Below are 101146 nucleotides of genomic sequence, written 5' to 3'. Positions count from 1 at the left end.
CACTGCTAGTTCTTTGTTTTACTGCAAGGCTACGAACGCTGTTCGGCCTTTCCATAGCCCATAGGATTACCTGCGGTGATCCTTCTTGATCAATGCTGCAAATTCAAAACCAGGCAGCTAGCGCTGCTAGTTCTTTGTTTTACTGCAAAGCTACGAACGCAGTTCGGCCTTTCCATAAAACAAAAAACCACGCCATTAGGCGTGGTTTTGAGAGTGTCGTGATGGCAGAAGGATTCGAACCTTCGACCGCCTGCTTAGAAGACTCATATTCCATCCTACAAATGAATGCAAAATACATCATATTATATTGATTTACAGTTGCTTAATTACATTTCGATAAAATTTGATATCATTTGATATCAAATGATATCAAAAAATAGTGAGCCTAAAGTGAGCCTTGTTTTTTACTAACTTTAAGTAAAAGAACAAGATTATGGCCAAGGTAAGATTGATATTGGACACCAGAAAATCGGCAAAAAGTGCAGCCAACGGATTGTATCCCGTTGCCCTAAGATTGTTTCACCGTAAAACAAGGATCATACGCCTACCCTATTTCAGCTCCCCCGCTGGATGGGACGATAAGTATATGCGGATGAAAAAGTCTGCCTTTAAAAACAACCATATTGATTGTGACAGGGCCAATGAAAAAATTTATGACAAACTACATACCGCCCATATGCTGATAGTAGAACTTGGGGACAGCATCAACTCGGTAGATGCGGATACGCTGGTAGGATATATACGCAAAGCATGGGACAAAAAAGTGGACACCAAAATACGGGACGAAGTGGACAACGGACTTACCCTATCGCAATGGGGCAAAGTTATCATCGATAGAAAATTAAGATCCAACAAACCCGGAACTGCGTCCTGGTATGCAGGGGCCATCAGGTCCATTACCAGACTGAACGGGGGAAGGGATCTGCAGTTGAATGAGATTACCGTTACCCTACTGACCAATTTCCAAATCGAACACAAAGCCAAGAGCAGTTCCAAAAATGGCATTAGCTCCTATTTGAGGGCAGTTAGGGCCATCTATTACAGTGCCATCAAGGAAGATCAATTTTATCCCAAAAAAAACCCCTTCCAACACTTTAAAATTCCAACTTCGAGACGTACGAAAAAGAAGGCCATATCAAAAATGGACTTCATAAAGATCAGGGACGTTCACTACAAAGAAGGATCTCCAGTCTGGCATGCAAAGAATTATGCACTGGTGATGTTCAACTGCAGGGGAATGAATTTCATAGACCTGGTAAAGCTTCAGGTCAAGGACATAACCAAAGACCGCATATTCTACGGCCGCAGCAAGACCGGCGACCAGCTCTCCGTCCGAATTACGGACGAGCTAAGGGAAATTCTAAATTTTTATACCGAAGGAAAATCAAGTGACGACTATCTTTTCCCTGCGAATTATGATGGCAGTACAAAGCATTATGAGAAATATAAAACCCAAAGAAGAAGGATGAACAGCCGTCTCAAGATCATTGCCGAGGATGCAGGTATTGAAGAACATTTTACCACTTATACCATCCGTCATTCCTGGGCTACGATCGCCAAGTTCATGGGGGTGCCCACCGAGGTCATCAGCGAAGGATTGGGCCATAACTCCTTAAAAACAACACAGATCTATCTAAAGAGTTTTACCAACCATGTATTGGACGAGGCAAATGAGATGGTGGTTTCCTAAATAGTTATTCAAATAACCTCTTTTAATTCCCTTATCTATTATGCCTTACTACATTAATTAAATAATAGATTATGGATAATACTCCAATAAAAGTACCAATGGCAATCAATTCATTAAATGACAGATTGGATAGAAAGAATAAAATAACCAAAACAGCCATAATTGGGACAAGATATCCTCCAGGGATTCTAAATGAGTCTTTGGACAATTCGGACTCTTCCTTATTTTCCTTTTTTCTCAATTTTATCACAGCGATTGCCACTCCCAAATAAATAAGTAGAATAGAGGCACTAGATAGAATTGCCAATTGCTTGAATCCACCTAATGAAGCAAATAAAAAGCACAGTCCAACATAAATTATAATTGACACATATGGCGTAGAAAACTTCTTGTGAACTCGAGATGCAATTTCAATTGGAATTACTTTATCCTTTGCGGCCCGATATAGCATCCTTGGCATGCTCAATATTTCACTACTCAAATTTCCGAACATGGACACTACAGCTCCAATGGTTATTAAAGTAAACCCTATTGGTCCAAAAATCTTGCTTGCCACCTCGCCCAATGGATTTTCTTTGAAACTGGCCAATGTTTCCCCCAATACTCCCTGGGCAGCAGTTTGGATCATTATATAAATTAGCAATACCACCGTAATACTTATCAGTATGGCCCTTGGTATAGTTTTATTGGGATTCCTTACCTCGCCACTTACCGAAAGTCCAGATTCCGCACCTTGGAAAGCAAAGAATAGTATCAAGGATACTTCTCCAACATCCATAACCGTTGGGGTAAAATCCCACACCAGATTTACAATGTCTACTTTCGACCATGCCAAAAAAATCAACACCATTAAAGGGGCAATTTTAGAAATGGTAATTAGTTTCACCAATCTTATTCCTTCCTTGACCCCAATTACATTAATGTATCCAAGGCCTGAAAAAAGACAAAGAAAGAAAACTGTTTTAATAATTCCTCCCTTAAAAAAGGGGTTGATAGAACCCATAATATCAACAATAGTATTGGCAACTGCTGCATCTGCGGATATAGTTGCCACTAGAAAAAGAACAGCCGCAATAAAACCAAAATATTTACCAAAAACTCCTTCAATATAGGCATATGCCCCACCTGTATCGGTTATCTTACTGCCAATTTCGGCAAAACACAGCATGACTAAAGAAATCAATAATCCACAAAAAAGATAAGCCAACACACTTGCTGAACCAAGGCCCGCAGCCACAACGGCAGGCAAAACGAATATTCCGGCACCAATCATTATATTGATCAAATTGGCACTTAGGCCCCAAGTTCCTATATTTCTTTTTAATTCGTCAGCTTGCTCTTTCATAGATTAACATTCAATTATACAATGATAAACATTAGGTACTGTTGTGGTTAATATTAAGCTATTTCAAAAATGGCTCTATCGAATAAGAATAGCTATATGACTTTGGTTGAATAGTATATTCCACATGCACGTTCCTTCCCCATGAATTATCACCTCCGACTCCCATTTGCAATAAATCCACATTCCACTGTACCGTCTCTCCGATTCTAATATCGGCACCATGCCTCTTTGTAACTGGAACTAGGCCAGAAGCCGAAATCCCGGCCTGATCCTTATTGAAGTCAATTTCCTTCATCGTAAAGGGCCAAATACTGGAATTCAACAGCATATTACTTTTTACATTTAGCGTCAAATCATTTGAAGAAACGTTCATCCAACGAACATCAGTTTTATTTCCAGTTTCTTGCGGTCTCATATATCTATGAAACTGATCTATCACCTTTCCGTTATAAATCCCTATTTTAACTCCGGTCTTCCTATCCCAGTAACTCTCAGTAGGACCCTTGCCGTACCAAGAAACATCACTAAAATCCTTAGGTAGCGTCAGATACATTCCTAACCTTGGAATATTGGGAAGATTTTTTTGATTGGGTTCAAAATGATAATCAATTGTCAAAATTCCTCCATTGGAAATTTCATAATCAACTACTACCTCGGCTACCTTATTTGGAAGAGAATAGGCAACCCTATATACAACCCCTATATGTGATTGTGACGGTCGCCCTACCAACTCGGCAGAATAGTTATAGCTGGCATCCTGCCATATTTCTGCCCATTTATCCATTCTGTTCCCTAAATCATTATCGGTTGGAGGTCTCCAGAAATTAGGACGAATAGGTTGGTCCGTAATTTTCTTTCCCATAAATGTCCATGAAATAATTTCTCCACTGTTCCCGTTAATCCTAAGATTAATAATATCATTTGCTATTTCGATGGTTTGCCCAGTAGATTTAATGTTTAAAATAGGGCCCTTTGTAATTGGCTTTGAAACATATGCTCCTTTATGAAGCACAAATTGATCCCAGGCCAACTCATATCCTTGTGATATTAAGGCCGAATTATTTTTTTGAACAAGGCTTACTTCGAGTATGTATTCCCTATTTAAATCATTGAAATCAGGAAAATTTCTAATTTGAATTTTACTAGATTCCTGGGAGCCTACTTCCAACATTTTTTCTGAACTTTGGAATACCTCTACCCCATCTTTTAATACCTTAATATTTAGTTCCTTATCTGAAAAATCTGCAAAGAAGTTTTTATTCTCAATCCCAATAGTTCCATTTCCTAAATATCTAAACTGAACCGGTTCATATACCTTTTTCACTTCAGAAAGATGTGGATGTGGATTGCGGAAAGGATCCACCAGTCCATTGTTTAAAAAATTTCCATCCGTTGGTAAATCAGGGTGATAATCATGACCATATGCAAAATAGGGTTTGCCATCCTTATCTTTAAGTTCCAGACTCTGATCTACCCAATCCCAAATGAACCCTCCTTGTAGGTTGGGGTATTTTTCAATAATATCCCAATAATCCTGTAAATTTCCCACAGAATTGCCCATGGCGTGTGCATATTCTATCATTATTGATGGCTTGTCCGAATCCGAATTTCCATGTTCGATAAGATATTCGGGTTTAGGATACATTGGGCAGTACAGGTCTGTATAATCCTCCTTTCCAGCAGGCTCATATTGTACGATCCGGTTGTCGTCGTGACTTTTCAACCATTTGTAAGTAGATCTAAAAATTTCACCTTCCCCAGCTTCGTTACCCAAGGACCAAGAATATATGGAGGGGTGGTTCCTATCGCGATAATACATCCTTTGGGTACGCATCATATGTGCAGGTAACCAACTCATTTCATTTCCTATCTGGGTTTTCTCGCTTATGGCTAGTGGATGGCTTTCAATGTTGGCTTCGTCAACCACATATAATCCGTAAGTGTCACATAGATCCAACCAATAGGAATCGTTTGGGTAATGCGAACTGCGCACAGCATTAATATTATTTTGTTTCATGAGTATAATATCCTTTTCCATAGACGCCCTGGATACAACATGCCCTGTCAAGGGGTCGGTTTCATGCCTGTCCACACCTTTAATATAAATGGCCTTTCCGTTTAATAGAACTTGACTGTTCTTGATTTCCACCCTTTTAAAACCAATATTTCGTCTTATGTACTGATTGTTTTTTGGATTCTTAGGGTCTTCCAATGAAATTGTTAGTTGGTACAAATTAGGAAGTTCCGCCGACCATGTTTTTACATTCTCAATAACTGTTTCTGAATGAAAATTGATTTTCGAAGAGGCTGGAATTTGGATTGATTCTTCAGTTTTGTAGACAATCGACTTACCATCCAAAACCTCCAAGTGTAATGTCCTATTTAACAATTCTCCAGAATTGTTTTGAAGAAACACGGTATCCTTAAATATCCCATGCTTATAAGTGTCATCTAAATTGGTATAGGCATAATAATCCATTATATGAACTTTTGGCCTGCTATACAGATAAACATCCCTTTCAATACCGCTAAGACGTAACATATCCTGACTTTCCAAATAACTGGCATCGCTCCACCTAAATAGCTGAAGGGCAATCAGGTTTTTCCCTACAGTTAGGTTTTTTGTAATGTTGAACTCCGCTGGTGTCTTGCTACCTTGGGAATAGCCCACATATTGGCCATTGACATATACGTACATGGCAGATTTTGCAGCTGCAAAATGTAGAATAATATCTTCGTCCAGAAATTCATCTGTAAGCCAAATTTCTTTGCGATATGTACCAACAGGGTTGTAATCTGTGGGTACATTGGGCCATTTGGTGTCAAACGGATAACGTTCGTCCAAATATATGGGATGGTCATAGCCTTCTACTTCCCAATTGGCAGGAACTTGGATGGTGTCCCAATCACTATCATCAAAATTTATATTTTGAAAAGTTGTGGGTCTCTGTTTGGGGTCTTTTACAAAATTGAATTTCCAGTCTCCATTTAAATTCAAAAAGCGCCTCGAGTTTTCCTTATCCGGTTTCACCTTAGTTTCAAGACCAAAAAAAGTAGCTCTTGGTGGTAATTTGTTTTCCTCAAAAATCTGATGATTGTAATGGTTTACTTGTTCTGGAACGGAGGTCAATCTTTTTTGTTTGCAGCTCAAAAAAGTAAGAACAAAAGGAAATATTAAAAGTTGTAATCTCATCAATATTATTGTATCAAAAAATTAATAGTTTATCATAAAATCTTCGGTAAAGATTCCCTTGAGATAAAAAATAAGTTCCTCGGCATTCTCTTGGGTAAAGACCAAAGGAGGCTTAATTTTTAATACGTTATGGTCCGGGCCGTCCGTGCTCATAAGGATACCATGATCTTTCATACGGTTGGCCAAATAATCGGTCTGGGCCGCCAAAGGCTCCATTTTTTCATCCACCAACTCGATTCCCAAGAAAAGTCCCTGGCCCCTAACATCACCAATAATGGGAAACTTCTTCGCCAGATCTATTAGTTCCTTTTTTAGATAATTTCCAACCGCCAAGGCATGTGACTGGAGCTTCTCCCGTTTCACCACCCTCAGAACCTCGGCACCTATGGCACAGGAAACCGGATTGCCCCCAAAAGTGTTGAAATACTCCATTCCATTGGCAAATCTTTCCGCTACTTCCTGTGTACAGGCCACCGCGGCCAAAGGGTGTCCGTTGCCAAGGGGTTTCCCTATGGTCACGATATCGGGTACCACCCCGTGCAATTGGAAGCCCCAGAATGTAGTGCCCATACGGCCACAACCCACCTGCACCTCATCGGAAATACAGAGTCCGCCCGCTTCCCTAACGTATTGATAGGCCTTGGCCAAGAATCCCTCCGGCAATTCTATCTGTCCCCCACAGCTAATAATGGGTTCTATGATAAAGGCCCCTACTCCCCTTCCCTTGTCCAGTATCGTGTCTATCTGCTTTTTGACCTCCAAGGCATATTGTTCTCCCGTATCTTTCCCCCGGTACTTGCCCCTAAAGGCATCGGGAAGCGGAAAAATATGGGTGTGTTCCGGAGCGCCCTGGCCTCCCTTTCCATCAAACTTATACGAACTGATATCTATGCACATATTGGTATTGCCATGGTAGCCCACCTCGGAGGCAATTATGTCGCGCTCCCCCGTGGTGGCCTTTACCATCCGGATCGCCAACTCATTGGCCTCACTGCCGGAATTAACAAAATGGAGCACACTTAATTCTGGAGGCAGGGTCTCCAACAGCTCCTTGGCCAGCTCATTTATATTTTCGTGCAAATACCGACTATTGGTATTGATCAAGGCCATTTGTTCCTGTCCCGCCCTTACCACTTCTGGATGTTCATGCCCCACATGGGCCACATTGTTTACGGTATCCAGGTACTTCCTGCCATATTGGTCCATTAGGTACTGCCCTGCACCCCGAACCATTTTAATGGGCACCTTGTACTGCAGGCTTAGGCTTTTTCCCAAATGCTGATTTCTATAGTTGATGATGTCGGCATTGGAGGTAGCTTGCCGTCCCTCCAGTCCCTTGGCCTGAAACAACAAATTGGGGTCCGGACAAAGGCTTTTCCATACGGATATCTGGTTATGATATGCTACTCCGGGGAAATCAATTTTAAATTCAAGCATGGAAAGCATGATCTGAAAATGCAGATGCGGGGCCCAATTGCCGTTCTCCTCACAATTGCCCAAGATACCAATTTCATCGCCTACCCTTAAATGATCGCCAACCTTATGGCGGATGGCACTGTCCACCGATAAATGTCCGTAAAGGATATAAAACTCCAAGCCTTCCTCCCGGTGCCTTAAAATTACCAGTCCGCCGTATTCCTTGTCCCCTGCATCATTTACAGCTGTAACCACTTCCCCGTTAAAAAGGGCGTGTACCGGTGTTGCTGCCGGCAACCAAAAATCGACCCCCAAGTGAATGCTCCTACTCTCCCTACCTTTGTTCCCTATCTTATCATAGGACGTAGTGGTGTAGAGAGGGCGGGGCTCAAGATAACCTCCAGCCAATATTTTGGAAGGATGTTCTCCCTGCAGTTTATTAATTCTATACTGAAAATAGTCCAGATCGTTAAAGTCCTTTTCATGCCCTATCCATTTACTGGATACACTAAGATCCAAGGGGTATACTGTGTTGGAACCGACAGTGGGAAATAGTTTATCAATGGAAAGGGATTGCTTTTTGGCCCAGGTCGAGAATTTTTCTTCATTGGGATGGGCGGTATATCCACATGCCCCCCTAAAACTAAAATGGGCAAAATCCGCATTGATGTCCCTCCATTTACGGAGCAGTTCCCAGGCCGGTTCTTCGCTGATCAACAGATAGCTATTGTCCGGTTCCTCCTTTTTATTGATGGCCGATTTGGTTACGGAAATCACCAAGCGCATGGCGATGGCCATGTACAAATGTTCCAGTTCCGTTTCTTCCAAAGGAAAGGCATGGTGATAGCCCCGTACAATAGGCAATGCGGCCTCCAACGGATCATTGTGCCCCATGATGGCATATGCACAGGCAACGGCCAGATCGTTGATGATCTGCGTATGGACCGAATCCCCGAAATCTATGGCGGAGATCACATGGGGATCGATCAGGCCCCCGGAAACTATAACATTGTTGTCGTTGGCGTCATTGTGTACCACTGCCTTGCGTAACTTGGAATAACAGGGCTGCGCCTCTTTAAATTGATTCTGAAAATAGGAGATGACTTCTTTGTCCACATTCTTAAAAAGGTCAAGATATTCTGTAGTCCAACCGCCCTGTGCCACATCCCAGACAAATTCCCTGTGGGCCTCGGGATGGTCAAAACCTTGCAGGGCCCGTGTCAGTCTCCCACATTGTTCCCCCAGACTATGGCGCAGCCCATCCAATTGCGGGTTCACCCCGCTCCAGACCCTGCCTGATATCCAGGACAGAAGGCGTACCTTCCTGATCTGCCCATAATCGTCCCTGATCTCAGAAATCAGATTCCCCTGCCTATCCGGAACGACCTGGGGAGACGTTAGATCCTTGGCGTGTTCGCTGGCGTAGAGCAGCAATTTCTGTTGAAAGTCCAAATAATCCTCGTTCTCGTCAGGTCGGGAGACTTTCAAAATATACTGCTGCCCATCAACTGCATCGATCTTAAAATTAAAATCGATTTCCCCGGGCAGTGGTTTGGCCGTACCTTGAACGTCAAAATTTTCAAGGACAATTTTTATGGCCTGATCTGCAGTTATTATAATCTTGCTATATTCCATTGATTCCTTTTTTTAGTCCTCGGTCAACATCAAAATAATATGGGCCGCACTCCAACTAAAGTTATGGGCCTCCCTACCTTCCCCTGTGATCGGATGATAATTTTCCCTAATGGATTTTCCTTTTTCCAAAAGTCCATCAGCACCTTCCATTATTTGGATTGTAGCCTTGTTGGCTTCCAAATCATATCCATAATTCCGAAGTCCCTTTATTCCGAAATAGGCCTGATCTAGCCAGTTTGGTCCACGCCAATACCCATTTAGAGGGTCAAATTTAGGGTGGTCTTTGGACATGGTCTGGAAAGGGACTTTGGTGAAAAACTTTTGTTCATCCATCATCTTGGTTTTTACAGCTTCCGCTTGTTCAGGGGAAGCAGCCTTCGCCCATAAAGCAGTCCAACCTTCACTTCCAGCACCCTTTATAAATTGGGTACCCTCTAAATTGGTATCGTAAAACCATCCATCCACCTTGTCATAAAATTGGTACTGAATCAACCGTTTCAACTTCTTAGCATTGGATTTAAGTTCATCTGACTCCAATTTTTTACCTAAGGCCTCAGCCAATTGGGCCAAATACAATTTTTCAGCATATAAATAAGCATTTAAGTCTACACTTTCTTGATTCAGGGAATACGCCCCATCGGAGTTTTTTAATATTTCAGAGGAATCAAAACGTATGGCATTGTCCATTCCACTTTCCCATTTGGCAGCCAACACGGTACCGTCTGTAGATCCATATTCACATAAACCATCCTTATCGTGGTCCCGCTTGGCATACCACCAATTATGGTACTTTATCAGCTGGGGGTACATTTCTTTAGCGAAATTAATATCTCTGTCCTTCTGCAGAATTTGGACTACAGCCCATGCGGCCAAAGGTGGCTTGGTATCCCTATAATTGTGATTTTCAATGGTTGTATCCCTATAGATGCAATCCAAAATAAATCCGTCGTCCGCCTGATAATCGAACATTGCTCTTATTTGATCCTTGGCAAGTTCAGGGGCGAATCGGGAAAGGCCCGCAGCGTGCTTCCAGGAATCCCATGACCAAAATCCATGGAACCATTCATAATGATAGCTCGGAAACAATCCCTGATGGTTTAGTTCCCCAGCGGCTATCCGCCAATTGTTTTGAAGCGTAAGTTGGGCCTTGGCCAATACTCTTGCATATTTATTATCCTTAAACTGTGGCTTACTGTTTTCAATTAGTGTTTTTAGTTCATCGTTTTTTTCTTCCTTCCGAGTATTTAAAATTGAATCAAAATTAGAATTATCTATTATCTTCTTTTCTTCTTCCCAAGAGTATTCTGAAAAAATAAATGTTTGTGCGATTACAACTTCTTTGGTTTGGCTGGGTTTGAGTTCCAATTCTTGAAGTTCTGTAGAAAAACCTTTTGCCAAATTATTGATAATTGTAGATTTTGGAAAAGTAATGACCCCCAAAGCAGTACTTATGTTTGAACTTATTTTGAGAACATTTCTTTGGGAAGACAACTTTAAACTATTAGTCAATAAAGGTTCATTTTTCCAATGATATGTTAATTGAATGATGCGTTGGTTCGTATTTGTAAACTCATATTTAATTAAAGCTGTATGACCGTTTAAAAACAGAAGTGTTTCTTTTAATTCAACCCCATCCGCACAAAAAGTTTGTTCCAAATGGCTTGAATAGCTTTTCTGCTCTATTATGTTTTCCTTTTTAAAATTAATGAGATGACTGCCTATAGCAATTTTAATTGATGCTAAGGATTTACTTGACCAAACGCCATTTTGCTGTGTCATTAGAAAAGGCCCGGAAAAATCTGTCATAGTTCCTATCGAATCAGAATAACTATATGCGAACCACGATCCCTGGTCTGAAAACATTAAACCAGACCTGTCAACAGAATCCTTTGGAGTAAAATGGAAATCCAAAATATCTTCACTAAAGTTTAGATAATTGCTTTTGCCATCAGTGCTGACTTGCCCTATTGAACTATAGCAGCTAACACCCAATACCAGTACCATAATATTCTTAACCATTTTATATAAATGCATATTTTCTTTGTTGGAAGTTGTCCTTTTTTAACCCGTCATTAATTTTCTCAAATGGGATTAGAGCAAATTTTCAATTAATTTCCCTTAATAACCCAAAAACGACCTTTACTTGACCTTTACTGGTCCCATTATTTGGACTTTATTAAAAAGGAGATTACGTTATAATTTAGATATTTGTAAATAGCATAATTCTTGCAACCACCTTTAGTAATAAACCCAGTTCTTTTTATTTTTAAATCCTAGCACATGGAAAAATTGATAAAACCTATTTTAATTATACTTCTATTTATAGGTACTACTGTGCATTCCCAAACTAATATTTGGGATGAAAATCCAAGCGACTCTCAAAAAGAGCTAGATAGTCTGCTGACTTTATTACCCTACTCAAGCGGTAAGGATAAATTACCATTACTAAACAGAGTTTCCGAAATTTATTGGTCTATAAACCCTAATAAAACTATAGAATATGCAAATGAAGCTTTACTGTTATCTCGAGAGACGAATGATGTGGGTCAGGAAGGATTAGCACTTATTAATCTTTGTCAAGGCTATTTGTTCAATGATTTTTACGATAAGGCTTTACAGTATGGTCTGCAATCATTGGAAATCAGAAAAGACCTTAAGAACAATTATGATTTAGCCTTTACGCTTCGTACTCTTGGGTGGTTGTATTTCGACATTGGCTATTTTGACAAGGCTCTTGAATATCATACGGAAACATTAAAAATACATGAAAAAATAGGTGACAGACAGCGAATCGCATATAGTTATAACAGTTTGGGATTAATTCATGAACATAAAGGGGATTGCAATTTGGCATTATCATATTTCAAAAAATCTTTGGAATTAAAAAAACCATTTAACAATAAGGATAGAATTGCAGAGACCATGAAAAATATGGGAGTTTGTTATCGCAAAATAAATGAACCCGATTCCGCCAAAACATATTTAGAATCTTCCTTAGAAATTACAAAACAAATTAAGGACGAACAAAATATGGTTCATATTCTAAACGAACTTTCCATAGTAAATCTAAAGCTGGGCAATTATGATAAATCCTACCGGCAATTGAAAGAGTCAAGATCAATTATGGAGGGTTTGATGGACAATAAAGAATGGGTAGTTGAAAATGATAGAATTATGTCCGATTATTTTTTAGCAAAACAAGATTATAAAGAGGCATTAAATTACTACAAGAATTATTCAGACGGGAATTCAGAAATTTTTTCGAGCAATAAAAGCGAGAAACTAACCGATATGAGGATTCGTTACGAGGACGAACGAAGGGCATCCCAAATTAAATTATTGGAGCAACAAAGAAATTTGGAAACACAAAGAAGAAATTCTGTCCTTATCGGATCCTTTTTATTGTCCGTTATAGCTATTCTGATCATAGCTTCATTGTGGAATAATATAAAAAAGAAAAAAGCAATTTATCAACAAAGCCATAAACTGTCAATAGAAAAATTAAAAACACAATCCCTTTTGCAAGAAAATCTTGAGCACAAATTGGAATTCCGGATGAAAGAGCTGACAAATCTAGCTTTGTTTATCTCTCAAAGAACATCTATTTATAAAGACCTTACTAATTCTTTTAAAAGTTTAAAATCTACTGATATAAATCAATTAAAAAAGGACATTAATACACTCATAAAAGAATATAGCTTTAAGTTTGATATTAATGAAGATATACAAAGGTTTCATACAAACGTAGAAACGCTACAAAGTGACTTTTTATTTAGAATTAAAGAAAAATATCCTCACCTAACTGATAAGGACGTACAACTTGCCGTTCAAGTTAAGCTCAAACTCAGCTCAAAAGAAATAGCAAATATCAACAACATTTCTTTAAATTCTGTAGAAATAGGCAGGCATCGATTAAGGAAGAAACTAAATATCGATAAAAAAGAAAGTCTTGTTAGTTTTCTCGAAAATATTTAAATCTTCACCTTTCATTTTATACAATCCCATTCTCAGTTGCCCTCCCGAAAAGGTTAGGTATATAATTGATTCTATATAAAACCTAGTTCCCCTTTTCAATTTTCATATACAGCCATTTCCCATTAAACACAGGTAATTCACAGCTTTTTAGCAGGATGTAAAGGTCATGTAAAGGTGATTTATGAGGTTTTATGTAATTATAAAATAATATTTGATAACTCTTAAGCTCATGCCAAAATTTGGAATGTGAGCAATGACTAACATAAACTTAATAATATGAAAAAAAAACAATCAAAAAATCAAAACCATCGTTTTAACGGTCTGTTTTTATTGCTTTTTATGCTTGCTTCGTTTGGGTTTACCACCAGATCCTTTTCACAAAGCAAGGTAGTAAGCGGAACTGTTACAGACAATACGGGAGTCGCACTGCCAGGCGCCTCTGTTACAGTTAAAGCAAATCAAACACAAGGGGTACAGTCGGACTTTGACGGCAATTATACCATTGAGGTAGCCGGACCTGAAACCACCTTAATTTTCAGGTATCTTGGTTTTATTACCAAGGAAGTTGTAGTGGGCAGTCAAACAGTAATAAATGTAATTCTTGAGGAGGATGCACAAAGTCTAGATGAAGTTGTTCTAGTTGGTTATGGCACGCAAAAGAGAAAAAATGTAACAGGTGCAGTATCTACAGCTGATATTGGTGATATGCAGAAAATAACAACAAGTAATGCTTCTGTAGCGCTCCAAGGCAAAGTTTCAGGTGTTAATATTGTGCAGTCCAATGCTGATCCGGGGGCTGGAGCCGATATTCGAATAAGGGGTATTGGTACACTTGGAAACAGTTATCCTCTAATTATTATTGATGGAGTACCAACAGATCAAAACGGTATGAATAGTATCGACCCTAATGATATTAAGTCTCTAAGTGTTTTAAAAGATGCTGCATCTGCTGCTATTTATGGTTCTCGAGCTGCTAATGGCGTAATAATAATTGAGACAAAAAGAGGTACAGGTGTCAAAGATAAAACACAGATAAATTTCCGAAGCTATGTAAGCACAGCTAGTAGAGAAAAAGATTTTGGATTGATTGATAATTCTACTGACTATATAAATGTGGTAAAACAAGCATCAGATAATTCGGGAGAGATATATCCGCCATTTGTTTCGGCATGGGAATCCAATCCTTCTCAATTTGGGAACACCAATTGGGAAGATGCACTTTTTAGAAATGCCTTAACACAGAAACATGAGTTGTCTGTGGCTAGACAGGGAGATGATTACAATTTTATTGTTTCCGCTGCCAGAAAAGATCAAAAAGGAATTAGAATCAGTTCTGACGATGTACAAAATTCCCTTCGGATAAATTCTGACTTTAAGATAGGGAAGCGCGTAAAAATAGGAGAATCTTTTGGATACACAACAAACGAAGGTCAGCAACATTTTGAAAGTCATTTCTTTTTTAATCTTGTTGCTATGTCACCATTACATAAGATATATGACGGTACAACTCAATCAGGGTATGGAAGTGGTTTAAATGAGTATGGTTTCAAAGAAGCTACAAATCTTATTAGAGCTTATGAAATGAACGATGATAATTACAAACGTCAAAATATATTATTATCTGCTTACGCCGAAATCGAGATTATCGATAATTTGAAATATACCTTCAGAATAAGTCAAAATGAGTATAGAAATACCGTTAACCAGTTTAATCCTTCCTATTATACTGATGAAATCAATTTTGCACCAGTAAACAGTGGTTCAGAAAGCACACATCTTAATAAGCATAAAGTTTTGTCGAACATACTTTCATATAATTTGCAAACAGGAAATCATGATATTGATGTAATGATAGGGGCTTCGAGAGAGGAACGCGATATACAATGGTCTTACGCATCAGGTCAAAATAGCCCTTCTAACGATATCAGGAATTTAGGAGGGTTTACAGAGAATATTGATATTGATGGATTTGAAACCGGTAATCAATTAGAATCTTTGTTTGGCAGACTTTCATATTCTTACGCAGATAAATATTTAATGCAATTTAATGTGCGTAGAGATGGGTCTTCAAGATTTCCGAAGGAAAATCGTTTTGGGACATTTCCATCGGTTTCAGCTGGATATAGATTAAGTGAAGAGCCATTTTTTAACTCATCTATAATAAATGAATTAAAAATAAGAGGTAGTTATGGTGTTTTGGGAAATCAAGAAGTAGGTGACTATTCTTTTATTCCTGTAATTGTGTCAAACAAAACAGGATATACAAATTATCCTTTTGGGCTGGGTACAGCTAGTGGTGCAAGACAAATATCTTTTCCGTCAGTTGGATTAAAGTGGGAAGAAACTAAATCGACTGATATTGGATTAGATATGAGGCTTTTAAACAATAAGTTAATAGTTGAAGCTGATTACTATGTTAAGGACGTTGAAGATATATTGTTTGCGGTCCCTATTCCGCTATCTTCTGGGAGTGCGGGAAGCCCCGCCGTTAACGCCGCATCAATTACCAATAAAGGGTTTGAATTTAAGGCTGGATGGCGAGAATATGACAATGAATTTAAGTATGATGTTAATCTCACTTATTCTACTAATGATAACAAAGTAAATAAATTAGGTTTTGGTGATGAAGCTATTGTTGGTGGAGAAGTACACTGGTCTATGAATGATGTTACCAGAACAGCAGTTGGGAGATCTTTAGGAGAATTCTATTTATATAGTACTGATGGATTGTTTCAAACCGCAGCCGAAATCGATCAATATAGAAATTCGCAAGGCAATTTAATTATGCCAGATGCCCAACCGGGTGATGTGAAAATTGTTGATGTAAATGGTGACGGTCAGCTTACCAATGGGGATAAAAGTTTTATGGGAAATAGTCTTCCTAAAGCTGAGATAGGATTTAGTTTTAATTCAACATATAAGCAATTTGATATAAATCTTTCTGCATATTCAGCATTAGGAGCAAAAAAAGTTAATGGAGGAAGATGGTTATCATATAGAACTGACGATAGTCATGCATTTCATAAAGATTTACTTAATGCATGGACGCCGCAAAACACAAATACCAGTGTGCCTAGATTGGTTACCAGTCCTAGTCATTGGAACGTATTGGAACATGATCTATGGCTCGAGGACGCCTCCTATTTCAGATTGAACCATATTGAAGTTGGATACTCATTACCCTCTAATATTTTAGAAAAGGCAGGACTAGTATCGGCTAGAATCTACGCCGGAGGGGATAATTTATTTACAATTACCAAATATAGCGGATGGGATCCAGGAATTATTGGGGGAACAGGGTCGTCTAATGGATTTGATAGTGGTGTAGACAGAAATCCATATCCATCGGCAAGACAGTTGGTAATGGGTGTGCAATTAAGTTTTTAAAACAAAAAAAGAAACAGATATCATGAAAAATTTAAATATTTATTCTTTAATGATTTTATCATTTATGTTCTTGATTTTTCAAGGCTGTAATGACGATTTTTTAGAGACTGTAAATCCAAACAGTCTGACTCCAGAACAATTCTGGCAAAATGAAGAGGATGTAGAAAAGGCACTTATAGCTTTATATGCTACGTTACAAACCCAACAATGGGAAGAACAATGGGATTTTAATGAAATGTACCATATGTCACATGAAGCAAAAAGTGATATGGTATACTGGGATATATGGCAACCCATGCAATCCATAGCCAGATATGATCCGAATCCCAATCAATACATGACCGAATATCTTTGGAGGTGGCTTTATCAAACCATTTTTACTGCTAATCAGTTATTGGAAAACATTGACCGAATGGTCGAAGATGGTAAACTTGATAGTTCCAAACGAGATATTTTTGCAGGTGAAGCCAAATTCGCCAGGGCCCATGCTCTCTTTGTATTATTGAAAGATTTTGGTGCCGTTCCAATGCCTCTTGAGGTTCCTCAAACTTCCGAAGGCTTTTATAAAGGAAGGTCCACAAAAGATGAAATTTGGACTCAGATCGAGTCAGACTTAAATGATGCCAAAAAGAGTTTACCAAGTTCATGGAGTGAAGAGTGGTTGGGCAGAGCGACTAAAGGCGCAGCTACTGCTTATTTAGGTAAAACTTATTTGTTTCAAGAAAAATGGACTGAAGCCATAGCTCAGTTAAATGAAGTTACAACGATGGGTTATGCGCTTGTAGAGGATTACGAGTCTTTGTTTTCCGGGCTTAATAAGCATAGTTCCGAATCACTGTTTGAGATTAATTTTACAAGTGTAGAAGATGGTGGAGGTATTGAGTCTACCAATATATCTGGAGTACATAGCTGGGAGTCAAATTGGGTTACAGATTGGGGAAAGCAATTGTTCTTATCTGACACAACCTCAACGGGAAACTATACTCAAAGAGTTTACGCTAGTGTACTTTTCGATGATCCCAATGCCAGTGTTTGGTATTACAATGGCAAAACATATAGACAATATTTTGACGAACAAGGAAGACAAGATGAAGACAGAATGTTTTGGAGAAAATGGGTTGTAAATCGAGATTATTTTCAAAACAGATCCAAGAGTGATATAAATTATTTCATTATCAGATATGCAGACGTGATTTTGATGCTCGCTGAGGCCGAGAATGAGCTTGGCAATACAAGTGAAGCAATAAACAGAATAAATGAGGTTAGAGCACGTGCAGGATCAGCATTAATTTCAGGGATGAACCAAAATGAAGTCCGAGGCCATATCAGAAATGTTGAGAGACCACTAGAATTTGTGCTTGAAGCTACACGATTTGATGACTTGGTACGATGGTACGGCAAAGATGGAGGAGTTAAGACCATTTTGGAAAATCACAATCGATATGGTGCTGAAAATTTTATAAATGGCACCAATGAAATATGGCCAATTCCTCAAATTGAACTAGATGCAAATCCAGATTTAGATCAAAATCCAAATTATTAAATAGTGACAGAAATAGTTTTTTAAGTTAGTTTATATTTAAGAATTCTTGATTCTATTTGAGTCAAGAATTCTTTTCTAAACTCAGTACATATTTTAATAATAGTTATAAGCATGAAATTGATAATTAATTTATTAATAGTTGCGTCTTCAATTTGTATGTTTTCATGTAAAGAATTCTCGTCCGAGAATTCAAAAGCTAGTAAAACAGAGGTTGTGCCTCTCCAAAAACCTAATATCCTTATTTTTATGATGGATGACATGGGATATGGTGATATTAACGCTTTAAATCCAGAGGGTTCTGGGTTTTTAACGCCTAATTTAGATAACTTGATTCAGGAAGGTGTATACTTTACTCAAGCTCATTCTGCGGATGCCCTTTGTGCTCCATCGAGGTATTCTATCCTTACTGGAAATCAAATATTTAGAGGGAGAAGGACTGAAGGAACTTGGGATAACCTTACGAAAAGTCAAATTATGCCTAATCAAAAAACTTTGGCCAATGTTTTGAGTACTGCAGGGTATGCGACGGCCTTTTTTGGTAAGTCTCATTTAGGAGGTGAATTTCTTAGACAAGACGGTGAAGTAGCTAAAAATTATGGGGAAGCAAATTTAACCAAAAAGTTTTTGGATGGCCCGAAGGATCATGGATTCGATTACACCTTAACTCTTCCAGGGGGAATTCAGGAGTCTCCTTATGCCTTTTTTAAAAATGATAGGCTTTCAAGATGGAACCGAGAGAGAAAGGAATTTGTATATTTTGACTCAGGCAAGGAAGTCCAAAAATATTTTAAGCCTTTTTTTAAAAAGAAAAATAATTTAGAAGAATACAAAATGGACAACTGGACAACAGAATCAGTAGGTCCTCTTCTAATGCACGATGCATTAAATTATATAGACAAACATGTAAAAATATACGGGGATTCTAAACCATTTTTTATTCATTATTGTTCCCAGGCAGGACATACTCCATTTGCTCCACCTACTGCATTCAATATTAACGAACCATCCAATACAGAAGATTTATCTAAAAAAGGATCAGTACCTATAAAAGGACAGACCGTGAATATTCGTACAGATATGATTTATGAAGGCGATGTAGCTATGGGACTATTTATTGAGAAATTGAGAGAAAAAGGCATATTAGAAAATACGCTGATTATTTTTGCTAGTGATAATGGGGTGGTGAGAGAAGGAGTTAATGTGAATTGGACCAATCCTATATATCATAATCAACAAGGTAGTAGTTATACAGGAGAGGAGAGACTTTATGGAGGGTCTAGTATTGAAACTGATGCTGAAGGTAAAGGACTAAACCACATTAATGCACAAGGAGTTTCGGATAATGGTAAGCCATTACGGGGATTTAAAGGATTACCATATGAAGGTGGTCATAGAATTCCACTTATTTTCCGTTGGGGAAGTAATTTTGACAAGGGCCATAAAATTCAAAACCAACTAATAAGTTTACACGATATTTTTAGAACCGTGACCTCCTTGGTAAATGTAGAAGTGGACAATGAGTCGGCATTAGATAGTTATGATTTTTCTTCTGTTCTTAAACAATCAGATGTTCAATTGAATCCTATACGGGAGTATTTGTTTATTCAATCAAATCAAAAAAGGAATAATCAAAAGTCAATAAATTGGGCTGCATATAAACATACAGTAGAAAAGGGAAATTCAGAAGTGTGGAAGGGGATTATTGAAATCCCAAGGGTGTTGTATGGAGTAGAATTTCAATCTAAGTTAAACGAATCAAAAGCAATAGAGCTATATAATTTATCAACAGATCCTTCTGAAAAGGAGAATATTGTAAATGAACGAAAGTTAATGGAAATAGAAAAAGCTTTCAAAGTTGAGCTTAATAAAGAAAGTACATTTAAAATTAATAAAGAATCTAATTTGTTAAATACATCAAAAACCATCTTGTGAATATGCTGCCTCCTTAATTTACAATAGGTGTTATTTATATTATTATGCCAATAGCATTCAATCTTCCAAAAGGCTACAATACTATTGAAAAATTCAATATCATTTTGAAATTTATTATTATAAAATTGAATACCTCAGGGAGTAAGATCAAAATCCAAATTAATAAATAGTACCAGAAATAGTTTTTTGAGTTAGTTTAGTTTGTTTTTAAGAATTCCTGATTCTAAATAATCAGGAATTCTTTATTGAATCAATAGTTTTTAAATCGTAAAAAAAATGGCGGTCATATAAAAGGAGAGAAAATTATATCGGGATTGATTATTGCCTTTTTGGTCGAATTATTACATATACAATAAAGGTTTACCACTAAATTATATCAAAAGTGGCCTTTTTACTGACGGGGATGTATAGAGAATTAGGGCCTTTCGTTCAGGAAGTTCCAAAATTACTTCGCTCCTGGTGGCCAAAAATAATGATTCACTTAGATTGCTTAAGGTCAACTAAATCAATTCCAAAAAATAATGCAAGGCAGGGTTGGTATTATTTTTTTTCCAAGCCGCAAAAAGCTCGGTCCTATGTGGCACCTTGTCAAGTTCCAAGAATTTAATTTTATAATTATGTTCATCACGAAGCGAATTGGGTACAATTGAAATTCCCATACCGTTTTCCACCAACTTAAAAATAGTAGGACCGTGTATGGACTTGTGGGATATACGGGGGCTAAACCCTTGATCCGCACATAAATTCTGTATCTGTTGAAAATACATCGGGCTGTTTTCATTGGGAAAGAGAATAAAGGACTCCTCAGAAAGTTGTCCCATATGCTTAAAATTGTCTTTCGTTATAAAATGATCTTCAGGCAAAACCAGTGAAAAATTTTCCTTATAAACAGATTTGATTCGAAGATCTGGTGACACTATATTGGAGCGCATGAAACCTATATCTAGCTCCTCATGTTCCAAGGCCCTAATCTGCTCTGTATTGGTAAGTTCCTCCAAATAGAAATTTATTTTGGTGTATTTCTTTCCAAATTGCTTTAAAATAGACGGTAAATACATTTGCATGGCCGAACCTACGAATCCAATTTTTAATTGGCCCATTACCCCATCATTGGTCAATTGCCAGCGCTCCATGGAATCTTCCAATTGATTAAGAATAAGCTGTGCCTCTTTTACCAATAGTTGGCCAGGTCTGCTAAGGGCAACCTTTCTATTTGTCCTGTCGAATAGGGTCACTCCCAAAATAGCTTCCAATTGTTTTATTTGCTGGCTCAGTGCCGACTGCGAAATGAACAGGATATCGGCGGCTTTTCTATAATGCAATGTCTCTGCTAAAACCAAAAAATAACGCAACGGACGAAGTTCTAATTGATTAGTTTTACTTATCATTTATGAAGTAATAAGAATTGTTTAAAATCAAAAGTACAACTAAATTTGTTTCTTCAATAATTATAACTGATATGGAAACCAAGAGAAAAAGAGCTTTCGACACTATTCTGCAGGCATTGTTTACTCCTTATAGAGAACTTGTACCTGATGTGCAGAAAATAAGTAAGGCCATGATTTCACATGGAATTATCCAAGATGAAAATGAAATTGTAAATGATCATATCGCCTTTAGGACCTTGGGCATTCCTAACTTAGGGATAAACTCCTTCGAAAAAATATTTTTGCATTATGGATACCAAAAAAGGGACTATTATTATTTCGAAGGAAAAAAACTGGATGCCTATTGGTACGCACCTCCAGAGGACCATTACCCGCGAATTTTTATGAGCGAATTAAGGGTCTCCGAACTTTCAGAAGAGGCCCAGCATATAATTAAAAAATACACCCAAGATATTACTTCAGATCCGGTAGACCATATTGATCTGGATGACACCAAGGAGGTTGGACAATTTTTTTATAAACCATTATGGAAAATCCCATCTTTGGCTGATTATAATACCTTGGCAGATGAAAGCGAATATGCTGCGTGGGTAATTTATAACCGGTATTATTTAAACCATTATACCATAAGCGTTCATGATCTTCCGAATGCCTACAATACAATTGAAAAATTCAATGTGTTTTTGGAATCCATAGATATAAAATTGAACACTTCCGGGGGAAAGATCAAAACAAGTGAGGATGGACTTCTTAAGCAGAGCAGCACCATCGCCAAAATGGTAGCCGCAGAATTTATGGACAGCGAGAAAGCTGAAATAGCAGGAAGTTACGTTGAATTCGCGGAACGTCTACCACTACCCTCCTATCTGGACAGGAAAATAAAAACCTTTAGCAGACAACAGAGACGTGATGGCTTTGAATCTGCGAACGCGGACAAGATTTTTGAAAGTACGTATAGGGAACAGACTAAAAATGTGTAAATATGAATAAAGTAATAGAAGATCTTGGGTTAAAAACACCTTTTTACGGTGCCAGTAGTGGGCAGAGAAATTGGGTAAGTAAGGGTGACAAACTAAATATTAAGTCCCCTGTTGATGGTAAATTGATAGGAGAGGTAAATCTTGCCGAAAATAAGGATTATGAGACCCTGATGGCTGAAGCCCAAATTGCATTTCCAATTTGGAAAGCCATGCCAGCACCCCATCGTGGGGAAATTGTACGTCAGTTTGGGGATGCTCTTAGAAAGGAAAAGGAAAACTTAGGAAAATTAGTAAGCTATGAAATGGGCAAGAGCCTACAAGAAGGCTATGGAGAAGTTCAGGAAATGATCGACATCTGTGATTTTGCCGTGGGTCTATCTCGACAATTGTATGGGCTCCAAATGCATTCAGAAAGACCAGGCCATAGAATGTTTGAACAGTGGCACCCATTAGGTGTAGTAGGTATTATTTCCGCATTTAATTTTCCTGTAGCGGTATGGGCGTGGAACGCGGCACTAGCATGGGTATGTGGAAATGTTTGTATATGGAAGCCTTCAGAAAAAACCCCTTTTTCCTCAATGGCATGTCAGGAAATTTTCAAAAAAGTTTTAGTAGCGAACAATCTTCCTGAGGGAATTTCCAATGTAATCATAGGAGATCGCGCCATTGGAAAATTAATGTCGTCTGACCCAAACATAGCCTTAATATCTGCAACGGGTTCTACACAAATGGGAAAGAGCGTAGCCGAAACCGTAGGCAAACGTTTGGGGAAATCTATATTGGAACTAGGAGGTAACAATGCCATAATTGTAGCTGAAGATGCTGATCTAAATCACGCTGTTCCAGCGATTGTTTTTGGAGCTGTGGGTACCGCTGGACAACGTTGTACTTCTACTAGACGGTTAATCGTTCACGAGAGTCAATACGAATCCCTATTAGAGAAATTACAACAAGCCTATGGTCAAATTCGTATAGGTAACCCCTTGGATGAGAATAACCATGTAGGTCCGTTAATCGACACCATGGCAGTAGAGGCTTATTCAAATACGGTAAAAACAGCTCAGGAACAGGGCGGCGAACTTGTTTATGGCGGCCAAGTTTTGGATGGAGAAAAATATACTTCCGGCTGTTACGTAATGCCCACAATTATTAAGGCAGAACCCGATATGCCTATTATGAAACAGGAAACCTTTGCTCCAATTCTTTATGTAACCTCATATAAAGACCTGAACGAAGCCATTAACATACAGAACAATGTACCCCAAGGATTATCCTCTTCCATATTTACCCTGAATATGAGAAAAGCAGAAACCTTCTTATCCAACTCGGGTTCAGATTGTGGAATTGCTAATGTGAACATAGGAACCTCAGGCGCTGAAATCGGAGGGGCTTTTGGGGGAGAAAAAGAAACGGGCGGTGGCCGTGAAAGTGGCTCCGATTCCTGGAAGGCCTATATGCGAAGACAAACCTGTACCGTAAATTACAGTACAGATTTACCATTGGCTCAAGGGATAAAATTTGACTTATAGTATCCAATATTTAAAGCTAGCCCTCCATAATGGTTAATGCAAGGGAATAAAACCTTGCTAACAATATGGTGGGTTAAACCGTGCTAATTTAAATTTGATACACTACGAACTGGGCTTTCAATTTATTGGAAGCCTAGTTTATTTTAGCGGGTCTGTACATACCTAATTTATAATCATATAAATCCATTCAGATCGACATGGAAATCAGGTTTGAACAGCAGTATCTACTTAACCAATATCTCTTAGTTAAAAATCCATTGGTTAATTGAATTTTAAGGGGTGTGAACTCAATTTTATACGAATAAAATGGGCGGTGAGAATTTAAAGGGAGATACCTCTTCTCCATGGTATAAAATCATCTTGTCCCAAACTCATTGCTTTTGTTTGTATTCTTCCACTAGCGACCTCAATTATTAAGTCCAACAATGCTTCTCCACATTGTTGAATAGAGTTTGTCCCTTCAATTACCGTACCGGCATTGAAATCTAAAATATCTCCCATTCTATTATAGAGATGGCTGTTGGATGACACCTTAATAACCGGTACCACAGGGTTACCGGTAGGAGTTCCCAATCCAGTAGTGAACAATATCAAATTAGCTCCCGAAGCCGCAATCCCAGTAGTTGACTCCACATCATTTCCAGGGGTACACAATAAAGACAAACCTTTTTCTGTTGCCCTTTCCGTATAATCCAGCACCTGATTTATAGGTGATGTCCCTCCTTTTTTAGCAGCTCCTGCCGACTTAATTGCATCAGTAATCAACCCGTCCTTAATATTTCCGGGAGACGGATTGGCATGAAACCCGGACCCTGACTCTTCTGCTCTTTTCTTGTAAGCTGCCATCAGTGTTCCAAATTTATTGGCCATCTCCTTGGTCGAACAACGGTTTATCAACTCCTGCTCTACACCATTCAACTCTGGAAACTCTGCAAGTATGACCCTTCCTCCCAAACCAACAATTAAATCCGAGCAATGGCCTGTAACAGGATTTGCAGAAATTCCAGAAAAACCATCGGAGCCCCCACATTCCAATCCCAGTATTATTTTACTTACACTTGCCGGCTTACGCACATTTCTATTCGTTTCCATCAGACCAACAAAAGTCTTTTTTACTGCCTCGGCAATAAAGTCCTTTTCCGAAATACTTTTTTGCTGTTCCAATACATATATTGGCCTTTCGTAATTTGGTATTCTATCCTTTACAGCTTTCATAAAAATAGACTCTTGCGCATTCTGACACCCTAAGCTCAATATCGTGGCACCTGCCACATTTGGATTGGTCATATACCCTGCCAATAAATTGCAAAGGGCTTTTGAGTCCTGTCTGGTTTCTCCACAACCAATATTTTGGGTAATAAACTTTAGTCCGTCCACGTTTTTAAATAGCCTATTGTCTTTTGCTTTTTCAGCCGAAAGAATTATATCAGAATTTAATATTTCACTTTCGGTTTTACCTTGTTTATAGCCATTCATTAATTTATGCATGTCCAGTCGGTATTTGCTAGAAGTAGCATAGCCTAAACATTCTTCCATGGTCTTTTTAATTACAAGAATATTTCGGTTTTCACAAAAAACCAATGGCATCACCAACCAAATATTTTGGGTTCCTACGGAACCATCTTCCCGATAATAACCATCAAAAGTCTTATTTTTCCATTTGTTAGTGTTCGGTGCTTGCCAACAACTCACCTTTCCAACTTCCGAAAAGTTATAGTGATTCGCCTTGTGCTTAATATTGCCAACAGTTATGCCCCCTCCTCTTTTTATTGGCTGTATGGCCACTCCAACTATTACACCATACATTATAATATCATCGCCAATGCTTAGGTCTTTGGTTGCAAATTTATGTTTGGCCCTTACCGAATCGACCATTACAAATTCTTGGCCATCATGGCAGACAATTGACTTCTTTTCCAAATCACTAAGGGCAACAATTACATTATCCTTAGTGTGAATTTTTAAAACTTGATCCATATCTTGATTTTATATTTTACCTGCTGGCAATCGTTGAACAAGTCTTATGTCCAGCATTTAATAATAACTCGAAACTTCATCATCGCATGCGCGTCTTAGATTGCCACTCCCATACTTCTGAATTTTATTGGCCAGCTCCGATTGATGCCAAATAATCAATTGCTAAATTGATTTAGCAAAAATACAAATATTAGCATTGTTTTATTTATATTTCAGGTTGTACTCACTTTTATATTTCAATTGGGGTAGATCGAATATTACACAATAATCTGGTGCCCCACATATTACAGAAGCTCATATTGTTTATACACATATCAAAAAAGGGAAAAAGTCATTGTTGACTTCCTCCCTTTACAATAGTATACTGTTTATCCTCATTCAGGAAATTCACGACAAAATATCGTCAAAATTTCCAAACTTGGAATTAAATATTTATAACTAGCTTCTTGGATTACTCTTTACTCCTTATAAAAACAACCCCATTGGAATCATTTCCTATATCCCCTCTTACGGTTGCGTTGATTTTAAATTCGGCCCCGGTTTCATAATCATCGATTTTTACGCGATACGTATTTTCGCTTGAGGAAGTCCCTGTTTCTCCCTTATGCCTATCTTGGTTTATCAATTGTCTGTTTTTATAAACGGATACTTCTTCAATTTCCAATTTATGCGCCCCGTCCGTGTAAATGAAAGTTATCTCATAGGTTCCATTCCCATTAATTTTACCGGTTGCGTTCAGTTCCAGTTCCCCAAAAACCAGTCCTTTAATAAGTGCTGGTTTCCATTCGCCCAACAGGGTCCCGAACTTTTTGTATTGTTCATATTTCTCAGGAAAATACAGTGGTAGGGAGAACCGCTGACGGTTCAATACGGTAATCGCTTTAAAATCAGATAATTTGTCTACTTTGACCGGGCTGGTATACACAGCATCATAGGTATTGGGTCTAAGACCATTGGTAGTGTAACGAATATGTGCCCCCTCGACCACATTTTCCAAGGTCACCTCAATACTCCCATCAATTTCCTTTTTACTTATAAGTTTAGGTTGTGGCACCCTATACCCGTAGCCCGCTTCATCATATCTGTTATAATGTTTACGCATTCTTTTCTCAAAATCGGACCAATCTTTATGACCTTGTTGTGTCCAACCAACCTCTGCCAAAGCTGCCATCCTCGGAAAGGTCAGGTAATCAAAATACTTCTCTGATCGGTTTTCATTTATCGGTAGTATTTCTTGTAATATGGTACCATGGATAAACTGATCAGACCAAAGGGTAGCGTGAACTCCCAAAACCTGAGACTTGTATTCCTCACCTAAACCTTCTACCACAGGATCCATGCCGTATACTTTTTCAAGGCTAATTGGAGATAACCAGGTAGCTGCTTTAACCTCCCCAGAGATATTACTTTCGGCCACATCAAAATAGGCATGACTCGATAGTGCCATTACCATATCATGTCCTGCTTGTGTACCCAAAATAGCCTTTTTCTTGTTGTGCCAAACCATTCCTACAGCCTTATCATCTAGCCCTCTTTCGATGATCTCGTCCCAGCCAACAATGGTTTTACCGTGATTCTTTAATACCTTTTGGATTCTATTGGTAAAATACACCTGCAGATCAGCTTCATTTTCCAGTCCGAGGGTTTCTTTTCTTTTCTGGCAATGTGAACATTGTTCCCATCGATCGTATTTAGCCTCATCACCGCCAACATGTATATACTTACTGGGAAAAAGTGTCACGACCTCCGCAAAGACATCTTCCAGAAAATCAAAAGTAGACTCGCGTCCAACACAGTACAATTCTCCACTTATAGAGTGTTGGGTCTGCACTACCTGAGGTTTACCCGTACATGACAATTGCGGATACGCGGCTATGGCCGGTAAGGTATGGGCCGGAATCTCTATTTCAGGTATTACCTCTATATTCCGAAGGGCTGCATATGCCACAATTTCCTTTATTTCCTCTTGAGTGTAATACCCCCCGGTTCTTTCGTGTCCTTCGCCCCTGAATCCACCAACTGAAGTTAACTTGGGATATTTCTTAATTTCTATTCGCCATCCGGCATCGTCTATCAAATGTAGATGTAGCACATTCATCTTGTACATTGCCATCATATCTACTAATTGCTTTACATAGGACACCTCATAAAAATAACGGCTTACATCCAGCATCATTCCGCGCCAAGGATATTTGGGCTCGTCCTTTACGAGGGCACCTTCTATGTCCCAATCCACATCTTTTTGTCTTCTTGAATTGAAAATTTTTACGGGAAGCATTTGCCGTAGCGTCTGTATACCATTGAAAACACCTGCCTCACTATTGCCAATAATCTGAATGTTTTTGGAGGTCACAGAAAGTCGGTACCCTTCCTTTTTATCGTCTTGAGGATCTATAGAAAGTTGTATACTGTTTTTGTTGGATTTATTAGATGATGATAGCTCAAAATCCCAACCAGTAGCTGGGGAAAGGGTCTCGCCCAAATATGCTGCTAAGGCTTGCAAGCCATTGCTATACTCTATTTTTGTTGATTGGTTTAGAACAAACACTTCGCCATTAGGCTCAAATCTTTGAGGTTTTGGGATGATATCGGTTGCAACCGCTTGGCCGTATGACATAATCATCACGAAAAACAATAAAAAAGCCTTCCCTAAAATAGTCTTTAACATAAAAAATAATTAAATAAAAAAATTTATAAATATAACATGAAAAGCATGCTGATGATTATCTGCTTTAAAGATCAACGCTCTATATTCCATCCTTATTCAAAAGGATGTTGTTTGAGTAATTCTTCTGGAGAATAGAACCCTTCCTTCCCTTTTATTCCCTCACGGACCTTCCCTACCTTTTCCTTTGAAACAAGTGAAGCATTATTTCCGAAGCTTTTCCGGACGTAGGTAAGCACGGCCGCTGTCTCCTCATCGTTCAACATTCCGCCAAAAGGGGTCATGGGAACCTGTCCCGGATACTTTTTACCCTTGACCTCAATAGGTCCCATTAGTCCTTTTATTGTAAGTTTAATAAGTCGATCCTCATTACCCGTCACCCATTTTGAATTGGCCAATGGAGGAAATTGAGCTGCCACTAGTCCCTCACCGTCCGGTTGATGGCAGGTAACACAAAAGCCTTCTCTGAAATAGATTTCCTTACCCTTCATATACAACTCCTTGTCATTTCCTTTTAACGTGGTTTCCTCTCCCTTGTCTTCTTCAGCTCCTTCCATAAGACGATGTCCGTTAAAATGCGCCATACCTGCCTCGAAGGGAAGCTGCATCCAATCGTCCAAGGGCTTTTCACCTATCTTCTCAAGAATCGATATTCCGGCATCCCGTTCTAACCAGGTGGCTGCCGCCAAAGCTTCCAGTCTTACCCTGGGGCTATTATCCTCTGCGGCCCTCATTAGCAAGCCCATTTGTCCCGATATTTGGTGACCTGCATATCTAGCCACCCTAACAGCCGCCGATCTGGCCCGAAAGTCCTTGGACGCAAAGACTTTCTCTAGTAGTTCCTCATCAATATTGTTAAGACCCCAAGATACCCACAAAGCCTCTACAAGTTGGTGTTCGTATCTAGGGTCATTTTGGTCCAAGTTGTTTGTCCATAATTCCAGTTTTTCTAAGACTTCTGAAGGATTCCTTCCTCTCAACTCCCTTCTAGACCTGTAACGGGTACGATATTCCGGCAATTTCAAATTACCCAGCAATTCTTCAATTGTGGCCTTATGTATTTTTGCTGGCTCCACCAAAGGACGAGAAGGATAGGTCACACGATATACCCTACCATGCACATGGTCCCGTAAGGGGTCACGGGCATTGTGCTGCATATGCCCAATCAGAACGTTGTGCCAGTCTAACAAGTACAGGGATCCATCAGGGGCGAATTCCATATCTACCGGCCTAAAGTTCTTATCTTCGGCCGAGATAAGATCCATCCTATGTTCACTGGTGTAACCAGCAGATTTTGGATCGTCTTTAATGGTATGCTGTTTTGTTCCCAGAAACCCTATAGTATTGTTGATCAGTACATCGCCTTGGACCTCGTCAGGAAAGTGTCGGCTAGAAACAAATTCAAGCCCAGAAGTCGGGCGCACTCTATGATCTTTCTCAATAAGACTTTTCGGGGCAGGAGAACCTTCCCCATATCTCGGTTTTATGGTTCCAGGAAGCATCCAGGTCATTTCGGGATCTGAAGTATAAGCAAAGAAATCCTGACCCCACTCGTCAAAGGCGATTCCCCATGGGTTTGGGATGGGCAATTGCGCAGTTCGTTCTAGATGGTTCCGCTGAGGGCTATACCTGAAAAATCCGCCATTGGTACCACGAACCGTACCATAGGCCGTCTCTACATTACTATGGAGAAATACGCCTTCCCCCATATAAAAGGCTCCAGAGGGATCGGCCGTGAACGCACTGATCGCATGGTGCGTATCGTGATCGTCGAACCCGCTCAATACCACTTCCTTTACATCGGCCCTATCATCCCCATCGGTATCCTTTAGTAGAACAAGATTTGTACCCTGTGAAACATACACCCCCTCAGGGGCAAATTCAAATCCTATAGGTAAATGCAACCCATCGGCAAAGGTGGTCTGTTTATCTGCCTTGCCATCGCTATCGGTATCCTCAAGAATGATCAATTTGTCATTGGGCCTACTATCACCTGCCTTATAATGGGGATAACTCGGCATCACAGCTACCCAGAGCCTTCCCTTGTTATCGAAAGACATCTGCACTGGATTTGCCAAGTCGCTAAATTCTTTTTCGGAGGCAAAAAGTTCTATTTTATAACCTGGGGCCACTTTGATCTTCTTCTCTGCCGCTTCCCCATATAAATATTCAGGGGTCCCGTTTTTCGTATTGGGCTTATAATTAGTTTCGATAATGGGCAACGACTTGGTTCTACTATCGGACACGACCAAATCCATTTGCTCACCTTTTAGGGATTTCCATATCGCCGTATCCCTAATACTGGTCATCTCCCTAATTTTTTCAATTTCCGCAGGATAGTTTTTGGGACCGAAGGGCTCGTACCTTCTTCCATAGGCATGGACCCCATTCGGAATTTTGAAATCATTGTGCCAAAACCAATTCTTTTCCATGACTGCCGAGTGTACCAGAGAACGATTTTCTTCTGAAACAATTTCGCCCGATCCAAAAATATTGTCGGCCAATAATTTGGAGAACTTCCTATAACCAAAATCGCTCAATTGAAAACCATCTGCCGTTAAATCACTTTTTTCAGATTGGTACCATTCTTTAGTGGGCTCAAAGGCATCTACGAACAGTACATTATTGGCCGCTGCTACTTCTTTCATGGCCTGGGTATACATTGCCAAGTTTTTATTCTCTTTACCACCATCCGGTAAATCCCTATTTCCGGATAGGTCCTGGAATGCGATCGGTGATACGAGGGCCAATTGTGGTGCTGAAGAACCGTTGTAACGCTGTTTCAAGGTATGCTGAATAAACGCCTGGAGTTCCGCTTTGTAATTCTCCAATCCTTCTTCACCGGCAAAAGATTCACTATAACCAAATAAAGCAACTATAATGTCTGCCCTTAGTCTGGTAAGCCATTGGTCTGGTGTTTCAAAGTGTCCTTCCGAAGCCGTCTTCAACCACCCGGTGGAAACCTCGAAATGCTCAACAATGGATTCCTGGGCGAAGTTTTCGGCACCCGGGAATGCCCATGGCGATTTTCTGGAGGGATGGGGCCTAAAACCCGGTGTATTTCCTCCATCGCACATATTACGCATATACAGGAGACTATCGGGATATCGCAGTTGCATTTCTGTTTCAAAATGACCGTATTCCATCATCCGGGAACCCAAATTGTTTCCGATTAGCACGATACGGGAGTTTTTTGCGAGCTTAAGTGTAGGACCACTATTTTTTGTAGAACAGCTTGCCAAAGCCAGGATAATAATGGCCACAATCATTTTAGATTGAACAACATCCAGGTTTTTTGTGATTGATAAATACATTGGTTCTTTTTATTATTTTTGAATATTTGAATAGGATCTGTAGTTGGGGAAATTCCCTAAGCTCTATTTAAGATCTATGGGTTTAAGTCCCCTCTTATCCCAATACTCCTTCCCCATAAAACCATATGCAGAGGTTTTATAATCTCCAACGTAATCCACCTTTGTCCCTCCCTTGGGAATTCTTCGGTCCAAGAGGAAATAGACTGCATTGACCACTAGTCTCCTCAACCCCTCATTTTCAAGGTCGGTGGAAGAGCCCATGGAGGTATGGAAGGCCAACCCTTGTTGGCCATTATCCGGATGTTGATAGTTTTTGAGCCATGCCACCGGTAACATGGGATTGTTTTTCTTTCCTTCCAAGGGCTGGTCCGATGGCCGCATACCAAAAAACCTGTCGTCATCATCAAATTCACCTTTACGCTCCAATACCTGCCCTAGCAAAAGTGGAGTGATCGGAAGATGTGATACCCTACAGCCATATACATCCGTAGGGCCCCATATCTCGCCATCCCCGATGCCTCTAAGGATTTTATGGCCAGGTGCATTTTCCACAAAAATCCCTCTGGTGGATTCATGTTTGTGCTTGCCATGGTGCCGCACATAGTGATCCCCAAAAAGCAGTCCTCCAAAACCTCTGTACCACGGATGATCTGGGTCTTCACTTTGATATTCGGAACTGTAATGGACATAACTCCCCTCTTCGTTCTTAAACCCGTGGTTTGAGGTTCTTAAGCCCAAGACCGGTCTGCCCGAACGGATATAGTCGTCGATATACCTCATCTGATGGTCGGGGAGTTGCCGCCACCGCGTATTGATGAGCATTAGATCAGCGGTCCGGAGAAAATGCAATCCCGGAATATTGTTGTTGACCTCAGGATTGACGTTTCCCGTTTGCGGATCGATCGCAAACAATACAGTGCACTTGTATCCGTGTTCCTTGGCAAGGATCTTGGCCAACATAGGCATCGACTCCTCCGATCTGTATTCCTCATCCCCGGATATTAAAACGATATGCTTCTTCTTTCCGGAATTTTCATTGTCCCCATAGGTGATCCATTCCTGCGAATTCAAATTGGCAAAGCCAAAACATACTAAATAAATTAATAAACAACTTCTCATTTTAAAGCATTTTTTATCTTAAAACTATACGCATATTTAGAAGGCAACTCATCCGCTGTTAGATAGGGCACTTTAAGAATAAGATTCTTTCCTTGCTGTTCGTAGTGTATCTTAATATCTGTTCCTAATAGGGTAATCTCGGCCTCTGAGCGCAATTCAAGGTCTCTTATTTCCAAGGTATCTTTAGGCCAAGTTGGAACAATGGCGAACAAATCCTTGTCTTTTTTGGTAAAGAATATCTCGCGTACGCCGTAGCCTGGCTCCGGATCTATGGTCTGTTTTAAGATATAATCGGCTGGCAGGTAATGGGTACCTTCGGGTTTCCAATCTTTTTTGCCATGCTCTGACCATTGACAGGCGCGCTCCCATTTACGAGTTCCATAAATAGCCTCGCCATTAACCTTAAGCCAATCACCTATAGCCAACAAGCGGTCTTGCATGATAGGAGGTATATTTCCTTCGGCATCCGGGCCAATATCCAACAGTAGATTTCCTCCGTTACTAACCACATTCAGAAGTAGGTATATCAGGGTTCGCTCGGAAGCATAGTCCCAGGCATCTTCATTAGTATTATACCCAAATGAGAATCCAATTCCACGACATTCTTCCCAAGGTCTGCTACCGTCTAATTCCGATTGGTATTCAGTAGTAAAATACCCTCCGTGCTTAAAACGGATTCCATCTCCCCAGCGGTCGTTAATAACTACCTTATCTCCTACCGCAGATTCGTTGAACAACCAAGCCAACAATTCGGGAGAACGCCACTTTTCCGCACTCATATCCCAATCCCCATCGCTCCAAATAAGATCTGGCTTATAATTCTCCACCAAGTCCTTGAACTGTGGGTGCATATGCTCCAAGGCAAATTTTTCCTTATCTTTTTTCCATAGTGGATTAAACCATTCGTACAAGGAATAATAGGTTCCAAATTTTACTTCGGTTTGTTTTACGGCTAACTCCAATTCTTTTAACAAATCCCTATTCGCCCCGACATCTTTAGCATTCCATGGAAACCCCCATGTTTTATTGGACGTTTCACTAGGCCACAAGGTAAACCCATCGTGATGTTTGGAGGTAATCATCATGTATTTCGCCCCCGCATCCTGAAAAAGTTTAGCCCATTTTTCCGCGTCAAAATCCCGGGCAGTAAACTGCTCCCCAAAATTGTAATAACTAAAATGAGGTCCGTATGTTTTAACATGGTGATCATAAACTTCGGTACCGGAAAAATTTCCATTTCCAAAAAGGGATTTACTTTGTAACCAATATTGATACCACTCCGAATAAGTTCCTTTTGGACTCCAGGCCGGGACCGAATATGGTCCCCAATGGATAAAGATCCCTAATTTAGCATCCTCGAACCAAGAAGGTACTGCCCTGCTATCGATCGATTTCCAATTGGGTTCTATTTTCTTTTGCTGCGCATTTACTTCTTGTACCCCTGTTATCACAAGGACACAAATCATCAAAAATAAATAAATTACTTTTTTCATCTTTTTATTCCGTAATTACAGTTAATTCTGCATATCCGGCCTTTTTGTTCCCTTCCGTGTTTCTAAGGGCTCTTAACTTTATATATCTGGCCTTCACAACATCAAAGGTTTTTGTTTGCCAAATAGGACTATTTTTGATATTGGAAAACTCCCCTTTATTCTGTAGTTTCCAATTTTTACCATTTGTAGAAGTATAAAATTCGTAGTCGAATACAATCCCAGAAGACCATCTGTTCTGGTCGGGCAAGTACTTAAATCCCTTTAGTTTTACATCTTCCCCTAAATCTATGGTAAGATCTATAGGCAACTTCTCTGCGGATTGCCCCCAGGATGTTTTCTCCAAACCATCCAAAATACGTTCGGCATTTTTATCATCAATATTTAGCAATTGCCATTTTTTTCTGGCTATATCAAAACTTTCCAAGGTTATAGGGCTTTTCTGGGCAGTAATTGGGTCTACCGCTATCGCTTTAACATTGGCCTTTCCAAATAATTCAAAGGGCCCTTCATACTTTATAGAATTTACATCTGGAGGCGTACCATCGGTAGTATAGAACAACTCTAGTTCCTCATCGGCCGAAGCGATAGTTACTATTCCCTGCTTATTTCTCGTGATGTCGGGTTTTGCATACACTTTTGGAGCCCTAAACACCTCTATGTTGGAAATAACAGGACAGGCCTTAGATTGTTTTATATGTACTCTAAGCTGTGTTGCCTTCACCGTTGGTAGACGCAAAATTCTTTTATAACCGATAGTTGTGGCCTTCGCCAATTCTTTCCAAGAACCATCGACAAAAGCTTCTATGGAAAATTCCTGAACTCGCTGTCCTAAAGGGATGTATTCTTGTATTAGTAAACGATTAAATTCGGTAGGTTCTCCGAAGTCTAAGGTTACCGTAGCATCAGTAACAGCATCATCTGTAACCCAGTATGTATCTTTATTTCCATCTGTAAGTTTATCGGCATTGTATTTTTTGGCATTGCCCCTTACCTGAGAAGCGGTTACCTTTGCTTTTTTAGCAAGGTTATCCTTAAAATCGGCCTCTAAGGATTTTGCCAATTCCATCACTCTTTCCACATCCGTTTCATGGATAAGACCACGTGGATCTACAGGAAAATTTAGTAACAAAGTGGCATTTCTTCCCACTGAATTATAATAAATATCCAGCATTTCGGGCAAGGTCCTAACTTTATGGTCTTCAGACTGGTGGTAAAACCATCCCGGGCGGATAGACACATCTACCTCGGCCGGTACCCAATGGGTACCATCTTCGTGACCATAACGCAGTTCGTGATAATCGGGGAATCCAGGCCAAACCTCATCCCTATTCAAGGTGCTCCAGTTGGTTTCTCCTACCCACCCTTCTTCAGTTCCACACCATCTGGTATCGGGACCTGCATCACTGAAAAGCATGGCATTGGGCTGCAACTCTCGTACTAACTTATAGGTGTTTTCCCAATCGTAATAGGTTTTCCTGTCTACACTCCTGTTTTCATTGGCACCTCCATAGTATCCCGATCCGCCATTGGCACCATCGAACCATACTTCAAAAACATCGCCATAATTAGTCAGTAATTCTTTTAATTGATTCCTGAAATAGGTAATATATTCTGGCTTTCCATAGTCTGGATGGTTACGATCCCAAGGAGATAGGTACACCCCAAACTTAAGTCCGTATTCTTTACAGGCTTCGGAAAGTTCCTTTAATAGGTCCCCCTTTCCGTTTTTCCAAGGTGAATTCTTAACGGAATAATCGGTGTATTCTGATGGCCATAAGGAAAATCCATCATGATGTTTGGCCGTTAATATTACTCCTTTCATTCCCGCCTCCTTGATCACCTTGGCCCATTGCCTGGTATCCAATTCCGTGGGGTTAAAAAGGGCTGGATCCTTATCGCCATACCCCCACTCTATATCGGTAAAGGTGTTCATACTGAAATGAATGAAGGCATAATATTCCATTTCCTGCCAATTCATTTGTCTCCCGGAAGGAACTGGACCGTAAGCAACCGGAGGGGGTGTTTCCTCACAGGAAATAAAAAATGTCATAAGCGCCATAAGGCTACCTAAAAAAAACTTCTTCATAACTAACTTTATTTTTTATGTTTGATAAAATATTCTGATTTATTGAGGTCCAAATATACCTCCGCCATACACCGGCTGTCGATCTACTACCTTAAAATGTCCAATGGGCGAACCCTAGTGGATAAACATTCCAAATTTTGCATCATCAAACTAAGGAGCTACTTGACGAGCATCTATTGATTTTCAATTAGATTTGTACATTACTCTGGTTAATAACCAGTTGCACTCCTTAAAAAACGCATTATAAATCACTTAAAACAATTTTAATTATTTAGTTTGTTTTATTTGATTCTCAACAATCATTATATTTTCATTTTTTATTAAGTTTTTCATATACTTTTTCATTTATATCTTTTGTTCTCACTTCTAAGGAAGGAAGTCCTGGAAGGTTAGATGATGGTTTATCTAAATAAAAATATGCCGTAGCGGAAACATCATCACTTCTATAGAAGTTTGTAGAAACTCCACTAGGGAAATCTTCACTGGTAACTGCCGGTGGGTTTTTCATATCTAAGTAACGTTTTGCGGCGTTGTAACCATCCTTTTCTACATAAGACCAAACTGGTTGAATATCTGCACCATTGCTATTTAATTTAAGTATGTTTTCTTTGGTAGAATTACCTATTTGCTGTATGGTCACTTTACAATCTTCATGAAAATATACAGGATCATAAGTATGAAAACGATAAAACGTATAAATATCATGTTCTTTATTAGACACTGTACTTCCCTGAATTTTATTAGCATATTCTCCTTGTCCCCATCCAGTGCCAATATAATCTTCAGTACCTGTTCCGCTAAGGGATGGAAATGTAGTGTCTCCATCTAAATATATTTTTGCTTCGCCTTCTCCAAACCAAGTTCCTACATATTTATCATTTCCAATGACTCCAATGTTAGTACCAATATATCGTCCCCTACCATTAACTTTTGGAAGGATTGTATAGTCAACTCCTTTAGTGGTTGCTGAATCTCTGTTCCAATAGGTATGAAAATACATGGTGTCGTCAGATAACTCTGGCACTTTCACCATATTTATTTTATAGTAGAACATTAAAAAATCTTCAGATTCATTTACTATTTCTATTTTTCCTGACTTTCTAAAAGGCATAGGAACAGAACAATTAAATGAACGTCCTTCAGGCATCGAGAAAAATTCATTTTCAAAAGGAGCCATTAGTCCAAGACCGATTCCGAAAAAATCTGTGAATGGCGCAGAAACTGCTGGTTTAGCCTCTCCATCCCAATACATATTTATGCTGACTTTCCTTCTATTTTCTTTAGACCAACCAAACGAATTAGCAGACCATATTTTAGTAATTATCCCGGGCCCTTTTTTATCAAAAATGGTTAAAGTATCTCCGGGACCAATCATACTAAAAGCGTCTCCTTTTGCTCCTTTATTTGTTTTGCCTCCTTCACCTTTTAGTCCATTTTTATTCTCCGAACTAACCCAAATAGTCTCTACACCATTGGGAGCCATTTGATAATACTTTTGAATATCTTCAAGGACAAACACTTTCTTTTCCTTTTTTGGAGCATTACAGCTAGCAATAATTGTCAGTCCTAAAAAAAAACTTATCCTAAATACATTTTTCATACTTTTAATTTTGTTGATGTAACATTAATCTATGCTTTAATTATTCCCTTTCTTACAATCTTTCAAAAACTGAGCTAAACCATTATCTACTTGTGGTTACTTTATAAGCCAATTATTGATGACAACTATTCCTTCATAACATTATGATTCTATTGATCTATTCAATAATACTTTCAAAATATTTTTTCAATTCTTGGTAAGCATTTCTAAATCTTTTTAGATCTTTATTTACTACAGTAGACCATGAGCATTCAGCATGAGCTTCAATACGTTGATTTATCTGAGGATAAATATCTTTCTCCAAAACTCGCACTGTCCACAAAGGACATTCACCTCCCATAATCAGAGATTTCTGTTCTTTTGTAAAACTAGGAAAGGTAAAGTCAAAATTGTATAATTACTACACAGATAGTATTGGCATCCAATCTGGTTTTGTTTTCTTTTCGTCTTCATTTTTACATTTTTTTTGATTCATTCACAGCCTTCTTTTTATTTTTGGTATCTCAAATAACCTCTCATTGAATTGTACTGTATACTGTAGCCTACAACACAATAAAAAGAACTGTTTTTAAAGTTTTCATGTATTCAATTAATTACTTAAATTTTCCAATATTTCGCGTCTTTTCCGTCTAAGCTCACCAATGTTCGTATCATAATGTTCAAACCCATAAACAGTAGTACCAACCAAATCATTTGCTTTATCCGGGAACTTTTCATGATACATTTTCAATAATTCATAATCAACAATACCATCGCGCATGGCTTCCAACCTAATAGAAGGAAATATCCTCTTATCACCTGGATAAACTATCCAACAATCACCTCCTGGAAGTACGTTTCCAGAAGATACGATCATTCCCGATGTATCCCCATATGGATCATTAGAGGTAGATATTCCTGACCCAGAACCCCAAAAATTAAATCCCCAATGCAAATATCCAGGTATATCATACTTATAATTTACCCAATGCAATAATCGTGTCTTGATCAAAGGCTGTTCTATAAAACGATTTGCGTATTCTCCTTTTGGAGCTAGACAAGTATAGTACCAGGCTTCGCTGCCTTTTTTTTGTTGATCATTGTAAAATTCCAGACCTTCTTTTAAAAAGTTCATTTGCGGCACCCATACATCGATCATATTCTCCAGTTTATGAGTATGGCAGGCTTCTATAATCTTAACATCCTGGACTAGCCCCTTAATAAATTTTGAAATTTCGATATAGGAGTCTACATTGTCATCTATAGGTTCATCTGCAATATGCTGCAAGTAAATATCTTCCCAACCATTGTCCTTTAAATTATTCATCAATGCCGGAAGGAAACTGGAATAAAAAGTTTGAACTTTCCTGTCATTTAATGGCAACAATTGCTTATCAATTGAATCCCCAACGACAACAGGAACGTTAAGCCCAAAAGGCCCTGACCAGTCCCCATTTAGCCGCGCTCCAAAATGGCCTCCTTCCAACCGTCCTATGACCCCCTCATCTATAAAAAGGTTAACCATCTTATTGAAATTGGAAAAATTAAAAGACCATTTATTATTCTCAAAAGTAAATTCGGTATGGTCCAAAGGGGATAACATTGCTACATTCTGTCTGTATTCGGCCAAGGTTTTTGCTAGGACCCTGGACAACTGCCAAAATAGATCACTATATTTTTCCACGGGCTTGTTGTTGTTCAAATAATGTAGCCTATCCAGAAAAAACCAATTGGTTACCCAAAGGGATGTCTTTCCGATTATTGGTTTAAATACCTCAACTGAGACTTCCTTGATTTTAACAAACGTATTTCCGTTGATTTCTCCAGATATTTGAACTTCGCCGGTATAAATACCCGGACTGGCACTTTTTGGTATTTTGATAGAGACCCAAATAGGCTGAGTAGTCCCGAAGGCAACATCCTTGGTTTCCTGATAAATAATGGGGTCTGGAAAAAAACCTGAAAGTGGCTTATAACTGTCACGAGAAGGTTCAGGATTTGTCCTCCCAACCTCTACAAATCCGACGAAACCTTTTTTTATCTCAATCAAGGACTCTCCTTCTTTTTCTGGCGGTGAAACTTCTATTTTTAAATTTGTGATAGTTTCGTTACTTCTCACCGCAAATTGGAAAGTGGCATGTTCTCCCCGAGCCACATCGGCATGGGCTGTACTTGGTGGGAAATATGTACTTTCAGGAAATATCTTTTGAAGGGGATCCACATATTCAAAAACCAAATCAGTATTAGAAATATGCTTACAGCCAACAATTAAGAAAATCCCACTGAGTATTATTAAATTATACGTTTTCATAAATCATGAAGTTTGTTAAATCCTAATTTCATAATAGAAAAAGGAAATTGAAATCATTTCGATTGAATTCAATTCTAAATTTGAAAAAAACCAAGATTAAAAACTATTCTTGAACATAGGTATCATTCTACAATTAAATAATCGACTCCCAATTTATCTGCTTTGGGGTTGGCCTTATTAGTTCCTTTAACCATTAGTTTTAATGTATTGTTCCCTTTCTTTATTTTTCCCTTCTCTAATAGGTATTTTTTAAGGCCTAACTTCTCATTGAATAAATCCAGGTTTTCAAAAATTAATTCACCGTTTAACATTACGTCAACAATTACGTAATCGGGTGCATGGGTAAATACCATTGTCAATCTTCCCTTTCGTTCCATTTCCGAATAAAATGTCAACTTTAGAGCATCATTCTTCTTTAATTTATCCCATAGCAAATGATTTCGGGCACTCCAATCATACGAAAGGAAGGCCTGTGTTATTATTTCCCCACCCTTTATTTTATCTATATCAAAACCCTCCGCCTCAAACCGATTCGAGAATTTTAACGGTAATTGAACCGTTTCTATAGCTTCGGTGTAGTTCGCTTCCGAATCCTTAGTTCCGTACCAAAAAGTAGTAGGAGCGTAATCCATTTGAGTAGCGGCCCAATGCCAAATTTCCATATCAAAATTTAGGGACTTGTTAAATGGAATAACATCCAAAGATCTCCAACGACTGTTAACCGTAAGGCCAGGACTCCTATTCCCATCACCAATGGGTTGGGCAATAAAAGGAGTCTCAAAATCGACTACACTACACCAGGCATAGCCATAATAATCCTCTGTTCCCGTACCAAAGTTGGAAGGAAAGCTTTCGCCGTCCACATAAATTTTCTCGTCACCTTCTCCCCACCATTCATAACTATTGTTAAAAAGGGTCAAAACATCTCCAACATATTTACCCTTTCCCTTAATTTCAATATAATTGATATCTTTCTTTTCCGAGGTACTTATATTTGGATAATTCCGCCAATTAGCATGAAAATACAAGCTCCTTGCATCCCACTCCCATGGCGCATGAATCAATTCCATTTTTTTCAGTTCTACATCCTCATTTCCAAAATTATGTATGGTAATTTTTGCTGTATTTTGGAAGGGCATCGGAAAAAACAACTGCATCTCCCCATCTTTGTCCAATTCGATCATCCTTGTCCTATGCGGCGATAGTTTATAGCCTGTTCCAAAGAAATCCCCTGTGGGTGCCCAAACTGTTTTTTTGCCATCAAATTCCATAGCTATCACCGTAGATCGTAAAGCTTGCTCCATGTGAGTAGCATTTATTTTTAGAGCTATCTTTCTTATAGCCCGGTTTCCTTGTATTTGGGTTGATATCGAATCGCCTGCTTTGACCACACCGTTAAAAAAAGCTTTCATACCCTTGTTGCTTCCCAATTTATGTTGGGCCAATTTTTTAGATGCAACCCTAATGTTCCGCTGAAATTCTCCATTTTCCCAATCTCCTTTTTGGTAAGACTGCACCGATACCTCTGGTGCATACTGCCTATAGTTAATTTGATAATATAGCACATCGTCAACGCTCTCATCAGCCTTCTGATAAGTTATTTTACAATGTTTAGCATAAGGTAAGGGGAAATAGAGGTTATGCCCTTCAAACCAACCCCCGTTCTCCTGAAAAGACGCAACTTTATGGGACAGGGAGCTACCTACATATTTATTTGAAGAGATAATTTCATCTATCCTTCCCTCAATCTGTGGGCTAGAAGCATTATCAAAATATATCCGTAGGGTACCCATAGAGAATTTTTGGGCATGCCAAGTGCTCCAAAACCTTACGATGGCCCCTGGCCCCTCAACATCCATTAAAACATGTTCTTTACGGCCTTCATTAACCTCAACACGTACAAACTGGCTCGCATCCGCATTATCAAACCAACCATTTTCGTTTTGTGAAACGGATTTACGCGAATAACTACTCGCTTGTAGTGTCTTAAAAGAGTGTTTGGGTAGTTTTGCCAATTCATCCTTATTTACCATTTCTTCCAAAAGAGTTGCTATGGTAACATCCGCATTGGAAACAATTTCTTGTCCTGTAACAGAACCTATTAACAATAAAAATGGAACAACTATAATTATCTTCATTCTAAAGTATTTTATATATGAAACGAATGACAAATCCCAAAATAACTTATTCATTAACTGCACTCCAAAGTCATTATATAAATAGCTTGACCCAATAATCCCCAACAATAATCAATTTGCTAAATAGATTTAGCAATATAGTACTAATATTTAAATTTTTGTATTATATGTAAATATTTAACACTTATGTATGTCCGGTTGGTTTTCACAACTATTCTATGACATAAATTGTATCCATCAGTTATAAAAATAGGGAGCCATTTGGCTCCCTAAATAACCTACGTTAACTAGGCGTAGGGACAAACTAACTAAAATAATCCACTTATTTTAACTTTAATATCTTGTTACCAATTTGGGTTTTGTTCTAAATTGGGATTTAAATTAATTTGTTTTTTAGGTAATGGCCTCAGATAGTGTTTAGAAGCATCAAAAGTTCTTGAAGAAGCAGGTTCTGCAACAATAAATCCTTCATTATCTACCTGAAATTGAATCCCAGGAGTAATTTCGGGAAATACCGACTCGTATTCCGTCCCTACAAACTTGATTCCTTTTATGGCCATTGGCATTTCTAATTCCGCAGTTTTCCAACGCATTAAATCATTAAATCGAAAACCTTCGCAGGCCAATTCAATTTTTCTTTCCCTTCGTATCTCCGTACGCATATCCAATCCATTATTGTCAACATGTGAATTGGTAAGGTGTATCATTCCAACACGATCCCTTAATTTGTTAATAGATAAATCTAAATCGGCATCGGAAATGGACTCCTCCAATTCAAATTTTGCTTCGGCATAGTTCAAAAGTACTTCTCCGTATCTAAAAACTATATTATCATATTCCGCACGACCTGCCCATGATTCTTCTGTTTCCCCTAAAAATTTATAATTTGTATATCCAGTCCGTGTTAGGGCTCCTTCCAACCTAGGTTTTTCGTATACTGTTAAAGCTGCTCCAGCTCCAACATATTCAACTCCCGGTTTTAATACCGTCTGCATAAGCCTAGGATCTCTATTTTCAAATTCTGATGCCATGGTACTATACCCTTCAAATAATTGTGAATCCTCAATTGGCAAGCCATCTGTACACAAATAATCATCAATTAGACTGCGTGTTGGATTCATAATATTTTGCTCCAGCCATCTCGTAGCATTATGGGTTCCGTTTATATCCAGAACATATTTTCTAGAAAGAATTACTTCACTACAATCTTCCCCTGCTTCGTTAAACAGTTTTCTATAGCTTTCACCAATACCAAAGGCATTAAACAAACTAAATTGTCCCCCATCAATAACGGTTTTTGCTGCTTGGACTGCGATAGTTAAATATTCAGTTGCATTATTTCCTCCATGAAATTTGGCCCATGAACCTTCAAACAAAGCCACACGACTTAAAAATGCTAATGCCGCCTCTTTGGAAATTTTACCTAGTTCGTTATCGGGAATGTTGCTTTGACTTGGTAATTTTTCAATCGCTTTCTGCAAATCATCCATTATAAAATCTGCAACTTCTTCCCGTGAATTTCTTGGTGCCGTCAAAACCTCACTATTTGTATCCAAAACTTCTTTTACAATAGGTACGCCTCCATATTGTTGCAGTAGACCAAAGTAATTAAATGCCCTAAAGAAATGCGCTTCACCAATCCATCTTTGAATCTCTTCAGGATTTTGATAATCTTCACTCTTCAAGAACAAAAAGTTAATCCCTCTTAAAGCAGAATAGGTATTGTTCCATCGTCCAGATTCATCAGGTGGTAAATAAGATCCATTACTTAATTCATTAGGCCCTTGCCCAAAAGTAATTTCAGATTCGGTATCTCTGGGATACGCAAATCCAGGTAAGCCTCCATAAAACGCATTGGCCGCTAATTCAAAATCCCGAGGTGTACTCCAGAAAGAACCATCAGAAACCTGATCTTTTGGAAATAAATCCAGTTCCTTGTTACAGGATTCTGTACAAATAATTATAAGAATCAAAAAAAATATTTTATTTAATTTCATGATATTACCTTTTTATTAAAATGTTACATCTAAACCTATTCCCACGGACTTTGCAAAAGGGTAATTACTGCCCCAAGAATTATCCTCTGGGTCATACCCCCCTGGCAACTTATGGAAATCCCATATGTCAGTCGCTGTTATGTAAAGTCTCATTTTTTCCATGCCACCAGCCTTTTCCAAAATACGATCAGGAAGGCTATAGCCCAATTGAATGTTCTTTAAACGTACATAAGCACCATTTTCCTTGTTATTGGATGAATGTTCAAAATTCCACCATCTAATATTGCTATGGGATATTCTTGGGTATTTGGCATCTGTTCGGTCTGCGGCCCAAGTGTTGTTATAGAACAAAGCTGGTGGGTGGTACCATGGTTGATTAAAGGGAATACGGGCTTCATTTTCCCTAAATACAGTTCTTTTCCCTACACCTTGAAAAAAGGCTGAAAAATCCAATCCCTTCCATTTTGCGTTAAGATTAACCCCAAAAGAATATCGTGGGTCTGTGTTCCCTAAAACCAATAGATCACCGTTTTCCCTTTCATCACTGTAGGCATCAATCCTACCATTGCCATCAACATCTCTAAACATGGCATCTCCAATTCCTATATTAGTGGGCACTCCAGAAAACGCTTTATATTCGTCCAGTTGTGTTTGGTTCTGGATAATTCCTATAAAATCGTAACCATAGTACAAATTGGAGCGATAACCTTCTCTGAACCCATTTAGTCCAGGACCATAATTATCAAATCCTCCAAGGTCCACGACTTTGTTGGTATTGTCGCTTAAAACCAAATTAATACCATAGCTAAACTTTTCTCCTTGATCCTTCCAGCCTAAACTCATTTCCCATCCCCAAGAATCTAGCTCACCATTATTGGTATAAGGTGGTGTTGATCCTAACACTGCCGGTAATGTTACACCTACCAACATATTCTTGTTTGTCTTTTTGTAATAGTCAAAAGAAAAATTCAATCGATGGTCCAATATCGTAGCATCCAACCCAATATTTCTAGAAATTAAGGTTTCCCAAGTCCTGTTAGCCGATACCATGCCAGCTAGGGTAGCCGATTGAGCTCTTTGGGTATTACCAAAAGGATACTGCCCTCCTATATTGATATTCTGCACATAATCATAAAGTCCAATTCCAGATTGATTACCCAATTCACCATAAGATAAACGGAGTTTAAGATTATCAAAAAAACCGGTCGATTTTATAAAGTTTTCCTCAGACAGCCTCCATGCAGCTTGAACGCTACTGAACAATTTCCATCTCTGTTCTCTTGCAAATCGTGATGTACCATCATAACGGAAGTTAGCCTCTAACAAGTATTTATCCCTAAAACCATAATTGACCCGCGAAATAAGGGATTCCAAAGCCCAATGATATCCTCCCCCATCATTGCTCATATTCTCCTTGTCGCCAAGATTCAATGTAAATAGTTCATTTGAAACAAAATCATCCCGGTAAGCACTAAACCAATCGTTATCATACTCATCGTGGGTTGCTCCGGCCATTACACTTACTTTGTGAGCGTCATTGAAATTGTTTTCGTATTGAAGACGGGCACTATAGTTCCTTTGATTCGTCTTTCCATATTCATAATTCGCATTATTAGGCGAGGTAGCGTACTCGTTATAAGCAAATTTGTCATCCCAAAAATAGTATGGGATGGGAGTGGTTATCCTTCTGGAATCAAAATTTTCAAAAGTGAGACCAGCCTGGCCGATGAATTTAAAATTCTTGGCAAAATCCCAATCAACCGCAATAGTAGGTGCAAATCTATTCGTCCACCTTTCCAATGGTGCTCCCTCTTGTGCCATTGCCACTGGGTTGGAGTACCCCCATTGTGAAAACCAATTTTCACCGTTTTGTGATTTAACTGGAAAGAATATGGGTTGCAAACGAACCGCATTTATCACCCTGTCCAACCAATACAATTCAGTAGTTGCCAACCGTTCATAGGTTAATTTTGTATCGATTTTTAATTTATCCGAAATTCGATAAGTATGATTCGATCGAATATTAAAACGTTGGGCCTTATCCGGAGCAGCTTCTATTAAACCATCCGTCTTATTATAACCAAGTGAAAAGTAATAATCGGATTTTTCTCCTCCACCACTTATACTCATGTTATAATCCTGTTGCGTTCCGGCCCCGTAAAGTTCGTCCACCCAATCCGTACTTTCAAAAAATTGAAATTCCGGTGATCCATCAAAACGCACTGGTGCAGAGCCAACTTTGATTCCTTGTATCCTTTCATCATTCCAAAAAGGAGCCACTCCATTGTTGATATCGGCCTCCCTATGCATTTCCGCGTATTGCAACATATTGGGATACTCTATTTTATTCAATGCGCTCGACATTCCTGTAAAAGAACTAAAACGTATTTTAGGCTTACCTTTTACACCACTCTTGGTGGTTATTAATATAACCCCACCAGCTGCCCGTGAGCCGTATATAGCGGCTGATGCATCTTTAAGAACCGACATGCTCTCAATATCGCGGGGATTTATAGTGTTAAAATCATCTGCAGGGTTACCATCGATTAAAATTAATGGCGAATTCCCCCCATTTGTAGAAGAAAGACCGCGTATATTAACATTAAAGCCTTCGCGACCAGGTTGTCCACCAGAACGAGTTATAGTGACCCCGGGAGCAATCCCCTGAAGGGAGGAAAGTACATTTGTTGCTGGTCTCGATTCAATTTGATCAGCTGTAATTACATCAACAGCACCGGTCAGTGAAGCTTTGGTTTTGGAACCATAACCAACCACTACTACCTCTTCCAAGGCGTTGGCATCTTCTTCTAGAACAACATTAATAGTATTTGTGTCTCCTACAGTAATCGATTTTTTCTGCATTCCTAAATATGAAAACTCCAGAACATCACCTCTTTTCGCCTTAATAGTGTAGTTACCATCAAAATCTGCTACTGCACCTATATTACTACTTATAACAACAACATTTGCACCAGGTAATGGCATTCCACTTCCATCGGTAATAGAACCTTTAACGATACCGTCTTGAACATTGTTAAAAAGGCTAAATGCGTCTGTTAAAATGGAATTACTGACCAATAAATTTTGTCGTAATACCGGAATATTCACATTGCTTTCTGCATGTGCATTGAAACTTGTCAACGAAGCGATAGATAAAAAGAGACTACCCTTTCTTATTACTTGGTTTAGTAAGAATTGTAATTTTTTATCAAAACAAGATTTTTTCATCATATTTTAGTTTTGGTAATTGGTTGATAATTTTTAAATTTTACATGCCACATTATTCTTTTGAATGGGCCTTTGTTTTTGCATTTTATGTCATATATAATTATTCATAGGTTAATATTTAATTTTATCTGGCGCGCGTTGATATTTTAGTAAAACGCCTTTTAACTTAAACGTTTAAGCTTATATTTTAAAAAAAACACCATAATAGTAAATAGCCTTTAATCACATTGCTAATTCGATTTAGCCTAATAAGCAAAAAAATATCTTTCTAACAATATCAGGTTAAATACTCCACCGCTAATTCGATTTAGCTAATATATAAAAAATATTATAAAACAATAATATTTTGCCAAAAATATATTAAAATTTAACCTTTGGGTCTTTTCATTAGGTACCTATTGTTCTTAAAAATATCGTACTTATATGAATTTTAACCTTAGAAAGAATGGGGATAATACTTATTTTCAATGAAACCATCTTGGTATAGACTGACAATTGCATACCCCGGGGGCGTTTCTTTATACCAATATTTACCTTTGGATTGCTCATTGCCTTCCTCCCACCAAAATCCGCTTAGAGCTCCGTTACAGTAATAATTTACTCCGCTATACAAAGCAGAATCCAATAAGTGTACATGCCCGCTGAAACAATTTGTTTCCTGTAACGATGTTAAAAAATAAGGACGCGATTAGCTCCTCTTAAATTGGTCCAAACACCCAAATTGGGTCACCAAAATTACTCATGCACCGATTCTTATATATGAAGAACAGTTCTTATATTCAGCTTATCATTAGTAGTAAACCTATTTCCATTCCAGTTTGGCCAAAAAAACCCCTTTTTTATCCCAACCCGTATTGGAAATATACCATTCGTCTTCACTTACCCTAATCACTTCAGGAGCATGTAAAGGCAAGGAGGTCACTAAATTCTCTATAGGGAAATCTAATGGATCTTTAGACCAATATACATGGGTTTCGTTATAATCAGTAAGTGCACGACAAACAAATAGATAGTATAGACCATTTCTTTTTACCATAAACGGACTTTCGGCATCCCCGGCCCAATCCGCCTCATAGGGTTGAATATGTACAATTTTTGGCCCACTCCAATGTTTCAAATCTGGACTGGTACGTACCGCTACGCAAGAGCGAAGGTCAACTTCATTAAAGGTACGGGTATAATAAAAATAATACATGTCGTTATCCTTAAAAACAAAAGAGTCCCTAGCATGTCCAGGGTCGCTGAACAATGGATTTAATTCATGCCGTTTCCAATTAAACATATCATCGGATTCTGCCATACACAACTGTCCCCAACTGGCATAAAAGGGAGCCTTTTCCTGTAAATTACCTATATTGTAGAACATATAATTTTTCCCATTTTCCTCAAAAACATGGGGAGCCCATAGCACACGCTCTACCCCCGGTTTTACCTCAAGGGCATAATCGTGGTCTTCCCACTTTAATTGGGAAATACTATCAGCAGAAATATGGAACAATTTATTTTCTCCGGTCCAGGGGTTAATAGGTTTATGACCAATAATACCATAGGCATGCCATTTGCCGTCCGGGCCCTTGGCAAAGCAATGGTCGTTGGTGTACCAAGTAGTATCTATTTCGGAACGGGTATCACTGGGATTAAATATATGTTTCCAATCACCAGAAATAACGGGAGTTTCTACCCTAAATGTGGCACTTTCCGGTTCCTCGGTTTTTATGGATCCCTGCTTGCACCCTATAGGCAAAAAAGTTACTACTACAACTAGGGACAAAATAATTTTTGATATAATTTTCATTCTATGATATTACTTTAAGGTTACTACAGTTTTTAACACATCTCCCTGACTTAAAGTTATAGGGTGTATTCTAATATTTAATTTAGTTTCCTCCAACTTGAATTCAAGCGTCTTTATCTCCTTTCCATTTATGTAAAACCTTAATTTGGAAGCTTTTTTTCCTTTAGGAAGTTCCAGCTTGATTTCATTCAGGTTCAATTTCCCATAATTTAAGGTTAATACCACCTTTTGGGAAGAATCCGATATATTTTGACTAAAACTCCCCCATCCCTCTGCCGTAATAAAGGCCGACCTATAGTTCTCTGGACTCAACTTCGGTGCGAATCCGATGATTCCCTTTGGTCCGTGATAGGTAAAGCCTGAAGCTGCAATAAACGGTGCATAACCGCTCATGGCCCTGGTGTAATGATTACCGTATTCGATTTCATTGTACGGATTCCTTCTTTGGCTGGTATAACGGTCGTGGATGGCTTTTTCTATCTTTAAACCTTCCGAAACCAACCCTTCGGAAATAAGAGTTGCGGCCAACTGGTGTTCCTGTCCGGTCCAAATTTCACTAAAATAACCAATCACCAGTTTCTCCCATTCATTTGCTATGACACCAGGTGCGATATCGGTTCCTCCTCTTGGAAAAGTTGCCATAATCACGCCAGACTCATCCTTATCAGCATAATATCTTTTTACGGGAATGTCCGCATTTTTAAGATAATCGCCATATTGGTCCACAAAATTATATTTGACAATGGAGGTTAATGCTTTTTTAGCTTTTTCCGGATCTACGATATATCCAAGATCCAATTGGGAGCTCCAGTACTGCCCCAACAATTGATCTATATGGCAGCCCTCATTGGTATTGGGAGCTTCTGGATGATCAGGATCATTTATCTGAACAAAATATTCTCCATTGAACAATTCCCTAGAGATATTTTTAAAACTCCTATTCGCTATTTTATCGCATGTCTTGGCAAAGCTTTTGTCTCCCATTTCCAAAGCCATTTGTTTTCCTGCCTTTAAGGAGGCTGCGTACAAACCGCTTATCCAGCTTATTTTACCATACCAAGTTCTATCTAAGGTATTGTATTGTGGACCTTCTATGATTCCGTCAGCCTTTCCTGTCTTTTCCATGTCCTGGTTGATCATCACCTGAATAGATTTCTTAATCTTCTTCCAGTTCCTTTTCAGAAACTCGCTATCAGAAGACATTAGGTGCTCCCTATAAATTCTCATTACAGTTCCTGCATGACCATCAATGGCAAAACCACGACCATCATGACGGCCCAATCCACTAAATTCACCCCTATAGGATATGATTCCGTTGTCCTGAAAAGACAAGCCCAGATCAACTTGTTCCCGCAAATGCTGTGCTAAATCTGGAAAAACACGTCCCAAAGCCTGTTCATAATGAAATACATGGGTACAAGTCCCTTCTCCCAAATAAACTCCTTCATAGGTATAGAACCTACCTTCGCTTTCTTTCCGGTCCTTAAGATCGTTGAACCTAACAGAAGCAGTCGTTGCCAACGTACTTACATTTACAAATGTTCTATCCAGGAACCATTTGGGCAAACTAGAATTGTACCATGTTTTATTCCAAATTTTGGTATTTTCAATAAGTTCTGGCTTCTCCATCAAATAGTCAGATACAGCAGCCGCATCTTCAAATTGGCTACTGTAATAATGTCTTAAATCTTCCTTATTGTTCCAATGGTGTCCCCCATCCCATAGATGAACATTGGGAAAGTACCAGCTTAAATGGAAGGTAAATGTCTTTTGCTCCCCAGGTTTCAAAAGCACCTTAGAAGATACACTACCCACTAGTTTTTCTCCTATGGCCGAGGTAGCGTCGGTGTTTTCTTTTAACACCTCGTACATTAGAGCACCTTTATCTTTGGTTGATCCTGCATCTCCAACACCTTCCCCTATCAGTGTAAGACTCATATTACCGGCATCTGGGTATTGATCCGACTCCCTATCAATATTCTCACATACCAATCTTGTGTATTTCCCATTATTTACTATCCTATTCTGGTGTTGCCCCTTTAACGCTTGGTTTTGGCCGCTCCAGTAAGCCGCTGTATTCTGCAACCAGCCACTTAAGGCAACATCCATCTCGGTTTTCGACTCATTGGTTACCGTATATTCCATAACCACCACGGGTAATCCGGAGTTGTCGGCGTCTGTGGGAATAAATGGCGTATAGGCATTTAGTTCCACTTTTATAGGTAATTGCGGATCCCTATAAGTAACCTTTCCTATGGGGTATTCCCCTTGAAAAGTTATATCGGAAAACCCGGACTTATTTAGCAGTCTTTTATACTCAAATCCCTCGCTATTGATTGTAATCCCAAAACCATTCTCAAAATTATTTTCCTGTACCAATGGATTTAAATAATAACGATGTCCACCTTCATTTCCAGATGATATTTTAGCAATATTAAATATATCCCAATACCATAATTGGCCATCTCCTCCTAGGTAAACTTGACCAGTGCAAATTCCACCTACCGGCATTCCTATGTATCTTAATTCGTGATCAGTTTCCAAAATTCCCAACTGCTGTTGTCCAATGAGCACTTTAACGTTGAACATCAACACGGTCAGTAAAAAAACAAACTTCAACTTCATCATATTATTTTCTTTTTTCCACTCATAAAATATTATGCAGGATATCTTTTAATCAGCTTAATTCCTTGATGGCTGTAACCAGCCTAATTCTGCCATGGTCACTCCATGACCATTTAAATAATGTGCATCCTCGGGACCACAAGAAGTAATATATTCCTTCCCCTTATAATTCAAAATCTCAGCGGCATGTCCAAATAAGGTTGTCAAGGTATTTTTTTCGTAATCAAAATGGTTCGGATTCTCAGAAACCACCACAATGGTCTCGGCATAACGCCTATGGGCATAAGTAAAGAAAAGATAGTACAATCCGTTTCTTTCTACTAGAAAGGGTGACTCTATAAGCGTTGCCCAATTATTGTCATTAATTCCCATGATAGTTTCAGGCTCTTCAAAATTCACAAAATCTTTGGTTCTTATGCGTAAGACCTGCGACTGCTTAACCCCTTCATTTCCGGTTGCCACCACATGTATCCAGTACTTACCGTCATTACCATTCATTATATGTGGATCTCTAGTGCCTACCCATAATTTTTCCGGTAAAATAGCTTTAGTGTTGGTTTTCCAATCCAGCAAATCATTAGACCAATAGACTTCCAATTGTCTTTTTTCCCGCCACTGTTCTACGACCATCACCCACCGATTGGATTCTTCGTGCCATACCACGAATGGAGCACCTATGTATTCAGTACCATTAATCTCATTAATGGCAAAGGGCTCCCTTATCCAATCCTGGGTCGCCGATTGGGAAGTAAGATGTCCTAAATATGGGTGGTATCTATATAAATCTTTTCCCTGAGGCGGAAAAGGATTATTTATCCCAAACCAATGCAATGTTCCGCGCTGGTCCACCACAAAACAATGATCGTTGGTAAACCACTTGTTTTCATCAAATGTCTCGGAAGGTTTGGGGTCAAAGATTTGCCTACTTTCACCTATAATATAGGGGATTTCTGCACGGTCCAAAACCGAGCTATTATTTTTTTTGCCTACGGCACAGGAGGATAGCAATAAAGCCATCAAACCTAAAAAGTAAATTCTTTTCATTCCTAAGATATAAATCTTCATTTTCTACTATTTAAAAATTAAAATACAGCCAAAATCTCATCGATCGAAACTTCCAATATTTTTTGAGCTATAGGATCAAGCATTTCCTTGGTACCTTTAAAATGATATATACGTTGAATGTGGCTATAGGCTTCTCCAGGTTTTAGAGTCAAAGTTGGAGAAGAACTCTCTAATTCATAAAAGGGACCCATTTGAGAACCGTCCTCCAATTCTCCATCATTATAGGAATTAAGAACGTCTCCTGAATAAGGATCGTCTTGTATCTCCCATGCTGAATTCACATAGGAGTCATTGGATGAAGGTTGAGGGATTTGTAATATCGTCAATGTGTTATTTATAGCATCATAACTTCCCATAAAAGCTGTTGCCCGTTGGGGCGAAATCCCTATTTTCCCACGGCTATTTCCATCGGTCTTAAAAAAAATAGTTTTTGCGGTTGTTTTTAATCGATCTGAAGACACTTGTCCAAAATAATTATCATTGACCTTAGGTCCCTTTTCCGTTTCCTCTCCTTCTACAATAGGAATCACTACAGTAACCTCCGGCGAAGGAGTCATCATACTCAAAAGCCATATAGAAGGGAGGCCTGTTTCTTTGGTCCATGCCAGGTGTCCATTATTGGTCACTTGATTATCCGTTTCATAGGCTACTGTCGAAACTTCCAACCCAGACATATTTAAATTAATCGCAATTTCTTGATCATTTAACAATGAAACCGTTCTTTTCACTCCAATATCAAATGAGTTTCCAGAATAATTGACCAGCTTCATTTCCTTCTTAAAAACCACCCTATTATTTTGAAGCTCAATGACTTCAAAGGGTTCGGTATCAATTGGGGCCGGTACAATCCAATTTTCAAAACTAAATGCACTATCGGGCTTAAAATAAAATGAGTATTGGCCTCCTTCCGGCCCCAACCAAAAACGTTCCTCTCCTCCTACCGGATTAAACTGAGGTTTAATCTTACCTGATACGATCAAATCATAATTAATCCAACCATAGCTAATACCTGCATTACCATTTAAAGTACTCGTCATTACTCTGCCCTGTAATTCCGGGGATAAAACGATACTTGCTTTTTTATCCTGATTCTCCAAGACAATGGTGCCTTCATAATGCCTTTTTAAAAACTCCCTGTCATAACCAAAACTACCTTGAAGGTAAAAATTTTGACTCTCAATGATTTGTTCCTCTTTACCGTTCTTCGATTTACACGAAGAGAAATAGATTACTCCCATGATAATCAGTAAACTCCATTTTAAACTTGTATTCATTTTACATATTAAAGATTATTCTAGTGGTAAATACCCTATGTATACTTAATATTTTATAGATCTGAATCCGTAAATCGCAACAACAACAAAACAAATTAATGGTAGTATAAACGAGAAATTAACCTCAGGAACTCCTAAAATTTTTACATCATCATATCCCGTTCCTCCTATATCCAAAATTAAGCCTTGCAGCGACGGCATTATGGCTCCACCTACAATAGCCATGACCAAAAAAGCTGAACCGTACTTGGTTTCCTCACCCAAGCCTTCCAGTGCTATCCCATATATAGTAGGAAACATCAAAGACATACAGAAGGAAATGGCTACCAAACTATAAAGTCCTCCTATCCCATAAATAAATATAGCTCCAAGCGTACAACATATAGCTCCGATAGATAGCAACATCAGCAATTTGCCTGAGTCAACATATTTAAGCAAAAAAGTACATATCCAGCGCCCCAATAAGAACACCCCCAATGCAGTCATAGCATAATTTACGGTCGTCTGGTTGTTGATCCCTAAAATTTCAGCATACTGATAAATATAGGTCCAACACATTATTTGCGCACCAACATAAAACGTTTGGGCAATTACCCCACCGACGAATTCTTTCTTTTTAAACAATCTTTTAATCGAATTGCGGACAGTAGAATTTCCCTTTTCCTGGTTTTCAGGCATTTTCACAAAGGCGATTATTGTCATAATTAGCAGAACAACAACACCTAGGACCACATAGGGGTCACGTATTACCAACAAATCCGTAGTCTTTATTAATCCTTTCGCCGATTCCGAAAGTGTAGAATAATCCACGTCATCGGACTGCAACGCACCCAAAACAAAACTCTGGGCCACAAACAACCCCAAAAGTGCGCCAATCGGGTTAAAGGCCTGCGCCAAATTAAGCCTTTGGGTAGCGGTTCTAGCATCACCCATGGCAAGGATATAAGGATTTGCTGTTGTCTCTAAGAAAGCAAGACCAAATGTTAAAACATATAAGGCCCCTAGAAATAAGTAATACTGTTCGTAAACTGCCGCCGGATAGAACAATAAGGCTCCTAAGGCATATAGGGCCAGCCCTAATAATATTCCTTTTTTATAGGAGTACTTTTTTATGTAAATAGCTGCGGGCAAAGCCATGGTCCCATAGCCTCCATAGAAGGCCAACTGCACCAATGAAGCTTGGAGATTATCCAGTTCCAATATTTTTTTAAATGCAGAAACCATGGGATTTGTAATGTCATTGGCAAAACCCCACAAGGCAAATAAGGAGGTTATTAAAACAAAAGGAAATAAGACCTTTTTAGCGACAATCGGAACATTTTTTTCCAAACCATCAAGATTATCGACCCAATTGTTTTTTTGTCCCTCTTCTAATTTTACTTTTTTCATGCTAGCTTAAATTTAGCGCCTTAAATACATCCTACATAATTGACCAAAGTCCCAATTTCATCTATATGTATCCTTATTTCATCCTGCTTTTCGAGTGTAAAATCATTCCCAGGAACCATTCCGGTTCCAGTCATCAAAAAACTGCCATTAGGAAATTCACATGATTTGTACAAGTAACCAACCAACTCATCGAAAGATCTTTTCATTTGGTTTATAGCAATACAATCAGAATAAATTACCTTGCCCGATCGAGTTATAAATATCTTTATTTCTGTATTGTGAGAAAGTGAAAACTCCGGAACATATAAACAAGGGCCAATACTAGCACACCCTTCATATACCTTAGCTTGAGGCAAATAAAGAGGATTTTCGCCTTCTATACTTCTGGAACTCATATCGTTTCCTACGGTATAACCTTCAATTGTACCTTCAGAACTAATAAACAATGTTAGTTCCGGTTCCGGAACGTTCCATAAAGAATCCTTCCTAATATTTACCTGCCCCAAATTTCCAACTGTTCTTTGTGCCAATGCCTTAAAAAAAAGTTCGGGGCGCTCGGCATTGTAAACTAGATCATAAAAATCGGCACCTTCTTTCAATTGGGATTCCTCCATTCTAGCCTCCCTACTTCGTCTATAGGTAACACCAGAAGCCCATATTTCCTGGCTTCCGATTGGAGCATCCCATTTACCCTGTAATAGAAATTCAACATTATCCTTTACAACATCATAAGCTACAAGCTCCTCTTTTAGTTGTTGAAATAAATTCTTGCGGTTTACAATATTATCCCAGCAAACCCCTGACTTATAAAACACCTCATTTCCATGTACTATAAAAACGCTATCATCTTTTTTATAAAGTTTCATATATTTCAGCTTAATCGATTTAGCTAAAATACAATATATTTTGATTTGACAAAATTTATAAAGAAAAGTTATGAATATTTTAATTTATCTAACTCTTAAGTGCAGGAAAGTTAATAGGTAGTATAATTCTTTGAGGCTCAAAACAATCCTCTTCTTCTATTTGTTGCATAATTAAATCAACCGCAAGTTTTCCCATTTCCTCTATAGGCTGCTTTCCCGACAAAAATGGCATTTGTAGCAATTCCATATAATCATATGTGTCAAAACAACTAAGTGAAACACCCTTCAGTAACTTATTGTATTTATTTATAAGGTATTTAATCCCTACATAGGCAGTATGATTATTAGAAAAACAAATGCCATCTATTTCCCCATCTTTACCCAACAGTTCATCAAGTACAGCTTTTATATCCTTTTCAATATTATGGTATGACACTGACTTTATTAAATTATTATCAATGTCAATTGAATTAATTTTAAGTGCATCCTTATAACCCAGTAATCTCTGTTCCATATGGGTCAATTCTGAATTAAAATTTATGTACGCCAATCTTTTGCACCCCCTTTCCAACTGTTTTTGTGTTAATTGAAAGGAGCCTTGATAGTTGTCAACAACTACGGAATTGCAGGATATGTTAGAAAAATATCTATCTACCAGAACAAAGGGGTAATTATCTTTTTGAAGGTTCTCTATATATTTTTTATCACTTTTTGTTGGACAAATAATAATGCCATCCACTTTTTTATTTCTGAACACATCTATAAGCTTTCCTGTCTTACTCCCGTCTTCATCCGAGCTGCCAAAAATTACATTATAGCCAAATTTATCAGCTTCATTTTCAATACTACGGGCCAATCGGGAAAAAAAACTATTAGATATATCTGCAATTATCAAGCCTAAAGTATTGGATTTACCAGTGCGCATTGCCCGAGCCAAATAGTCGGCCTTGTAGCCCATTTCTTTAGCCTTTGCCAATACCCTTTTGGTCATTTCTTTGCTAATCCTCTTCTCCTCTGCTCTGCCATTCATTACAAAAGAAATTAAGGTTTTAGACACTCCAAGTTCCTTTGATATATCTTCCAGACTAACTTTTTTCATCCAATTGTTTCGTGTTAAATTGTTTCCTAGAACAATAATAAAACTAATATTCCTTATAACATATAATGTAGCTTAAAGATTAAACCAAACAACCTCTATATAATCGCAAATGGAAATAGTAACAATCAAATAGCTTCTTGGGTCAAATTTCCGTCAACAACCCGCCATAATTTCAAAGGATTCCCATCCTTTAATTCATCCGGAAGTAATTGCTGCGGGTACCCTTGATAACAAACTGGTCTTACAAAACGCTTTATAGCGTTGCTGCCCACTGATGTGGACTGTACAGCTGTAGTAGCAGGAAATGGCCCACCATGTACAATGGAATGACAAACTTCCAACGCTGTTGGAAAATCGTTGATTTTTAACCTGCCAACTTTATTTTTTAAGAGTTCCAACAGCTCCAAATTATTTTTCAAGTCAGCTGTGGATCCAAAAACGGTCGCCGTTAGGTGCCCATTTAAATGCTTTGCTACAATGGCCAATTCCGCTGGGGACTCGGCTTAAAAAACAATACTGCTGGGTCCAAAATTTTCATTGGATAATGTTGCATCTCCCAAAAACGCTTTTAGTGAAGCCTTAAATATAGCACCTGGAACACTCAAGTAGCTACCATCACCTTTACCTTGCGTGACCAAGTCAATTCCCTCTTATCCTTTGTCTTAGCCAAACCTTTTAAATAAGCACTTTGTATTCCACTTGTCAGCATACTCCAACATACCGAGTTTTCGACAGATGTCTTAAGTGAACTTATAAAGTTATCTGCTTCTTTGGACCGAATAATAAACGCCATCCCGGGATTAGTGCAAAACTGACCTACCCCCAAGGTTAAGGAATTCGCTAAACCTTTGGCTATGTCCCCTCCTTTCTGCTTGAGGATTTCCGGAAGAACAAAAACCGCGTTGGTACTTCCCATTTCAGCGAAAACAGGAATCGGTCCTTCCCTCCTGTTGGCGATGTCCAACAAAGCCTTCCCGCCATCATATGAACCCGTAAAGCCGACTGCCTTTACCAAAGGATGTTTAACCACCATGCCCCCAACTTCATTGGACATCCCGTTTATCATTGCAAATACACCTCTATGCAAGCCAGTTTTAGCTATTGCCCTGCCAATACACTCCGCTACCATCACAGAAGTTCCTGTATGAGCCGGATGGGCTTTGAATACAACTGAGCATCCTGCTGCCAAAACGGCAATAGTATCGCCTCCAGCAACAGAGAAAGCTAAAGGAAAATTACTTGCCCCAAAAACTGCCACTGGACCTAAGGGTATTAACATATGACGGATATCTGATTTCGGAATCGGTGTTCTTTTAGGATTACCTACATCGATTCTTAAATCCTTCCAAGAACCTTCATCCAATACCCCTGAAAATAATTCAATTTGATTTAAGGTCCGTTGAAATTCCCCGTTAAATCTTACTTCTGGCAGGGCAGTTTCCTTGATACATCTTTGTATTATTCTTTCCTTGTCCGATTTTAATTCTTCGGCCACGACCCCTAAAAATGCAGCTCTTTCAGAATAGCTCGTTTTGCTATAATCCTGAAAAGCCTATTGAGTCAATAATATTTTCGACTTTATTGTTTCTTCATTATCATCGTGGAATACGCCGTCCAATTTCTCCCCTGTTTTTGGATTAATCGCCTGCATAGATTCATATATGTTTGCCATATGCTAAATATTTTTTTTGTAATTATCAATTTATTTTGGTTCAAACCAGATATAGAGGTCACTGTATTTGCTAAACCAATTTAGCGCTTATAATAATTTATAATGGAAGTCCTGTATTCACTTAAAAAATGGGCATCTTTAGAATTGAAAAAAGGAAAAATCTTCTATTACTAATGTGCTTATGTTTATCCTACTATACTAATCTAATAACAATTGCTATCATTATTAATTCATTAATACAGCCTCCCGTATAATCAATTTCTATTCAAACCAAAAAAAGAGACTGCCTTTTTAGACAGCCTCTTCTTGACAAAACTAAACCAACTCAACTAAATAAAGTCTTAATATCCAATATTTTGAGTAAGATTGGGGTTTAATTCAATCTCCCGTTGTGGTATAGGGAACAGGTACCTATCGGGAAAAGCAGAAGTAAATTCTTCATATTCTCCACCGGTATATATATCAAAAGTTAATGGTATCTCTTTACGGAGCACATCAAACCATCTCTTCATTTCATACCCAAATTCCCAATAGCGTTCCTCAATAACAATTTTATCAAATTCTGAGGTGGAAAGGGACATTGGAGGAATGGCAGCTGCTTCATCCCTTCCTCTTGTTCTTACACTATTAAGCAATTCGTAGGATAGATTGTTGGCGCCATTATCCGCCAAATTTTGGGCTTCGGCATATATAAGCAAGACTTCTGCATATCTGAACATAACCAAATTTTGATCGGACTGATCTCCTTCCGCACCTTGGGCACCGTAGGTGTACTTTTTTATAAAACCAGTATCCAAGGCATCTTTTAGAAAGTATTTTCGTTCATCAGGCTCGCCTATTTTATTGGCATTTCTGTAGGCCTGATTGGAATAGTTGCCGTTACCATCGGTTTCATTCAAAAAATTATCAATAACCGGATCTGTGTTCATATAAAAAGTAGTCTCCTTTCTAGGACCATCGGGAAATTCATCCATATATCTCCTATAGGCCCTGGAACCAGGGTTGGTAATTCCGTTTCTCACTGAGGTTCTTCCAAACAATGGATTACTATAAGCCGAACCCGCATCGGTAGAATAAATGAATTGAAAGAGAATGCTGCTACTACTATCTTGATTGGAGGCAACAAAATTATCTACATAGGCTCCTAATTGGAACGCCTCCGAATCAATTATTTCCTTGGCCTTGGATGCTGCTTTCTCATAATTTTCCGTTAATTTCAAGGGTGCGCCGGCCATGGTCAAATACACTTTTGATAGATATGCCTTTGCAGCCCAGACCGTTGGCTCCCCTGGAAGATTTGCGGTACCCAACAAGGATTCTGCAAGCTGAAAATCTGCAATGATCTGGGCATAAACGTCCACCGAGGCCATCCTAGGATCACTAACACCAACATTATCCAAAGAAGAGGACCCAGAGAGGATTAGGGGAACGTCCCCATAAAAGCGAACTAAATTAAAATAGGTAAAAGCCCTTAAAAAGTAAGATTTCCCCAAGATCTTATCCCGTTGTGCCTCAGTACCATTTTGTGCTAGGGTAATATTTTCAATTATACTGTTCAAATTGTTTATAGCCCTATATGAATCGGACCAATAACCTTCAAAATCAGCGGGTGTGAAACTGTAGGTATCAATTGTTGGATTGGATTCTATGGCTTTACTACCACTTGTAAGCCCATAATAGTCAATACTCTGCAATATCCTTGTTGCACCGTTTACCAAGTTTTCAAAGTTTTCTATATTTTGAAAGGTATTGGATGCCGATTCAAAACTAAATGGTTCTTCTTCCAATTTCTCACAGGAAATTGTAAATAAACCAAGTAACAGGATTACAACTATGCTGGTAAAAATTCTATTTAAATATTTCATGATTGTTTTTTTATTCGTTTAAAAGTCAACTTTAACACCTAGGGTAAAAGTTCTGGCTTTGGGGTATCCATCCAACTCATAGCCTTTTACACTATCATTTTCGCTGGCCGCCAGTTCCGGATCATATCCGGTATAGTCCGTCCACAACTTTAGGTTTTGACCACTCAGGTAAAATTTTAAGCCATTCACCCCAAGTTTGGAGGTAATTACATCACTGAATTGATATCCAAGGGTTACATTACTGAGCCGTATGTACGATCCGTCCTCAACGAATATATCCGATTGCCACGCATCCTTTCTGGTAAATATTTTCGTTGCATTTTGCCTTGCGGCTGTTTGGTTGATGGTTCCGGTATAGTCCACACGGGAATAGTATCCGTCCGGCTGGTTTATAGGGTGCCATCTTTCCTTCCCTCTATACCCAGTGGCACCAACATCTTCCATGTCAAAACGTCCCATTGCCCCAGCATTGAAAATTTCACTTCCATGTGATCCTTGTAACTGTACGTTTAAGCTAAGCCCTTTATAAGTGGCAGCGGTATTAAATCCCCAGCTTACATCTGGATTGGCAGACCCCAAAAACACCTTATCCTGCTCATCATACACCCCATCGTTATTCTGATCTACAATTTTAGCCGTACCGGGAATTTGGCCATAACCATAGGCCTCGTCCACCTCATCCAATTGCCATACACCAAGATATTCATAACCATAAATAGACCCAAGAGGTTGTCCCTTTAACAGGTACATAACACTATTTAACGGAATTCTTTCCTCCTCGGGAGTACTAAGCTCCAAAACTTTGTTCTTATTAAAGGTTACATTTACCCCAGCCGTCCAATTGAAGTTGTCCCCAGTAATAAGGGTACCATCCAATAGGAATTCAAAACCTTTGTTCTCTACTTCCCCCACGTTTTGCAGTACCGAACTAAACCCTGACTGGGAAGCCAAAGTACGGGATGACAACAGGTCACTGGTCCTTTTATGGTAATAGTCCGCCGTTAGGTTTAATCTATAGTTGAACAGGGACATGTCTAAACCAATGTCTGCCTGTGCCGTTTTTTCCCATTTTAAATCCGGGTTGGCAATTTTTTCAAAGGCACTACCTAATGATAGGGAGCTTCCATTGGTTGGATAGTCCAGTCCAATACCACCCGTAGAAATTTGGGTCAGGGATTGGTAAGGGGTTATCGCCTGATTACCTGTTACCCCATAGGAAACTCTAAATTTTAAATTACTGATATTGGCATTATCCTGTAGGAATTTCTCATTGGACAATTTCCAAGCCAAAGCACCGGAAGGGAAAATTCCCCATTTGTTATTATCCCCAAAAACCGAAGAACCATCGGACCTTATGGAACCTGTTAGTAAAAATCGATCATCATAGCCATAGTTGATACGTCCCATATAGGACAATAAGACCCTTTTTTCCTTAAAAGACGATTTTGCCGTTACTATCTCCCCGGCCTGAATGGCATTAAATCCTGTTGTATTATTGGTGAAGCCCTGCACAGCAATGGATGATCCGGTAGTTGTTGTATACTGCTGCTCAAAAAGACCGGTTACCCCTAGGGTATGTTTATTGAATTCCTTGTTAAATGTAAGAATATTTGAATTCTGCCATGAATTTTCCTCGGAATTGCTTGTATAGGCCGTTCTTTCCCCATCGCGTGTACTGCTTCCATTGATCAATTCATTAAAAAATTGTCGATTATTACTGCTGCTCAAGATGGCTCCTCCAGATACTTTAAGGTGTAACCCCTCAGCTATCTTGTAATCCAAATAGGAAGAAAGCGTATTCCTTGTGGTTAAAATTTCGCGTTCCGGCTCCAAGGCTGCCGCTACCGGATTTATCAGTCCTCCTCCATTGGGAGAAGAATCGCCAAACCCTCCAAAACTACCTCGATGATTAAAATATCGTCCTACAAAAGCCTCATCAAATGGGTATTTGGGATCATCGTACGTTTCTGGATACTTAACCCCGAGACCTACCGGTAAAGCATATAATGCCGCGGAAACCACTCCAAGGCTACCTCTACTACCTTCCCCTACCGGATTGTCATTCTCCCTGACCAACAAGGCAGTAGCCCCAACTTTTAGTCGTTCACTGGCCTGTGCCGTGATACTTGTGCTTAGATTGAATCGCTCATAATCCGAATTAATCACCAGTCCTTCCTGGTTAAGATAATTGGCATCAATACCATAGGTAACGTCTTCATTGCCTCCCCGTATACCAAGGTTATAATTGTCCATTCTGGCAGTTCTAAAGATTTCGTCCTGCCAATCTATAGCCAAGGTGCCATTCCTAGCGTCCTCAATAGCACCTGGATGATAATATAACCATGTCATACTCCTGTTTCCGTTTTCATCTGGGGTTAGGATTTCCTCTGTGGTTGGGTAGTTGAAATCTGTTAAATCATTGACTTGTTGGGAATATTTTGCATACCGCCGTCTATTGTTGGCCGAAGTTGTATATCCTACGGCATCCAAGACCTTTACTTTATTGGGAACGTCCTGAATTCGAGTAAAATGGTCAAAAGTAATCTGAGCTTTTCCAGCGCGTCCTTTTTTGGTTGTCACCAAGATGACCCCATTGGCTCCTCTTGACCCATAAATGGCAGTGGCAGAGGCATCTTTCAAAACTTGGATGGATTCAATATTATTGGGATTGATGGTATTGAAATCGGCACCAATAAGGTCATCCACCACCACCAAGGGAGCATTGTTGCCATTAATTGAATTAGCGCCACGAACCCTTATTACCTGGTTCCCACCTGGTTTCCCTGAGGGGGTACCAACATTTACACCGGCAATCCTACCCTGTAATATTTCCGAGGCCTGTGTTACCGGCTGCTCCTCAAATACCTTAGAGGATATTGAGGCTATAGATCCCGTTAAATCCCCTTTTTTAACTGATCCGTAGCCCACCAATACCACCTCTTCCAAGGTATTTGCATCTTCGATCATGGTAACATTAATTTGGTTTGAACTTCCAACGGTTACTGTAATTGACTTCATGCCCAAATAGGAAAAATTTATAACAGATCCTTTACTGGCCATCAGCACATAATTCCCATCAAAATCAGTTTGGGTCCCATTGGTTGTGCCTGCTAACAGAACATTAACCCCTGCCAGAGGAATTCCCTGTTCGTCCACAACCGAACCCGTAATTTGAACTTCTTGGGAAAACATTCCTAAGCCAGAAAGCATTAAGAACATTAGCAATAATTTCATCTTTTTTTCCATTTTACTAGTTTTAGGTTATTTAATACACAGTCCTAACAAAATCATGCTAACAATAGTCATTGACACTACGATCAGTTTAATAATTAGAACTTTTTTTACTTTGGTAATTTTCATCGTACTAAAACTAGTTCTCTTTAAAAGCAATGAAATCAACATATGTAGATATTGATACAACAAATGTTGCAACTCATCAATAACTACATAAAGCATTAAAAAACAAACCTTTACCGATTGTCCAAACTAAAGAATGGAAACATATGGACATTTAGCTATACACTTTGATGTACCCAAGCAGGTTACATTTATTCTCAAAATATGTTTCGCTGTAACGAATAAACTGTGCAACATGAAATTCAGATTCCCTTGTCCTGATGTTTCCTATATTCACCTGGCAGGCAACCAAATTGTTTTTTGAAGCACTTTGAAAAATAAGCGGGCGTGTTAAAACCAACACTATAGGCTATTTCACTTATAGACATTGAGCCCTCACTTAAAGGTGCCAATGCTTCCCTTAATTTTACATTTCTAATAAATTCAGAAGGGGCCATTCCCGTCAAAGAAGTTAGTTTATGGTGCAAATTAGTTCTGTGCATAGCCATTTCACGACTTAGATCCGCTACGGTAAACGAACTATCAGATATATGCTCCATAATAACATTTTTGGCCCGCTCTACAAATAAATTCTCTTTCTGTTCTTCCTTTATTTCATTAGACGGACTTAATATGTTATCCCTATACCTCCGATGTCTTTTTTCTATATTGTTAAACAATGTGCTTATTTGGACAAGCAGAAGTTTAATATTAAAAGGCTTTGGGATATATAAATCTGCCCCTAGCCCTACTCCGTCAATAATATTCTCCTCAGAGGACATGGCGGTCAGGAGAATTACAGGAATATGATTGGTCCGAATATCGGTCTTTATTTTTTTACACAGCTCCAATCCTGTGGTATTAGGCATCATAACATCACTAATAATCATATCGGGCCAATTCTCCAAAGTCCTATCAAACCCTTCATTTCCATTAACAGCTTTAATGACCTGATAGGAATCACCAAGTGTATGATAGAGGTAATTTAAAATATCCAAGTCGTCTTCTACAATTAAAATTTTTTTGGTATTTGGTACCATGTTGGAATTGGCTTCTCCTAGTTCAACTACCTCTGAAAGGTTTTGTGGTTCGTTGGTAAGGTTTTCATCGCAGTCATCGGAAAACACAACAGGAATAGTTATGGTAAAGCGGGTACCTATGTTGAACTTGCTCTCCACATTGATTTTTCCGTTTAACAATTCCAAATATCTTTTGGTGAGCGATAGGCCTACACCTGTGCCCCCTGAATTCTGTTCTATCTGATAAAACCTATCAAATATTTTATTGAGATTTTGAGCAGAAATACCTTTGCCGGAATCATTTACTTGTAACTCCAATTCATTACCCTTAAAGGCTGTACGCACCATTATGGAATCGCCGCTTTTACAAGCCTTGAAAGCATTGGACATCAAATTAAAAAGTATCTTATCCAATTTATCCTTATCCATTTTAATACACGTATCGGGACAGGGTTTATATGTAAGTTGTATTTCTTGCTGATCCGCCAGGTTTTGAAAAGAATCTAAAATTTCCCTTACAAATAGATTTACTTCGAAAATACTATGTTGGACATTTAAATTGTTGAGTTCATTTCGCCTAAAATCCATCAACTGATCTATCAAACGAAGAAGTCTATTGGCATTTTTCTTAATTAGGTTATAGTCCTCGGTAGACCCATTACCATTTTCAATCATATTATCAATGGGGGCCAAAATTAAACTTAAGGGGGTTTTAAATTCATGGGAAATATTGGTAAAGAACTCTATACGCTCCTTACTCAATGATTCGTTCTTTTCTTTTTCCAATTTCTCAATTTCCAATTTGTGGTTAAGATTGGTCCAGTTCAAAACAATCCTAAAAAATGCATACAATAAGAGTAGAATGAAAAGCACATAAAATATTAGGGCCCAAATTGTCTTATACCAAGGTGGAAGTATTTCTATGTTCATAATTAGTTCCTTGGTTTTTCTTGCACCATCTGAACTAGAAGCCTTCACCTTTAATCTAAATTGGCCCGGAGGCAAATTGGTATAACCTGCCGTGGTTAAGTTTTTCACATGATTCCAATCCCGATCATAATTTTCCAGCATATAGGAATAATTAAGCTGTTTGGGCAAATTGTAATCCAAGGCTACAAAATCAAAACTAATATCATTTTGATTTGCTTTTAAAGTTAAACTTTCATAGTTGGATATATGTTTGGTTATTACCCCTTTTTGACTGGAAAAGTCTACCGGTTTATTAAATAATTTCAAATCAGTAAATACTATAGGTAAACTGTGCGTGCCAGAATTTAGATCCTCGGGATAAAAGTGATTGATTCCTTTATTGCCCCCAATAAATAGCTCTCCGTCATTAGCCCTATATATTGTAGTGATACTATTTCCCTGCAGGCCTTTTAAATTATCTTCGTAATTAATGGTTCCGCTATTTTTCCCTAAGGTTGCCAACCCCTTATTTGTGGCAAGCCAAAATTGTCTATTGTCCTGGAAAACGATATCATGAATCGCAATACCCTTCAATTCCTTAAACCCCTTATGTTTTAAAATTGAAGCGCTATGAAGGTCAAAAATTTCCAAACCACTATTGGTACAGAGGTACAGTTCATTTTTATATCTTTTTATTTTGTTTACAATATTCTTATCTTTTGGGGTCAATCCGGTTGAAGGCACAATTTTGAAGTATTCATCGGCCCGTTTTTTCTCGATATCTATTTTAACGAAACCAGCCTTGGTCCCAGCCCATAAATAGCCATCGGCCAAGGTTAAACACATTAAGGAATTTAATTGATAGTCATCAGCAAGCGCCTCAGGATTCTGAAGTACTATTTTGTCGACCTTCTTGTCTGAGGATAAGGAATAAATACCATACGGTGTCCCAAACCAAAGATTATTATCTACCTCCAGCACATCCTGTATGAATATCTCTACACTATTATTATCCAAAAAACCCTGAGGCAACAAACTTTTAGAAGATTTGGAATTGGGGTCATATTCTATTAGTCCATTTCCATAAGTACCAATAATGATAGATCCATTAGACCGCTTCCGTAAGGCATTCACACTTGTCATGCTACCTACTGCGTCTATTTTTATTATCTTATTTTTTCCCCTATCAAATAAACATACCCCACCACCATCAGTACCTATATAAATGTGATCCTCATCGTATTGTAAAAAAGATTTTATCCTATTATGTGTTAATCCCTGATAAATATTTAGGGTATTGTATTTTTCATAGTGCTTGTTGTAAATATTCACACCACCATATTGGGTTCCGATCCACATAAAACCCACGTTATCCGCATATATTTCCAACACACTATTACTGCTCAGGGATGTTGGGGCTAGGGATTTACTAATTTGTTTAAATTTATTTTTCTCAATATCATATATCTGTATCCCCCGTCCATCCGTTGCCAACCATAAGGTATTATCACCCGGGTTATAAAAAAGATTAAAAAGGACATTGTGTTTTATATCACTGTTTAGTGTATTGAAATTTATAACAGGTACATTTTCTCTAATATGAAATAGTCCCTTTTTATAGGTAGCTACCCAGACCCCACCTGTTTTATCCAGCACAATTTTCTTGACATATACCTTTTCTTCCTCGCTGATAAGGGGTAACCTATCAACGGTATAAGTAGATAAATCCAAAGATACCAGAAAGGGGGATTTTCCTCCAATCAATAGTTGATTGATTTGTTTGTTGAAGCATAAGGCTGTGATGTTATTGGATTCCAATCGGGGGTTGGAATGTAAAGAGTTGGTATAATTCTCAATATGCCCATCAACGGATATTTTAAATAGACCGTATGCTATGGTAGCCACCCATATATTGCCATTATTATCTTCCTCAATAGCCCTAATCTCCACCCCTATCTGTGAATGTTGCTCAAGTAAAGGGAACGACCTAAAACCATCTATTTCAAAATCATATTGGAGCAAGCCTCCATTTCTGGTCCCTATCCATAATTCACCACTGGAGTCATTAAAAAGACAGGTAATATGGTTATCCCTAATACTTGTATCATCCCCAGGAATATAGCGATAGGATATTATCCCCTTTCCATCGTATTTATTTAGTCCATTATATGACCCAAACCACATAAACCCTACCCTATCCCGCGCAATGGCGGTAATAGAATTGTTTGATAGCCCATCGGCATCGGTCAAATGATCAAACCTCATATCCTGAAAACCGTGCAACGCATTGGCATAACACAAAATGGCAAAGAATATAACCAATAATTTAAGCCCTGAACAATTCTGCATACTACATGGATAATAAAGTTCTTAATTTCTGTAAAATATTTTATCCATACAATCTTCATGAGCCTATAATAATACCATAACAACATATGTTGGCCCATTTTCTACATATGTTATAGCTTTTGGTGCTCTATACCTAAAACCTAAAACATATGACCACTACTTTAATGCTTATCAGGACTATATTGCACTACCACAAACAACCAATAAACGGCTTGCTTGATTATTATTAAAAAAGTGTAACCAAAGGTTTTCACCCTATTCACAATCCAAAAAAAATGAAGTATCTAAAAATTATTTTTATTTGTATCAGCGTTACTATCATCTACTCTTGTAAAGAAAATAAGGTCTCCTCTAGTCCCAAAACAGGTATTAGCATAACTTCCAATAGCCAAGGGCTAAATTTAATTTGGGAGGACCAAAGTAGAATTGCGGGCACCAGACCATTGTTTCAAGGCATACGTCCTAAAATGGACAATATAATAACTAAAAATACTGGAACGAAGAATAATTTTAACTTCAAATATCACAATACCGAAGCTCCCGTTACAGTAGGACATCTATCCTACCCCAAACAGGATGCTATGGTCCTAACCTTAACCACAAACGGAACCCAATCTGTAAATGGTGAAGATTATGTTGGCCTATTTTTTGATGATTTGCCTAATTACACGGAGGGTATTGGAAGCTATCTTTTCGGGGATTGGGAATCATGGACCAAACCCGTAAAAGTAGATGATTTTAAAAGCAGTCTACCAGAGAAGATTCAATTTTTTCTCTTTAAATATAGGGACGGGGCCTACGGTGCCATCATGCCTCTTGCCGGTAATGGATATGTGGCCAGCTTGGGGAGCCAGGAGAATAAATTTGGCGCAAGATCCGTTAGCTATAAAGACAACTTTCCCGCCTTTAATGTTCCAATGATGGCCATTGCATTTGGCCATGACCCTTACCAAACTGTAAAAAACCTCTATGAGGTAGGAATGGAAGCAATGGGTAAAAAGGAAGGACTTCGCAAATACAAGTCCTATCCAGAAATTTTTGAATCTATAGGCTGGTGTTCATGGAACGCCTTCGGAGTAGAAGTAACCGAAAAGAATCTAATGGATGCCATGGCCACTTTTTATAATAATAACTTCCCCGTTCCTTTTATGTTGATAGACAATGGTTGGTTGAGCGTGAATGGCGAAGAGCAGCTAACGGGTTATGTATTTGATAAGAAAAAATTTCCCAACGGATTCAAAAAAAGTATTTCTAAATTGAAAAATACTTATGGACTAAAGGATATAGGAGTATGGCATACCATGAACGGTTTTTGGAGCGGGGTGTCCAAAAGAGATTTTGATCAGCCATATAAAAAATTGCTTATGCCCTATTACGATAAGGAAGATGTACATGCCGATACGTTAAGTGGCAAAACATATTTTAGCCCCAACGCCCTTTCCGATAAAGGTCAGCAGTTTTATGAACATTGGTACTCCTATCTAAAGGACCAAGGTATAAGTTTTGTCAAGGTAGATCAGCAAGCTGTCATTAAAAGAGTGGCCAAGGGACAATTGGATTCAGGTGAAGTGGCGCCATTTTTAGAGATTGCGGAAAACATGGAGCAAAATTTACAGAACGCCATAAAAAATAATTTTAACGGCTCGGTTATCAACTGTCAAAATATGGCCCTAGAGGCCGTTTACAACTTTGGTTCATCTGCCATTGCCAGAAGTTCGGATGATTTCTTTCCAAAAGTAACTTCCTATTACAGTCTTGAAGAGGAAAAGGGCAATGCTGCCGCCCATATCCTAATGAACGTACATAACGCCAACTGGCTTTCCAATTTGGTGTGGCCAGACTATGACATGTTCCAGTCCCATCACAAAGATGGAGCATACCACGCCATTAGCAGGGCTATAAGCGGCGGACCAATTTACTTAACGGATAAACCGGGAAAACAAAATTTTAAAATTTTAAATAAACTCGTTGACAGAAATGGAAAAATTCTTCGTCCCGAACAGCCTGCTAGGCCTACCGAGGATTGTTTATTTCAAATTAACGAGCCCAAACCGTTCAAGGCCTTTACCAAAGTTGGAGAAACCGGTATTATTGGAGTTTGGAACACAGTAGACAAAGACCTTGTCAGCGGAAAATTAAGTCCCTCCGATGTCCATAATATAAAAGGTAACAATTTTGCCGTTTATGAACACTTTAGCCAAAAATTAATAACTTTAGAAAAAAATGAATCCTTGCCTGTGAAGTTAGGAAAGATGGGCTATGCACTATATAACATTGTCCCCATAGAACAGGATATTGCCCTAATAGGTTTAATAGACAAATACCTTTCCCCAAAAACAATAATAAGTCAAACTATAGATGAGGAAAACATTAGGGTAAAATTGAGTACGTCGGGTAAATTTGCTGCCTTGCTACCTCATGAGCCTGTATCCGTTCAGGTAAACGACAAGGAATTGGCAACCCATACGTGGTCTTATCAAGAAGGGCTGTTTATTGTTTCAATTACTGACACCAATGAAATTCAACCCTTAGCATTATCCATCAAACTTAAAAACTAATAGCCATGAAGTGGAAAAGGATTATTTGTATAGTTTCGGCCATACTCTATATAACTATCAACCAAGCACAAGAGCCAACGATATTATACAACGTATTGTCCCATAACGACTACGAGCAGGAAAGACCGCTATTTGATGCCATAACAGCCAAAATCAATGCCGTGGAAGCGGACGTTATACTTTTAGACGGAAAACTTTATGTTGCCCATGGTCCGGCTGAAATAAAAAAGGAAAACACCTTAAAATCCCTTTATTTAGAACCTTTACGACAAATTATAGTGAACAATGGTGGTCACGTACTTCAAAAGGAAATCCCTTTTATACTGTATATCAATACAAAAACTGCTGGGGAAACATTACTAAAGATTAATGAGGAACTGTCCAATTATCAAGATATAATTACCCGATTTAACGGGAAAAAAGAAAGTCCCAAACCAATTACCGTTATTTGCGGCGGGGGAGAATATAAGGATATGCCCCAAAGATATATGACAGGGGAAGGTAAACTTGGCATTTCTAAAGCTATTCCGCCTTCTAGCATATATATGGTAAATTTAAACTGGAAAAAACATTTCACCTATTTAGGAAATGGAAAAATGCCTAGAAAGGAAAGAAAAAAACTAAAAAAATATGTAAACGCTGCCCATTCCAAGGGCAGAATACTTCGCTTTTGGAACAACCCGGATATCACCTCGGAATACGGTCCCCATTTTTGGACAACGGTTCTCAAGGAAGGCGTTGACCTATTAAATACCGATAGTCCGAAAGCTATAGGGTTATATTTTTCCAAAAAATTAAATTAGTAATTTATACCTAACATCCACGTTACCGTAATTATAACTCCTTAAACAAGCCGGGGCATCATATACCCAACTACCAAGAAGCAAGTAGAACAGTATACCAGCAAATGGACTATTTCCGAACCTCTTTATGTCATGGTGTTTATAGGGAGGATCACACAATTTACACCTATTATAAAACAAAGGGCAAGCTATAAGGCTCAGATTATGGAGGTAAATCCCAAAGTGCAATAGGAACGGTAATTTTGGCTAGCTCTCACGCCACTTGAAATAGAAATAGTTCCCATCTGGATTAACATTTCCCATCTAGTTGAATGCTCTACTTGGTATCTATTCGCATGGTCTATCACAACTCAAACCCCATCATAAATCCAAGTATTAATTGATTGTGCCAAGTGTTGGATATTATATTGGATTGCAACACCAGATAAACCGAAGGTTCAATTCGCTGGTTTTTTCCTTGAATACCCGCATAAATCCTATTTCTTGTAAATCCGTTTTGATTGATAAAGACCTCTTGCAAAACAAAAGGATCAATATTAAAACTCGTCCAATTGAAGTTAGGATTTATCTTTACGTCTGTCCTATATCGCAACCTTGTTTTTCCAATTTCAAACATTCTTAATTCAAAGCGATGTCGGTTTCGAATACTCCAATCCCAAAATTGGGTCTTTCCAGAAAACCTAATCATTGGTCTATATTCTACAATCTCTGTACCATTTGAAGCATAATATTCCTGACGGTACATGGCTTCAATTGCTAGCCATTTATTTGCACGGAAAGACAATTTACCCTCTAAAAACCAATCATAGTGTCCAAATTCTGAACTATATAAATTATTTAACAGAATGCCACCACTCCACTTTTCACTTAAATCTTTATAAATATACAATTCTTGCCACAGCTCATTTATCCCAGATTCAAATAGTTGAGCACTTCCTTTTTCGCCAGATAGAATTGTCATGAAGGCAATAAAGCTCCATTTTCCCTTGTTTTTTAGGTCCTTCATTAACCTTTGTTTTACTTTGAGTATTAGTTGATTTTTAGAAAATAAAATTAATCTAGAACAAAATGGACCACCACCCCATTATGATCTACCAAGTTAATAGTATCCCAAAGATTGTGTTTTGCAAAAGCCAATGTGGGTTTTAAACCTTTACCTCTAAAATAGATCTGGTCAACACGTTTAATATAATCGTCTTGTCCTGGACAGCTAATTCCATTCCCCTTTTTATTCCCTTTTGGGAGAATTGCCCATGCATCATTAAAATGGGCACCCAAAAGAAACTGTGTGGTTTGTGAACTATAGGTATAATCGCCAATCCTTTTTGACGAATTAGGGTATTCCGAAGCAGGCGGGCTGTTAAAATCACCAGCAAAAATGACCATATCATCTCCTGTAACTTTATTGATAAATGGCAATGCTACTTTGCTAATTTCATCATCGGTAGAATCATTGCCTATTGATAAGTGCGTATTAAAAATGTACAATGATTTTGCTTTCACCCTAATTTTAATACCTAAAACCCCTTTGCTCATTTTCTTTTCCTTTGTTACTTGGGTGGCAAAGGTCTCTTCAATTGGAAATCTACTAAAAACGGCTAAAGGATATCCACTGTTATCCGAATTTGGCGCATAACCAGTAGTTCCATTAGGTTTGTAATAAGCTGAATATAGGTACCCTTTTGAGGAAAGATGTTTTTTTATAATTTCATATGATTGCTGATGCGGTGGTTTTTCCAAAGATACCTCTTGCAACAAAAGAATATCTGCATTATCCTCCATTAGATAATGTATTAATTGATCTACGGGATAGCCATTGGCGTGTTTCTCCCAAAATGGGATATCGGCAGGGTCCCAAATATTGAATGTTAAAACACGTAAATTCTCCTGTCCAATAGCCCTCACCATTCCTAATAAAACAAATAACAGTAAAATAAATCTTGATATCAGCTGTTTCATTTTATCTGAAAAACGGTTAAAAAGGCTGCATGGTCCGAAGGAAACATTATGGGGTGGTAATCCACCACTTTAGATTCCAAAGCCCTAATATTTTTACCTTTATAAAATATGTAATCTATTCTGCTTTCCACATAACGTTGTCCAAAACGTCTGCTGTAAGGCCAGGCAGAATAACCGGGATCCGTTAAAGGATTGGGGTTCAATTCCCTAAAACTATCGGTAAATCCATATTTCTCCATAACCTTTGTCACGGGCCATTCTACCACATACCCTAAATGGGCGTCTTTGGTTGCTTCTGTCCAATCCAAATGTGAATTGGTATTGAAATCACCGGCCATAATAATTGGTGTATTATCCGCATCGTCCAAAACCGGATTTATCTCCTTTAATATTTGATTTATTTCCTTTAATCGGGTATCAGATTCTTCTTTTACCAGCTCTTTAGATGTTATCTTCCCTTTTATAATATTGCCATGGTAATCTGGCAAATAATGCAACCAAGTGTCTAAGATCACAACTTCTTTGTCTTGATCTACTTGTAATACCACACCGCCAAAATTGAACGATTTAAAAGCTTTTATAGTTTTCTTTATAGGAAAACGACTCATAATTGAAAGGTTTGAACTTATTAAATAATAATGATATCCAAGAGCATCGGCAATTTCTTCTCCAGAACCATATGTTTCAATTAGAGTTACAACATCCGGTTTGGCGTCCTTAATGATGTTTATAACACGGTTTAAACCTACCTCTTTCCCAAATCGTTTTCCCCCTTGCCAAATATTCCAGGTCAATAATTTTAATTCATTAACTGGATAGCCCGTATTATTGAGCTGAAAATAATTTTGGTAGTTATCTGCTATAGTTTCCTTGGACATGGCCACCTCCCACACTGAAATATTATCCATATACCCATTAAAGGCTTCCCATTGCCCAAAATATTCCCAACGTCCGGCGGTTCCAACAAAAGTGGTCTCCAATTCACTTTTTAAATCTTTTAGTCCACTGATATTGTATATCGCAACATTAACGCCATCAAAAAACATCCACAGTTCCTCCTTATCCCTGTCAATAGTAAAGGCAATTTGATGCCATTTACCATCATTTATTTTTTGACGCTTTACCGTTGGCCTGTAAATATGTTGATGCCTACCATCACCAATGGATAGTGACCAACTCCCATCTTCTTCAGCAAAAATTAACCAGCCCTTATTTTCACTATTCTTATCCTTCTTATTTCCTGCGATAGGGGTCCCTTGCCCTGCGTCCGGTTTGGTCTTTACCCATAATTCTACCGTTAAAGGTGTTTCGGGGTTGTATTCAAGTTCTAGCTCGGGTTTTAATTTTAATGGCATTCTAATGGTACCATCCTCGGAAAAATCTATAGCTCTCCCCTCCAATCCCGCAGCAAATGAATGTTGTTGTGCTGCAAATAGATGCTCTGGGGTTTCAGGAATACTAATTCCTTGATATTGATTATCATGGGTATCAAAATCAATTTGAACAACTGGGTCCTGGGCAAGATTTACAATTGAACATAGCAATGAAACCATTACTATAATCTTGTTTCTTAAAGACATAGATTTTAGTTCTTAATGGCTTCTAGAACAGGTTTTCCTGTCCATTGTATTGGAATGTGCCTATCTGCATCCAAGAGCCGCAAAATTGTCGCAGGCGTATCATAGGTATTGATCGGTTGCTCAATGGTATGTCCTCTCTTTACATTTGGACCCACCAATATCCATGGAATGATTATTTCTTCCATGGTACTACCACCGTGACTGGTACCAACACCACCGTGGTCCGACGTTACCAATATATTTACAACTGTACCTTCTTCTTTGTTGAGTGCATTGAGCTTTTCATAAAACGAACCTAGGGCATTATCTATCCGTTCAATTTCTTGATAATATTCGGCTGAACCATGACCAAATTTATGACCGGCACCGTCAACAGCATCTAGGTGGACAAACACAAATTTGGGACGTTCCTTTTTGAAATAGGCAAAGGCCTTATCCAAAGATTCATTCATCTCCCCGGTTTTTTCTATATGATGCAAAACTTTGGTATTGAATAAATCCCTAATGGTCCCCCATTCATGAAAGACGCCTAGTTTAGATTTTGAATCCTCTTTTTTAATCATATCAAAAACCGAAGGAAAAAATCCGTCCCCATCTTTAATAGTGGCTTCAATACTATAGTCGTTAACACGCCATCCATTACTGGTTATACCGTGTTGTTCAGGGCCAGCACCTAAAAGCATGGAACCCCAATTGGGTCCACTACTAGTAGGCATAACACCTCTTGCTTTTAAGGAACTAGCTCCCATATTTACAAACATATCCATTGTAGGGGTGTTTGCTTTTGTTAATCCGTCAACACTCAAACCATCTATACCTATTAAAAATACCGTAGTGGGTTTTTCCTTTAGAACCTTCCCTCTTCTAAGTTGGGTATTGGTTTGGGCAAAATTTGAGATTCCCTGTAATAGAAAAAACAGGCTTAGTAAAGTTTTGAAAATTCTTTTCATTATTGGTCTGCTTTAAAAAAATAAATATTTCCTGCGAAATCGCATACATAGAATCCATCAGGAGTAATTGCTGCGGAGGTAATCACCGGTACTCCTAGGTTAGTTTTCCATAACAATTGCCCTGTATCTGCCTTTATAACATATACATTGCCGTCCATAGCGCCAAATATTACGTTTTTACCCACCAAAATGGGAGTGGTTTCCAAACTCTGTTGTTGATCCGAAAAATAGGAAGGCGTATAGAATAAGGCGGGATCTACTTGAAATTCCCAATCCTTTTTTCCTGAATGTAAGTCGAACGAGGCTATACCTGGATGGGATCCCGAAATAATGGCCTTGTCCTTCAATACTATAGGGGCCGAAGTACCTGTATGTTGCATGCCCGTGATAAAACTATGGACTGTCTTTCCGGTTTTGGGGTCCAGTTTATAAAATTTATCCTGTTCGGCCACCCATAGGTAATTGTCCCTGTAGCTCAATACCCCATCTCTAAAACGGAGTCCATCATCGTCCCTGGACCACATAAGTTCACCGGTATATCTGTTATGGGCATATATTGCTCCCCAATGCCGGGAAGCTATGAGCATATCTCCCGCAATAGTCATGGTTGGTGTAGTGCCTTCCCCACCGCTCCATGAAGTATTGCGCCATAGGGGCTTTCCAGAATTTGCGTCCAAAGCCAAGAGCGATTCGGCAAATCCAGTATATACAATTTTCCCGTCTGTAACCAGGCCCGTGATAAACCCGGGAGCCCTATTGTATTTAAGATCCCTCTCCCAAACCAATTTTCCCGAGGCTATATCAATGGCGTAGGTATTTCCGATCATATCGGTAGCGATTACTTTTTCTTCCGCAATGACCATTTGGTTTTTTACCCCGTTCTTGGTCTTGTATCGCCACTTTTCCTTCCCGGAGGTGGCATCCCAGCACACTATAAAGCAATTTTCGGCATTACTATCGTCAAATCCTGCCGATAACACATGATTTCCTTGTACAACCGGTGAGCTCATGTAAATATTGCTCCCAACGTTGGCCGTCCACTTCATTGTATATGGCGTTCTTTGGTGCATATCCACTACGGGATGATGTTCCTTGTTACCCGCTAAATTGAACCATTCGGCCTGGGATCCATTTGTACCCCTGTTACCATCTAGGCTAAATTTTTCTTTTCTGTGCAGTATTTCCCCGCTACGCAGGAATGCGTCGATCACCAAAAGAAATTCCTTTTCCTCCCCAGGTGAAACGGTTCCTCTCCAGTTCCAATCCGATGTTTTGGTCATGGATCTCCATTTGGTAAGGTCTAAGGAAGATTCCCAATTAAATCCTTCCTTTCCCCAAATACTATAGCGCACACTGTCTACCACCGCACCGCTATCGTACACATTGACGGACACTTCTATGTTTCCCTCCGCATTTAATGTTAGTTTGTTCTTTTGGGGGCTCACAATTTGGATTTCCCTTTCCAAATGGCTCCATATCAATTGGGATTTGGGGTTGCCCTTTTTGTCCACATCCACTACCCTAAAACTCGATGGTGAATGATCTATGCCTCCCTTGGCCAAAGTAGCAGTACTGTAGGATACTACGCCCGATTTACCATGCGTTTTCACCATGTTGATATGCCAATGTCCATATAACCATGCTTTTAGGTTATAGTCTTCCAAAACAATGGACTCCTTTTTGTTCTTATTAAAAACAAAGCTGTCGCCATTGGTAAGTAGATCATGGTTGAAAAACATTTTTGGTTGCTCTTTATCATAGGCCATCAATAAGTTCTGAAGCCAACCTCCAATATCCTCGTGGTCAAATCCTGGTGGGAAATCCCCTCCCATCATGGGGGTAATTACAAATAGTGTATTCCCTTGTTCGAAGGCATACCAGGCAGGGCCAAATTTCTCCTCAAAAAACTGCTCCCCATAATCTCCCTTTATCAGGTCATGATTTCCCAGACAATAGTATATAGGAACTCCCAATTCCTTCTCTGTTAAATTCTTGGCATGCCAATCCATTCCAGATCTGTAACAGATATCCCCGGTATGGACTACAAAATCTGGCTTGTGTACCCTTATATATTTTTTTAGATTATCTACCCAATCCCCGTATTCAAACGTTTCTGTATCGGAGATTTGAACAAATTTTGTGGTCCCTTTATTCTCTTTTGTCCTAACCCCAAAGTCATAGGAATTTACTTCGGGGGAAATAGCTATAAACCTTTTTTCTCCCTTATGCCCAGCACTGGGGTATAATGTTACAAAGCGTTGCTTCTCCCATCCCGGCAACAAAAAGGCACCTTGGGGATCCGTTCTAACAACATGGTAACCGTCTGAAACTACTGCGTTATGAACACCCTCTTCAGAGGCATCCCTTATTCCATTGTTGTTCTGATCTATAAACACCTTACCCTCTAATTGACCATAGCTAAAAAAGTTAATGCCATAAAGTAAAAGACAAAAACTAATTAAATCGATCTTTTTCGTTTTACCGGAACCTGACCATCTCTTATTTAAATCCATATTTGGTTTCTTCCTAAATTAGTTTTTAAATGATTTGTGATTTCTTGAAAAAAAACTGTAATAATTCACAACCTCTGCCAAAGGAAATGAGTTATACTAGCTAAAAAAACATTATTTAATTGGAGGCTAACCTCATAGAATCAAACCTTTAACGAGAGATTAAATACTCGCCAACTTGTTTACCATTATCTGCAATCATGGTAATTTTAAGATTCTCTTGATTAGCATTTAAATTGATGACTGTTCTTTTTCCATTTTTAGGCCCTCCACCAATAATAATTGGATAATTATGTTCTTTGTTTGGCATGTGCACACCATATGTATGGGTATGTCCAGCCAAAACCAAATCAACTTTATACTTTTCGAACAAAGGACTAAACACTTTTCTACAATGCAGTGTTCCATGCCAATCTCCAGAATAGTATGGAGGAATATGCATTACAATCACTTTGTATTTAGAATTTATATATTCTGGCTTTTGCATTTCTTTTTCGAGCCACAACGCTTGCTTTTCCCTAAACGAGTCAAAATCAACAATACCAGCATATACTTCAGCATCATCAGGCTTGTCTTCACCGGTGTCTAAAAAAGTAAAATGAACTGGGCCATTTACCTGAGTAAAATAATATTCATTTGTAGGGTATGAAAAATAATTTTTCAATTCAGCCCTAAATTTACCACGAGTTTCATGGTTTCCCCGTAACATAATATAAGGTTTACTTTTAGCAAATAAATTGGCACATGGGTTTAACAGATTACGTATTACTTGAGCTTCATCTTCTTCAAAATCGAACATGTCACCGTTAAGAATAACGAAATTGAAAGTCCGATTTCCATTAGCTTGTAGTAATTCTGAAAAGGAATGGGCTCTTTCATGAATATCATTAAAAATTATACAATTACATTCATCCTCGTTGACTTTTGGAGTTCTAAACGAAAACGTATCTGAATTGATTTGAACTCCATACTTAAGTTCGTAGGGTTTAAATTGGGTAATTTCTTTAGAAACTACACGATAATTATAGGTGGTGTTAGGTTTTAAATTATCTAAACGAATATTATTAATTCGATTATAGGCAACAATATAGCCATCGCTTGTTTTATGTCCTCTTTTGTTGGTTTCTACCTCTCCATATTCTACCCAACTGTACCCTCTGTTGTTGGTTACAAAAAGAATATCGACCGAATAGGGAGTAATATTTTGCAAATAAGGCGGTGTTAAAAATTCGTGCCAATCATTTGTTTGTTCTTCCGTTTTTATACCAGTGTTTGCCAATACGGACTGTGATGGTATAAATACAGCTGTTGCCATTGCAGTCCCTTTGATCGCGTCTTGAACAAATTTTCTTCTTGAATTTCTATTTCTCATATACTTCAAACTTTAACAACAACCCTATTTTATAAACAGGCGATCCGATGAAAGTATCTGCTTTGGAATATTGGGGCCCTTAAAGAAAGTGCACAGACCGTATCCACCACCACTATTGTACCATTGTACCTCAATTTTGTGCCTGCCTTTTTTAAGCTCTACACTTCCCTGTTCTTCACTAACACCGTGGTTGCCATCATGATCAACCACTTCCTTGTTGTTTACAAAAAGTTTGCTCCCGTCGTCAGAGGCTATAAAAAAGGTATATTCGCCTGGGGTTTCCACATCAAAATAGGTAGTAAAAACCATTGCCAACTGATCAACACCATTTGGAAACGTAAGGCCTTCAGAGGTGATTTCATAGGTAGTAAAGGTTTTGCCTACCTGTGACAAACTATCAAAGTTTGGCAATTTTTCTAAATTTTTCCCATAATAATACTTGGCTAAAATCCCGCGTCCCTCCGGATTGTCCAGAACTCTAAAATAGGCTGTCTGAATATTACTTACCTCCTTACCCCCATTAAACTTGCTAGCCTTAACCACTACCGAGCTGTCTAACTCAAAGGGAGCAGAGTATATATTGGCTCCTGAATGGGGGTCACTACCATCCAAAGTGTAGCGTATTTGAGTACCATCGGTAGGCAAATCCATTTTAAGTAAGGGTTTTTCTGAAATATACAAACCTCCCGAGGGATTAAAATGTTTCCCTACGGGGTATATCCTTGGCGCTTTAATAAAACTTTCTGTCCCATATATTTCCGAGGGTTCGTCATAACCTTCAAATGCACTCTTCACAGGCCACCCTACCCAGGCTTCGGGGACTGGAACCCCTAAAGCAAAAGCTACCGTTGGGGAATTATCAATGGTATTGACAGATTCTTTTATTTCATAATTTCTTTTAACCCCCGGTCCCCTCATGATAAATGGTATGGTCAATTCCTCTGGGGTATTGCCCCCGTGACCATTCCCAATACCCCCATGATCGGCCGTAAGAATCACCAAGGTTTTACTGGCCATTCCTGTCTGTTCCAAGGTTTGTAGCACTTCTCCTACATAGGTATCAACTTCGGCCACTGCCTTATAATAGGTTTCTGATCCATGGCCAAAGGAATGACCGGCCTGGTCCACATCATCAAAATGGACAAAAAAATAACGGGGCCTTTTTTCCTCAATGTACTTAGCGGCCAAGGCTGCCGTTTCCTTTAATGTTTCGGTACTCCTTGCATAGTCCAAATGTTCTGGTTCATAGTAAATCCCAACACCATCCCATTGGTGAACGGTTCCCAGTTCGGCATGTGGTTCGGCCTTCCGGATCACCTTAAAAATAGTAGGAAACAGCTTTTTTTCACCATCTGCACTTACCAAGGGAGGTAGTTCAGGTTCCAGGGGATCGGAATCATTCCCTGTTATCCCATGTTGTTCCGGGCCTGCCCCCATCAACACCGAGGCCCAATTTGGCCCTGAGCTTGTAGGCAATACCCCTCTTGCATTCATGGTGTAGGCCCCTTCCTTTATAAGGGCATCTATATTTGGGGTATGTGCATTTGCTATACCAGTGGGACTTAAGGCATCTATCCCGATCACCAAAACGTGTTCTATACCACTTATTCCGGCATTTTCCCTTTTACACCCTACCAATACCATTGCAAGCATTGCAACAATTAAAAGACGCTTTGCTAATTTTCCGAGTCTATTCATTTCTCGATTAATAATATTGTTACTCTAAAAACTTGAAAATTCATCCTATTTAAATTCCTGTATACACAACCTCCATAAATTTTTAGAGCCATATCCGTGGTCTAAGGTTTCATTGGTAGACTAATGACAAGGATTAGATCAAATAGGCGAATTGAGAGCAAAACTACAAATTAAATTATACATATAGTTAAATTTTTTAACTATAAATACATCGGCATTCTTATAAAAAGCAAGAAATACCTTGAGTTCTTGCAATTTCCATTAGCAAGTAGATCCAATAAAACAGGCCGTCACATACTATATAACGACCTGCTTTGACAACTAACTAACCAACTCTAATATTCTGTTGTAGCCAATTATTGTTCCAAGAGTTTAAGAACTTCATCGGCAGACAACACATAATCAAAAATCACTGTGTTTGCTATTTTTCCTTCAAATGGAATCCCATATGATCCGGTACCGTCCTGTGCCAAGCGAATTGGATTACCGCTATTAGCAATTCCTACCGCCATCATACTTGCATTGGCCACTACCTGTCCGTCTTGATATATTTTCATATCTCCATCCCTGTCAAAGGTTGCTGTTAATAAATGCCATTTCCCATCATTAAAAGGCACTCCATCTGTACTTGTATCGGCCTTTGTAGCTCCATCTGAAATCACTGCCCGCCAATTATCGCCCCTAAAGGCCAATGTTAAGCCTACATTGCCCGAACTGTTCCAATCTTGATCCCCAATCATTACCGGGTCACTTGTAGTAGATTTGGTGTTTACCCAAAAGGCAATTGAATAATCCTGCGTAAACCTAAAATCAAGAACCCCTTCGTCTACAACTGTCGCATAACTATTATTCGCAAACTCCCTAGTAATTTTACCGGCTTCCATAGTTGGAGTGGATCCATTCTCTTGCACTTCAATCACTTCAACACTTGTCCTAGTTCTTAATTGGACTCCACTATCGGTTTTAGATTGAATTTTGACCTCATCGGCACTTAATGCATAGTTACTAAGCACTACATCCCCTAATTGTCCTTTAAAGAAACTACTATAAGAACCGGTACCATCTTGACCAATGTTAATAGGCAGTCCACTGGTCATATCCCCGATTGCTGAAATATCTTCTTCTGCTATAAGAACCCCGTCCTGGTAGAGTTTCATTATATTGGATTTTTCAAAAGTAACGGATATATGGTGCCACGCCCCATCATTTATAACAGCTCCTGTAGCATCAGCCCTACCACCTTCTCCATCACCGATATTCACTTTCCAAGCACCTCCTAAATAAGCAACAACAAATCCTTTATTGCCACCGCTTCCCCAATCTTTATTGCCTATAATTGACGGATCACTATCGGTAGATAAAGTGTTTACCCAGAACGAAACCGAAAAACTGCCGTTATTTACAAAGTTTAGATCATCTTGGTCTTCTGAAACCGTAAGGTAATTGTTAACACCATTCAATTCTGCATAGGCTCCAAAATTATCATTAGAAGATAGGTCGTTGAGCGAACCTGAATATCCTAATTTCTTTTTTTCACCAATAGCTGTTTTTAGAAATACAAATGCGGTACCTTCATCTGACTTGTGATGGATGGTGAAAGAAATTTTATTTTCAGATGAAATTGGAAAACCATCCACCCCCACATCATCATAGGACACATAGAAAGTATAAGTGAAGTTAGACGTTTTAGGAACCCCCAATTCTTCAACACTTGTTATCCAAGTAGCTGTATAACCGTTTTCAACCGTCTTAAAATCATCTAAGGTTTCAATAATTGTTGGATCGCCATCCTTTTCAATTTCAATTATCTTAGGCAACGCCTCTACCCAAACAGACAGTTCTATCGTTTGATTAGGCAAATAAAATTCCTCCAAAGTCGGATTATAATCCAAATTTGAAAGCTCTTCTTTCGTATATGGTAATCCCGTTAATGGGTTAGGTCCCGAAACTGAAATGCCATCCATTCCATCCAACCTATGGTCAATTACAATTTCATCATATTTACTTTGATAGGTATCCGAACATCCGTAAATAAATATAGAGGTAATTACAACTAGCCAGTAATAGCAAGTTCTTTGCAATAATCTCTGTGTTATATTAAATATTTTCATTTTTATATTTTTAAATGTTATCCATATAGGGTAAATTATTTCAAAATCCACATTTTGGTATCCCATTCATCAGGACCTTGTTTTGCTACCGCCTCCATATAGTTTTCTTCATTAAAAATCCGCTCATTTTGTGGATATCTATATCGCATTGGTTTAATTCCGCCATTAGGTCCGTTTGGATTAAAGCTTAGGTCTAGCAGACCCGTTCTTTTCCATGAAAAATAACTTTCCATATCACTATACAGGGCCAACCATTTCTGAGTTGCTATCAAAGACAATTTGTGATTGGTATCACCCATATACGCAACACCATCATTAGATAAATAAGTACTGTTCCAAGCCGTCATGGGAGGAATTATTGCACCAAATTCCATTCCAACATTTTGTCTGTCATAACAGTAAGTATAAGAAGCTTTTATACCTTTTTCATAATAATCCTTTGCTACAGATGATCCTCCTGGTACCCATCCTTTTTCGGCCGCTTCCGCCAATAAAAAATTTAGTTCTGCATATGACATCCATACAGTTTGCAAGGCAAAATTTTCTTTTGATTCAAAAATCAACTTAGAAATTCGAGAAACCTCACCTAGCGGTGGTTGGTCCGATGAACCTGAAACAACTCCGGCATACCCATTAGGAGTAGACAATTCAGTCTCTTGGGCATAAAATTTTATCCTTTCATCATTAAATTCCAACAACTTATTTATAAAATCCTCAGCAAGGTAAGTGTCATCTACGAAGAATGTGCCATCCATATTCCTTGGATAAGTGTATTCCTCATTATAAGTCCAAGTAGGTTGATCTTCATTACTTTCCATAATTGGATAAGTGGTGGGATCATTCAACATTTTGGTCAATTCTGCGCTAGGATCAATTTGTCTTGATTGACTTATCAAAACCCTAATTTTAAGCGAATTACAAAATTTATTCCATTTTAACTCATCATTACCCAATAAAAAATCACCATTTAATCCTAACGATCCACTTCCTATTAATTTATTGGCCTCGGTTAGGTCTGCTAAAATACCGGCGAAGACTTGTTGTTGCGTATCATATTTCGGCTGGTTGATTCCATCAGCTGCCTTGCCGGCCTCTGAAAAAGGAATATCACCATAATATGAAGTTAGTATGTAATTCATCCAAGCTCTGATGACTAAACCAACTCCTTTAAAATCCTCTTCCCCTTCTCCTGCATTATCAATAATGTAGTTGACATTCTTCAACTCTTGAAAGTGACTTTCAACCCACCAATCTTGTTCTGATCTTCTCTCTTCTAAAAAGGCATCCCACAACCTGCTTGGAAACTCGGTATAATGAACAAATCTATTGGTTATGTCAAAAGAATTTATTGTATAATCCCTTGAAAGTTCCCTTTCAATTCCCAATAACATTCGTTCTACCTGAATATCGGTAGCCGAATTGGGGTTCTCGTTAATTTCCTCTAACTCATCAGAGCATGCCAATGCAAGAAATAACAGAGGTAGTACTGCTAGATATTTAATATATTTATTAGTATCCATTGTATATATTTTATTGTTAATAAACTGTGTACTTCAATTAGAAGGAAATATTCAAACTCATACCATAAGTTCTACTGGTTGGATACGTATATCCTCCGGTATAACCTGGAATTCCTTCAAAATATACATCTGGGTCCTGATTGGGCATTTTATCCCAAATGAAGAGATTTCTTCCCACCAAGGCTATCTTAACCCGGTCAAAAGGTACTTTTTCGAGTATTTGTTTTGAAAATGTATAAGCCAAGCTAAACTCCCTTAATTTCACATAACTCGCATCGTAAAAGTTATTGGTACTAATTTTGCGCCAAGGGCTCACCCATACGTTCTTTATATCATTACCACTTAAAACTATGTTGTTTTCAGTATATGAACCGTTGGTGTTCAAAATTACCCCCTCTCCTCCAACACCATTGTTTCTCCAGTTTGCGGTTTCCTGGTTGTATCCGCCTCCGTACATAATATTGGTCGCCGCAGAATAGGCTATACCACCTTGCTTCAAATCAACAAGAAAATCCAAACTTATATTCTTGTAATTGAAAGAATTACTAAATCCTATTTGATAATCAGGATTAGCGTTGCCCAAATACTCCAGTTCATCCTTCCTATGTGGGGCCCCATTAGGTGAATAAACATACTCACCAAAATACTGGCTATTTGGATCATCTACCTGAGTCTGTTTATACCCATAAATTGAAAATAATGGTCCTCCAATTCTAGCAATTAACTCCTCTCCATTGTCCCCAAAACCTCCTAAAGAATATTGTTCCAATCCTTCGGATAGGGCTACGACTTTATTCTTGTTTTTGGAGTAATTAATATTGGTGGTCCATGTAAAATCTCCAGTGTCCACAATTTTACCATTTAGCATCATCTCAATACCATTATTGGTGATTTTCCCAACATTGGTCATTCGACTATTATAACCGGAAGAATAAGGTAAAGTTATAGGAATCACCTGATTAACCGTCTCTTGTTCGTAATATGTAATATCCAATCCTATACGTCCGCCAAACAATTTAGTCTCCAATCCAAATTCCATTTCTGTAGCTATTTCCGGCTTTAAATCAGGATTTGCCAAGGATGAAGGCAAATCAAAACCAACATATCCCTCATATTGGCCATCATTAGAAATAGTATTTTGCAATGCATACGGACTTGTATCCTTACCCACTTGGGAATAGCCTGTTCTTAACTTTAGATAATTAATAGCCCCTGGAAGTTGCATAGCCTCGCTCAACAACAAACTCAGGGTAGCAGAGGGGTAGAAATAACTATTGTTTTCCCTTGGTAACGTACTGGACCAGTCATTTCGTGCCGTCAAATTCAAATAGGCCCAATTCCTGTAACTCAAGTTGGCAAATGCATAAATAGAATATACTCTTTTCTTAGAGTCAAATTCAGAAGTCCAATTGGGAACGGCAGAGTTATTAAGGGAATAAATTCCAGGCACCAATAATTTGGAGGATCCGGCAGACAATTGCTCATACGTTACATTTCTTAAATTTCCTCCAGCACTCAAGTCATATTGAAAATCTCTGTCCCTTGCTCCATTATAACTCAATAAAAAATCCGAATTGGATTCGCGTGTGTCCATCCTGTTTTCATTGTAACTTGGATCGCCACTAGCCAGTCCAAAAGGAAATATTTCAGTCCTTTTTTCAAAAATAAGATCATCCCCATGACGAACGAACAACGATAAATCCTTAGTGATGTCATAAGTAAGATTAATGTTACCGAACATCCTGTTTTTATTCTGGCCAGCCTTTACTTCATGTGCTAAAAAATAAGGGTTGTTGTGACCGGTTCGCCACCTGATTTGAGACAAACCTTCCAATCCGGGCTGCCAGTAGTCCCTCAACTGGTCCATACGTACTCCGGGCATCATCCAGGTCAATACATAATTGATAGAATTTGGACCCCAATGCTGCCGAGGTCTATTATCACTTTTCGTATTTACATAGTTAATTACAAAATTTAGCTTCAACTGATCCCCAAGTTGAGAAGATATATTAGTTGATAGGCTATTTCTTTTCAAATCTGTACCAGGTTGCATACCTTTTTGGTTCATATTCTCAAAAGAGAACCTAGCGTTTGTTTTTTCCCCTACTGAGGAAACGGCTATATTGTTAAACAGTGCATGCCCTGTTGTAAAAAACTCTTCATAATTATTTCTTCCTGATGATATAAAAGGTAATTTTTGAACTCTACCTTTATTTGGTATATCCAAATCGCCCGCTCTAAAACCATTTGACGTAGGAGAATACCACCATTCAATATATTTATTTGGATCGTACTTTTCAGAAGACCAGGATTCATCATAAGGTGCCGGGTTGTACACGCCCCTTCCTGTATACAATCCTCTACCCTCTCCTCTTCCAACAGCAAATTCATATTGATAGGTATCCGGATAGGACAACAAGCTTTCAAACATTGTAGAATTATTGTAATCTACTGAGAATGGTTTGTCCACATTTCCTTTCTTAGTAGTAATCAATATTACTCCGTTACCTGCTCTAGAACCATACAAGGCCGCTGCAGATGCACCTTTGAGCACATTGACAGACTCAATGTCGTTAGAATTAAGGTCAGATAACCCATTGCCCCAATCAACACCTCCTGCCACTGAACTTTGCGAATTAATTGGAACGCCGTCAACCACGATCAAAGCGTCATTACCCCCTCTACTCAATGAATTTTCCCCTCTAAGCACGATCCTGGAAGAACCTCCAATGGTAGCTGAGGTATTGATCTGAAGACCAGCGACTTTACCGGACAGATTGGAAGCAATATCTACTGAAGGCGCTACAGCTAGTTTTTCAGCACTAACTTCCTGGGTCGCATATCCAAGTGCTTTTTTCTCCTTCTTTATACCCAATGCCGTCACAACCACTTCATTCAAAGAATTTTCCGATTCTTTCATGATAATTTTAATTACCCGAACCTCACCCACTGTAATCTTTTGGGTTTCCATCCCTAGATAGGAAACCAAAAGTTGATCACCTTTGTCGGCATTAATGCTGAAAAAACCATCGAAATCAGTGACAACCCCCACATTTGTGCCCATTATCAATATATTTACACCTGGCAACGGAGTGTTATCCTCATCTGTCACTGTACCTGAAATATTGAATTGAATTACCTTATCCTGCTGTCCCAACCGTTTACCATTTGCAGATTTTTCGCTTATAAGGATTGTATTATTTGACGTTACCTCAATGCTAAGATTCCCATATGCCAGACTTTGTTTCAGCAAAGTATTAGTGTTAATCCGCCCTTTTTGCACTTGAACCTTAGGATAATCCCTAAATATGCCTTCTTCATAAAAGAATCTATATTCGGTCTGGTCCATAATTAGGTCAAAAACTTCGTCAACAGTTAATGATTCATCCGTTGCTATTTTAACTTTAGAATGTTGAGATACGAGACTGTTTGGTGTTAATGCAAAAACAGTTGCGCAACATAAGAAAATGAATGTTCTCATAATGATCAATAATAGACGTTTTCTATACAGAAAACAGCCCTTGGTCAATTTAAATTTCATAAATTTGTGTGTTATTGGTTGATTAAGATTTTAATTAATTGGTAATAATTCCAAGGGGGTTAGAGCTATAAACTTTTGCGGGTTAAACTTTATCCTCCTTTTTTTTTATAATTGAAATTTACATCATAGGCATATATTTTTATTTGTTAATGGTTATTGGCTATTATAATATGTTTGCTATCTATCCACTGATAGCATTCTTCACATATCGTCCCTTATAATTATTGAATAATGATTTTTTTATCTTTTATTTCGTAATTATTAATTGAATTAGATTTCATAATTGATAAAATATCTTCAATAGCTTGGTTTTTATCCAAAGTCCCCTTGAATTTTATAGATTCCAAATCTTTATTTTCGAAAACTATATCAACATCATACCATCTAGATATTACTTTCATAATATCTTTTAGTGTTTTTCCTTTAAAACTGAAAACACCCTTTATCCATGAGATTTCATTTTCAACATCTACCATTTCGACTGATATTTCGTTCTTCACAACATTTAATTTTGACTGTTGATTTGGAACCAATATTTGTTTAAACGTTGAGGTGTTTACCTGTACTTTACCTTCGACCAAGGTTGTATAAATGTTCGATTCATCTTTATAGGCCTTTATGTTGAACTGAGTCCCTAACACCTCAAGTTCCTGGGCATTATTAGCGACCACGAATTTTGCGCCTTGGTGTTCCGTGCTAGGGGACACATTAAAATAGGCTTCTCCATAAACGAGTTCTACTTTTCGGGTCTTACCGTCCAAAAATGCAACGGGATACTTTAATTGCGATTCAGAATTCAGCCATACTTCAGTTCCATCCGATAATTTTAAATAGAACTGTCCACCTCTTGGAATATTCAGTATATTGTATACAATTTCTTTTGGATTTTGTTCTCGTGCTTTATATACAATTTGTTCTCCATTACTGTTTATGCTTTGCGTTTGGAAAGATGAACCTTTTTCCAATACTACGGCAGAACCGTCTTCAAGTATTAAAGTAGCTTTATCTGTACCCGGTTTTATATTACTATTTACAACTACTGGAGTAATAATTGATTGGGCATTGTACAATAGATCCCTAAAAATAAAAGCTGCGGTCAAAAGTGCAGCAATAACGGCAACCGCAGCATATTTTGCTATATTTTTTATCTTGGAATTGTTCCGAAAATTATTCTTTTCTTTTTTTATGCGACTTTCAATATTTGCTTTCGCTCCCTTTTTGTCACACGTGCCTAAAGTCATATTTATAAATGCACTGGTCCTGATATATTCATAAAACAAGGTTTCGTTTTTTGGATTACATATCCATAACTCTAGTTTCCTAAGCTCATCAAGATTAGCTTCTTTTGTTAGAAACTTAATGATTAAATCTTCAATATTTTTATTCTCTTCTTTCATATTATGTATAACCTTATAACGAAGCTAAATTCCTTATACCACCATTCATTTATAAAAAAAATACTTTTATTCAAATTCTAATCCAATCTTTTACTTCATTGATACCCATATAACGAAGCTATATTTGTTATACCGCCATTTATATAGGAAAAAAAAATATATTTGTTAAGATTCAAATCCATTTCCTCCAATGGCAAAAAAATATTCCGACGAAAAAAAACTAATCAAACACCTAAAAAAAGGTAATACATCAGCATATACTTATCTGGTAGAACTCTATTATGAAAAGCTATGTGATTACGCAAGAAACTTGGCAAGGGATGATTATAAATCGGAAGACATTGTACAAAATGTTATTGTTAGAATGTGGCAGCAACGTGAAAAATTAAATTCTAATATTTCTATTAAAAACTACCTTTTTAAATCTGTTTACAATGAATTTGTTGATCAATATCGAAAAGATATCGCTATTACCGCGTTGGAAAAAAAGTATATTGAAGGTTTGGATTCTGTTCTTGAGGCACAAGGTGATGATAATACAGAGTTACTCATAACTATGGTAATGAAAACAATAGAACAGTTGCCCCCAAAATGTAAAGAAACTTTTTTATTGAATAAAAAAGAAGGGCTTACCTATATTGAAATTGCTGAATTTCAAAATGTTTCTGTCAATACCGTAGAAAAACAAATGGGGAAAGCTATTAGAATAGTACGTGAAAAATTAAAAGATAAAATTAAAACTGTATTGTTTTTATTACTGGGATTAAATACAAACAAAAGTCGATTCTAAATTAAATAAAAAGGGTAATAACATTCGTTTTGGGAATTAATTTCTGCCCTAGAAAGGCCTTTGGATTCCTTTTCTAAAATACTAACCAAGCCGGTGCGTGATTGTAATACTCTCTCCACACTTTGGGCTGCATTCTAATTTAGTATCGATCGGAAGGCTTTACCCAACACTATAATTCAGTAAATAATTCAATTAAACTCTATACATATTTTCAGATAAAATTTCATAATAGCTTAACTAGATTTTTAATAATTTTCTGTAGCTATTAACTGATATAGTCCTTGAAGCACCACCATCGCATACCCCCTAATACTCTCCTTCTTCATACTATGCCCCGCCTCCTCCCTATTGGATAAAAACCCCACCTCCAATAGCACCGCTGGACAAATGTTCTGCGTTTCTCGGAGCACCTGAAAATTGGCATATTTCAATCCCCTAATTTTAAATCCTAAAGCTATATCAAATTCAGACAGGATTGCTTCGGCCAAGTTTTCAGACTTTGATTGCAAATCTAAGTTCATGGTAGCATTTGCTTGCTGTACGTAAACCTCAATTCCTTGGGCCGCCTTCCTTTCAGCCTGATTGCAATGAATAGAAATAAAAACATCAGGTTGCAAAATTTTTATCAACTTGGTTCTATCACTCAAAGAAATTAAAGTGTCGTTATATCTGGTCAAATAGATATCCAGGGTATTACCAAACAATTCCTTGTTCAAACGTATTGCCTCTTTCGCAACCTCCAAAACAATAAACTTTTCCTTTATTCCATTAATTCCAATCGCGCCGGAATCCATTCCCCCGTGTCCGGGATCTAAAATTACTATTTGTCTTCCATTTTCCTGTGCTGTTGTGGTATTGCAAAACAGGGCAAATGACATCCAAAGGCAAACTATCCAAAAATGCTTCATACTGTACGAATTTTAAAGTGCGTGTTGCACAATTTTCATCGTTTTCCCTAGATCATCTCTAATCCGTGAAATTTTAACGCTTTCGACTGTTAAAATTTATTCGATTCCCATCGATTTCTACCATCCTTTAGAAATTCCATAACAAATAGTTCATCATCAGACTTTCCAATATTATTTGGAAGGCATTAAAAAACGAACAGTCATGAATAAACCAATTAAAACTCTTTTACTCTTACTTATGACCACAGGATCCACATTTGCCCAAATTGGGGGAATTGAAGACTCCGTTAATGATGTCTCGGATACCATCAGGACAATCTTCCCCATTATCCTAGGTGTCATTTTCCTTATCGGCTTCCTGTTCAATGCCGGCCATTTCTTTGGCGAAAATTCAGATCTCAAAAAAGGTATTACCAGGGTACTGGTCTTTGTCCTTATCGCTGGGGCCGTAGTAGGCATCTTTACTTACTTAATAGGAATAGTTGTTTAATGAAAAGGTTCGAAGTATATCGCAACATCAGAAAACAGGCCGTGATATTTGGCCTGTCGATCTCCTTTTTTGCCCTACAAATGATTTGCGTGGTCGGTTCTTTAATGGTCATCATTTTCTCATTCAGCCTTGCAATGATCATGGGTGTATTGGTATTCAATGCTGCGCTCTATATAGGCTTAATCAGGATTACGAACAACCCCCAACCAATTACCCTTTGGGGGGTATTCCCAAAAATTATCAGTAATAAGAAATCGTCATTACTTAATTATGGACAAGATTAATCTATCGGCACACCATCCTATTGTGGATATTAGATCCAATATTGTCTTTGCCAATAATGGCAATGTAATCCTATGTTATGAAGGCTCCCTGCCAGAAATCCATTCCCTTTCGGAGAAAGATTTTGAGGATATTCATGGTACCTGGTTCCAGGCCATCAAATCGTTGCCGGTCGGATGTGTGATCCACAAACAGGATGTTTATTTAAAGAAACAATTCACTTCCGAAAATTTGCCCAACACCACCTTTTTGGCCAAGGCTACACATGGGCATTTCAAAGGACGCGAGTACATAGAACATAGGTGCTTTCTGTTTTTCATCCTTACCAAGAACAAAACCTTGAACAACGCCAAATATGTGAACCCGTTCCGAAAAGTTCCCCAGAGGATTCCCCAGGAACTGGACGATCATATTAAAAGTTTTATGGACTCCGTAAACGATTCCGTTTCCTTTATCAACAACAGTCGAAAAATACAGTTTGTTCCTTTGGCCGAAAAGGAAATCCTATCCATTACCGGCAATTATTTCAATGGGTTCAATGAGGGTATTGATACAGATATCCTTTTGGACAGATCTGAGATTTCCATCGGGGAGAACCTCTTTGATGTTTTGGCCATAAACAGTGAGCTTTGCTTTGGGGAGAATGTCCTGAGCAGCAAGACCAACGAACGGTTTACCTCGGACGATTTTGTATTCCATCAAGGGTTTATTGATGGGATAGGACTCTCGTTGAACGAGAATCATATCGTAAACCAGATCATCTACCTGGACGATAAACATAAATGGCGCAAGTTGTTGGACAAGAAGATCGAAGAACTCAACAAAAGTTCCAATTTCGGTTCCCAGAACAAAGTAACACTTGTAAAGGTCCAACAGATCCTTGACCAGATCAATAATGATGACAGCTCGCGAATAATCCGGGGCCATCTCAATGTCATCTTTTGGGATTCCGAAGCCAAGGGCCTTGCCAAAATAGGTTCGAAAATAAGGACCGAATTCAAAGAACTTGATATTGTCCCCTACTACCCCAGGGGGGAGGAACGCAAAAATTATATCCTCAATAGTTATTTCTGTTTCTCCCCCAATTTCTCGGACGAGGATCTTTACGTGACCGACCTGAAACATGCCTTGTGCCTATATATAAACAATAGCAACTACAAATCGGATGCTACGGGGATAATCTTCAATGACCGGGAACACAACATCCCCGTCTTAAAGGATGTCTGGGATGAAAGGAAAAAGCGTATCAAAGCAAGGAATTTTGCCATTTTCGCTCCAACGGGAGAAGGAAAGTCCTTCTTGGCCAATAATATACTCCGTCAATACTTCGAGGCGGGCGTCCGGCTGGTCATCATCGACCTTGGAGGGTCCTACACTAAGTTTGCAAAGCTTTATCCCGAACAATACACTGTACTGAGATATGAGAGCGGGAAGAACCTAGGCATCAACCCATTTTACGTTCATAACCCCGAAGACCTTACCCCGGAGCGATTGGAAGATCTGTCGGTATTCCTTTTTGAATTGTTGGCCTCCGAGCTAAAGGCTAATAAGGCCCAGTCCGTCTCCATTAAAAAGATACTGCTGTATTTTTATCAGATGGTTAAGGTGAACCATTCCTTGGACAGCTTCTATCGCTTTATAGAGGAGCATCAGAAGAGTTTGTTGGACCAACTTAAAATTCAAGCCGATTACTTCAATATTCCAGACTTCCTTCACATTATGTCCGAATATGTTGGTAATGGACTGTACAGCTTCCTGTTCGAGGTCAGCGAGGATCAGACCTTTAAGATCGAGGATAAACGCTTGATCGTTTTTGAACTGGACGAAGTAAAGGACAATAAGGAAATCCTCTCGGTAATGTTAAAACTGATCAAGTCCGCCATCCAACGCAGCATTTGGAAAAATCGAGCGGAAAAAGGCATCATCCTTTTCGATGAGTTTGCCAAACAGCTAAAATTCGAAAATGTTCTGGAGAGTGTTGAATTCTACTATCAGGCTATCCGAAAACAGAACGGGGCCATAGGTATCATCCTGCAATCCATCAACCAATTGCCCAACAATTCCACTTCGGCGAGCATACTGGAAAACACCCAGGTGATCTATAGCCTGAACAATGAAAAGGGATATGGGGAACTGAAGAACAGACTTAACCTTTCCAGCCATGACCTAAACCAATTGAAATCCATCAAGAACAATCTTTCCGGACCACGCAAGTACACCGAAATGTTTATCAAGATTGGGAAGGAAAGCAACATTTTCAGATTGGAAGTACCCCCTGAAGTCTATGCCGCCTATTTAACGGATGGCGAAGAAAACGCCCGTATAATGCGGATTTATGAAAATACCAATAATATGGAGAAAGCTATAACCGAATTTATTAACACAAAAAACAAGAAAGCATGAAATTTTCAAAAAAAATTCACGAACACTTCGGCAATAGATTCGCCGTGAGTAAAACACATGAGAAACAAACCTTAAAGAAAAGCGTACTTACCATGGTCATTGCCCTGACCATGGCCATATTAATGCCCGGCCGTGCCACGGCCCAGGGCGTGCCGGTTTACGACAACACCAATTTCATTTCCTTCATGAAATCCTTATTGGAATCAGGAAAACAGACCTCACAATTGTTGAAGACTGTCAAATTTCTAAAACAACAGAAGGAAAACGTGGATAAGGTCAATGATGTGATCAAACAACTAAAGGCTGTAAAGGAACTCGCCAATAGTAACCAACGTCTGTTCGATTTCGTACAGGACGACCTGAGGGAGATTTTCAACTCTCCCTATATCAAACCTGAAGAAGTTACCCGTATCTCGGATTCCTTCAACGACATTATAGAAAACTCTTTGTCCGGCATGGATTATATAGAAGAGGTGCTTTCCAGTGACAACCTGAGAATGACCGATGCCGAACGGGCTGCTATCCTCAAGGAAAAGGAACTGCAATCCAAGGAAATGGTGGCAGAGATCGAGGCCAAAACACGCCGTTATAGAGAAATAATCGCCTTTAGGGAAATGCAGGACAAGATTAATAACCGCGAAGCCAAGTATTAATGTCGGACATTTTTTTAGGTATAGGTCTGGAATATGTGGACACTGTTTTTCAAGCGATTAAGAACAGTGAATTCTCCCAGTACACCATTACGGGAATGAAGACCCTTGCCGTATTATTTTTCCTGATCAATATCCTAAAAAAGTACAATGAAGGTGTAGCCAATAACGAAGGTTATACTTGGGGGCTGACCCCTGCCGAACTGGCCAAGAATTTTGCTGTAATCATTATAGTCATTTTTTCCACTCAGGTGTTGGGGGTTTTCGACTCTATTTTGGTGGCCGTAGAGTCTCAGTATAGAGACACCGCCCCTGCTCTCCTTCCCTTGCAGATGCAGGAGATTGACATTGAACAAGATGTTGGGGCGATCGAAGCAGCAAAAAAGGCCATGGCACTTTTATATGAGGCTTTGGTGACCCCATTGTTTGGCCTAAAGATTTTGGCGTTCATAATCGGCTTGTTTCTTTGGTTGATGGACCTGTTCATCTATCCTTTGTTTTTGGCAGAACGTTTCTTTCTCCTTGGGATAATGCAGGCTTTTTTTCCACTAGTCATTAGCCTGGCCGTATTTGAAAAGTTTAGGTCATTGGCATACAACTTCTTTAAGCTCTATGCAGGGGTTTACATGTTAGTGCCGGCATTTTTCTTGGTCAATGTATTTGTCAACTTTCTATATACCGAGCTGAACACCAACTTTTGGTCCAGTCTGTTCGGAACGGACTGGGGGAGTCAATTCTTTGCGCCAGTAATACAGTTAGGGTCCATAGGATTTATTGTGTTCTTAAAATTCAAATTGTACCGTAGGGCCATCTCGTTTACGTTGAAACTATTTAGCGGTATATAAAGTATAACGCAAAAAACAATTAAAAGCCACTGATGAAAACACCATATAAAAATATTTACAGCATCCTCAAACAAAATCGTTTTATCGTCTTGTCCGTAGTCATAGGCGCATCATTGACATGTATTGTTTCCATATGTGTAGTTCTCAAAGTACACAGGGAAACGATCAACAAGGCGTTTATGGTCAATACCGATGGGAACGTGATACCCTTAAAATTGGTCGCCCAAAAAGAAAATCTGGGGGTGGAAGTATTGTCCCATCTGGAATTGTTCCACATTTACTTTTACAATATAGATCCTAGCAATTATGAAAAGAACTTGGAGAAGGCACTTTGGTTGGGCAACAATTCGGTAGATGCCCTTTACAGACAGAAAAAATCGGATGGGGTCTATAACCGCTTATTGCAGTATTCCTTGGTCCAGAAGGTACTCCAAGTCGAATCCGAAATAGAGCTCTCCCAAGAACCCTATACTTTCCGTACTACTACCCTATTCGAGATCAATCGGGGCAAGGTAACGGATACCTACGAATTGGTGACTACGGGTAATTTGATACGTGTGGACCGCAACTTTCCTAAAAACACCCACGGGCTTTTAATTACCAACTATTTCGAGAACTCTTTAAAAAAAATACAGGATGAAAATTGAAAAGAACAAGATCGTGTTTGGTTCGGTAATATTGGTCATTGTACTGTTCATTGGGGGATATACTATGATCGTATTAAACAATGAAGATGAAGCTGAGGAGTCTTTGAAACAGACCGAAGTACCTAAATTGGAAGAGCAGCAAAAGGAGTACAATTCCAAACTTGAAGCTGTAGATAATATTCCTGAAGACCGTGTAAAAAATGCACCCAGCGTATATGATGAAAGGTTTTTGGATTCTACCGGAGTATATGATCCCGATTTTATGGACAAGGATAAACAGCGCATAGTTGATAGCATTTACAGCCAAGGCCGTATCGACTATTCCGAGAGCAGATACCGAAATGTGGAAACAAAAAAAGCCAGAGTGGATGCACCCATAAAGAATGATACTATTGAAGTTGATGCCGAACAACCCATTTCTACCAAGGAACTGGCGTTGGAGCATCAGCTCTTTTTTGCTGCGGATCCAAAATCCAATTCATTATCATTTGTTCCCAATCCCCCCGTTGTTAAAGTAGAAGTGGATGGCAGTCAAGTGGTTCGGGCAAACAGCCGATTACAGCTGCGCCTACTTCAAGAAATACAATTGGGGACCATAAAAATTCCAAAGAATACTTTACTCTATGGCATTGTCAGTTTTAAGCCCAACAGGACACTACTTAAAATTGATAATATAAATCACATCCCTGTTAAGCTCAAGGCCTTCGATCTGCAAGACGGACTGGAGGGCATTTATGTGGAGAACAGTTTTCAGGGCGAAGTGGCAAACGAGGTGGTTGATGATGTCCTGGACGATATCAATATCGCTGGCGTACCCCAAGTAAGCGGTATTAAAAAAGTTTTCCAGCGGGGTAATAGAAGAACAAAAGTGGCTGTGCTCAACAATTTTAAACTCATTTTAAAAGCTCCTAAGGGGCAATAAATTTTTACACCTATGAAAAAATCGATACCCTTGCTCGGTCTCCTGATAATTATGGCCTCTTTGGAAGGACAAAATGCGAAAGTCATCGACACCATATATGCCAATGAACAAAAGACCGTTTCCCTATTCTTTCCCGATCCCATTCGACAGGGAATCACAGGATCCCACAATTACGCCTTTAGCTTCAATAGGGAAAAAGCACAGTACTTTGGACTGCTGCAGGCCACTCCAGGGGAGGAAAGCAATCTATTGGTAGTAACCCAGGATGGTGGGGTATATTCATATTTATTACGATATTCCCAAAAACTAGAAAAGCTCAATTATTTCATTGCTGACTCCGAACGTATAGGCAATGAAAGGACTGGTCCCTTCATATTGCCTCAAAAAAATATTTCCTTGGTAGATTCCGACACCATCCCTACCTCGGATAAATCCGTGGACTATTCAAAACTGTGCGCACAATTGCTCCGAAACCCCAAGCCCTTTGATCAAATAAAATATAAGGATGGAGTCACTATCCGTATGGCGAAAAGTATCTATTATCTTAACGAGGTCTACATAGTCTTTGAAATTGACAACGATTCCCAAATTGATTTTGAGATCAACACCTTGAACCTGTATAAAGTGAACGGCAATAAAAAACGAAAGGCTTCCTACCAGGAACTCCTCTTGTCCCCTATATATAAATTTAAAATGCCACAATTGGTCTTTAAAGGCCAGCAAGTACATTTTGTATGTGTGTATCCTAAATTTACTCTGGGAGCACGTGAGAAGCTAATGGTTAAGTTGGAAGAGTTGAATGGGAATAGGGATGTGATTAAACTTAGAAAATAACTTTAAATTTAAGGGGAAAAATTCTATTTAAAATTTTCAGGTGGTTATAGAATCAATGTACGGCTTATTTGGCTGAATTCTAGAAAACAACTAAACACTTTTAGCTATTCTGAATTGATTGAAACTGTTTGAACACTAATAAACTGTATTATCAGCTCTAGATTATGGCCATTCTTCTCGCCTATTGTTTTTACTAAATTCTCTTAGGCCAAAATTAAATTAACCATTTATCCGGAATTAATGCTTTGTCTTCCTCATCATCCCTCCATCTAAAAACTTTATGTACAGAATCAAATTCAGACCAAACATCGGAACCAGCGTGTTCTAAAACTATAATTTGTAAATTACCTTTAGTTCTTACTATTGCCTCATCTAAGGCTTTAAAAATTCTTTTGACTCTTTCAATATCATCACCTTTTATAATTTCTTGTGCATTAAGTTCAGGGAAATAGGCCTGACTTGGCTGGTCAAAGAATAAAAAATTTGGGACTGGATGTGAGTCATTTCTTAAAAAAAGTTCTTGTAGTGCTAGTGCAGTAGATATATGATAGGCCATATAATTTGAGCCACTTCCTATTTCCCAAAGAAAATCTTCTCTTCTATTACCTAAAAATTTAAGGGTTAAATTTATTATATCTAGTTCCGCAGGGTCTTCACTTCTCTCTGCTTTAAATATTTTCGAATAATGTTCTATTGATGACTGTATACGGTTTATTGCGTTCTTTAGTTTTTGTCTTATTTTATCCCTATCTATTATACTCCTTAAATCTCTTATGCGTCCTCTTAGAATCTGTAATTTATCTAATAGACCTTTATCTTTAAATAGAGTATCATAATCACTTAATTTACTTTCCAATTCTCCTATAAACCTAAGTACGGAACTTGATGATTGATTCTGTGATTTATATTTTGCATCAATTCGTTGCAATCCATTTAATTCTGTTCTAACTTTATTAAGACTATCTTCTTTTGTTTTAAGATTCTTATCTAAATCAAGTATTTCTTTATCAAGAACTTTTCTAATTTCATTTGAACTACTTGCCTTTTGTTTTATCGATTCACTTACAGTAACTAATTTTTTGACATATTCGCTAGTCTTGTAGCCTTACCCTTTTTAGGACATCTCTAAATTCAACAATTTTTCTTTAATATTGGTCGTTTCGGGGAAGAATTCTTCCCCGAAACGGTCTTTG

General features: G+C 38.5%; 58 protein-coding genes and 1 pseudogene. 18 read left to right on the top strand and 41 right to left on the bottom strand.

Going from position 1 to position 101146, the window contains the following annotated elements:
* Nucleotides 1-433 precede the first annotated feature (433 nt).
* A complete protein-coding gene (locus MWU82_RS16945) occupies nucleotides 434-1690 on the top strand; it encodes a site-specific integrase (RefSeq protein ID WP_247097290.1) in 1257 nt (418 codons plus the stop codon).
* A 31-nt stretch (nucleotides 1691-1721) separates the two neighbouring features.
* Here the strand turns inward: MWU82_RS16945 and MWU82_RS16940 are convergent, their stop codons facing one another.
* From MWU82_RS16940 to MWU82_RS16925, 4 genes are read right to left on the bottom strand one after another with little or no spacing between them, the layout of a single operon-like run.
* The gene (locus tag MWU82_RS16940; RefSeq protein ID WP_247097289.1) at nucleotides 1722-3035 is read right to left on the bottom strand and encodes an APC family permease; all 1314 of its coding nucleotides are present in this window, start codon (nucleotides 3033-3035) and stop codon (nucleotides 1722-1724) included.
* Nucleotides 3036-3093: 58 nt separating this feature from the next.
* Nucleotides 3094-6228: a glycoside hydrolase family 2 TIM barrel-domain containing protein gene (locus tag MWU82_RS16935; RefSeq protein ID WP_247097288.1), complete on the bottom strand. Its 3135-nt coding sequence runs from the start codon at nucleotides 6226-6228 to the stop codon at nucleotides 3094-3096.
* Nucleotides 6229-6249: 21 nt separating this feature from the next.
* The gene (locus tag MWU82_RS16930; RefSeq protein WP_247097287.1) at nucleotides 6250-9279 is read right to left on the bottom strand and encodes an aminotransferase class III-fold pyridoxal phosphate-dependent enzyme; all 3030 of its coding nucleotides are present in this window, start codon (nucleotides 9277-9279) and stop codon (nucleotides 6250-6252) included.
* A 12-nt stretch (nucleotides 9280-9291) separates the two neighbouring features.
* Nucleotides 9292-11313, bottom strand: coding sequence for a trehalase family glycosidase (locus tag MWU82_RS16925; RefSeq protein WP_247097286.1), 2022 nt, complete (start codon nucleotides 11311-11313; stop codon nucleotides 9292-9294).
* A 246-nt stretch (nucleotides 11314-11559) separates the two neighbouring features.
* Here MWU82_RS16925 and MWU82_RS16920 point away from each other — a divergent pair, with 246 nt between their 5' ends.
* The 4 genes from MWU82_RS16920 (at nucleotide 11560) to MWU82_RS16905 (ending at nucleotide 20116) form a co-directional block, all read left to right on the top strand.
* Nucleotides 11560-13254 carry a transcriptional regulator gene (locus MWU82_RS16920; RefSeq protein ID WP_247097285.1) on the top strand — a complete coding sequence of 565 codons (1695 nt, stop codon included), beginning with the start codon at nucleotides 11560-11562 and terminating at the stop codon, nucleotides 13252-13254.
* A 276-nt stretch (nucleotides 13255-13530) separates the two neighbouring features.
* The gene (locus MWU82_RS16915; RefSeq protein WP_247097284.1) at nucleotides 13531-16641 is read left to right on the top strand and encodes a TonB-dependent receptor; all 3111 of its coding nucleotides are present in this window, start codon (nucleotides 13531-13533) and stop codon (nucleotides 16639-16641) included.
* A 22-nt stretch (nucleotides 16642-16663) separates the two neighbouring features.
* The gene (locus tag MWU82_RS16910; RefSeq protein ID WP_247097283.1) at nucleotides 16664-18184 is read left to right on the top strand and encodes a RagB/SusD family nutrient uptake outer membrane protein; all 1521 of its coding nucleotides are present in this window, start codon (nucleotides 16664-16666) and stop codon (nucleotides 18182-18184) included.
* Between the two features lie 111 nt (nucleotides 18185-18295).
* A complete protein-coding gene (locus MWU82_RS16905; protein WP_247097282.1) occupies nucleotides 18296-20116 on the top strand; it encodes a sulfatase-like hydrolase/transferase in 1821 nt (606 codons plus the stop codon).
* Nucleotides 20117-20616: 500 nt separating this feature from the next.
* Here MWU82_RS16905 and MWU82_RS16900 read toward each other — a convergent pair whose 3' ends face one another.
* On the bottom strand, nucleotides 20617-21504 hold the full coding sequence (locus MWU82_RS16900; RefSeq protein ID WP_247097281.1) for a LysR family transcriptional regulator: 888 nt from the start codon (nucleotides 21502-21504) through the stop codon (nucleotides 20617-20619).
* Nucleotides 21505-21575: 71 nt separating this feature from the next.
* Here MWU82_RS16900 and MWU82_RS16895 point away from each other — a divergent pair, with 71 nt between their 5' ends.
* Nucleotides 21576-22484: a DUF1338 domain-containing protein gene (locus MWU82_RS16895; protein WP_247097280.1), complete on the top strand. Its 909-nt coding sequence runs from the start codon at nucleotides 21576-21578 to the stop codon at nucleotides 22482-22484.
* Between the two features lie 2 nt (nucleotides 22485-22486).
* A complete protein-coding gene (locus MWU82_RS16890) occupies nucleotides 22487-24013 on the top strand; it encodes an aldehyde dehydrogenase family protein (RefSeq protein WP_247097279.1) in 1527 nt (508 codons plus the stop codon).
* A 321-nt stretch (nucleotides 24014-24334) separates the two neighbouring features.
* On the opposite strand, the gene MWU82_RS16885 is transcribed toward MWU82_RS16890, so the two are convergent.
* From MWU82_RS16885 to MWU82_RS16775, 23 genes and pseudogenes are all read right to left on the bottom strand, one after another.
* On the bottom strand, nucleotides 24335-25990 hold the full coding sequence (locus MWU82_RS16885) for an altronate dehydratase family protein (RefSeq protein WP_247097278.1): 1656 nt from the start codon (nucleotides 25988-25990) through the stop codon (nucleotides 24335-24337).
* A 451-nt stretch (nucleotides 25991-26441) separates the two neighbouring features.
* Nucleotides 26442-28658, bottom strand: a complete 2217-nt coding sequence (locus MWU82_RS16880) for a family 20 glycosylhydrolase (RefSeq protein WP_247097277.1) — start codon at nucleotides 28656-28658, stop codon at nucleotides 26442-26444.
* A gap of 92 nt (nucleotides 28659-28750) precedes the next feature.
* A complete protein-coding gene (locus tag MWU82_RS16875) occupies nucleotides 28751-31969 on the bottom strand; it encodes a PVC-type heme-binding CxxCH protein (protein WP_247097276.1) in 3219 nt (1072 codons plus the stop codon).
* Nucleotides 31970-32032: 63 nt separating this feature from the next.
* A complete protein-coding gene (locus MWU82_RS16870) occupies nucleotides 32033-33088 on the bottom strand; it encodes a hypothetical protein (protein WP_247097275.1) in 1056 nt (351 codons plus the stop codon).
* On the bottom strand, nucleotides 33085-34581 hold the full coding sequence (locus MWU82_RS16865) for an alpha-L-fucosidase (protein WP_247097274.1): 1497 nt from the start codon (nucleotides 34579-34581) through the stop codon (nucleotides 33085-33087). The genes MWU82_RS16870 and MWU82_RS16865 overlap by 4 nt, the downstream gene beginning before the upstream one ends.
* A 4-nt stretch (nucleotides 34582-34585) precedes the next feature.
* Nucleotides 34586-36667, bottom strand: a complete 2082-nt coding sequence (locus tag MWU82_RS16860) for an alpha-L-fucosidase (RefSeq protein ID WP_247097273.1) — start codon at nucleotides 36665-36667, stop codon at nucleotides 34586-34588.
* Nucleotides 36668-36977: 310 nt separating this feature from the next.
* Complete coding sequence (locus tag MWU82_RS16855; protein ID WP_247097272.1) at nucleotides 36978-38267, bottom strand: glycoside hydrolase family 172 protein; 1290 nt, start codon at nucleotides 38265-38267, stop codon at nucleotides 36978-36980.
* A 589-nt stretch (nucleotides 38268-38856) separates the two neighbouring features.
* Nucleotides 38857-40557 carry a glycoside hydrolase domain-containing protein gene (locus MWU82_RS16850; protein ID WP_247097271.1) on the bottom strand — a complete coding sequence of 567 codons (1701 nt, stop codon included), beginning with the start codon at nucleotides 40555-40557 and terminating at the stop codon, nucleotides 38857-38859.
* A gap of 122 nt (nucleotides 40558-40679) precedes the next feature.
* Nucleotides 40680-42695 (bottom strand): glycoside hydrolase family 172 protein, encoded by a 2016-nt coding sequence (locus MWU82_RS16845; protein ID WP_247097270.1) that lies wholly within the window; start codon nucleotides 42693-42695, stop codon nucleotides 40680-40682.
* 344 nt (nucleotides 42696-43039) lie between these two features.
* Nucleotides 43040-44692, bottom strand: a complete 1653-nt coding sequence (locus MWU82_RS16840; RefSeq protein ID WP_247097269.1) for a RagB/SusD family nutrient uptake outer membrane protein — start codon at nucleotides 44690-44692, stop codon at nucleotides 43040-43042.
* A 15-nt stretch (nucleotides 44693-44707) separates the two neighbouring features.
* Nucleotides 44708-47923 carry a TonB-dependent receptor gene (locus tag MWU82_RS16835; protein ID WP_247097268.1) on the bottom strand — a complete coding sequence of 1072 codons (3216 nt, stop codon included), beginning with the start codon at nucleotides 47921-47923 and terminating at the stop codon, nucleotides 44708-44710.
* A gap of 799 nt (nucleotides 47924-48722) precedes the next feature.
* On the bottom strand, nucleotides 48723-49715 hold the full coding sequence (locus tag MWU82_RS16830) for a family 43 glycosylhydrolase (protein WP_247097267.1): 993 nt from the start codon (nucleotides 49713-49715) through the stop codon (nucleotides 48723-48725).
* Nucleotides 49716-49724: 9 nt separating this feature from the next.
* Nucleotides 49725-52343: a GH116 family glycosyl-hydrolase gene (locus MWU82_RS16825; protein WP_247097266.1), complete on the bottom strand. Its 2619-nt coding sequence runs from the start codon at nucleotides 52341-52343 to the stop codon at nucleotides 49725-49727.
* A 54-nt stretch (nucleotides 52344-52397) separates the two neighbouring features.
* On the bottom strand, nucleotides 52398-53384 hold the full coding sequence (locus tag MWU82_RS16820) for a hypothetical protein (RefSeq protein ID WP_247097265.1): 987 nt from the start codon (nucleotides 53382-53384) through the stop codon (nucleotides 52398-52400).
* Between the two features lie 38 nt (nucleotides 53385-53422).
* The gene (locus tag MWU82_RS16815; protein ID WP_247097264.1) at nucleotides 53423-54679 is read right to left on the bottom strand and encodes a DUF6786 family protein; all 1257 of its coding nucleotides are present in this window, start codon (nucleotides 54677-54679) and stop codon (nucleotides 53423-53425) included.
* Nucleotides 54680-54724: 45 nt separating this feature from the next.
* The gene (fucP, locus tag MWU82_RS16810; RefSeq protein ID WP_247097263.1) at nucleotides 54725-56068 is read right to left on the bottom strand and encodes an L-fucose:H+ symporter permease; all 1344 of its coding nucleotides are present in this window, start codon (nucleotides 56066-56068) and stop codon (nucleotides 54725-54727) included.
* Nucleotides 56069-56088: 20 nt separating this feature from the next.
* Nucleotides 56089-56934, bottom strand: coding sequence for a fumarylacetoacetate hydrolase family protein (locus MWU82_RS16805; RefSeq protein WP_247097262.1), 846 nt, complete (start codon nucleotides 56932-56934; stop codon nucleotides 56089-56091).
* A gap of 88 nt (nucleotides 56935-57022) precedes the next feature.
* Nucleotides 57023-58033 (bottom strand): substrate-binding domain-containing protein, encoded by a 1011-nt coding sequence (locus MWU82_RS16800; protein ID WP_247097261.1) that lies wholly within the window; start codon nucleotides 58031-58033, stop codon nucleotides 57023-57025.
* Between the two features lie 125 nt (nucleotides 58034-58158).
* Nucleotides 58159-58518 carry a hypothetical protein gene (locus tag MWU82_RS16795; RefSeq protein WP_247097260.1) on the bottom strand — a complete coding sequence of 120 codons (360 nt, stop codon included), beginning with the start codon at nucleotides 58516-58518 and terminating at the stop codon, nucleotides 58159-58161.
* 116 nt (nucleotides 58519-58634) lie between these two features.
* A pseudogene (locus tag MWU82_RS16790) lies at nucleotides 58635-59573 on the bottom strand (aldehyde dehydrogenase family protein); the annotation flags it as partial.
* A gap of 473 nt (nucleotides 59574-60046) precedes the next feature.
* Nucleotides 60047-61570 (bottom strand): RagB/SusD family nutrient uptake outer membrane protein, encoded by a 1524-nt coding sequence (locus MWU82_RS16785; protein ID WP_247097258.1) that lies wholly within the window; start codon nucleotides 61568-61570, stop codon nucleotides 60047-60049.
* An 18-nt stretch (nucleotides 61571-61588) separates the two neighbouring features.
* The gene (locus MWU82_RS16780; RefSeq protein ID WP_247097257.1) at nucleotides 61589-64816 is read right to left on the bottom strand and encodes a TonB-dependent receptor; all 3228 of its coding nucleotides are present in this window, start codon (nucleotides 64814-64816) and stop codon (nucleotides 61589-61591) included.
* 353 nt (nucleotides 64817-65169) lie between these two features.
* A complete protein-coding gene (locus MWU82_RS16775) occupies nucleotides 65170-69183 on the bottom strand; it encodes a hybrid sensor histidine kinase/response regulator transcription factor (RefSeq protein WP_247097256.1) in 4014 nt (1337 codons plus the stop codon).
* Between the two features lie 275 nt (nucleotides 69184-69458).
* On the opposite strand from MWU82_RS16775, the gene MWU82_RS16770 reads away from it, so the two are divergent.
* On the top strand, nucleotides 69459-71741 hold the full coding sequence (locus tag MWU82_RS16770) for a Sip1-related alpha-galactosidase (RefSeq protein WP_247097255.1): 2283 nt from the start codon (nucleotides 69459-69461) through the stop codon (nucleotides 71739-71741).
* Nucleotides 71742-71746: 5 nt separating this feature from the next.
* Nucleotides 71747-72544 (top strand): hypothetical protein, encoded by a 798-nt coding sequence (locus tag MWU82_RS16765; RefSeq protein WP_247097254.1) that lies wholly within the window; start codon nucleotides 71747-71749, stop codon nucleotides 72542-72544.
* A 343-nt stretch (nucleotides 72545-72887) separates the two neighbouring features.
* Here MWU82_RS16765 and MWU82_RS16760 read toward each other — a convergent pair whose 3' ends face one another.
* The 11 genes from MWU82_RS16760 to MWU82_RS16710 form a co-directional block, all read right to left on the bottom strand.
* Complete coding sequence (locus MWU82_RS16760; protein ID WP_247097253.1) at nucleotides 72888-73550, bottom strand: DUF2490 domain-containing protein; 663 nt, start codon at nucleotides 73548-73550, stop codon at nucleotides 72888-72890.
* A gap of 47 nt (nucleotides 73551-73597) precedes the next feature.
* The gene (locus tag MWU82_RS16755; protein WP_247097252.1) at nucleotides 73598-74503 is read right to left on the bottom strand and encodes an endonuclease/exonuclease/phosphatase family protein; all 906 of its coding nucleotides are present in this window, start codon (nucleotides 74501-74503) and stop codon (nucleotides 73598-73600) included.
* Nucleotides 74500-76083 (bottom strand): endonuclease/exonuclease/phosphatase family protein, encoded by a 1584-nt coding sequence (locus MWU82_RS16750; RefSeq protein WP_247097251.1) that lies wholly within the window; start codon nucleotides 76081-76083, stop codon nucleotides 74500-74502. The genes MWU82_RS16755 and MWU82_RS16750 overlap by 4 nt, the downstream gene beginning before the upstream one ends.
* A gap of 5 nt (nucleotides 76084-76088) precedes the next feature.
* Nucleotides 76089-77033 carry an alkaline phosphatase gene (locus MWU82_RS16745; protein ID WP_247097250.1) on the bottom strand — a complete coding sequence of 315 codons (945 nt, stop codon included), beginning with the start codon at nucleotides 77031-77033 and terminating at the stop codon, nucleotides 76089-76091.
* Nucleotides 77033-79546, bottom strand: a complete 2514-nt coding sequence (locus MWU82_RS16740; protein ID WP_247097249.1) for a PQQ-binding-like beta-propeller repeat protein — start codon at nucleotides 79544-79546, stop codon at nucleotides 77033-77035. The genes MWU82_RS16745 and MWU82_RS16740 overlap by 1 nt, the downstream gene beginning before the upstream one ends.
* Before the next feature lie 148 nt (nucleotides 79547-79694).
* Nucleotides 79695-80915 carry a metallophosphoesterase family protein gene (locus MWU82_RS16735; RefSeq protein WP_247097248.1) on the bottom strand — a complete coding sequence of 407 codons (1221 nt, stop codon included), beginning with the start codon at nucleotides 80913-80915 and terminating at the stop codon, nucleotides 79695-79697.
* Nucleotides 80916-80939: 24 nt separating this feature from the next.
* On the bottom strand, nucleotides 80940-82613 hold the full coding sequence (locus MWU82_RS16730; protein ID WP_247097247.1) for an alkaline phosphatase family protein: 1674 nt from the start codon (nucleotides 82611-82613) through the stop codon (nucleotides 80940-80942).
* Nucleotides 82614-82969: 356 nt separating this feature from the next.
* Entirely contained in the window at nucleotides 82970-84724 is a 1755-nt protein-coding gene (locus MWU82_RS16725) for a LamG domain-containing protein (RefSeq protein ID WP_247097246.1), read from the bottom strand.
* A gap of 35 nt (nucleotides 84725-84759) precedes the next feature.
* Nucleotides 84760-86244 carry a SusD/RagB family nutrient-binding outer membrane lipoprotein gene (locus MWU82_RS16720; RefSeq protein WP_247097245.1) on the bottom strand — a complete coding sequence of 495 codons (1485 nt, stop codon included), beginning with the start codon at nucleotides 86242-86244 and terminating at the stop codon, nucleotides 84760-84762.
* A gap of 37 nt (nucleotides 86245-86281) precedes the next feature.
* Nucleotides 86282-89785, bottom strand: a complete 3504-nt coding sequence (locus MWU82_RS16715; protein WP_247097244.1) for a SusC/RagA family TonB-linked outer membrane protein — start codon at nucleotides 89783-89785, stop codon at nucleotides 86282-86284.
* A gap of 221 nt (nucleotides 89786-90006) precedes the next feature.
* Complete coding sequence (locus MWU82_RS16710; protein WP_247097243.1) at nucleotides 90007-91182, bottom strand: FecR family protein; 1176 nt, start codon at nucleotides 91180-91182, stop codon at nucleotides 90007-90009.
* 190 nt (nucleotides 91183-91372) lie between these two features.
* Here MWU82_RS16710 and MWU82_RS16705 point away from each other — a divergent pair, with 190 nt between their 5' ends.
* Nucleotides 91373-91972 (top strand): sigma-70 family RNA polymerase sigma factor, encoded by a 600-nt coding sequence (locus MWU82_RS16705; protein ID WP_247097242.1) that lies wholly within the window; start codon nucleotides 91373-91375, stop codon nucleotides 91970-91972.
* Nucleotides 91973-92217: 245 nt separating this feature from the next.
* Here MWU82_RS16705 and MWU82_RS16700 read toward each other — a convergent pair whose 3' ends face one another.
* Nucleotides 92218-92880 carry an N-acetylmuramoyl-L-alanine amidase gene (locus tag MWU82_RS16700; protein ID WP_247097241.1) on the bottom strand — a complete coding sequence of 221 codons (663 nt, stop codon included), beginning with the start codon at nucleotides 92878-92880 and terminating at the stop codon, nucleotides 92218-92220.
* Between the two features lie 202 nt (nucleotides 92881-93082).
* Between MWU82_RS16700 and MWU82_RS16695 the strand changes: the two genes are divergently transcribed.
* The 8 genes from MWU82_RS16695 to MWU82_RS16660 are packed head-to-tail and all read left to right on the top strand — an operon-like array spanning nucleotide 93083 to nucleotide 99953.
* Complete coding sequence (locus MWU82_RS16695) at nucleotides 93083-93370, top strand: hypothetical protein (RefSeq protein WP_069858945.1); 288 nt, start codon at nucleotides 93083-93085, stop codon at nucleotides 93368-93370.
* Complete coding sequence (locus MWU82_RS16690; RefSeq protein ID WP_247097240.1) at nucleotides 93370-93654, top strand: hypothetical protein; 285 nt, start codon at nucleotides 93370-93372, stop codon at nucleotides 93652-93654. The genes MWU82_RS16695 and MWU82_RS16690 overlap by 1 nt, the downstream gene beginning before the upstream one ends.
* A complete protein-coding gene (locus MWU82_RS16685) occupies nucleotides 93641-96055 on the top strand; it encodes a TraG family conjugative transposon ATPase (protein ID WP_247097239.1) in 2415 nt (804 codons plus the stop codon). Before MWU82_RS16690 ends, MWU82_RS16685 begins: the two co-directional genes overlap by 14 nt.
* On the top strand, nucleotides 96052-96708 hold the full coding sequence (locus MWU82_RS16680; RefSeq protein WP_247097238.1) for a conjugal transfer protein: 657 nt from the start codon (nucleotides 96052-96054) through the stop codon (nucleotides 96706-96708). The genes MWU82_RS16685 and MWU82_RS16680 overlap by 4 nt, the downstream gene beginning before the upstream one ends.
* Complete coding sequence (locus tag MWU82_RS16675) at nucleotides 96708-97550, top strand: hypothetical protein (protein WP_247097237.1); 843 nt, start codon at nucleotides 96708-96710, stop codon at nucleotides 97548-97550. Before MWU82_RS16680 ends, MWU82_RS16675 begins: the two co-directional genes overlap by 1 nt.
* A 32-nt stretch (nucleotides 97551-97582) precedes the next feature.
* Nucleotides 97583-98197 (top strand): conjugal transfer protein TraK, encoded by a 615-nt coding sequence (locus tag MWU82_RS16670; protein ID WP_247097236.1) that lies wholly within the window; start codon nucleotides 97583-97585, stop codon nucleotides 98195-98197.
* The gene (gene traM, locus MWU82_RS16665) at nucleotides 98187-99119 is read left to right on the top strand and encodes a conjugative transposon protein TraM (protein ID WP_247097235.1); all 933 of its coding nucleotides are present in this window, start codon (nucleotides 98187-98189) and stop codon (nucleotides 99117-99119) included. Before MWU82_RS16670 ends, traM begins: the two co-directional genes overlap by 11 nt.
* Nucleotides 99120-99131: 12 nt before the next feature.
* Nucleotides 99132-99953 carry a DUF4138 domain-containing protein gene (locus MWU82_RS16660; RefSeq protein ID WP_247097234.1) on the top strand — a complete coding sequence of 274 codons (822 nt, stop codon included), beginning with the start codon at nucleotides 99132-99134 and terminating at the stop codon, nucleotides 99951-99953.
* 214 nt (nucleotides 99954-100167) lie between these two features.
* Here the strand turns inward: MWU82_RS16660 and MWU82_RS16655 are convergent, their stop codons facing one another.
* The gene (locus MWU82_RS16655) at nucleotides 100168-100881 is read right to left on the bottom strand and encodes a DUF3732 domain-containing protein (RefSeq protein ID WP_247097233.1); all 714 of its coding nucleotides are present in this window, start codon (nucleotides 100879-100881) and stop codon (nucleotides 100168-100170) included.
* Nucleotides 100882-101146 lie beyond the last annotated feature (265 nt).

It is taken from the genome of Arenibacter sp. S6351L (assembly GCF_023016025.1).
GTDB lineage: Bacteria > Bacteroidota > Bacteroidia > Flavobacteriales > Flavobacteriaceae > Arenibacter > Arenibacter algicola_B.
The sequence above is the reverse complement of the archived record's forward strand: the minus strand, read 5'-3'. Positions and strand labels throughout refer to the sequence as shown.

Coding starts and splice junctions, on each gene's coding strand:
- MWU82_RS16945 (WP_247097290.1), top strand. CDS start 434: ATGGCCAAGGTAAGATTGATATTGGACACCAGAAAATCGGCAAAAAGT.
- MWU82_RS16940 (WP_247097289.1), bottom strand. CDS start 3,035: ATGAAAGAGCAAGCTGACGAATTAAAAAGAAATATAGGAACTTGGGGC.
- MWU82_RS16935 (WP_247097288.1), bottom strand. CDS start 6,228: ATGAGATTACAACTTTTAATATTTCCTTTTGTTCTTACTTTTTTGAGC.
- MWU82_RS16930 (WP_247097287.1), bottom strand. CDS start 9,279: ATGGAATATAGCAAGATTATAATAACTGCAGATCAGGCCATAAAAATT.
- MWU82_RS16925 (WP_247097286.1), bottom strand. CDS start 11,313: ATGCATTTATATAAAATGGTTAAGAATATTATGGTACTGGTATTGGGT.
- MWU82_RS16920 (WP_247097285.1), top strand. CDS start 11,560: ATGGAAAAATTGATAAAACCTATTTTAATTATACTTCTATTTATAGGT.
- MWU82_RS16915 (WP_247097284.1), top strand. CDS start 13,531: ATGAAAAAAAAACAATCAAAAAATCAAAACCATCGTTTTAACGGTCTG.
- MWU82_RS16910 (WP_247097283.1), top strand. CDS start 16,664: ATGAAAAATTTAAATATTTATTCTTTAATGATTTTATCATTTATGTTC.
- MWU82_RS16905 (WP_247097282.1), top strand. CDS start 18,296: ATGAAATTGATAATTAATTTATTAATAGTTGCGTCTTCAATTTGTATG.
- MWU82_RS16900 (WP_247097281.1), bottom strand. CDS start 21,504: ATGATAAGTAAAACTAATCAATTAGAACTTCGTCCGTTGCGTTATTTT.
- MWU82_RS16895 (WP_247097280.1), top strand. CDS start 21,576: ATGGAAACCAAGAGAAAAAGAGCTTTCGACACTATTCTGCAGGCATTG.
- MWU82_RS16890 (WP_247097279.1), top strand. CDS start 22,487: ATGAATAAAGTAATAGAAGATCTTGGGTTAAAAACACCTTTTTACGGT.
- MWU82_RS16885 (WP_247097278.1), bottom strand. CDS start 25,990: ATGGATCAAGTTTTAAAAATTCACACTAAGGATAATGTAATTGTTGCC.
- MWU82_RS16880 (WP_247097277.1), bottom strand. CDS start 28,658: ATGTTAAAGACTATTTTAGGGAAGGCTTTTTTATTGTTTTTCGTGATG.
- MWU82_RS16875 (WP_247097276.1), bottom strand. CDS start 31,969: ATGTATTTATCAATCACAAAAAACCTGGATGTTGTTCAATCTAAAATG.
- MWU82_RS16870 (WP_247097275.1), bottom strand. CDS start 33,088: ATGAGAAGTTGTTTATTAATTTATTTAGTATGTTTTGGCTTTGCCAAT.
- MWU82_RS16865 (WP_247097274.1), bottom strand. CDS start 34,581: ATGAAAAAAGTAATTTATTTATTTTTGATGATTTGTGTCCTTGTGATA.
- MWU82_RS16860 (WP_247097273.1), bottom strand. CDS start 36,667: ATGAAGAAGTTTTTTTTAGGTAGCCTTATGGCGCTTATGACATTTTTT.
- MWU82_RS16855 (WP_247097272.1), bottom strand. CDS start 38,267: ATGAAAAATGTATTTAGGATAAGTTTTTTTTTAGGACTGACAATTATT.
- MWU82_RS16850 (WP_247097271.1), bottom strand. CDS start 40,557: ATGAAAACGTATAATTTAATAATACTCAGTGGGATTTTCTTAATTGTT.
- MWU82_RS16845 (WP_247097270.1), bottom strand. CDS start 42,695: ATGAAGATAATTATAGTTGTTCCATTTTTATTGTTAATAGGTTCTGTT.
- MWU82_RS16840 (WP_247097269.1), bottom strand. CDS start 44,692: ATGAAATTAAATAAAATATTTTTTTTGATTCTTATAATTATTTGTACA.
- MWU82_RS16835 (WP_247097268.1), bottom strand. CDS start 47,923: ATGATGAAAAAATCTTGTTTTGATAAAAAATTACAATTCTTACTAAAC.
- MWU82_RS16830 (WP_247097267.1), bottom strand. CDS start 49,715: ATGAAAATTATATCAAAAATTATTTTGTCCCTAGTTGTAGTAGTAACT.
- MWU82_RS16825 (WP_247097266.1), bottom strand. CDS start 52,343: ATGATGAAGTTGAAGTTTGTTTTTTTACTGACCGTGTTGATGTTCAAC.
- MWU82_RS16820 (WP_247097265.1), bottom strand. CDS start 53,384: ATGAAAAGAATTTACTTTTTAGGTTTGATGGCTTTATTGCTATCCTCC.
- MWU82_RS16815 (WP_247097264.1), bottom strand. CDS start 54,679: ATGAATACAAGTTTAAAATGGAGTTTACTGATTATCATGGGAGTAATC.
- fucP (WP_247097263.1), bottom strand. CDS start 56,068: ATGAAAAAAGTAAAATTAGAAGAGGGACAAAAAAACAATTGGGTCGAT.
- MWU82_RS16805 (WP_247097262.1), bottom strand. CDS start 56,934: ATGAAACTTTATAAAAAAGATGATAGCGTTTTTATAGTACATGGAAAT.
- MWU82_RS16800 (WP_247097261.1), bottom strand. CDS start 58,033: ATGAAAAAAGTTAGTCTGGAAGATATATCAAAGGAACTTGGAGTGTCT.
- MWU82_RS16785 (WP_247097258.1), bottom strand. CDS start 61,570: ATGAAATATTTAAATAGAATTTTTACCAGCATAGTTGTAATCCTGTTA.
- MWU82_RS16780 (WP_247097257.1), bottom strand. CDS start 64,816: ATGGAAAAAAAGATGAAATTATTGCTAATGTTCTTAATGCTTTCTGGC.
- MWU82_RS16775 (WP_247097256.1), bottom strand. CDS start 69,183: ATGCAGAATTGTTCAGGGCTTAAATTATTGGTTATATTCTTTGCCATT.
- MWU82_RS16770 (WP_247097255.1), top strand. CDS start 69,459: ATGAAGTATCTAAAAATTATTTTTATTTGTATCAGCGTTACTATCATC.
- MWU82_RS16765 (WP_247097254.1), top strand. CDS start 71,747: ATGAAGTGGAAAAGGATTATTTGTATAGTTTCGGCCATACTCTATATA.
- MWU82_RS16760 (WP_247097253.1), bottom strand. CDS start 73,550: ATGAAGGACCTAAAAAACAAGGGAAAATGGAGCTTTATTGCCTTCATG.
- MWU82_RS16755 (WP_247097252.1), bottom strand. CDS start 74,503: ATGAAACAGCTGATATCAAGATTTATTTTACTGTTATTTGTTTTATTA.
- MWU82_RS16750 (WP_247097251.1), bottom strand. CDS start 76,083: ATGTCTTTAAGAAACAAGATTATAGTAATGGTTTCATTGCTATGTTCA.
- MWU82_RS16745 (WP_247097250.1), bottom strand. CDS start 77,033: ATGAAAAGAATTTTCAAAACTTTACTAAGCCTGTTTTTTCTATTACAG.
- MWU82_RS16740 (WP_247097249.1), bottom strand. CDS start 79,546: ATGGATTTAAATAAGAGATGGTCAGGTTCCGGTAAAACGAAAAAGATC.
- MWU82_RS16735 (WP_247097248.1), bottom strand. CDS start 80,915: ATGAGAAATAGAAATTCAAGAAGAAAATTTGTTCAAGACGCGATCAAA.
- MWU82_RS16730 (WP_247097247.1), bottom strand. CDS start 82,613: ATGAATAGACTCGGAAAATTAGCAAAGCGTCTTTTAATTGTTGCAATG.
- MWU82_RS16725 (WP_247097246.1), bottom strand. CDS start 84,724: ATGAAAATATTTAATATAACACAGAGATTATTGCAAAGAACTTGCTAT.
- MWU82_RS16720 (WP_247097245.1), bottom strand. CDS start 86,244: ATGGATACTAATAAATATATTAAATATCTAGCAGTACTACCTCTGTTA.
- MWU82_RS16715 (WP_247097244.1), bottom strand. CDS start 89,785: ATGAAATTTAAATTGACCAAGGGCTGTTTTCTGTATAGAAAACGTCTA.
- MWU82_RS16710 (WP_247097243.1), bottom strand. CDS start 91,182: ATGAAAGAAGAGAATAAAAATATTGAAGATTTAATCATTAAGTTTCTA.
- MWU82_RS16705 (WP_247097242.1), top strand. CDS start 91,373: ATGGCAAAAAAATATTCCGACGAAAAAAAACTAATCAAACACCTAAAA.
- MWU82_RS16700 (WP_247097241.1), bottom strand. CDS start 92,880: ATGAAGCATTTTTGGATAGTTTGCCTTTGGATGTCATTTGCCCTGTTT.
- MWU82_RS16695 (WP_069858945.1), top strand. CDS start 93,083: ATGAATAAACCAATTAAAACTCTTTTACTCTTACTTATGACCACAGGA.
- MWU82_RS16690 (WP_247097240.1), top strand. CDS start 93,370: ATGAAAAGGTTCGAAGTATATCGCAACATCAGAAAACAGGCCGTGATA.
- MWU82_RS16685 (WP_247097239.1), top strand. CDS start 93,641: ATGGACAAGATTAATCTATCGGCACACCATCCTATTGTGGATATTAGA.
- MWU82_RS16680 (WP_247097238.1), top strand. CDS start 96,052: ATGAAATTTTCAAAAAAAATTCACGAACACTTCGGCAATAGATTCGCC.
- MWU82_RS16675 (WP_247097237.1), top strand. CDS start 96,708: ATGTCGGACATTTTTTTAGGTATAGGTCTGGAATATGTGGACACTGTT.
- MWU82_RS16670 (WP_247097236.1), top strand. CDS start 97,583: ATGAAAACACCATATAAAAATATTTACAGCATCCTCAAACAAAATCGT.
- traM (WP_247097235.1), top strand. CDS start 98,187: ATGAAAATTGAAAAGAACAAGATCGTGTTTGGTTCGGTAATATTGGTC.
- MWU82_RS16660 (WP_247097234.1), top strand. CDS start 99,132: ATGAAAAAATCGATACCCTTGCTCGGTCTCCTGATAATTATGGCCTCT.